The 115,343-nt window shown below is 41.8% G+C and carries 89 protein-coding genes, 1 tRNA gene, 1 pseudogene and 1 riboswitch (1 of these 92 running past the window's edge); of the genes and pseudogenes, 44 read left to right on the top strand and 47 right to left on the bottom strand.

Going from position 1 to position 115,343, the window contains the following annotated elements:
- From putA to H5125_RS03510, 4 genes are all read right to left on the bottom strand, one after another.
- Positions 1-1,707, bottom strand: partial view of a bifunctional proline dehydrogenase/L-glutamate gamma-semialdehyde dehydrogenase PutA gene (gene putA / locus H5125_RS03525; RefSeq protein ID WP_182743550.1) — the 5' portion only. Its footprint begins 1,488 nt before the window's first position; only the first 1,707 of its 3,195 coding nucleotides appear in the window; the start codon lies at positions 1,705-1,707; its stop codon lies off the left edge, out of view.
- Positions 1,708-2,109: 402 nt separating this feature from the next.
- Complete coding sequence (locus tag H5125_RS03520; RefSeq protein ID WP_101086170.1) at positions 2,110-2,691, bottom strand: TIGR04211 family SH3 domain-containing protein; 582 nt, start codon at positions 2,689-2,691, stop codon at positions 2,110-2,112.
- 140 nt (positions 2,692-2,831) lie between these two features.
- Positions 2,832-4,100, bottom strand: coding sequence for an inorganic phosphate transporter (locus H5125_RS03515; RefSeq protein WP_101086171.1), 1,269 nt, complete (start codon positions 4,098-4,100; stop codon positions 2,832-2,834).
- 25 nt (positions 4,101-4,125) lie between these two features.
- On the bottom strand, positions 4,126-4,806 hold the full coding sequence (locus H5125_RS03510) for a TIGR00153 family protein (RefSeq protein ID WP_059747637.1): 681 nt from the start codon (positions 4,804-4,806) through the stop codon (positions 4,126-4,128).
- Positions 4,807-5,042: 236 nt separating this feature from the next.
- Between H5125_RS03510 and H5125_RS03505 the strand changes: the two genes are divergently transcribed.
- Entirely contained in the window at positions 5,043-6,527 is a 1,485-nt protein-coding gene (locus H5125_RS03505) for an inorganic triphosphatase (RefSeq protein WP_182743549.1), read from the top strand.
- A gap of 152 nt (positions 6,528-6,679) precedes the next feature.
- On the opposite strand, the gene katB is transcribed toward H5125_RS03505, so the two are convergent.
- The 5 genes from katB to H5125_RS03480 form a co-directional block, all read right to left on the bottom strand.
- Positions 6,680-8,140, bottom strand: a complete 1,461-nt coding sequence (gene katB, locus H5125_RS03500; protein ID WP_182743548.1) for a catalase KatB — start codon at positions 8,138-8,140, stop codon at positions 6,680-6,682.
- Between the two features lie 263 nt (positions 8,141-8,403).
- Positions 8,404-8,646, bottom strand: a complete 243-nt coding sequence (locus tag H5125_RS03495) for a YgjV family protein (RefSeq protein ID WP_101086174.1) — start codon at positions 8,644-8,646, stop codon at positions 8,404-8,406.
- Positions 8,647-8,865: 219 nt separating this feature from the next.
- Complete coding sequence (locus H5125_RS03490) at positions 8,866-9,303, bottom strand: PaaI family thioesterase (protein ID WP_162022265.1); 438 nt, start codon at positions 9,301-9,303, stop codon at positions 8,866-8,868.
- Positions 9,304-9,448: 145 nt separating this feature from the next.
- Positions 9,449-10,117 carry a response regulator transcription factor gene (locus H5125_RS03485; RefSeq protein WP_101086176.1) on the bottom strand — a complete coding sequence of 223 codons (669 nt, stop codon included), beginning with the start codon at positions 10,115-10,117 and terminating at the stop codon, positions 9,449-9,451.
- 481 nt (positions 10,118-10,598) lie between these two features.
- Positions 10,599-11,222 (bottom strand): DUF2238 domain-containing protein, encoded by a 624-nt coding sequence (locus tag H5125_RS03480; protein ID WP_162022264.1) that lies wholly within the window; start codon positions 11,220-11,222, stop codon positions 10,599-10,601.
- Positions 11,223-11,414: 192 nt separating this feature from the next.
- On the opposite strand from H5125_RS03480, the gene serA reads away from it, so the two are divergent.
- From serA to H5125_RS03445, 7 genes are all read left to right on the top strand, one after another.
- Positions 11,415-12,644 (top strand): phosphoglycerate dehydrogenase, encoded by a 1,230-nt coding sequence (serA, locus tag H5125_RS03475; RefSeq protein ID WP_101086178.1) that lies wholly within the window; start codon positions 11,415-11,417, stop codon positions 12,642-12,644.
- Between the two features lie 166 nt (positions 12,645-12,810).
- Positions 12,811-13,773, top strand: coding sequence for a tRNA-modifying protein YgfZ (gene ygfZ, locus H5125_RS03470; protein ID WP_101086179.1), 963 nt, complete (start codon positions 12,811-12,813; stop codon positions 13,771-13,773).
- 145 nt (positions 13,774-13,918) lie between these two features.
- Complete coding sequence (locus H5125_RS03465) at positions 13,919-14,623, top strand: ABC transporter ATP-binding protein (RefSeq protein ID WP_101086180.1); 705 nt, start codon at positions 13,919-13,921, stop codon at positions 14,621-14,623.
- Between the two features lie 4 nt (positions 14,624-14,627).
- Positions 14,628-17,225, top strand: a complete 2,598-nt coding sequence (locus H5125_RS03460) for an ABC transporter permease (RefSeq protein ID WP_182743547.1) — start codon at positions 14,628-14,630, stop codon at positions 17,223-17,225.
- On the top strand, positions 17,222-18,400 hold the full coding sequence (locus tag H5125_RS03455) for a lipocalin-like domain-containing protein (RefSeq protein WP_182743546.1): 1,179 nt from the start codon (positions 17,222-17,224) through the stop codon (positions 18,398-18,400). Before H5125_RS03460 ends, H5125_RS03455 begins: the two co-directional genes overlap by 4 nt.
- 377 nt (positions 18,401-18,777) lie before the next feature.
- Complete coding sequence (napA, locus tag H5125_RS03450) at positions 18,778-21,261, top strand: nitrate reductase catalytic subunit NapA (protein ID WP_182743545.1); 2,484 nt, start codon at positions 18,778-18,780, stop codon at positions 21,259-21,261.
- A 101-nt stretch (positions 21,262-21,362) separates the two neighbouring features.
- A complete protein-coding gene (locus tag H5125_RS03445; protein ID WP_101086183.1) occupies positions 21,363-21,794 on the top strand; it encodes a nitrate reductase cytochrome c-type subunit in 432 nt (143 codons plus the stop codon).
- A 133-nt stretch (positions 21,795-21,927) separates the two neighbouring features.
- Here H5125_RS03445 and H5125_RS03440 read toward each other — a convergent pair whose 3' ends face one another.
- The gene (locus H5125_RS03440; protein WP_174839623.1) at positions 21,928-22,080 is read right to left on the bottom strand and encodes a hypothetical protein; all 153 of its coding nucleotides are present in this window, start codon (positions 22,078-22,080) and stop codon (positions 21,928-21,930) included.
- 94 nt (positions 22,081-22,174) lie between these two features.
- On the opposite strand from H5125_RS03440, the gene H5125_RS03435 reads away from it, so the two are divergent.
- Positions 22,175-23,059, top strand: a complete 885-nt coding sequence (locus H5125_RS03435) for a LysR family transcriptional regulator (protein WP_101086184.1) — start codon at positions 22,175-22,177, stop codon at positions 23,057-23,059.
- A 106-nt stretch (positions 23,060-23,165) separates the two neighbouring features.
- Here H5125_RS03435 and fusA read toward each other — a convergent pair whose 3' ends face one another.
- From fusA to H5125_RS03420, 3 genes are all read right to left on the bottom strand, one after another.
- Positions 23,166-25,259, bottom strand: coding sequence for an elongation factor G (gene fusA, locus H5125_RS03430; protein ID WP_101086185.1), 2,094 nt, complete (start codon positions 25,257-25,259; stop codon positions 23,166-23,168).
- Between the two features lie 392 nt (positions 25,260-25,651).
- Positions 25,652-27,121: a diguanylate cyclase gene (locus H5125_RS03425; protein WP_182743590.1), complete on the bottom strand. Its 1,470-nt coding sequence runs from the start codon at positions 27,119-27,121 to the stop codon at positions 25,652-25,654.
- Positions 27,122-27,287: 166 nt separating this feature from the next.
- Positions 27,288-31,841, bottom strand: coding sequence for a biotin carboxylase N-terminal domain-containing protein (locus H5125_RS03420; RefSeq protein ID WP_162022261.1), 4,554 nt, complete (start codon positions 31,839-31,841; stop codon positions 27,288-27,290).
- Positions 31,842-31,970: 129 nt separating this feature from the next.
- On the opposite strand from H5125_RS03420, the gene H5125_RS03415 reads away from it, so the two are divergent.
- Positions 31,971-32,882: a LysR family transcriptional regulator gene (locus tag H5125_RS03415; RefSeq protein WP_182743544.1), complete on the top strand. Its 912-nt coding sequence runs from the start codon at positions 31,971-31,973 to the stop codon at positions 32,880-32,882.
- 161 nt (positions 32,883-33,043) lie between these two features.
- Here the strand turns inward: H5125_RS03415 and H5125_RS03410 are convergent, their stop codons facing one another.
- The 6 genes from H5125_RS03410 to H5125_RS03385 form a co-directional block, all read right to left on the bottom strand.
- A complete protein-coding gene (locus H5125_RS03410) occupies positions 33,044-34,378 on the bottom strand; it encodes a DUF3187 family protein (protein WP_220487213.1) in 1,335 nt (444 codons plus the stop codon).
- Between the two features lie 29 nt (positions 34,379-34,407).
- Positions 34,408-35,121, bottom strand: a complete 714-nt coding sequence (locus H5125_RS03405; protein WP_182743543.1) for a hypothetical protein — start codon at positions 35,119-35,121, stop codon at positions 34,408-34,410.
- A gap of 10 nt (positions 35,122-35,131) precedes the next feature.
- A complete protein-coding gene (locus tag H5125_RS03400) occupies positions 35,132-35,836 on the bottom strand; it encodes a C39 family peptidase (RefSeq protein WP_243756246.1) in 705 nt (234 codons plus the stop codon).
- Between the two features lie 55 nt (positions 35,837-35,891).
- Entirely contained in the window at positions 35,892-36,962 is a 1,071-nt protein-coding gene (locus H5125_RS03395) for a hypothetical protein (RefSeq protein ID WP_101086189.1), read from the bottom strand.
- A 25-nt stretch (positions 36,963-36,987) separates the two neighbouring features.
- Complete coding sequence (locus H5125_RS03390) at positions 36,988-37,605, bottom strand: hypothetical protein (protein ID WP_101086190.1); 618 nt, start codon at positions 37,603-37,605, stop codon at positions 36,988-36,990.
- Positions 37,606-37,825: 220 nt separating this feature from the next.
- Positions 37,826-39,151 (bottom strand): sigma-54 dependent transcriptional regulator, encoded by a 1,326-nt coding sequence (locus H5125_RS03385; RefSeq protein ID WP_182743542.1) that lies wholly within the window; start codon positions 39,149-39,151, stop codon positions 37,826-37,828.
- Positions 39,152-39,722: 571 nt separating this feature from the next.
- On the opposite strand from H5125_RS03385, the gene H5125_RS03380 reads away from it, so the two are divergent.
- The 10 genes from H5125_RS03380 to H5125_RS03335 all read left to right on the top strand — a co-directional run bounded on the left by H5125_RS03380 (position 39,723) and on the right by H5125_RS03335 (position 50,378).
- Positions 39,723-40,904, top strand: a complete 1,182-nt coding sequence (locus tag H5125_RS03380; RefSeq protein ID WP_182743541.1) for a hypothetical protein — start codon at positions 39,723-39,725, stop codon at positions 40,902-40,904.
- Positions 40,905-40,986: 82 nt separating this feature from the next.
- The gene (locus H5125_RS03375; protein WP_162022257.1) at positions 40,987-41,598 is read left to right on the top strand and encodes a SprT family zinc-dependent metalloprotease; all 612 of its coding nucleotides are present in this window, start codon (positions 40,987-40,989) and stop codon (positions 41,596-41,598) included.
- Positions 41,599-41,756: 158 nt separating this feature from the next.
- On the top strand, positions 41,757-42,458 hold the full coding sequence (locus H5125_RS03370) for an endonuclease (protein WP_182743587.1): 702 nt from the start codon (positions 41,757-41,759) through the stop codon (positions 42,456-42,458).
- A 49-nt stretch (positions 42,459-42,507) separates the two neighbouring features.
- Entirely contained in the window at positions 42,508-43,248 is a 741-nt protein-coding gene (rsmE, locus tag H5125_RS03365) for a 16S rRNA (uracil(1498)-N(3))-methyltransferase (protein WP_182743540.1), read from the top strand.
- 38 nt (positions 43,249-43,286) lie between these two features.
- Positions 43,287-44,240 carry a glutathione synthase gene (gene gshB, locus H5125_RS03360; protein ID WP_101086196.1) on the top strand — a complete coding sequence of 318 codons (954 nt, stop codon included), beginning with the start codon at positions 43,287-43,289 and terminating at the stop codon, positions 44,238-44,240.
- 101 nt (positions 44,241-44,341) lie between these two features.
- Complete coding sequence (locus tag H5125_RS03355) at positions 44,342-45,616, top strand: alkaline phosphatase (RefSeq protein WP_242445122.1); 1,275 nt, start codon at positions 44,342-44,344, stop codon at positions 45,614-45,616.
- A 107-nt stretch (positions 45,617-45,723) separates the two neighbouring features.
- Positions 45,724-46,770, top strand: coding sequence for a class I SAM-dependent methyltransferase (locus tag H5125_RS03350; RefSeq protein WP_182743539.1), 1,047 nt, complete (start codon positions 45,724-45,726; stop codon positions 46,768-46,770).
- Between the two features lie 177 nt (positions 46,771-46,947).
- Positions 46,948-48,615, top strand: coding sequence for a DUF342 domain-containing protein (locus H5125_RS03345; protein ID WP_182743538.1), 1,668 nt, complete (start codon positions 46,948-46,950; stop codon positions 48,613-48,615).
- A gap of 43 nt (positions 48,616-48,658) precedes the next feature.
- A complete protein-coding gene (locus H5125_RS03340) occupies positions 48,659-49,021 on the top strand; it encodes a DUF4144 domain-containing protein (RefSeq protein WP_162022252.1) in 363 nt (120 codons plus the stop codon).
- A gap of 220 nt (positions 49,022-49,241) precedes the next feature.
- Complete coding sequence (locus tag H5125_RS03335; RefSeq protein ID WP_101086201.1) at positions 49,242-50,378, top strand: site-2 protease family protein; 1,137 nt, start codon at positions 49,242-49,244, stop codon at positions 50,376-50,378.
- Positions 50,379-50,449: 71 nt separating this feature from the next.
- Here the strand turns inward: H5125_RS03335 and H5125_RS03330 are convergent, their stop codons facing one another.
- The 3 genes from H5125_RS03330 to H5125_RS03320 form a co-directional block, all read right to left on the bottom strand.
- On the bottom strand, positions 50,450-51,568 hold the full coding sequence (locus H5125_RS03330) for a succinylglutamate desuccinylase/aspartoacylase family protein (protein ID WP_182743537.1): 1,119 nt from the start codon (positions 51,566-51,568) through the stop codon (positions 50,450-50,452).
- A 4-nt stretch (positions 51,569-51,572) separates the two neighbouring features.
- Positions 51,573-52,952 carry a lysine-sensitive aspartokinase 3 gene (gene lysC / locus H5125_RS03325; RefSeq protein ID WP_182743536.1) on the bottom strand — a complete coding sequence of 460 codons (1,380 nt, stop codon included), beginning with the start codon at positions 52,950-52,952 and terminating at the stop codon, positions 51,573-51,575.
- A 134-nt stretch (positions 52,953-53,086) separates the two neighbouring features.
- Positions 53,087-53,261, bottom strand: a riboswitch (Lysine riboswitch).
- Positions 53,262-53,501: 240 nt separating this feature from the next.
- Positions 53,502-53,981: a DUF3293 domain-containing protein gene (locus tag H5125_RS03320; protein WP_101086204.1), complete on the bottom strand. Its 480-nt coding sequence runs from the start codon at positions 53,979-53,981 to the stop codon at positions 53,502-53,504.
- A 675-nt stretch (positions 53,982-54,656) separates the two neighbouring features.
- Here H5125_RS03320 and arcA point away from each other — a divergent pair.
- Positions 54,657-55,373 (top strand): two-component system response regulator ArcA, encoded by a 717-nt coding sequence (arcA, locus tag H5125_RS03315; protein WP_011636021.1) that lies wholly within the window; start codon positions 54,657-54,659, stop codon positions 55,371-55,373.
- A gap of 89 nt (positions 55,374-55,462) precedes the next feature.
- On the opposite strand, the gene H5125_RS03310 is transcribed toward arcA, so the two are convergent.
- Positions 55,463-57,760, bottom strand: a complete 2,298-nt coding sequence (locus H5125_RS03310; protein WP_182743535.1) for a S9 family peptidase — start codon at positions 57,758-57,760, stop codon at positions 55,463-55,465.
- Between the two features lie 172 nt (positions 57,761-57,932).
- Between H5125_RS03310 and H5125_RS03305 the strand changes: the two genes are divergently transcribed.
- Positions 57,933-58,925, top strand: coding sequence for a class 1 fructose-bisphosphatase (locus tag H5125_RS03305; RefSeq protein ID WP_101086206.1), 993 nt, complete (start codon positions 57,933-57,935; stop codon positions 58,923-58,925).
- A 206-nt stretch (positions 58,926-59,131) separates the two neighbouring features.
- A complete protein-coding gene (locus H5125_RS03300; RefSeq protein ID WP_182743534.1) occupies positions 59,132-60,343 on the top strand; it encodes a hypothetical protein in 1,212 nt (403 codons plus the stop codon).
- 164 nt (positions 60,344-60,507) lie between these two features.
- Here H5125_RS03300 and H5125_RS03295 read toward each other — a convergent pair whose 3' ends face one another.
- The 9 genes from H5125_RS03295 to H5125_RS03255 form a co-directional block, all read right to left on the bottom strand.
- Positions 60,508-61,767: a dicarboxylate/amino acid:cation symporter gene (locus tag H5125_RS03295; protein ID WP_101086208.1), complete on the bottom strand. Its 1,260-nt coding sequence runs from the start codon at positions 61,765-61,767 to the stop codon at positions 60,508-60,510.
- Between the two features lie 426 nt (positions 61,768-62,193).
- The gene (locus H5125_RS03290) at positions 62,194-63,186 is read right to left on the bottom strand and encodes a hypothetical protein (RefSeq protein ID WP_182743533.1); all 993 of its coding nucleotides are present in this window, start codon (positions 63,184-63,186) and stop codon (positions 62,194-62,196) included.
- The gene (locus tag H5125_RS03285; protein ID WP_182743532.1) at positions 63,174-64,394 is read right to left on the bottom strand and encodes a phosphoenolpyruvate carboxylase; all 1,221 of its coding nucleotides are present in this window, start codon (positions 64,392-64,394) and stop codon (positions 63,174-63,176) included. The genes H5125_RS03290 and H5125_RS03285 overlap by 13 nt, the downstream gene beginning before the upstream one ends.
- Positions 64,391-65,044 (bottom strand): condensin complex protein MksE, encoded by a 654-nt coding sequence (locus tag H5125_RS03280; protein WP_162022246.1) that lies wholly within the window; start codon positions 65,042-65,044, stop codon positions 64,391-64,393. The genes H5125_RS03285 and H5125_RS03280 overlap by 4 nt, the downstream gene beginning before the upstream one ends.
- Positions 65,044-68,763, bottom strand: a complete 3,720-nt coding sequence (locus H5125_RS03275) for an ATP-binding protein (protein WP_182743531.1) — start codon at positions 68,761-68,763, stop codon at positions 65,044-65,046. Before H5125_RS03275 ends, H5125_RS03280 begins: the two co-directional genes overlap by 1 nt.
- A gap of 348 nt (positions 68,764-69,111) precedes the next feature.
- A complete protein-coding gene (locus H5125_RS03270; RefSeq protein ID WP_182743530.1) occupies positions 69,112-70,731 on the bottom strand; it encodes a methyl-accepting chemotaxis protein in 1,620 nt (539 codons plus the stop codon).
- 457 nt (positions 70,732-71,188) lie between these two features.
- Positions 71,189-72,754: an alkyl hydroperoxide reductase subunit F gene (gene ahpF / locus H5125_RS03265; RefSeq protein ID WP_182743529.1), complete on the bottom strand. Its 1,566-nt coding sequence runs from the start codon at positions 72,752-72,754 to the stop codon at positions 71,189-71,191.
- 112 nt (positions 72,755-72,866) lie between these two features.
- Positions 72,867-73,436, bottom strand: a complete 570-nt coding sequence (ahpC, locus tag H5125_RS03260) for an alkyl hydroperoxide reductase subunit C (protein WP_101086214.1) — start codon at positions 73,434-73,436, stop codon at positions 72,867-72,869.
- A 242-nt stretch (positions 73,437-73,678) separates the two neighbouring features.
- A complete protein-coding gene (locus H5125_RS03255; protein ID WP_101086215.1) occupies positions 73,679-74,422 on the bottom strand; it encodes a spermidine synthase in 744 nt (247 codons plus the stop codon).
- 150 nt (positions 74,423-74,572) lie between these two features.
- On the opposite strand from H5125_RS03255, the gene H5125_RS03250 reads away from it, so the two are divergent.
- Complete coding sequence (locus H5125_RS03250; protein ID WP_101086216.1) at positions 74,573-75,136, top strand: mechanosensitive ion channel domain-containing protein; 564 nt, start codon at positions 74,573-74,575, stop codon at positions 75,134-75,136.
- Between the two features lie 512 nt (positions 75,137-75,648).
- Here H5125_RS03250 and H5125_RS03245 read toward each other — a convergent pair.
- A complete protein-coding gene (locus tag H5125_RS03245) occupies positions 75,649-76,386 on the bottom strand; it encodes a dienelactone hydrolase family protein (protein ID WP_101086217.1) in 738 nt (245 codons plus the stop codon).
- Positions 76,387-76,486: 100 nt separating this feature from the next.
- Positions 76,487-77,476 carry a 2-hydroxyacid dehydrogenase gene (locus H5125_RS03240; protein ID WP_101086218.1) on the bottom strand — a complete coding sequence of 330 codons (990 nt, stop codon included), beginning with the start codon at positions 77,474-77,476 and terminating at the stop codon, positions 76,487-76,489.
- A gap of 577 nt (positions 77,477-78,053) precedes the next feature.
- Between H5125_RS03240 and H5125_RS03235 the strand changes: the two genes are divergently transcribed.
- The 5 genes from H5125_RS03235 (at position 78,054) to H5125_RS03215 (ending at position 84,291) form a co-directional block, all read left to right on the top strand.
- Positions 78,054-78,473, top strand: a complete 420-nt coding sequence (locus H5125_RS03235) for a hypothetical protein (RefSeq protein WP_101086219.1) — start codon at positions 78,054-78,056, stop codon at positions 78,471-78,473.
- 34 nt (positions 78,474-78,507) lie between these two features.
- The gene (locus H5125_RS03230; RefSeq protein WP_101086220.1) at positions 78,508-78,798 is read left to right on the top strand and encodes a hypothetical protein; all 291 of its coding nucleotides are present in this window, start codon (positions 78,508-78,510) and stop codon (positions 78,796-78,798) included.
- Positions 78,799-78,892: 94 nt separating this feature from the next.
- Positions 78,893-79,570: a bifunctional tRNA pseudouridine(32) synthase/23S rRNA pseudouridine(746) synthase RluA gene (gene rluA, locus H5125_RS03225; protein WP_182743528.1), complete on the top strand. Its 678-nt coding sequence runs from the start codon at positions 78,893-78,895 to the stop codon at positions 79,568-79,570.
- A 100-nt stretch (positions 79,571-79,670) separates the two neighbouring features.
- Positions 79,671-80,132, top strand: coding sequence for a transcriptional regulator AsnC (gene asnC / locus H5125_RS03220; protein ID WP_011636002.1), 462 nt, complete (start codon positions 79,671-79,673; stop codon positions 80,130-80,132).
- Between the two features lie 292 nt (positions 80,133-80,424).
- The gene (locus H5125_RS03215) at positions 80,425-84,291 is read left to right on the top strand and encodes a S8 family serine peptidase (RefSeq protein WP_310734167.1); all 3,867 of its coding nucleotides are present in this window, start codon (positions 80,425-80,427) and stop codon (positions 84,289-84,291) included.
- A 101-nt stretch (positions 84,292-84,392) separates the two neighbouring features.
- Here the strand turns inward: H5125_RS03215 and H5125_RS03210 are convergent, their stop codons facing one another.
- Positions 84,393-85,091, bottom strand: coding sequence for a hypothetical protein (locus tag H5125_RS03210; RefSeq protein WP_101086223.1), 699 nt, complete (start codon positions 85,089-85,091; stop codon positions 84,393-84,395).
- A gap of 487 nt (positions 85,092-85,578) precedes the next feature.
- Between H5125_RS03210 and H5125_RS22440 the strand changes: the two are divergent.
- Positions 85,579-85,632, top strand: a pseudogene (locus H5125_RS22440) (hypothetical protein); the annotation flags it as partial.
- Positions 85,633-85,804: 172 nt separating this feature from the next.
- Here the strand turns inward: H5125_RS22440 and H5125_RS03200 are convergent.
- Positions 85,805-85,889, bottom strand: a tRNA-Leu gene (locus H5125_RS03200).
- Positions 85,890-86,262: 373 nt separating this feature from the next.
- Here H5125_RS03200 and H5125_RS03195 point away from each other — a divergent pair.
- On the top strand, positions 86,263-86,394 hold the full coding sequence (locus H5125_RS03195) for a DUF3149 domain-containing protein (RefSeq protein WP_101086224.1): 132 nt from the start codon (positions 86,263-86,265) through the stop codon (positions 86,392-86,394).
- A 168-nt stretch (positions 86,395-86,562) separates the two neighbouring features.
- On the opposite strand, the gene H5125_RS03190 is transcribed toward H5125_RS03195, so the two are convergent.
- Positions 86,563-87,174: a superinfection exclusion B family protein gene (locus tag H5125_RS03190; RefSeq protein ID WP_101086225.1), complete on the bottom strand. Its 612-nt coding sequence runs from the start codon at positions 87,172-87,174 to the stop codon at positions 86,563-86,565.
- A 228-nt stretch (positions 87,175-87,402) separates the two neighbouring features.
- On the opposite strand from H5125_RS03190, the gene H5125_RS03185 reads away from it, so the two are divergent.
- On the top strand, positions 87,403-88,983 hold the full coding sequence (locus H5125_RS03185; protein WP_182743527.1) for an ATP-binding protein: 1,581 nt from the start codon (positions 87,403-87,405) through the stop codon (positions 88,981-88,983).
- 22 nt (positions 88,984-89,005) lie between these two features.
- Here H5125_RS03185 and tcdA read toward each other — a convergent pair whose 3' ends face one another.
- Complete coding sequence (tcdA, locus tag H5125_RS03180) at positions 89,006-89,809, bottom strand: tRNA cyclic N6-threonylcarbamoyladenosine(37) synthase TcdA (RefSeq protein ID WP_174839622.1); 804 nt, start codon at positions 89,807-89,809, stop codon at positions 89,006-89,008.
- An 801-nt stretch (positions 89,810-90,610) separates the two neighbouring features.
- Between tcdA and H5125_RS03175 the strand changes: the two genes are divergently transcribed.
- Positions 90,611-91,654 (top strand): porin, encoded by a 1,044-nt coding sequence (locus H5125_RS03175; protein ID WP_101086227.1) that lies wholly within the window; start codon positions 90,611-90,613, stop codon positions 91,652-91,654.
- A 193-nt stretch (positions 91,655-91,847) separates the two neighbouring features.
- On the opposite strand, the gene H5125_RS03170 is transcribed toward H5125_RS03175, so the two are convergent.
- The 4 genes from H5125_RS03170 to H5125_RS03155 form a co-directional block, all read right to left on the bottom strand.
- The gene (locus H5125_RS03170; protein ID WP_101086228.1) at positions 91,848-92,165 is read right to left on the bottom strand and encodes a putative quinol monooxygenase; all 318 of its coding nucleotides are present in this window, start codon (positions 92,163-92,165) and stop codon (positions 91,848-91,850) included.
- Positions 92,166-92,261: 96 nt separating this feature from the next.
- Positions 92,262-92,726, bottom strand: coding sequence for a GNAT family N-acetyltransferase (locus H5125_RS03165; protein WP_101086229.1), 465 nt, complete (start codon positions 92,724-92,726; stop codon positions 92,262-92,264).
- Between the two features lie 46 nt (positions 92,727-92,772).
- Positions 92,773-94,359 carry a DHA2 family efflux MFS transporter permease subunit gene (locus tag H5125_RS03160; RefSeq protein WP_182743585.1) on the bottom strand — a complete coding sequence of 529 codons (1,587 nt, stop codon included), beginning with the start codon at positions 94,357-94,359 and terminating at the stop codon, positions 92,773-92,775.
- A 46-nt stretch (positions 94,360-94,405) separates the two neighbouring features.
- Entirely contained in the window at positions 94,406-95,500 is a 1,095-nt protein-coding gene (locus tag H5125_RS03155; protein WP_101086230.1) for an HlyD family secretion protein, read from the bottom strand.
- Between the two features lie 96 nt (positions 95,501-95,596).
- On the opposite strand from H5125_RS03155, the gene H5125_RS03150 reads away from it, so the two are divergent.
- On the top strand, positions 95,597-96,535 hold the full coding sequence (locus tag H5125_RS03150; protein WP_101086231.1) for a LysR family transcriptional regulator: 939 nt from the start codon (positions 95,597-95,599) through the stop codon (positions 96,533-96,535).
- A 270-nt stretch (positions 96,536-96,805) separates the two neighbouring features.
- Positions 96,806-96,928, top strand: a complete 123-nt coding sequence (locus tag H5125_RS22125) for a hypothetical protein (RefSeq protein WP_011635985.1) — start codon at positions 96,806-96,808, stop codon at positions 96,926-96,928.
- Between the two features lie 142 nt (positions 96,929-97,070).
- On the opposite strand, the gene H5125_RS03145 is transcribed toward H5125_RS22125, so the two are convergent.
- The gene (locus tag H5125_RS03145) at positions 97,071-100,244 is read right to left on the bottom strand and encodes a TonB-dependent receptor (RefSeq protein ID WP_182743526.1); all 3,174 of its coding nucleotides are present in this window, start codon (positions 100,242-100,244) and stop codon (positions 97,071-97,073) included.
- Positions 100,245-100,530: 286 nt separating this feature from the next.
- Between H5125_RS03145 and H5125_RS03140 the strand changes: the two genes are divergently transcribed.
- The gene (locus H5125_RS03140; RefSeq protein ID WP_182743525.1) at positions 100,531-101,337 is read left to right on the top strand and encodes a S1/P1 nuclease; all 807 of its coding nucleotides are present in this window, start codon (positions 100,531-100,533) and stop codon (positions 101,335-101,337) included.
- Between the two features lie 197 nt (positions 101,338-101,534).
- On the opposite strand, the gene H5125_RS03135 is transcribed toward H5125_RS03140, so the two are convergent.
- Complete coding sequence (locus H5125_RS03135) at positions 101,535-103,052, bottom strand: permease (protein ID WP_182743524.1); 1,518 nt, start codon at positions 103,050-103,052, stop codon at positions 101,535-101,537.
- A gap of 2 nt (positions 103,053-103,054) precedes the next feature.
- The gene (gene zntR / locus H5125_RS03130; protein ID WP_162022231.1) at positions 103,055-103,516 is read right to left on the bottom strand and encodes a Zn(2+)-responsive transcriptional regulator; all 462 of its coding nucleotides are present in this window, start codon (positions 103,514-103,516) and stop codon (positions 103,055-103,057) included.
- A 307-nt stretch (positions 103,517-103,823) separates the two neighbouring features.
- Between zntR and purH the strand changes: the two genes are divergently transcribed.
- The 4 genes from purH to nhaC all read left to right on the top strand — a co-directional run bounded on the left by purH (position 103,824) and on the right by nhaC (position 109,269).
- Positions 103,824-105,413 (top strand): bifunctional phosphoribosylaminoimidazolecarboxamide formyltransferase/IMP cyclohydrolase, encoded by a 1,590-nt coding sequence (gene purH, locus H5125_RS03125; protein WP_182743523.1) that lies wholly within the window; start codon positions 103,824-103,826, stop codon positions 105,411-105,413.
- A 220-nt stretch (positions 105,414-105,633) separates the two neighbouring features.
- The gene (purD, locus tag H5125_RS03120; RefSeq protein ID WP_182743522.1) at positions 105,634-106,935 is read left to right on the top strand and encodes a phosphoribosylamine--glycine ligase; all 1,302 of its coding nucleotides are present in this window, start codon (positions 105,634-105,636) and stop codon (positions 106,933-106,935) included.
- A gap of 256 nt (positions 106,936-107,191) precedes the next feature.
- Positions 107,192-107,410, top strand: a complete 219-nt coding sequence (locus H5125_RS03115; protein WP_162022228.1) for a hypothetical protein — start codon at positions 107,192-107,194, stop codon at positions 107,408-107,410.
- A gap of 359 nt (positions 107,411-107,769) precedes the next feature.
- The gene (gene nhaC, locus H5125_RS03110; protein WP_101086238.1) at positions 107,770-109,269 is read left to right on the top strand and encodes a Na+/H+ antiporter NhaC; all 1,500 of its coding nucleotides are present in this window, start codon (positions 107,770-107,772) and stop codon (positions 109,267-109,269) included.
- 34 nt (positions 109,270-109,303) lie between these two features.
- Here the strand turns inward: nhaC and H5125_RS03105 are convergent, their stop codons facing one another.
- Positions 109,304-110,644 (bottom strand): FAD-binding oxidoreductase, encoded by a 1,341-nt coding sequence (locus tag H5125_RS03105; protein ID WP_162022227.1) that lies wholly within the window; start codon positions 110,642-110,644, stop codon positions 109,304-109,306.
- 39 nt (positions 110,645-110,683) lie between these two features.
- Positions 110,684-111,235 (bottom strand): GNAT family N-acetyltransferase, encoded by a 552-nt coding sequence (locus tag H5125_RS03100; RefSeq protein WP_162022226.1) that lies wholly within the window; start codon positions 111,233-111,235, stop codon positions 110,684-110,686.
- A gap of 182 nt (positions 111,236-111,417) precedes the next feature.
- Between H5125_RS03100 and H5125_RS03095 the strand changes: the two genes are divergently transcribed.
- The 4 genes from H5125_RS03095 to H5125_RS03080 all read left to right on the top strand — a co-directional run bounded on the left by H5125_RS03095 (position 111,418) and on the right by H5125_RS03080 (position 115,152).
- The gene (locus H5125_RS03095; protein WP_162022225.1) at positions 111,418-112,119 is read left to right on the top strand and encodes a spondin domain-containing protein; all 702 of its coding nucleotides are present in this window, start codon (positions 111,418-111,420) and stop codon (positions 112,117-112,119) included.
- 11 nt (positions 112,120-112,130) lie between these two features.
- Complete coding sequence (locus H5125_RS03090) at positions 112,131-112,850, top strand: spondin domain-containing protein (protein ID WP_162022224.1); 720 nt, start codon at positions 112,131-112,133, stop codon at positions 112,848-112,850.
- A 110-nt stretch (positions 112,851-112,960) separates the two neighbouring features.
- Entirely contained in the window at positions 112,961-113,695 is a 735-nt protein-coding gene (locus H5125_RS03085; RefSeq protein WP_182743521.1) for a response regulator transcription factor, read from the top strand.
- Positions 113,695-115,152, top strand: coding sequence for a HAMP domain-containing sensor histidine kinase (locus tag H5125_RS03080; RefSeq protein ID WP_182743520.1), 1,458 nt, complete (start codon positions 113,695-113,697; stop codon positions 115,150-115,152). Before H5125_RS03085 ends, H5125_RS03080 begins: the two co-directional genes overlap by 1 nt.
- Positions 115,153-115,343 lie beyond the last annotated feature (191 nt).

Below are 115,343 nucleotides of genomic sequence, written 5' to 3'. Positions count from 1 at the left end.
TGTCCATTGAGTATCGCTATATTTGTCCAGTGCAGCAAAAAATGGCTCTGACTCAGAAATAATGTTCATGTTTAATCCTTTAGAGTTCTTACGTTCTGCACCGAAAATATCAGCAGGCTTAACAATTTTTTGATTCGCTAACGACTTGTAACCCAATAGCGTCACCAATGGATGAACCACTAAGCTTTCTATTGGGGTATTAGGGTCAACCAGTTTATGTACAAATGAGGTATTGGCTCCGTTTTCCAGTAAGCGACGAACTAAATACGGCAGTAAGTCTTTATGCGCGCCAATGGGTGCATAGATACGTACCGCTTTAGCACCGCTTTCTGCAAGCATGGTATCGTAAAGCTCTTGGCCCATACCGTGCAAACGTTGGAATTCATATAAACGATCAGCGGCCATCGCATCAATACTGGCAACGGTTTGCGCGTTGTGGGTAGCAAACTGGGGATAAATAGCACCACGGGTGGCATCAGACAATAAATAACGCGCACACGCTAAATAAGACACATCCGTGCCGGCTTTACGGGTATAAAGTGGGTAGCCAGCTTCGCCTGCTTGTTGCGCCCATTTTAGCTCGCTGTCCCAATAAGCACCTTTGACTAAACGCAGCGGAATTTCATCGCCTTGATCTTTAGCAAGACGCGTCAACCAACACAACACCGGTAAACAACGCTTAGAATAAGCTTGCACCACAATGCCTAATAAGCCCCAGCCTTTAGCGGCTTCTGACTGATAAAGCTGCTTAAATAACTTCAATGACAATTCAAGACGGTCAACTTCTTCAGCATCGATAGAAATACCAATATCGAGTTCACGCGCTTGTACAATAAGTTTAATAACCGTGTCGTATAATTCGCTTAATACACGATCTTCGTTAGCGACTTCATAACGAGGGTGTAATGCAGATAATTTGATCGAAATAGTCGGTCTTGGTGAGTCAGACTCTTCATATTGCTGCGCGCCTAAATCGCGAATAGCATTGCTGTAATCGTTAAAATACTTTTGCGCATCATTGGCGGTTAATGCTGCTTCACCTAACATGTCATAGCTATGGGTATAACCTAACTTACGTTTAGCTTCGCTATTTTTAAGCGCTTCTTTAACGTCCTGACCTAACACAAATTGCTTACCCATGATCTTCATCGCCGCTAACATAGCTTGACGGATCATCGGCTCACCGACACGATTAACCAGACGTTTAAGTATATTGCTTGGCGAACCGTCAGTATTACGATCTAACTTAACCAGTTTACCGGTTAACATTAACCCCCACGTTGAGGCATTAACCAGCAATGAACCACTCATATTTAGATGTTCATCCCACTTGGCACCAGACAATTTATCTTTAATTAGCGCATCAGCTGTTTCAGCATCAGGAATACGCAGCAAGGCTTCAGCCAAGCACATTAAAATAATGCCTTCTTTCGTTTCTAAGCTGTATTGTTGCAAAAATGCATCAATACCAACCATCAGACCTTTTTTCTCAAACTGACGAACTTTGCTCACGAGCTCATGGGCACGACGAGTCACTTGCTCAATGTCTTGTTCAGACGAAGGCACAAGCTTAATTAATTCAGACAGGTATTGCTCTTCATCGACAATGTAGTTGTTGGTCACTGCAGTAAACAGTTCCTCAAGAGTGGCATTGTCATAGCGGCCGTCCAGTACTTCACTCGCTTTGAACATAGTATTCGCTTCCATCTAGGTCAGGTTAAGGATGGTTATTATCGTTGTTGAATGGACACTGTATTCACGAATATTTTATTTTGTATACAATGTACGATCTGATTTTCGGCGATTATACATTCAAAATGTGAACTTGGACACTCAAGTTGAAAACTTGCTAATAATTGTTTGATTTTGGTCACTGAAACAGACAGAAACAATGTGCTAGTTAATTAACATCACAACAACAATAAACGTTTAAGTTAATGTTAATTAGTAACTTTTTTAATAATTACACCAACATGGAATATGAATATATTTCATCAAGAAAAAGATTAAAAAAAAGGCCAACGTTTGAATAGTTGGCCTTTATACAATCAAATGAGAGACATTAGTCGTATCACTTTATCCGCGAAAATCTCATCGTTATTGGAGATGTTACATCCAACGGCTTTTCTTACGACGTTGGGGACGAGGTAAATACACCAATACAATACCAATCAACGCACCAATACCTGCAATTAACCCACCTTGCTGCCACATTTCATAACGTTGGTTATCCGCGGCTTGTTGTACTTTTGACTTAGCATCATCTCGTTCTTTAATCGCTTTGGTAAGAGCGGCTTTTAACTCAGACACCTTTTCGTTAGACAGTGTTAAAGATTCTTCAGTATTGTCAGTATTTTGCGTAATGTTATTTAATTGCTCATTAGCCTGTTTTAATTGTGCTTCCATTTCAGGAAAACGCTCACGAAAACTAGGCTGATCTGAAACTAAACTGGTTAATACCCAGCCTTCACGACCTTTATGATCAATGATTTGAGTAAAATCACCTTCGGTATTATCCAATAAAGTGATCGGCTGACCCGCTTCAACACTACCGATAATACGAAACTCTGTACCCGGTCCACCGTGGATATAGGTGAACACATCATCAGAAATAAATCGCGTTGGTGCTTGGGCTGCAAATACGCCACTTGGCGCAAGTAAAAATATAAGGATTGAAAGTACTCTTAACACGGTATTTATCCAAACTCAGAAAACTTATTGTCATGCTATTTATTAAATGCTCTGAATGCAAGAAGGAAGTCATATGACTTCCTTCTTAAATACATTCAGCGTTCACATTTCTGCTAATACTTCATTGCGTCTTAGTCAAATTAACTAAAGATGTTCTTGATAATGAAGAAGAACAAAATAGACAGTGCAGCACCGGCTGGCAGAGTAATAACCCAAGACACAACAATGTTACGTACTACACCAATATTAATTGCTGCAATACCACGCGCCATGCCCACACCCAACACAGCACCGACTAACGTTTGCGTTGTTGAAATAGGTAAACCAGTACCAGAAGCAATAACCACAGTCGATGCGGCAGCTAATTCAGCAGCAAAACCACGACTTGGGGTTAAATGCGTAATGTTTTTACCAATGGTTTGCATCACACGCTGTCCAAAAATGGCCAAACCCATAACAATACCAACAGCACCAAGTGGTAAAATCCACCATGCTAGAACCGCTTTAGCACCAATAATACCGCCGCTTTCTACGACAGAAACCACAGCAGCTAAAGGACCAATCGCATTAGCAACGTCGTTTGAGCCATGGGCAAATGCCATACAACATGCAGTCACAACCATTAATATGGCAAATACTTTTTCAACATTCCCATACTGGGTTTTTAGATCGGCTTTATCGCTCATTTTTAAACGACTAATAGCAATTTTACCTGCAAGACCGACTACGGCTGCAACCACAGCTGCTAATGCATATGCTTCAAGTGTTGAAAAGTTTATGCCTACATGTGATAAGCCTTTAGTAATGGTCACAAGTGACATCACAAAACCGGCCAATGCCATGTAGAAAGGCACATAACGCTTAGCACTTGCTAATGGATCATCGGTATTAAAAATCAGCTTTTGCACACTTTGGAAAATGATATAAGCAATAAAACCCGAAATAGCAGGTGTCACTACCCAAGAGCCTACAATACCGCCAACCTTACCCCATTCAACTGCATCAGCACTGACACCCACTGCGGCAAAACCAACAATAGCACCAATAATTGAATGCGTTGTCGAAACTGGCCAGCCTAACGCTGACGCTACAACTAACCAAATACCCGCAGCAAGTAATGAGGCAATCATGCCGTATACCAACAATTCTGGGACATCAGTAAAGTAACTCGCGTCGATAATGCCTTTACGAATGGTACTCGTGACTTCACCACCAGCTAAAAAAGCACCGGCGAATTCAAAGATCATTGCAATAATAATCGCTTGTTTAATGGTAATGGCATTAGAACCTACAGAGGTTCCCATTGCATTGGCTACGTCGTTTGCACCAATGCCCCATGCCATCAAAAATCCAAATGCAGCCGCTATCATAATGAGCATAGGGCCGTTGGTGACTAATACATCAACCATGTTGTTTCCTTGATAACCTTTGTGATTAGTTACGAGCTAGCATTAGCTCTAGGCGGGAACCGACACGCTCAGCAATATCTGCTAAACCTCCAACCCATTCGATAATTTTGTACGTGAACATCACATCAATCGGATTCAATTCAGATTCTAATGCATACAACTGACGACGCACTTGAATTTGTAAATCATCAGAATCTTCTTCGATAAGATCTAATTCATTAATCATTTTGGCAACTAACTCAACTTCACGACCACGGAAACCGGTTTCGAGTAAATCATCGAGTTCGTTAATAGCCCGTTTCGCAAGTGATACGGCATCTAAACAACGTTTTAGATAAGCACCAAAGGCATCTTGCATAGGCTGAGGAAGGACTAACTGACGGCCAATAATACGGCCAGAGATATCTTTTGCTTTGTTAGCGATTTTGTCCTGTTGAGTTAATAACTCAAGCAAGTCAGTTCGCTCAACAGGCATAAATAATCCACCAGGAAGAGTCAGGCGAATTTCACGTTTGAGTGAGTCCGCTTCTTTTTCAAGCAAACTAATTTGTTTGCGGATCTTTATCGCTTCATCCCAGTCGCCTGAGTTGGTTGCGTCAAAGAAAGGAACAAGAAGTGATGCACACTCATGTACTTTGTCGATATGTAGTTCTAAAGGCTTAAGAGGTGATTTTGCAAACACACCTAAAATAGAGTTTACTGGCATTGCCGTTTACCTATTTAATAAATTCCAGTTTGGAAAAAGCGGGCGCATGTTAACCCAAGCGTCCGCATAATGAAACTGTGTTTTTTAATTTCGTACGACAGTTTCTCTGTTATCGTTGCTCAGTATATATGATGCGAGCAATGCTATCCTAAGAGATTTTTATTACAACAATATGACATTATGAAGATAATGTGACGCATTAGTGAATATTTGATGACAAGGCAAACATAAAGTCAATGGACGCAGAAATAGAGTTAAAACTATTCATTCAATCACAACATCATGATTTGTTAAAAAAAATATTGAATGACTACCCTAATTCAAGCCCACAAGGGCAGAAAAAACTCACCAACGGATATTTCGATACCGACGACTTACAACTGCGTCGTTGGGATATGGGCTTACGCGTAAGAGGTTTTGACAATCAACTCGAACAGACCATAAAAACAGCAGGCAGGGTCGTAGGAGGGATCCATTCCCGTCCTGAATATAATGTCAGCATTGATCAAAAAACACCGATCTTGTCACGTTTCCCAAAAGAAATTTGGCCAGAGGGAAATGATCTCGACAAGGTGTCAACATCGCTAAAATGTATTTTTGAAACCAACTTTGAGCGTCAAACTTGGCATATATACCTCAACGATAGCCTTGTTGAGGTTGCATTAGATGTAGGTGAAATAATTGCTGATGATAAAGTTGACCCTATATGCGAACTCGAATTTGAATTACTCGCAGGAGAGACGTCTGCATTATTAATACTCGCAACAGAAGTCGCTAAGTCAGTACCATTTCGCTTAGGTAAAGCCAGTAAAGCTCAACGCGGTTATCAACTTGCAGGCAAATCAAAACCGTTCACCATTGAGCATATTGATTATGTCTCATTACCAAAAAACAATAATATGCAGCAAGCCTTGAGCACATTATTAGAAACAGGTCTTGAGCGCTGGCAATTGATTGAGAATATATTAACGCTGCCAACTGGTGATGTTCATCAACAATCAGCCTTGTGGGGCGAATTACGCCGCTGTGTGCGCTTACTCAGGCTCACCTTAAATCAATTTGGTTTATTAGATCAGCACACCAGCCCATTATTCGATCATCTTGAGCAGGCTCTGGCATTTGTTAGCCCACTGCAAAGTTGTTGTTTATTATTACAAGACGATGCTAAACCACTTGCCAACATCAACAATAAAACCCTTGTTTGCCTACAACTAGAAAACTATATCGACTCAATGTCGATATCAACTCAATTAGGCTCAATATGGCAACATCCTGAGTATGGTCAATTACAATTGGCATTGGTCGATTTGCTATTAACCGCTGAAAGCGGCAAAAATGAAAGCCGTCATTATCCCGAATTAGGTTTATTTGCCAACCAGCTACAGCAAGCCTCATGGAAACGTATTGGAAAATCAATGCCGATAACCGCTGAAATGAACAGTATTGATTACCAACACGTTGCTGATGCTTTGGATGAAAGTATCTTAGTTGGGTTTGCTTATGGAGAAATGTATCCCGCTAAAAAGCGCGAGGCTTTTCGGGCACCATGGCAAGACTTAGCGTTAGGGATTAGTACGTTATCTGCATATAAAATATTAAGGCATTTGAGTGCACAGCATCAGCTTAATATTGAAGCTTGGTTAGACAATAAAGAAACCAGTTTATTGTTTGCCATGGAGCATTCGCGAAAAAGTGCCTTAAAAGTCCCTATTTACTGGTAAGCGTGCATATTCCCCATAATTGGTTACACGCCCACATATATTAGTGATGAATAGTAAAACAGGAAGATAATGATTATCTTCCTGTTTTACTAAACAACTAATCTGTTAGCGTTAAGGCCTTAATCGTCGCTTATTCTTTGGCAAAATAGAGGTTACTTTGCCAAAGCCTGCTTAACACGTTGACCGTAATCAACATCCGCTTTAGTAAAATGATCGACCATTTTTTGTTGCACATCTAATGTCGTTTGACTGAGTGTGCCCGCAATCGTTTCCACCAACCTATTTTTCTCTGCTTCACTGAAGATACGATATAGATTACCCGCTTGGGTAAAGTCATCTTGGTTATAACGACTAAAACGTGCAACCTCTCCTTCTAAACGTAACGGTGGTTCTTCAAAACTAGCATTCTCAGTGAGTGGTGCAACACTGTTAGGACCATAATTAACACTGGCATCACCACCGGTTTGGCTACCTTGATAAGGACACTGTGTTCCTGCCATAGCACCAGCACGTTGATGATGGTTGGCTTTAGCGGCATGCGGACAGTTAACGGGTAATTGATTATAATTAGTCCCTATACGGTAGCGCTGCGCATCTGCATATGAAAACAAACGGGCTTGCAGCATTTTGTCTGGCGACGCCCCCACTCCAGGCACTAAGTTACTTGGTGCTAATGCCACTTGTTCAACTTCAGCAAAGTAGTTTTGTGGTAAACGGTTTAGCTCAAGTTCACCCACTTCAATCAACGGATAATCACTGTGCGGCCATACTTTAGTCAAATCAAATGGATTAATGGCGTAAGTATTGGCATCAGCTTCTGGCATAATTTGCACATTCACAGTCCAACGCGGGAAGTTAGCATCATTAATTGCTGCCACCATGTCGCGTTGTGATGAATCAGGATCTATCCCTTTTAGTATATCTGCTTGTTCGCCGGTTAAATTTACCACGCCTTGCTGTGATTTAAAGTGGAACTTAACCCAAAAACGTTCACCCTTAGCATTCCAAAACGAGAACGTGTGCGAACCATAACCGTGCATTTGTCTGTAGTTAGCCGGAATACCACGGTCTGACATTAATATGGTCACTTGATGCATCGACTCTGGATTGAGCGCCCAAAAGTCCCACATTGCTTGGGGATCTTTTAAATTAGTTTGTGGGTGACGTTTCTGAGTGTGAATAAAGTCAGGGAATTTAATACCGTCACGAATAAAGAATGTCGGGGTATTATTACCGACAATATCGTGGTTACCACGAGCAGTATAAAAACGTAGTCCAAAACCGCGTGGATCACGCTCTGCATCTGCTGACCCCATTTCTCCGCCTACCGTAGAGAAGCGCATAAATGTTTCAGTCTGCTTGCCGACACCATTAAAATGATCCGCTATGGTAAATTCACTTAAATCTTTAGTTAGTGTAAACGTCCCATATACACCAGTCCCTTTAGCATGTACCACACGCTCAGGAATACGTTCACGGTTAAAATGAGCCAGCTTCTCTATTAAATGCCAATCTTGTAAAAGCAGTGGACCACGTTCACCAGCCGAGATTGAATTTTGATCATCTGCTACCGGGGCGCCATTTTGGCTGGTTAAATAATTACCTTGATTCATTTTTTTGCTCCTATGTGCGGTCTACTAACCACTGCTCAATTAAGTCATAAACTGTTGCCATGATGATTTTCCTCACTCAACTCATCATTCGATGGACACATAATAGAAGCACTTCATAATTACATAAAACGATTAAAATAGATTATTGCAAACTAAAAAAACGATTATGTAATTTATTAAGGATAGGAAAAACAGATTAAAACTAAAATGCAGGCAATAAAAAAGCCAAACTGATTATTTGGCTTTATCGAGACACAATGTGACTATTCAGTGGGTGGAGTAGGCTCACGGTATAACTTCACTAAATAATAGAGATCAATTAATACAATAAAAAAGTTAACCAGCGCCACAGGGATCGCATCAATCGCGAGGCCATAAGCCACAAACAACCCTGCACCAATTAAGTTCCACCAGCGTAGTTTTTTAATGTCTGACATCATCAGCGAAATAGCCACAACGACAGAGGCTAAATATCCTACCCATTCCCAGATGTTAATACTGTCCATGGATTTTCCTTATATTAATATGCCTACACCAATGCAAGCGAGTAACAACATTAAGCTAACGTGAGTCAGTGAAAAAACGTTATTGCTTAACGCACTTATTGGCACACTTGATAGACTAAATAAGCAAAGCACCTTATAAAAAAATACACTATTAACAAGGTTAAAACCTTGACCTATCGATGATTATAAGACCTATCGATTTATAGTATCTATAATAGCTTATCGCTCTACAACCGCTGCCGTCATTCGTGAAATACAACAAAGTTCACCCGCACTGTTACGAATAAGGACTTCCCAAACCGAACTGCGTTTACCTAAATGCACAGGTTTAGCCGTTGCCGTTAATTCACCATTACGTGATGCTTTCAAATGATTTGCGTTGATTTCTTGGCCAACACAATAATAACGGGTAAAGTCGACCACAAAGTTGGCGGCATAGCTGGCAACGGTTTCCGCTAGTGCGACGTTCGCACCACCATGAACAATCCCTAATGGATTATGTACGGCTGGATTAGCTGGCATAGTGGCAACCATATAATCGTCGCCGATTTCAGTAATTTTAATGCCCAATGTTTGCATTAAGGTGCCCTTTCCCTGCATCCCTGCATCTAAGCGAGCACAATCTTCTAAAGTGACAATGTTAAACCAAATACTCATTCTTAATATCCATCATTATTATTATTAGAAAACTCAGTGTACTGATTAGCTTACCTTTTTGAAAGAAAAACGCGATCAATAACATTAACCCATTAAAAAGGAGCCTAAGCTCCTTTTATAGTTATTCACTAAATCTATATGTACGTTAACTCACTAATTCGCAATGGCTTTGGTAGGTCTGTGCCCAACGCAATAACTCAACTCGGTTACGAGACTCCGTTTTACGGAAAATAGATGAAATATGCGCTTTTACAGTATGTTCACTAATACACAAACGCTGGGCAATTTCTTTATTACGTGCACCGCTAGAAACAAGCTGAATAATGGTTCTTTCTCGACTGGTTAATCTTTGGAGGATGGCCACGGTATCGGCAGGGATTTCAACGTTGGTATCGAGTTGCTGGACTAAACGTCTAAAAATCTTACTAATCAGTGGACGGTCGTACCACAATTCATCAGAAACCATTTTACGCAGACCCGTCAGCATTAAGTCCATGCGTTGATCACTGTATAACAAACCCCGTACGCCTAAGAGTAATGCTGACTCTTGATCAAGTGATCCACGTTCAACTTGGTACAATGCTACAGGGACATGCTCCACTAAACGCGATACCAGTAACGGGATGCCCTTACTGTCTAAGGCCGCACCTTTTTGTGAAACAAGATAAAAGTTGTTGGATTTTTTTTCTAACTCAAGCTCAGCCGCATGTTTTACAATTCGAGTTTTCAACCCGATAGATTCTGCCAAAATAGCTAAATGGCAAGGTGCTGCGATTTGGTGCAAAAACACCAACTCATCAATATTTGAACTCATCACTCTTCTCCCTGAAAAGTACATTATTGCTCAACATACCTTGAGCACATCCTGAGGCTATATACTATACGTAAATGAAATACGTTTACTAGCCTTCAAAACTAGGCTGAGCAGATAGTTTACTTTTTGTCGTTATATTAGAGCATGTTCTTTCTTCATTCGTTAATCGCGTTACGAGATAAATCGACTCACCAAAAAAGTGGCTATTAGGTTAAGTCGGTCATTATCAATCACGATTCTTATAATAAAAAACCTTCCTATACAGCAAGCATAGTAAAAATTTGTTAGTTGATATGACTATTATGTAAGTCTAAAGTATGAATAGTAAATTTGACTGACTTTGCGTAGACTTTATCACTAACCCAAGACTGATAAGCTCATACTTTCAATTCGCTCAACATCATCAATCTCTCATCAATGCTAGCAGCCAAATTTACTCATTTTATGACAAAATAAGCTAACTAAATAAGTTAAGTGAGCCTTATGATAAAGACTGCTGGTTAAGCGCCATTTTGGTCGCTATTTGTTTATTATGAAGAGACGATAACAACAGTAAGCCACATACCCCACCAATTAATGCTAGAAACATGTCAGATTGAGTATCCCAAACATATCCTTGAGTGCCTAAAAATGCCTCGGCATTTTCACCGGTAGCAATGGCAACCCACCATTCAACTAATTCGTAAAAAGCTGAAAACGCCAACACAAAACATACTGCTAAAAACTGACACCAAGCACCTATTTGCATGACATGTTTACGAATAAATATTTCGCGAGCTAATATTACCGGAATAAAACCCTGAGCAAAATGGCCGACTTTATCGTAATTATTGCGCTCGCCGCCCATCACTTGCGCTAGCCAGTCAAATAACGGCACTTCAGCATAGGTATAACGTGCACCGACAAATAACACACAGCAATGCACTAAAATAAGTGCATAAGCTAACGTAGTCAGAGGAAAGCTTTTACGACTAAAAAATAAAATAGGTAATGCGATTAACGCAGGTATAGCTTCTAACCACCAAGTGAACATATCTTTAGGTGCGCTAACTGACCACAACAGTACTAATAGATAAATCCCTATCCATATAACCTTACTCTTCATCTTAATTCTCTCCATGAGATATTGTTCTCAAATTAGAATATAAACTTTAGCCATCTAGCCCTCTACAAGCGCTTAAAAAAGTGCTACTTTGATAATGCGCCGGAAGTCCGCATTTATATCATAACTATTAGTATAAGCATTAGTATAACCATTAGCTTAAGCACCATTTAATGATAAGAGGGTACCCATATCATGGCGAAACACTCGCTTGACAAGGATAAGATCAAAATCCTGCTGTTGGAGGGCGTCCACCAAACTGCGGTCGATGTACTAGAACGTGCAGGTTATACCAACATTGAATACCATAAAGCCTCGTTAGGCGAAGAGGCTTTGATTGCATCAATTAAAGATGCTCACTTTGTTGGATTACGCTCCCGCACCCAGCTTACTGCGGAAGTATTGCACCGTGCAGAAAAGTTGGTTGCGATTGGTTGTTTTTGTATTGGCACCAACCAAGTCGATTTAGCCACGGCCGAGAAACTGGGTATTCCTGTTTTCAACGCCCCTTTCTCCAACACCCGCAGTGTTGCTGAATTGGTGATTGGTGAAATCATCATGCTGATGCGTGGCATTCCACAGCGCAATGCCATGTCACATCGTGGCGGTTGGTTGAAGAGTGCTAATGGCAGTGTTGAAGTCCGTGGTAAAACCTTAGGTGTGATTGGTTATGGCCATATTGGTACTCAACTGGGTATTTTGGCTGAAACCTTGGGCATGAGAGTGATTTTCTTTGATATTGAAGATAAGTTACCGTTAGGCAATGCCTCTCAAGTTCACTCTATGGACAAGTTATTGGCCCAAGCAGACGTTGTTAGCCTGCATGTACCAGAAACACCGCAAACTAAAGACATGTTCGCTAAAGCTGAATTTGCTCAAATGCGTCAAGGCAGTTTCTTTATCAATGCCTCTCGCGGAACTGTTGTTGATATCGAAGACTTAGCCGATGCCCTGAAGTCAGAACATCTTGCGGGTGCTGCGATTGACGTATTCCCGGTAGAACCTAAGTCGAATGATGATGAATTCATCTCTCCACTGCGTGGCTTAGACAATGTATTACTCACACCGCATATTGGTGGTAGTACTGCTGAAGCACAGGAAAATATCGGCGTAGAAGTGGCTGGCAAACTGGTGAAATACTCAGATAACGGTTCTACACTGTCTGCGGTCAATTTCCCTGAAGTGTCTTTAGCGCAACATAGCGGTACCTCACGCTTATTGCACATTCATCAAAACCGTCCTGGTGTATTGATTAAAATTAACCAAGCGTTTTCTGAAAAAGGCATTAACATTGCTGCTCAGTACTTACAAACCACTGCTGAAATTGGTTACGTGGTAATGGAAGTCGATTCTGATCAAGCAGAAGAAGCATTGGTTGAATTAAAATCTATTGAAGGCACTATCCGTGCGCGGGTATTGTTTTAAACTGACTTTTATAAGCAATTAACTTGAGTTAATTGTCTTCCTAAAAAAGCTACCTTGTGCACAAGGTAGCTTTTTTATTGGCTTTAAAACCATAGCCCCCTGTTGAGCATTCTATTAATCCGTTACACTCCAACCATACCGTCTTATTCACACGTTAGGGATAGTTATGACCATTTCAGTAAACCAACCAGATTGGGATTTTATCGCCACGTCTCCTGAATTAATGTTATCAAGTTTGACGCATATGGGGTTAATCGAAATCACTGGTGAGCAAGGGCGCAGTTTCATTCATGGCCAAGTCACCACAGATATTACCTCCCTTGGCACAAACGAGTGGAAATGGGGTGCTCATTGCGACCCTAAAGGTAAAATGCTCGCCAGTTTCCGTGGGTTTTCAATCGGCGATAGCTTATTCATGTTACTGCCAAAAAGTACTTTAAGCTTGGATTTACCTCAGTTACAAAAATACGCTGTATTCAGTAAAGCCGAACTCGCCGATGTCAGTAATGATTATCAAATAATGGGTATTGCTGGCCCAAAAGCACAAGCCTTTGCAACTGAACATTTTGGCGATGTATCGCAACCACTTAATCTTGTTGAGCAAGGTGTGATTATTCGTGATGGTGAACGTTTTATTGCCATTATTAACAATGCAGCAGCACAAACCATTATCAGCCAATCGGGACAAACATTGTTTGCTGCAAGTGCATGGCAAGCATTGGAAATTAAAGCCGGTTATCCAAACATAGATGCCGCTCATTCCGGCCAGTACGTTGCGCAAATGTGCAACCTGCAAGCCATTAATGGCATTAGCTTTACCAAAGGCTGTTACATGGGCCAGGAAACCATTGCCAGGATGAAATATCGCGGTGGCAATAAACGTGCATTGTATATTTTGTCTGGTACTACCAAGCAAACCATCAGCACTGACACTCAATTAGAAATTGCCCTTGAAGGCGGCTTCCGTCGTGGTGGCAATATCATTGAATGCGTCCAATATGGTGACAAGGTACTGCTTACCGCGGTGTTGCCAAATGATACCGAAAACAACGCTCAACTTCGTATTACCGGAGATGAAAGCTCACAGCTAACTATTATCGAGTTGCCATATTCTTTAGCAGATGCTTAATTAATTGATGTTGTATCTTCATTAAGCGAGCCATTGGCTCGCTTTTTTATTTTTTGAACATTAATGATCTATATCACGTATATTATTGATAATATTACTCTGTTTATTCAGAACTTCAATTAAGCTAATTCGTTATGGAGCGACTATGACTACTATCGTCACCTTAGAAAATATTAGTAAAGGGTTCCGCGATGGCGAGTCATTTCATTCGGTGCTTAATCACGTCAACCTGACTTTGCAGCAAGGTCAAACTATCGCATTAACCGGGCCTAGCGGCAGCGGTAAAAGTACCTTACTGAATATCATTGGTGGCTTTGAAACCATAGACAACGGTGACATGTTAATCCGTCAGGCTGATAACATGCGATCGGTGACAAAGTGGCAAGATAAGCAATGGAGCCAATATCGACGTCAGTCGCTCGGGGTTATATTCCAACAATTTAACTTACTCACACCATTAAATGTGCGCGACAACATTCAATTTTCACTGGCGCTAAATCAGTTAGCATGGAGCCCTTGGTGTGATGAACTTTGCCACCAGCTAGGATTAACGCCATTGTTAGACCGCAACGTTGAAAACTTATCCGGTGGGCAACAACAGCGAGTGGCTATCGCGCGGGCATTAGCTCACAAACCACAACTCATATTAGCCGACGAACCGACAGGTAATCTTGATCAACACGCCGGATTACAAGTCATGCAACTACTTACCGAACTCGCTCAACAAGCCAACTGTTGTATTTTAATGGTGACTCACAGCGAACAATGTGCCGCATTTATGCAGCATCGCTGGCACGTCGAAAATCAGCAGATTGTGATTAACCCTGCTGACATGACGTTGCAAGGTTAAGCCCATGACAACTAACTCTTCATCATACTTATTCTCAATTAAGCGCTTAAGGTTATGCTTGCACCTGTTTGCCAGCCATTATCGTCATGCCCCCCTGCAAGCCAGTGCTATTTTACTGGGCATCATGCTCGCGGTAACGTTACTGATTGGCGTATACGCCACCAACGAAAACGCCAAACAAAGCTATGGCAATGTATCCGAACTAATGAGCCAACAAGCTCGCTTATCGATTAGCCACCGTACAGAAAGCAGTATTGATGAGTCTGTTTATTTTGCATTAGCCAATGCAGGATTCAATACCATTGCCAGCATTGAAGGCATCGCAACCGATGAACAAGGCCGATTATGGCGGGTTAATAGTAGTGATGTAGTTGCCGCTATGACCAGCAACATGCAACAGCAAAAATCAGGTGCTAGCTCATCGATAACAGCGACGCATATTCCGCTAGCAGAATTACTGGCAGGCAAACCCAAAGTGCTAATGTCGGCAAGCCAGCGCGAACGCATGAATAAAGTGACCAACAACACTGACCGCATAATACTGAACGACACGGCTGTTGAACTCGTTGCCATTGATGATTCGTGGGGACTTGGTTCGGCAATTTTGGCCGATATCTCACTCGCTCAACCCTTGCTGAATATGCAGGGTAAGTTAAGTTACGTTGCCGTATTTGATTCACCCTCTTCAAATGCAAATATCTCAGCCGCAAACGAATCAGAAACAGATGAGCAACTGATAGCTCGATTAACGAACACCCTAACCCAAGCAGGTATTGATACCAGTAAGCTAAATTTCACCACCCAAACGAGTGAAGGCGAATCGCTTACCGCCCTCACTGCCAGCTTTCATCTTAATCTTGATGCCATGAGCATGTTGGCCTTTGTTGTCGGCTTATTTATTGCCTACAACGGGGTTCGTTATAGCTTAATGAAGCGTCAAAAATTGCTGGTGCAAATCATGCAGCAAGGGCTCGATAGGCGCACCATCATGCTTGCCCTAAGCATTGAAATAGTCTGTTTAGTGTTTATTGGCTGTGTATTAGGTTTTATTGTCGGACTGCAATTATCGCAATGGCTACAACCTATGGTCGCCATCACTCTTGAACAGCTTTATGGCGCCAAATTATTACCCGGAAACTGGCAATGGCAATGGTTTGCACAAGCACTCATATTAACCTTGTCAGCGGCATTTGCTGCTTGTATTCCCATGCTGATAAACCTGATTAACACCCCACTTGCGCAAGGGGCTCAAAAACAACCACAAAGCCAACAATTCGGCATTATTCATTGGCGACAATTTATCATCGCAGCATTGCTAATCTTAGTGTGTACTATCGCCTTCGCCTTTACCGAACAGTATCGCCATAGTCTAGTATTACTGGGTATTCTCTCGGTTGCGATTCCGTTATTGTTACCTCAATTTTTACATTGGGGAGTTAACTTACTCAGTCCATTTATGCCTAAAGGACTGTGGCAATACGTGATTGCCGAAACCAAAGAGATTATTGCTCCTCTCGCGCTGGCGATGATGGCAATGCTGCTAGCTTTGTGTGCCAATATTGCCATGAACACCTTAGTGGGCAGTTTTGAAATTACCTTAAAAAAATGGCTCGATGCCCGTTTGCATGCAGATTTATACATTAGACCCAATCCGAACCAAATCGATACATTAACGATATTATTGGAACAAGATCCCAAGGTTGAAGCGATTTATGAGCAATGGACTGTCGACAGCAACCTTAATCGAATTGACACGCCGCAAACACAGGTTGCTATCCACCTTGTCAGTCGTGACCATTTGTCTTTAACCGAAACAACTGTATTTAAAACCACAGCCGATGACTTTTGGACAACATTCACAGCAGGTGAAAGCCTGATGATAAGTGAACCATTATCGATAAAATACCAACTCAATATAGGCGATAAAGTTCAGCTATCGCAACTTGGCCAAGCTAGCTTGAACATTGGCGGAATTTATTACGATTACGGTAATCCCCAAGGCGAAGCGATTATTACTCAGTCCTTATGGCAGCAATCTCAATTACCCGCCAAACCCATTAGCCTAGCCGTGTCTTATCAAGGTGATATTACTCCACTACAAGACAATATTAGCCAGCAAATCAATCTGTCTTCTGCTTACATGTACAGCCAGCAGCGAATTAAAACTGAAGCGATTAACATATTTAATAAAACATTCTCAATCACTGTAGTGCTTAATAGCTTAACCTTACTGGTAGCTGCCATTGGCTTATTCAGTGCCTGTATGATGCTAACGCAAGCGAGGCAAGCACCATTAGCCCGCTTGTATGCTCTAGGTGTTAGTCGTAATCAATTACGGATGATGGTGTTAGTGCAAATGCTATTTATCGTGTTATTAACCTGCTTGGTCGCGTTACCGACAGGCGCGTTACTGGGTTATTTATTAATTCATAAAGTCACGTTACAAGCATTTGGCTGGAGCATCGCCATGGTGTGGGATTGGGCGGCATATGCTCAAGTGGTGATCATTGCTGTAGTCAGTTGTTTACTTGCAGTGTGTTTACCTTTGTATTGGCAAACCAGAAAACCCTTGATATCCAGCTTGCAACAGGAAGCACTATGACCTCTTTCACTTTCAAGAGCGTGCTCAACGTCGCGTTCAAAACTGTTAGCGACAGAGTGCAGAAGCAATGGTTGATGGTCATTGTCTTTCCTCTTAGCGCATTGCTAGTGGCTTGCTCTCCTCAGCAAAATGTTGCAGTAAAGCAGTCTACCATTAGCAGTATGTCGTCAGCTTCTTCTGAAGGTTATAGCGAAGTAATTCAAGGTAAAACCTTACTCTTTCCGCAAGACCACTTAGCTCACGATGACTTTAAAATTGAGTGGTGGTATTTAACCGCAAACTTGACCACCGCTGCAGGTGAAGATGTAGGCGTGCAATGGACTCAATTTCGTATCGGAATGACACCACCAGTAAGCCTTCAAGCGACAACAACGAATAATTGGGAAACAAATCAGCTTTACATGGCACATGCCGCGGTAACCACAAATACTGAACATTTAATGGCCGAAAAATGGTCACGAGGCCACCCACAACTTGCAAGCGTTAAACCACAACCATTTGAAGTACATTTACAAAACTGGCAATGGTTAAGTCAGTCTGACAGTCTGTTTCCGGCCACATTAAATGTCGCTAGTGATAAGTTTAGTTATCAATTACAGCTAAACAGTCAGCAACCTCTGCAATTACAAGGCGATAAAGGTTATAGCAGCAAAAGTGCAGACCAAAGCGTGGCATCTTATTATTACAGCCAACCCTTTATTGATGTAACGGGTCTAGTTACCCGTCATGGTGTTACTGAAAAAGTCAGCGGTAAAGCTTGGCTTGACCGCGAATGGAGTTCACAATTTTTAACCAAGGCCCAGCAAGGTTGGGATTGGTTTTCACTGCGTTTAGACGACAACTCAACGTTAATGGCATTTAGACTGCGCGGCGAAAATGACCAAGCACATTTTTACAGTGCTAGAAGGATGTTCGCTGATGGTAGTGGTCACAATATTAATAGCCGAGACAACCCTAATGATATCGATATGCAACCCACTCAGTGGCAACAAACGGCATTAGGCAATCATCCTATTGCATGGCGAATTAACATTAACAGTGAAGCCATCGACGTCACAACTCAAGCCGTTAACCCCAACAGCGACATGCCAGTATCAACCTCATATTGGGAAGGCCCCATTACGATTAAAGGCAGCCACCAAGGTCAAGGTTATATGGAGCTTACGGGTTACTAGGCTTGTTTACCATTCGAGTGGAATGCGCTCTCGAAGATAAGCAAGCCTTGGCCTACCTACAAAGATCATACCTCTCAAAATCTCAATTTCCCATTCCTTGGTACCATGTTAGCAACAGAGCACCAATGGGCTTTTAATCCGCAAATGATCTGCATCTCAAGCACAATACGCTTTACAAGCAATCTCTAAAACAGCATTTACCTAATTGTTAAAATGAGATTTACATCACGCTGAAAAATGTGACCTTGCACAACTATTAACCACTATACCCATTCTGAGGTATACCCATGTTATTAGTAAGGTCTAGACTCACTCTATCACGTCACCTCCAATGACTATCACGTACCAAGTACAACATTCTAAGAGTGAGGAACACCATGAGCATCAGTCGTCGCGAGTTTTTAAAAGCCAACGCCGCTGCCGCAGCAGCGTCGGCCGTGGGTATCGCTATTCCAATTAATATCGTTCAAGCTGCAGAAGGTAAAAGTGAAATAAAATGGGATAAAGCCCCATGTCGCTTTTGCGGTGTAGGCTGTAGTGTTTTAGTGGGTACTCGAAATGGTAAAATTGTTGCCACTCAAGGCGACCCTGAAAGCCCTGTTAACAAAGGCTTAAATTGTATTAAAGGTTATTTCTTATCTAAAATCATGTATGGCAAGGACCGATTAACCTCGCCATTACTCAGAATGAAAGATGGAAAATATGATAAAGAAGGTGATTTTACGCCAGTAAGTTGGGACGTTGCCTTTGATACCATGGCCGAAAAATGGAAAGCCAGCATAGCCAAAAAAGGCCCAACTTCTGTAGGGATGTTTGGTTCTGGTCAATGGACCATTTGGGAAGGCTACGCCGCATCTAAGCTTCATAAAGCTGGTTTTCTGACCAACAATATCGATCCTAATGCACGCCATTGTATGGCATCAGCTGTGGGTGGCTTTATGCGTACCTTTGGTATTGATGAACCCATGGGTTGTTATGATGACTTAGAAGCCGCTGACCACTTTGTATTGTGGGGCGCCAACATGGCAGAAATGCATCCCATCTTATGGGCGCGTTTAACAGACCGTCGCTTAAGCCATAAAGATGCCCGCGTACACGTACTCTCTACTTACGAGAACCGTAGCTTTGACTTAGCAGATAATGCCATGGTGTTTAAGCCTCAAACAGACTTAGTCATCTTAAATTATATTGCCAATTACATTATTCAAAACAAAGCAGTAAACAAAGACTTTGTTAGCAAGCACACTAAATTTGCCCTAGGTACCACTGACATTGGTTATGGCTTGCGCCCTGAACATCCATTGGAAAAGAAAGCTAAAAACCCAGGTAGCGGTGATGCCAAACCGATTAGCTTTGACGAGTATGCAAAATTTGTTAGCACTTACACTGTAGAATACGCAGCTAAAATGAGCGGCGTACCGGCTGAAAAACTTGAAATTATGGCAAAAGCTTACGCCGACCCTAACATCAAAGTGATGAGCTTATGGACCATGGGTATAAACCAGCATACTCGTGGTGTGTGGGCAAATAACATGCTCTACAACATCCACTTACTCACCGGTAAAATAGCCACTCCAGGCAACAGCCCATTCTCGTTGACGGGCCAACCTTCAGCTTGTGGTACTGCTCGTGAAGTAGGCACATTCTCACATCGTTTACCTGCTGACATGGTGGTGAACAATGATAAACATCGTGAAATTACTGAAAAACTTTGGCAAGTCCCTGCCGGCACTATTCCAGCCAAACCTGGATACCATGCCGTACTGCAAAGCCGTATGCTTAAAGATGGTAAATTAAACTGTTATTGGACTATGTGTACTAACAATATGCAGGCTGGTCCTAATATCAATGATGAAGTTTATCCAGGTTTCCGTAATCCAGAAAACTTTATTGTGGTCTCGGATCCTTACCCAACTATTACGGCAATGGCCGCAGACTTAATTCTTCCAACCGCAATGTGGGTTGAAAAAGAAGGCTCTTATGGTAACGCGGAACGCCGTACCCATTTCTGGCATCAGCTTGTTCCAACACCTGAAGGGTCTAAGTCTGATTTATGGCAGTTAGTTGAATTTTCTAAACGTTTTAAAGTGAGTGAAGTCTGGCCTGCTGAATTAATCGCTAAACAACCTGAGCTAGCCGATAAAACGTTATATGAAGTGTTATTTGCTAACGGCGTAATCAATAAGTTCCCTACCAGCGATTGTAAAGGTGCTTATAACGATGAAAACGAACACTTTGGTTTTTACCTGCAGAAAGGTATTTTCGAAGAATATGCTCAATTTGGTCGCGGCCATGCACACGATTTAGCAGACTTTGACACTTACCATCAAACGCGAGGATTACGCTGGCCTGTCGTTAATGGTAAAGAAACTACCCGCCGCTTCGTTGAAGGCAGTGACCCTTATGTCAAAGCAGGTGAAGGCTTCAATTTTTACGGTAAACCAGATGGTAAAGCCGTCATATTTGCACTGCCTTATGAACCCGCTGCAGAAGAGCCTAATGAAGAATTTGATCTGTGGATGTCAACAGGACGAGTACTGGAACATTGGCACACAGGGTCAATGACCGCTCGCGTACCTGAATTGCATAAAGCAATGCCAAGTGCTCAAGTCTTTATGCATCCTGCTGACGCTAAAGCACGTGGGTTAGCCCAAGGGGACGAGGTTACCGTGGCATCACCACGTGGAGAAATCAACACCCGAGTGGAAACCAAAGGTCGCAACAAGCCACCTAGAGGGGTGGTCTTTATGCCATTCTTCGACGCTAAACAATTAGTCAACAAGCTGCTTTTGGATGCAACTGACCCATTATCAAAAGAAACTGATTTCAAAAAGTGTCCCGTAAAAATATTTAAAGCCTAATACTGCTTTTATATTAATTGCTGCAGCTGTCACTGGATTATTACACCATGACAGCTGCGACACTCGATTTCTACATTCATTAGGATGTAACGGAGATGAAAATGAAAAAATTACTTAGCGTCGTGGCCATACTATTAAGCCTTAGCGCATATTCTGGACAACAAGCCGTAGCAGACAATACTCCTGTAAAAGTAGAGTCTCGTGTAGGTAACGTCGCCATAACCGACAACTCACCTGCTGATGCTATCGCCACCTACCCTACAAGAGGAAAAGCTATCGCGCGCAGCTTTGCAGAACAACCGCCGTTAATCCCTCACAAAGATAGCTATAGCATCACTACAGACAAAAATGGCTGTCTAACATGCCATAGCTGGGATAAAGCAAAAAGAATGAAAGCAACGCCAGTGGCGAAGTCACACGTTATAGATGACAAAGGCACATTAAATGGCATGAACTACTTCTGCGTACAGTGCCATGTTGCACAAGCAGATAATAAACAGGAGTTAGTGGAAAACACATTTACGACAAAGTAATTGGTGAAGATATAAATTCCCCCCATTCCTCAATTTGAGCAATGCCACTTCAATCGAAGTGGCATTTTTTATCAGTGTCAGTGTTAAAACGGTACAAGTCCGAACAACAAAAGGGCTAAAAACAAAACCCAGCCTAGGCTGGGTTTGTTGGTTTAGATGTCTGCTGTGTAACTGGCGAACTCGGTTCTGCTGATGTTTGTGACGTATTAGGTGATTGTATCTCATGCTTCACAGGCATCGCCGCTTGCCATAATGCACCGACCCATAAACTTGATGTTGACTTCATAACCATTGCTCCGTTTTTGTTAACGAGTTCAAAGTAATCGTTTAGGGTTCATAGGTAAAATGAATAATTACCATAGAGAGGATTCCATTTAAGCATGAACATCCCAATCAAGACCTTACAGACCTTTCTCACCATAGTTGAAACCAAAAACTTTACCCGGGCGGCACAAAAATGTTTTATGACCCAACCGACACTGACAAAAACCATTCAACGTTTAGAAGACAACATTGGTGAGCAATTGCTTATCAGGAATAATCAAACAGTAGAATTAACCCAAGCAGGACAATTGTTTGAGCAAAGTGCACGGGAAATTTTAGGCCATTGGCATCGACTACAAGAAGGTATTAACAACCTCAGTGGCTTGAAGTCAGGACGATTACGACTTGGTGTCTGCCCTATGATGAGTAGTTTAATCACTCCTTTGCTGACCGATTATCGACGAAAATATCCCGGAATCGAATTACAGATGTACGAGTATGGCGGATTTGGTTGCGAGCAAGCACTATTGAGCAACAGTCTAGATATAGCCTTTACTGCACTTCCGACAACGCATAAAACAGAGTTAGCAAGTCAACTTCTGACTAAATATCCCTTACTGGCTTGCTTACCAGAAGGCCACCCACTTGCTAACAATGCAGACATACGCTGGCAAGACTTTGAATCTTATCCCTTCATTCTTTACAACGAAGACTTTTCATTAGCAAAGTTAATTAATTATTTAAGCCGTAAAGTTGGTGTACACCTCAATATCGCCTTTCGAACAGGTCAGTGGGACTTTTTAGCCGCAATGGTTGAAGCTAACTTAGGCGTCGCGATTTTACCCGAACCCATTTGCCAACGGTTAACCAATAGCAAACTGGTATTTAAACCTATGCAACCGGCAATGACCTGGGATCTGGCATTAATATGGCGAGAGAACCTACCGTTAACCCCACCAGCCCAAGCGCTATTAACGCTCAGCAGAAACAGTCATGAATAATATCAATACTGTGTCATAACCATTTAATATCGTAGAAATCACATAAAAAAGACATAAAAAAACCGCTGCCTAGGCAACGGTTTTTATGGGCAAGTCGAAACTAGAATTACTTCTTAGCTTCAGCAGCCTTACGTTCTTTAACTTGAGCAACAACTTTCTCAGAAACGCTGTTTGGACAAGGGCTGTAATGAGCAAATTCCATAGAGAATTGACCACGGCCTGAAGTCATTGTACGTAGTGAACCGATATAACCGAACATTTCTGATAACGGTACGTCAGCTTTAATACGAACACCTGTAACACCAGCGTTTTGATCTTTGATCATACCGCGACGACGGTTAAGGTCACCAATTACGTCACCAACGTTGTCATCTGGGCTGAATACGTCAACGTTCATGATAGGCTCAAGAAGTTGTGCACCGGCTTTAGGCATAGATTGACGGAAAGCACCTTTAGCAGCGATTTCGAACGCGATAGCTGACGAGTCAACTGCGTGGAAAGCACCGTCTTGAAGCACAAGTTCAACGTCTAACACAGGGAAACCTGCGATAGTACCTGTGTTCATCATGCTCTTGAAACCTTTCTCAACAGCAGGCCAGAATTCTTTAGGTACGTTACCACCAACCACTTTAGAAGTGAAAGTGAAACCAGTGTTTTGCTCGCCAGGGCGAATAGTGTAGTCAATTTTACCAAACTGACCAGAACCACCAGACTGTTTCTTGTGCGTGTAGCTATCTTCAATTTCTTTAGTGATAGTTTCACGGTAAGCAACTTGAGGCTCGCCTACAATTAGGTCAACGCCGTAAGTACGCTTAAGAATATCAACCTTAATGTCTAAGTGAAGTTCACCCATACCTTTAAGGATGGTTTCACCAGAATCAATGTCAGTCTCTACACGGAAAGATGGATCTTCTGCAATCATTTTACCGATAGCGATACCCATTTTCTCAGAACCGCCTTTATCTTTTGGCGTTACAGAGATAGAGATAACTGGCTCAGGGAATACCATGGCTTCTAGTGTACAAGGGTGCTTAGGATCACATAAAGTGTGACCAGTTTGCACGTTCTTCATACCAACGATAGCGATAATGTCACCAGCTTGTGCTGATTCAAGTTCGTTACGTTCGTTAGCTTGCATCTCAACCATACGGCCAATACGTTCTGTTTTGCCAGTGAATGAGTTAAGGATGGTGTCACCCTTCTTCAAACGGCCAGAGTAGATACGTACGAAAGTTAACGCACCAAAACGGTCATCCATAATCTTGAACGCTAATGCTTTAAAAGGTGCATCAACATCAACGATTGCGAATTCGCCATTTTCGTTACCTTCTTCGTCAGTTAGAGGTTGTGGATCAACTTCAACTGGATCAGGTAAATAATCAACAACGGCATCTAGCAATAACTGCATACCTTTGTTTTTGAATGCTGAACCACAGTATGTTGGGAACACAGCCATTGTACGAGTACCCGCACGGATACAACGCTTAACGTCTTCAATAGATGGCTGAACACCTTCCATGTAAGCTTCTAATAAAGCATCGTCTTGCTCAAGAGCAGTTTCGATCAGCAATTCACGGTATTCTTCAACGATGTCAACCATGTCAGCTGGTACAGGCTTAATTTCGAAGTTTTCTGGTAAACCAGTATCATCCCAAATGTGAGCTTCACGAGTTAGTAGGTCAACAACACCACAGAATTCGTCTTCGATACCGATTGGTAAAACCATAACCAATGGGTTAGCCGCTAATACGTCTTTAGTTTGCTTAACAACACGTAAGAAGTCAGCACCCATACGGTCTAACTTGTTTACGAAGATGATACGCGCAACTTCAGAATCGTTAGCATAACGCCAGTTTGTTTCTGACTGAGGCTCAACGCCGCCTGAACCACAGAATACACCGATACCGCCGTCAAGCACTTTTAGCGAACGATAAACTTCAACTGTAAAGTCAACGTGGCCAGGAGTGTCAATAACGTTAAAACGGTGATCTTTCCAGAAACAGCTTACCGCTGCAGACTGAATGGTAATACCGCGCTCAGCTTCCTGTTCCATGAAGTCTGTGGTTGATTCACCATCATGTACTTCACCGATCTTATGGATCTTACCGGTTAGCTTAAGGATACGCTCGGTGGTCGTGGTTTTACCCGCGTCAACGTGAGCGAAGATACCAATGTTTCTGTATTTGGATAATTCGGTCATGATTCAACTTTAATGATTAGTTTAAGAAGTAGACGGAGCATGCGAAAAAGAACCGACACACCGCACATCAGGTTATTAAGGCGCATATTGTAAATTGGAACCTTGCTGGGCGCAAATAGCTGTTGCAATATTTATTTGTTTTTAGCATAAAAAAGCTCAATTAATGCTATAAATTGCATATAAAACAATTGACTAAAATATAGTAGATTATTTTTTAGTCTTAGGGGTAATTTGACCGAAAAATGTTAAATTTTAGATGAAAGACCTAAATCGGCATTTTTAGAACCACATAATGTCGCGAAACAACATCACACCACAACAAATATGCATTTATTCACATAAAGATCGATTTTTGCTAATGGCACAAACATCCAGCAAAATGTGGTTTTTATCTACGCACTACAATATTGATTACGCCCAGACTGCTTAGCTTTGTATAACGCGGCATCGGCTCGTTCAAAGCAAGCTTGTATAGGTTCATTCTCGCCCAATAAGGCAATCCCGAAACTACAAGTCACGTTAATATTGTGATAAAAATGAAAATAACTAAGTTCATCAGTAATTCGTTGGCAAAGCTCAGTGGCATCGTGTAACTGTACATGCTGACAAACCACCACAAACTCTTCACCGCCCCACCGGGCTACAACGTCAAGCTCCCTTACTGATGCTTGTAATACTTGTGCGACTTGAACTAATATTTTGTCTCCAATTGCATGTCCATGCAGGTCATTTATTGCTTTAAATAAATCAATATCCATGATGATCAAACTCATCTTGTTGTTCTGACCCATTTTTTTCAGAGGCTGCCTTGCATCATCTAAAAAGGTTTGATTAAAATATTGGCGGTTATACAATTTTGTCAGCGGATCATGTTGAGCCAAAAAATCGAGGTCGCAATTTTTCTTCTCCAGCTCTAACTGTAATTTTTGCAACTGCTTGTTGCTGGTTTCTAAATGAAGGTTGTACTTGCTCACACACATTGTTCGGTAAAGCAGAAATAAGATAAACATTCCTAGAGCAGTCACCACTTGGATCACTAGGCTGTAATCAATGTCTTCAATAACAGTAATATTATGCCATTTTTTATAAATTGAAATATGGTCTGCCTTAGTGATTTTTGCCAATCCAGCATTAATCTGTGGCAGCAAACCTTGCTTAGCATGAGTAACGCCAATACGTAACTCATCTTCAGGACCACCCCAACCCGCTATTTTTAGCGAGGTTAATCCGTGTTGTTGAATATACGCGTTAACAGAAAACATCGACCCTACGAAGACATCCGCGTCACCGTTAGCCACCTTTTCCAATCCTTGTCGCTCATTATCAGTCAACACGGTATTGATAGTCGGGTAAAATTGTTGGATATATTCCACTAGACGATAATCTTTGGGTATAGCCAATAAGCGATCACCGATGTTTTCAAAGCCTTGTAAAAAAGGTTGGGATTTTAATGACACCAAGACGTTTGGAGATTTAAAAAAAATATCGCTAAAAGAGAGATAGGCGTCGCGTTTGGGGGTTTGATTTAAAATGGGGGTTAACTCGCATGTACCTTGTTTGAGTAATTCTAAACTCTGTCGCCAAGACGAGGTGGGCACTAACACAAAAGTCAAATCGGTATAGTCGGTTAATAATGCTAAATAATCAGATGAAATACCAGTATGACGGCCATCGACAATGGCTTCATAAGGTAACCAATCTGGATCAACACAATAACGGATGATATTACGGTTTTTTGAATTGATGGCAGACTGACTCTCAACCACCGAAGCACTGGCATGCTTAGCGTTAATCAAATTAATGAATATCAACAGCGTAATCAATAATACGCTAGTGAACTCAAGTCGACTCAATGTTCGCATCATTTTTCAAAATAGTATGCTCCAACAATATGCTCCAACAATATGGTCCAACAAATTAGTTGAACCAAAAGTGTATATACTCTTAAGTGTATTACAACATACGAAAGTATGACAAAAAAATACCCGCTAAATAGCGGGTATTTTATTCAACAATCAATCGTAGGTATTACGCTTCGATTGGCAAAATCACAAACAGTAAGTCGCCTTGTGAAACTTGCTGTCCATTGCTATTAAGAATACGTTCAATACGATACTTTTGGTCTTCTGGATATAACACACCTGTTTGACGATTAAAGCCCGCTAACGTTAGTTGAGAGAACATCTTCATTGCTTCCATCAATGCCAATGTTTGTTCAACCGTGACAATGTCACCTTCTTTAACAAAGTCTGCTTCACCTGGTGCTGGAGAGGTATAGAAAATACCTGCGCCTTGAGCCAATACTTTCAACTCGTTGCTTTCGCCAACACGTAATGATTCAGTATCAACCTCAATCGCTTCTGCTGCCGCTTCCATTTCAGCAATCAGTGCTGGAATGTCTAGCTCAGCCATTAAGCGAGGCAAGTAGTTTGTGTCATACACCCCTTCGTTGAAGGTTGGATCTTTAAGGATAAGCTTCAACAATGGAATGTTAGTCGCAATACCTTTAATCACTACGCTATCTAAGTAGGCATACATTTTAGACACAACGTCGGCACGGTCAGTACCTCGTATAATGATCTGTGCGATCAAGCTGTCATAGTATGGCGATACTTCCTTACCCGCTGCTGCAATCGAAATAATTTCTACATCGTCACGCTGAGGCAATACACATTCAGTGATTTTACCAGGATTAGGAATAAGCTGAAGAATACCGTGGCTATCAAGCGCCGCTTTTTCCGCCGTCACACGCACTTCCATGGCGTAACCTTGGTCTACTGGCTGTAGATTTTCAATTGAACGACCCGCAGCAATATCAAACTGCGCGCTAACAATATCAATACCCGATGTCGCTTCAGTCACCGGATGCTCTACTTGAAGACGTGTGTTCATCTCCATGAAGTACACTTCGTTAGCATCTAAGTTATAAATAAACTCAACGGTACCTGCACCCATGTAATCGGTCGCTTCACCTAACGCACGAGTGTATTCCATCACGCGCTGCTTGAGCTCTTCAGGCAACATAGTCGAACCAGACTCTTCAATCACTTTCTGGTTATTACGTTGCACTGAACAGTCGCGAATACCCAATACTTTGGTATTACCAAATTTATCACGCAGTAACTGCACTTCAATATGACGCAATGATGTAACGTATTTTTCTAAATACAAATCGCCATTACCAAACGCAGCGGCGGCTTCTGTCGCAGTTTTCTGGAAGAAACCAATCATGTCCTCAGGGCGTTTAACAACCTGAATACCTTTACCACCACCACCTTGCACCGCTTTTAACAGCACAGGGTAACCAATTTCAGACGCTACGTTCACGGCTTGTTCTGCGTTTGTCAAAATACCATGACTACCAGGCACAACTGGCACATTTTGCTTTTGAGAAGTATGGATAGCATTAGATTTGTTACCCATAGTGGTCATTGAATGCACACTCGGACCAACAAAGTTGACCCCATTGTTAACACATAATGCCGCAAACTGTGGGCTTTCTGACAAGAAACCAATACCTGGGTGCAACGCATCGACGTTTTCATACTCAGCGACTTTCAATACTGAGTAAGCATTGAGATAACTTTCATCTGAAGTATTACCACCAATACACACAAGCTTATCAGTATCTTTCAGCATATCTGCAGGAACAGATGTCATGTCTGGGTCTGAGGCCACCAACACCACATTAATGTTGTTGTCGTGTGCTTTACGAATCAGTTTAACTGCCGTACAACCACGAGCATGCACTAGTACTTTATGGATAGGCTTCATTAATGCACGAGGATCGTCCTGTACAATAACGTCTTCTAGCTCAATAACTTCAGGCACTAAAGTCGACAACGCTTTGCTAATCACTTCTTCAATCTTAATTGTCGGTAATGGCATCAGTGGATCAATACCCGACAACTGGGTGTCTAAGGTGTCACTAAATGGATTATGAACTAACCCCGTCATTGCCCCTGGCACTTTAGATAAGTAGTTAGACAATGTGGCTGTAGATGGTAAGTACGCAGGTACCACCATTTGACCAGCAAACGGCATATTGGTGCCAGAAAGATAGTAAGTCTGCACTAAAGGATGGGTTACAAAACTGGCTTGAGCACCACCAGTACAATCACCAAAACCAAACATCAATACCGGTAATTCGTTATCACGAATAAAGCGCGTAATACGGTCGTTCACGACCGCCATTGAAAACAATGCCGCTGCACCTTCTTTAGTTTGCATACCACCAGAGCTGATAAAACAAATAACCGGTAATTTACGCTTAGCACATTCAATTAATAGCGAACTGAATTTTTCAGCACTGGCCATATCAAATGCACCCGCTTGGAATGCCGTATTTGAAATGGCAACACCAACACGTAACTTACTGCCATTATTATTAAAGTCAGCCAGACCGGTAATTAAACCACAAGGGCGGATCTTTTTATCAATAGCATCTTCAATCGATAAACGGAAACCAGGGAAGTTAAGCATGTTAGCTGACATTTTGTCGGCATCAATTTCATCAAACTTAGTAAAGAACTGTTTGATAATATTTTCCCAGCCCATCTTGCCTTGTTTTTTCTCTTCGCGAAGAATTTTTTGGATCAGTAAGTCTTGGTAACCCATGGTTAAACGGTTCCAAAAATCCTTACGACGACCAATACGTACAGGGTTAATTGTCCCAGTGTATTTATCGTGTTCATCTTCACTATCAAAGTACTCTGGTAATAGACGCTCGAAGAAATAAGTTAAGATTACAAACAGCGAATCGTTTAACTGCGGGAAACCCACACTCTTCCATTGCTCTACACGAGTAAGCAATTCAGCGCGATTCGATTGATCCATAAAGTATTTAAGCCACTTATAGAACTTGCTCTTGTCGTTAGCTTTGTCGCTTGTCGATAATGCGTTATCAATCGATTTGTGGAGTAATTTATCCACTGATTCACGAGATAAACTTTTTGACATCATGGCTTCTTTCGAAATTGACGCCAAGCTGCCTACGACATTGTCATATAGCGCATTGAAGATAAGCACGTTATGACACTGCCAAATAAAGTCTGCGCGTAATTCGTCGTTAACCACAATATCCAACACAGTAAGCTGACTCAGTTCAGGCCATGGAGCTTGCGTTGTAGATTTAGGCAGTGACTCTAAATGCTTAATTAAGCCATTGAAATTGTTAGCGGCGTTACTTTTCCAGCGATGATATAACGACCAACCAATGTTAAATAACAATGCTTTACGTGCTTTTTTATAGTTCTCTTTTGGTTCACCCAAAATAAAACGTGTAATCACGTTACGTTCGGCAGAAATGTCTTTACGTTTAGCGCTGAATGTACCCCAAAGTTTATTCAGTTCTTCATCGTAAACAAGCTTATCTGGGTTGGTTAACCACGCCTGGAACACGCGTTCCTGTTCTTGCTTAATGCGCGCTAACAAATCACCTTCTGGCACGCTCACTTTTGATAAGCGACCATACTGTTCTTGTGAGATTGAATGAATACGGCTACGCAAGGTCAAATAACGCAAATAACGATATGCACTACCAAAAATATTGTGGTACATCGTTGGGTTATTGGCGACCGATAAGCGGGTATTATTTTCAAGTGTGAGCAGATTAGCCGACGGCGCTAAATAACGCTGTAAACTGCGATCATAATGCTCTTTTAAATCGGTAGATTCGCGCACAAAGTTCATTGCTGCACGTTCAACGGCTTCAATAGAACTGATAATCGCACGACGGAAATTATGCTGACGCTCATCTTTATCTGATGGAGTAAAATCGATAATGCCGTCAATACACCCAGCGGTATATAACTCTTCTGGTGACACGCCTACCGATTTAGCACATTCCTGCCATGACAAGTTGTACTTACGCGCAATGCTCTGCAAACCTTGTGGTTGAATGGTGTTAAAAATACCATCTCGTACAGATAGTAAAATGTTCGCTGCAGCTAATGGAATTGCACCACCTGAATAGCCTGCACCAATCACAATACCGACAGTCGGTACATCAACATTTGCACTTTCAGCAATCGCTTTAGAAATGGTATGCGCTTGATTTTGGCTATTGGCAATTTCGCCAGCATCTGCACCAGGAGTATCGATTAAATATACAATCGGCATAGACAATTCAGCAAAATGACGAATCGCCTTACACGCTGCAAGATGGTGTTCTGGCATCCATGCACCGTTTGCGGTCGTGCGCTCTTGCGCAATAAAACCGATACGGCGAGTACGAGTACCAAAGTTAAGTTCCACTTCAGCACGGTAAAACGGTCCGATATGACTTTCGGCAATAATCTTGCCTTTTAAGTCAGCGATCATACGCTTCGCGCCTGGGCGGTTTTTATCCAAAGTCGGTTGAATAACTTTATTGACATAACCGTCAACGTCTAAAGATGCCAAACTTTTCAAGTTTGATTGAATGGAATCTTCTGTTAATAATCCTTTCACTTCTTCAGATAAACTCTGCTTGTTATGAGCAGGAAATAATGAAAAGTCTTTAGCCAAGTGTTCAGCTTGTAAGAAAAGTGGGTCAGCCGATAGTGCTTGAGTCTTGTTAGCGGGCTGCTTTTTGCTGGTCATCCTTAGATCCTCTGCTTATATAGCCTCTGAAAAATTTTTTTAGCCCGTAAATATAACTTTGTTAATGGGTAAATTACCATATAAACTAGCTTGGACGCTTTGTTCCATAATTGAGACAGTGAGGTTTGAATGCCCGATTTGAACGGTATGATGCTGTTTGCAGCCGTTGTTAGAGCAAAAGGATTCTCTCAAGCAGCACGAGAGATCGGACAACCTAAATCAACAATTAGTCGTAAAGTTGCTCAATTAGAAGAACAACTCGGGGTACGATTACTGCAACGAGACACCCGAAATTTAAGTCTGACTCAAGTAGGCGCATTATTTTTTCAACATTGTGATTCTATTAGTCATGAAATTGAAGCGGCCAAAGCCACCATAGAAAACACCCATAATGATATTTCTGGTGCGTTACGTATCGCCATTCCGGTATCATTTTCACAAGATGTTATCGGCCATTTATGTTCTAGTTTTATGCGCCTTTATCCCAATATAGAACTCGATATTCAATTTACCGATAACGATGTCGGGCTTGTGGGTGAAGGTTACGATATCGCGATTAAGTATGGTCCACTACAGTCATCAGATCTTGTCGCCAGGTTATTATTTGAACGCCAGCCTATTTTGGTTGCAAGCCCTGGTTACATTAAAAAATTCAGCAGCCCTGCAACACCACAAGAATTAACTCAACATAGCGGTATTTTACTCGGCACTACACTGTCGGCACCCATTTGGGCGTTAGGCAAAGGTAACCGTAAAATAATGGCAACCTTTAAACGTAAAGTGCGAGTTAATAGCGCCAGTATGGTGAAACGTTTAGCGTTGGATGATTATGGTATTGCCATGCTTTCTAATACTAGTTGCAAGCAAGAACTTGCAACCGGAAGCTTGGTGCCCATTTTACAAGAATGGCCAATGGAACCGTTTAAAGTGTATGGGGTGTATTCAAGTCGCCGTCAATTAGCCAGTAATATAAGTGCTTTTTTAGACTTTTTCACCAAACGATATACCAGCCAAGAATCACTGAATTCGATGATGAGTTAAACTATACACTGGCAAACGAGTCACCATCGGGTCTTTGTTATGCATATGGTCTCGCATCAATACCAGAATCATTAGCTCAAATAACAACCTCAAATGGCCAAATAAGCCATTTAAGGTTATCTCGATTGAGAAACTTATAACGCGAAGCTTTCTGAACAGCACTAAAATCGATAAGGAAATCGCAGACTGATTTGGTAGTCTGGTGAATCTTCTGTTAGTCCAGCACCCATTGATGTCACCATAGACAGATTGGGCGATAAGGCTAACGTAGCACCAATACCTAAACTCGCAGTATTGGTGTCAGTACGAGGGATTTTCTCCCACTCTCCACCTTCTGGTCTTTGTTTGGTCTTACTGTAAAATCGCTGATTAAAGCTCATACTCAAACTCATTCGTTCGGAAACCGCAAAGGCCAATCCCACGCTGTAATCCAGATAATTGCCTAAATCAATTTCACCGGGGCTTAACCCTGGTGCGCCAGATAAGTCATCAAAGCTTTCTTTAAAACTAGCACCGTAATTTAAATTAAAAAACACAATCGCAGGATCAAACGTTTTTGCTAAGCTAAACCCTGTCGATACCCCCCAAACACCTGAACCCGTTGCCATTTCTGTAGGATAGGTTAAATTGCCGGTATCAGATGTTTCAAGCGAGATCCCAAAAGGATCTTTTCCCGTTGGCGCGCGAACTCTGAAGTTCCATACCCAATCGGGCCAATCTACAGATTCAGTATTAATGCGGTAATAAACTGCACCACTGACATCACCCATTTGACCACCACTAATTTTAGCCGTTTCATATCGTTGACTAGAGTTGCCTTCCCCCACAGAGTCATACTGAGTCCAACGATATAGATACGGCAAACCGAGCTCAAACTGCCAGTTTTCATTTAATGTATAGCGGGTAGTGAGATCCAATCGTGTTGTATTAGTGCGAATACGATCTAGGTTTAAGTTACCCAAAAAAATAGCATCAAGTGCTAAAAAGCCTCTAAGAATGAGATCTTTACGGCTGTAGTAACTATAGGTAAATGAGGGTTCTACGGTAAATTTCCGAGAGAAGACATTATGTGCTTCTTGTAATACATCATCAGTACTTCTTGCTCTGTCTGGCGCTTTTTTTCGTTCTGTTGTGTTGCTGGCGATTGCGCCTTGCTGGCTTGATTGAACATCTTGTCGCTCGGCTGACGATGTTGCAGATGATGTTGCAGATGATGGAGTTGATGGTTGCTTAGTCGTTGAGGCGAGATCTTTCGTGCTGGCTTGTCTGTTTAATGCCTCTTGCTTGAGCACCTGTTGAGCCATCTGATTAATGGTCTGTTGCTGTAATTTAATTTGTTGATTCAACTGAATCAGTTTCTGTTTAAGTACTGCGATATCTTGTTCAGATAAGGTTGTTTCTAAGGCTGGTTGAGGATCAGTATCTGCAGCATACGCAGGTACTGCCAATATTCCAGGCAGGATCACTGCGACAGCTGAGGTCCATTTCTTATTCATAAATACATCCTTGGCTTGTACAAAATGAATTAAAATCCTAGTGCGGTTAAATCGCTGATTTGCCTACCAAGTATATTTGACTCAATTGGTCCAACAGGCATACCGTCATACCTTAGTGTAGACTGGTTTATCACTCCATGACTGAGTCCATCAATAAAAATGCTTTGAACTAACTGACCATTGCCATTTTGATAACTAATACCTTGACTGGCTCTGCCTGAAGCCAGTTCGACCTGATAGCCAACTGTATTATCGTTAGCCGAAAACGTGGTGTTGCCATTATTACTCACAAGCGTTGTGCCGACGGCAACATTAATCCCTTGCAGTAGCGGGGTTAATCGCCCTTGAGCCATATCTAATTCATTGACGGCTAAGTTTTTACTCCCAGCGATTTGAATTCGTTGTTGTAATCCTGCTGTTTGACCCAAAGCATCTAACTGAAACCCATTGTTACTACTAATGGCATTGGGATCGCTGATAGTAATATTCACTGAGGGCTGATTGTCGACTTGAGAAAACTCAATTTGCATTCCAACTTGTTGCTGGACACCATTATCTTGAATAAACTGCGTTTGCATCTGCAAGCCAAAGTAATAATCTTGGCCATTATTAGTGTATTTACCTTTCATTGATTCCAATTCAAAGTCTGTCAGCACTTGGCTATGTTGGAATACCGTCAATGAAGGCGAACTGGCCATCACAGGTGCTGCAATCGTCAGTAATAGCATCATGCTTAGTTTCATAACTTCCTCCTTAAAGCATATCTGAATAAGAAAAACCAAACTCAAGTAACTCAGCATCCGTCATAGGTGAGAGCGGATCGAGTGCCTTAAACGTTAGTTTTGCTCTTGGATGTAGTAATGGATTATCACGTCGATACTCTTGCCCAATAACCACAAATACAACCCCATTCCACTTTTGAGTAAACTCATCCATTGTCATGATCCTATTACCTAATGCGGGATCGCCTAAATAGACTTCTCCGCGATCATGACGACGAAAAACCACAAAGTGGCTATAGCCACCATCATTAAGTAATACAATGGCAGGTATCTTGAGCAACAACATTTCAGCTTCACCGACTTTATATCCCCGCCCCCTTAATCCTTGAGATTGCAGATACCGTTTCATATTAAGCAGTGAAAATCCTTGCTCTTGTACCAATGTCAGATCGGCATGTTCTAACATGCCAATTAACACTTCCTGCTCATTTATATCTTGACGGTCATAGGCATATTTCAACAGGCTAGCTAGACTAGCGGCACCACATGAAAAGTCGGTTTTTTGCTCTATAACATGCTCAAATTTTCGCTCACGTATACTCTGAATAGATTTAGAATAGGTTCCCATACCCGGCACGACACCCGTTAATGGGATATCTGCTGCGTAACTGTAATAAGTGAGACTAAAGCTGGACATGATCAACAGTGCAATCATTAAATTAGTTATGTCGCGCATAAGATGAATCAGGGGGTTACCCCCCCTGCCTTATTCATAACGTATCATGAGGTCTTTACTCGCCAGAAATGATCTCTGCAGGACCCGTAATGCTTGTTAAAGCAAGGTTATTTGACTGAAGGTTACCCGTACCACTGGCCAAGTTAACCCCAATGTTACCCGATGCATTCTGGAAGGCTGTTCCAGCTAATAATGAAGAATTATTAGACTTCTGAAGCACAGTTTGAACAAAGAAAGGTAATTGACCACTCACGGTACCATTAAGCGCTAAATCACCTTCTTCATCAAAGGTCATCACTTCAGCACCAGATGGGTTTTCTGTATCAAAATCAACATGACCCACTACAGTTCCTGTTCCTGAATTATGTTCTCCGTCACCTTCTAAAATAATTTCTGGATAATAGGCATCATTTAAAGCGGACGTACCTTCATAGGTTCCTCCGGCATCAAGAACAAGATCCACATCGACATATTCCACGCTATCCTGAACAACCCCTATATTCATCGTGCCGTTATGCCCAGTACTTTGCACATTAGACACACTGGCTTCACCTAAACGACCATTGTATGAAGACGCGGCCATATTGTTAGCCTGAATATTGTTGTTACCTGCAGCAACATTGACACCAATATTACCTGAGGCATTCATGAACGACGCACCATTGATGGTTGATGTATTAGTTGAGGCTTCGTTCCACACACCATTAAAACCACCCATTTGAGTACTGAAGATTTCAGCATCACCAGAGCCAAAAGCAAAACCGGCATCAATAGAAGCTAATGCAGCTGAGTTACTTTGCGCATTAAAATCACCTGCCGCTTGGTTAACACCAATATTACCGCTTGAGTTTTCAAACGCATTACCAGATATTTTAGCGTCATTATCGTGATAATAATTTTCAACTAAATTTGCGCTAGTTTCCTGTACATTTTCAACTACAGCCATGCCTAAACCATTAGCAGTGATAGTGCCTTCAATGGTCACTTTACCTTTATATTTAAGCTCTTTAGATACATCTATTTTTTTATCTAATTCAACACTACTGTCTGAATCTGTCATTCCATTTGCATATGCAGAACTACTCATTATTGCTGCAATACTTAGCACTAGAGTGAGTTTTTTCATCTTCCATTCCTCCGATCGATGATTATTAATTCCCGCTTGGTAACTGCAACGAGAACTGGTTAATGGCAACATTATTGTCACCAGAAATTTGATTAATCTGCATCACGCCCTGCGCATCCAAAAAACTGTCTGGAGCGATGTCGGCCTGATAGTGTGATAATTGATAAGATGACGGTGCCAATTGGCTCGACACTTGAGTTAAGGCTTCATCATTCAACCCTTGCCCTATGATGGTTTCTAGGGTCGAGTCCATGGCAATGCTGCCTATGTTAGCTTGTATGTTTTGCTCACCGCTGACTTGATTAATACTGGCTAAGCCTTGAAATTGAGCAAAGGCTTGGCTGTCTATTACTGCAGTAAGTTGCTTATTAAATTCTGATAATGATGTTGGTTGCGGTAATTGGTTGTAATTAATCGTTTGGATAGACGTGCGTTGGCCTAATGCATGGCTGTTAGACTGAATATTAAAATCGCCAGCAGCTTGGTTGATACTTGCCCGACCTGCGCCTTGCATCACATGTGAACCAATCACCGTTGAATCATCAGCGTATGAATGAGCAACCAGCAATAGCGCACTGAGCTGTATTGCTCGCTTCAATGATAATTGCAACAATTTGCAATGTACCTGGCTAATGATTTCCATAAGATGTTCCTTCCATATTTGATAAAAGGATATAGCAACCCTTATGCCAAATATGAAAGTTATTAAATTTCATATAGATAGCGTTTTTTAGATCAAGAGGAATTCTTAAAGTTAAGAATAAAAATAGCTAGGTTATTGATATAAAGCTTAATTCTATTTTTAGGTACAATCTTAATATTAAGACTGAATAAGCAACTAAATAGTGTCTCAATTAAACCAATTACATCAGCGGTAAACGATGTTTGTCCATGAGTCGATAAAAGGTTGCCCTTGAAATATCTAAATAACTTGCTGCAAGCTCAACTTGACCGTCTGCAATCAGAATAGCCTGTTGTAAGGCTTGTTTTTCAGCATTGTCTTTTAAGGTTTTAAGCGATAGCGCAATGTGGCGTTTTTTATCGATATTAGCTAACTCTAGGTTCTGTGAACTTATCTGCGGCGTGTCGCACAATACCACCGCTCGGCGAACACGATTAATTAACTCGCGGACATTTCCTGGCCATGGGTAGTTTAATAGTGCATGGCAAGCTGATTGCGATAATGGCTTTGTCACAAGTCCATATTCATTCGAATACACCCGAATAAATCGATTGGCTAAACCGATAATATCATCACGCCTTTCTTTTAATCTTGGAGTTTCAATGGTAATGCCATTTAAACGATAGTAAAGATCTAAGCGAAACTTACCTTGATCAATAGCATTTTCTAAATTGACATGAGTAGCGGCTAAAATACGCACGTCAGCCGATTGCGGCATACTACCGCCAACTGAGTCATACAAGCCTTCTTGTAAAAAACGCAGTAAATTGACTTGTAGTTCAGCGGGTAAATCGCCAATTTCATCTAAAAATAATGTACCACCGTCAGCCAATGCAATTTTGCCTTTCCTGTTACTTGTTGCTCCCGTAAAGGCACCTTTTTCATGACCAAATAAGTCCGATTGAATTAAGCCAGCAGCCATAGCACCACAGTTAACCGTAATAAAAGGTCCATCTTTCCTAGAAGATAATTGATGTAGTTTGGTCGCCACTAATTCTTTACCAGTGCCAGATTCACCTCGAATGAGCACAGGAATATCTGTCGGTGCAACTCGCTCAACTTGACGAAATAACTGTTGCATGACGTCCGATGGATACACCGATGGATCGGTTTCTTTGCCAGCTAATTCAGGCTGTGGAACATGATGCTGTTGCTTTAATTTAGATAAACCAATGCCATGACCCAAGCATTTCGCTAATCTTTCAGGATCAATAGGGCTAGTACAAAAATCCCAAGCATATTGCGCAATAAAAGTTGTGATCGCTGCAATGTCGAGTTGTGATTTATTGATGAGTACAATGATATGGACCCTAGGGTCTAACTCTCTGACCAGATAATTGATTTCATTTATGATATTTTCTTTTCGAAGATCGATTAAACACAGGGCACAATTGATGGGAATTTTATTTTGATCATACTTATCAATGTAGTGAAGCTGAAAGTCTAATCGAGAAAGTACTTCATTTAGCTCATTACACTGAAAACCTGCCATTAGTAATGGTTCCATGTTGATATCCTTTCGATACAGTGAGCACCAAAGTGCTAACACAAGGTTAGCCTGTGCATCTTATCTATAGATATAACCGGATAATATTACTGAAATATAAACCCTGATCATTGGCTAATCGTTTATATCTTCGGTAATTTAATACATCAATAATGTAGTCACTCATAGCTAGTATCATTATTTGATTCAATATTAATACATAGTCAGAACCACACTTGGTACATTTTTAATCATCTTTTTATCGACTTATCACCCCAGATTAACCGTAACGATGACTAACTTTAGTGTATCTGTTATCTCAGCTACATCTTTCTTATGATCTTAGTATGGTATAGAAGCGCTAATAGTATATAAAAAGCAGCAATTAAATCGCCATATCTGCAACATTTAACGACCTCCAAAGAGGTTAACTTCAATCCATAATTTAAAAACGATTTACTGACACGAGTCTTAAAGTCCTATTAAACCCTCTAAACAACTGTGTTATAACTATAACGTAGACCGCCTCACGGGCAGTAAAGTCGTTAAATGCAACCCAAAGATAGACATCTAGGGTCCTAAAGGAACCATCATGATTAAACACAGTGCTTTTATAATGTTAAGTACATTGGCATTAACCTTATCTACTGCAGTTAATGCTGGGCCGCTCTCAAAAGATGTTGAAGAGATGCGTGTATCAAAAGCGGGGCAAACTATGCCTAACGTGGTTAATCGTTATCAAGCGATCAGTGATACTTTAGAGGTCAAGTTAGCCCAATCTACTGATGAGTTAGCCGTTACCGAAATGGCAGCGCATCAAGGGCATAGGTTATGGCAGCAAGCTGTACGAGATGTACAATCGGGACACAGTGATGATCGCTCCTTGTACTGGAGTCGTTTAAGCATGCGTAACGTCCTAAAGCAAGAAAAAGCCGGATTCAATATGGCCGATTGGCAACGTGATATTTTAGTCAAAGCAGTTGAGAAGTCCTCTCGCGGCTTTAGCGATATTACGTTTTCTCCCGATACACAAATTAATATTTTAGTGACCGGTTTTGACCCCTTTTTCCTTGATAGAAATATTGGCCAAAGCAATCCATCAGGTTTAGCTGCATTAGCACTCGATGGTTATCGTTTTGAGGTTAATGGTAAAAAAGCCCAGATCGAAACCGTAATGATTCCAGTAAGGTTTAGCGATTTCGACAATGGTATTATCGAATCGTTACTCACGCCGTTTTATCGTGAAGACAGTGTCGACATGGTGTTTACCATTAGTATGGGTCGTGAAAATTTCGACATTGAACGCTTTCCTGGACGTAATCGCAGCGCAGAAGCTCCAGACAATTTAAATGTATTAACGGGTGCCAGTCAGCGCAATCCTAAAGCGCCATTATTTAACGGTGGTACTTCTTCCGATGGCAAATTAAATGGCCCTGAGTTTGTGCAATTCTCTTTGCCCGTTGAAGCAATGGCGGCAGTGAAAGGGCATTGGAGTGTTAATGACAATAATCAAATTAGCACCTTATCTCGGGGACAATTTAAGGCATCATCACTGGCTGAACTACAAAAAGAAATTTCTGTAGAAGGCTCTGGTGGCGGCTATTTATCCAATGAAATTTCCTATCGCAGTATTTTACTTCGAGATCAATTTAACTTGAATTTACCGGTAGGACACATTCATACTCCACGTATTAAAGGTTACGACTCACAAGTAGAGTCAGACATTGTCGAGCAAATACGCGCCATGATAACTGCAGCGGCGAACACACTGTAATGTCTACCAACTAACTTAACAGGCCGATACTTTACTTGCCTGAACCTTTCATTAATCATTCAGGCAAGTGAAGCAATTCAACATGTTTAAAAGTATTTTTAATCTCACTCAGCGCGCACATCAAGTATTAACGCAAGATATCCACGAAAAGGAGTCTTCGTTATCAGTGGGCTCTCGAACCCACCCATCGCTGAACACTTCCGTTAGTGATCCTTTACAACAGCAGATCTTGGCCAAAGTCGAAACGGACTACCTATTAGCCGAACAACATTTTAAACGTCAATTCCCACGCCCTAGTGTGCATTTTAGCTTACGTGGAAAAAGCGCCGGCACAGCACATTTACAAACCAATAAATTACGCTTTAACCCGGTGTTACTGGCTGAAAATCCGGATATTTTTATTAACGAAGTGGTACCACATGAAATTAGCCATTTAGTCTGTTTCCATCTCTTTGGTAAAGTAAGACCTCATGGTAAAGAATGGCAGAGCGTAATGCTGACGACATTTAATATTACTCCCAAGACCACTCACCAACTCAATACTCAGTCGGTCAGCGGCCAACAATTCGAATATTTTTGCGGTTGTGGCAGCATCAACTTAACCATAAGACGTCACAACAGAATTGTCCGTGGCCAAACTCAATATCGCTGTCGCCGATGCCAACAAACATTAACCCCTTTTAACCCTAAATAACCTTTGCTCGGAATAATAAACGGTATCAATTGCGTCATCGCATCTGATGGCTTAACATCAGCCAAAATGACAGGCTAAGCCTGCACTGTAATGATGTTTTTGTTAATTTTTAGGGTTTAATTTTGCGCTTATCATCCACACACTCTTGGTTATTTTGGGTGTCGCTTCTGTGCGGCATTTTTTCATCCACACTTATCGCTGCAGAACATCCAAGTAGTTTTGGTAAAGCGAAAAAAGTGGCTAAAAAGATTTACCAACAACACCTCCCCCTCAGTACTTTTTATTGCGGCTGCGACATCGCCATAACAGGCAAATTATGGCAAGCAGATCATGCTAGCTGTGGCTATCAGGTTAGAAAACAAATTATTAGAGCCAACCGTATCGAATGGGAGCACGTGGTTCCCGCTTGGGAATTTGGTCATCAACTGCAATGTTGGCAAGACGGCGGCCGTAAGAATTGTGGTAAAAACAACAAGCAATTCAAAAAAATGGAAGCAGATTTACATAATCTCGTTCCTGCTGTTGGTGAGGTCAATGGCGATCGCAGCAACTTTAGGTTTAGTGATTGGGGTGGAAAAGCGAATCAATACGGACAATGTGAAATGATTGTCGACTTTAAAGGCCGCAAAGCACAACCGCCTAAACGAGCAAGAGGTCCTATCGCTCGCACTTACCTCTATATGCAACAAACCTATGGTCTACAAATTAGCAGTAGCCAACAAAAACTGTTTAATGCATGGGACAAAATGCAGCCAGTGACGGCAACTGAGTGCAAGCGTGATACCTTAATCGCTGCTAACCAAGGTAATCATAATGATTTTGTATTCAAACAATGCCAAAATAACGGCTTAGTTCGTTAATTGACGATTAAGCTTCCCTTGAACAATTGGTTAAATAAGGTCAACACTGATGAGAGTCCCACGCATTTTTCAGCCCCTAGACAATTTACAACAAGGGCAAACTCTTCAATTAGATGAGGATGGTGTCGCCCACATTGGCCGAGTGTTGCGCATGGGAATGGGTGATCGCATCAGCTTGTTTAACGGTGACGGCAATGATTACTTAACTGAAATTATTGAAACCAGTAAGAAATCGATTGCTGTCACGGTCTTAAGTTGTGAGGTTAACAACAGTGAATCGCCGTTAGACTTGCATTTAGGCCAGGTGATTTCACGCGGAGACCGGATGGAGTTTACGGTTCAGAAGTCAGTAGAGTTGGGTGTAACAACCATTACTCCGTTATTTTCTGATCGTTGTGGTGTCAAACTGAGTGGTGAGCGCTTAGACAAAAAACTGCAACAATGGCAAAAAATTGTTATCAGTGCCTGTGAACAATCTGGCCGCAGTATTGTTCCGGTTGTTCGTCCTGCAATGACATTGGCACAATGGTGTGAAGAATCCACCGAAGCCTTAAAACTGAATTTGCACCCGAGAGCCTCACACGGTATTAATGGTTTGCAGTTATCCGGTCAACACCACAAAGTAAGATTATTAATTGGCCCAGAAGGCGGTTTATCTGACGAAGAAATTGCCATGACCGAAACCCAACATTTTACCGACATTTTATTGGGGCCAAGGGTACTTAGAACTGAAACAGCGTCATTAACTGCCATTACCGCATTACAAGTTAAATTTGGCGATATTGGGTAAACCGATATCTTCCCTGCACATTATTAAAGGATACACACATGATTAAGCTCGGTATTGTTATGGACCCGATTAGCGACATAAACATCAAAAAAGATTCGAGCTTTGCGATGTTATTGGACGCACAAGCACGCGGCTACCAATTGTTTTATATGGAAATGCATGACCTTGCAATGGTCAACGGTAAAGCCATGGCCACGATGCGTGAATTGTCGGTTAAGCAAGATGCTGATCAATGGTTTACCTTAGGCGAGTCAGTTGATACGCCCTTAGCCGAACTTGATGTGATCTTAATGCGTAAAGATCCACCATTTGATACCGAATTCATCTACGCGACTTATATGCTCGAACGTGCGGAAGAAGAAGGCGTATTGATTGTTAACAAACCGCAAAGCTTACGTGATGCCAATGAAAAACTGTTTACAGCATGGTTTTCTGAATTTACCCCAGACACTATTGTCACCCGCGATGCTAAACGCATCAGAGCATTCCACCAGCTAAAACAAGACATCATTTTAAAACCGCTAGATGGTATGGGCGGTACGTCTATTTTTAGAGTGAAAAAAGATGACCCTAACGTTGGCGTGATTATCGAAACATTAACCAGTTATGGTCAACAATACGCGATGGCGCAAGCCTTTATTCCAGAAATCACTCAAGGTGATAAGCGTATTTTAGTGGTGGACGGTGAACCGGTACCTTATGCATTAGCCCGTATCCCGATGAAAGGTGAAACCCGTGGCAACTTAGCTGCTGGCGGTAGTGGTGTAGCCCAACCATTATCGGAAAGTGATTGGAAAATTGCTCGTGCTATTGGTCCAGAATTGAAAAAGCGTGGCCTTATTTTTGTCGGCTTAGACGTTATTGGCGATAAGTTAACTGAAATCAATGTGACTAGTCCAACCTGCATTAAAGAAATTGAAGCAGCGTTCGATGTTAATATTACCGGCATGCTTATGGATGCCATCGAAGCCCGTATTAGTCAGCAAAAATAGGATTAATCATGCATTTTTTATCTACCTACCAACGGATAATCGGTAGATTATTATTGGTATCTAGCTTGATCGTAACGGGTGCAATGGCTGATGAAGTCGTTATGTCACCTGTAGTCGCTAATACAGCAAGCAATAATGTGCCAACCGTCGGTCCATCAAGACCCAAAAATATTATCATTATGATTGGTGATGGTATGGGACCGGCTTACACCACAGCTTATCGTTACTATAAAGATAATCCTGAAACGGAAGAGATTGAACAAACGGTTTTTGATCGCTTACTCGTTGGTATGGCAAGCACTTACCCAGCTTCTATCAGTGGTTATGTCACCGACTCTGCCGCATCTGCCACTGCATTATCAACTGGAGTTAAAAGTTATAATGGTGCCATTGCCGTTGATACCGAAAAACGCCCACTCACAACCTTAATGGAAAAAGCCAAAGCATTAGGCTTATCTACTGGCGTAGCGGTTACCTCCCAAGTAAACCATGCTACACCGGCAGCATTTTTGGCTCATAACGAAAGCCGTAGTAATTACATAGACATTGCAGAAGCTTATTTAGCATCTGATGCTGATGTGATTCTTGGTGGTGGCCAGCAATATTTCACCCCAACATTACTTGAGCAGTTTAGCGCGAAAGGCTACCAACACATCACTGAATTCTCTGAGCTAGAATCAGTGACTACGCCAAAAGTATTGGGGCTGTTTGCTGATGTACAATTGCCTTGGGTGATTAATGATAAACAAGCGCATAAACTCAGCCATATGACCCAAAAGGCATTAGATTTACTATCACAAAATGAACAAGGTTTTGTGTTATTGGTAGAAGGCAGCTTAATTGACTGGGCAGGTCACAGTAACGATATTGCTACCGCGATGGGTGAAATGGATGAATTTGCATCCGCTATCGAAGTGGTTGAACAATTTGTTCGCCAAAGTAAAGACACCCTTATGGTTGTGACAGCAGATCATAATACCGGTGGATTATCAGTTGGTGCACATGACAAATACGAATGGCACCCTGAAGTACTGCATAAGGTTCAAGCCAGCCCTGATGTTATTGCTACCCGTGCCATTGCCGAAGATAACTGGCAACCTTTAACGGCGACGCTACTTGGTTTTACACCAAATGAAGCGCAATACAGTCAATTACAAAGCGCACGCATGCAAGGTAATGAGCCATTATCAATCGCACTACGTAAACTCATTGATATTGAATCGAATACCGGTTGGACAAGTGGCGGTCATACCGCGATGGATGTTCAAGTCTTTGCAGAAGGCCCAGGTGCGAGATTATTTAGCGGTCATCAAGACAATATTGATATTGCGATTAAGATGTTTAGCTTACTACCGCAATCGGTGCAAACACCTTAATCACTGACTGACTGACGACTATGTCTAACACAATCCCCGTTATCGAAGTGGGGGGTTGTGTTAATATCAGCGTGTTTATCTTATCACTAGCATTATGAGCAACCGACGTGTTAACAAATCCTTCTCAAGCGTTAATTAGAAACAGCAAATACTTTCAGCAACACAATGTGTTAGTGCTCAATTATGAAGCTGATACCTTTGCATATCAATGTCTTGAGTTTGCCGATAATGTCACCGCCCTAGCGCTAGACTTTAATCATCACCTCACATTGTCCTCTTGCGCTAATGAAAAATTACAATGCTATTTTGGCCATCAACTGCCTGAGTCATTAGCTGATGCAAAATTTGATAGCGTCATTATTTACTTTCCAAAAGCTAAACCCTTAATGGGCTATTTACTGCAACTGGCTGCACAACATTTAAATATCGATGGCCAATTGATGATTGTGGGTGAAAATAAAGGTGGAGTTAAATCAATTGATAAACTCACACCTGATTATTACTCAACCCCGATCAAGCAAGATAATGCCCGCCATTGTCTAGTGTATGTCAGTTATTTAACCCAAGCAGCACCAACGCTATCCATAAGCGATTGGGTAAGCCAATATTCACTAGAAACCCCACAGGGAACACTGCAAATTTGTAATACTGTCGGTGTTTTCAGCGAGAAACGTCTCGATCAGGGTACCGAATTACTGCTGTCACATTTACCGGATAACTTACGCGGCAGAGTACTCGATTTTGGTTGTGGTGCAGGGGTCATTACAGCTGCATTGCTAAAAGCCAATCCAGAGTTAACCATTGAGTGCATTGATATCAATGCAATGGCGTTACTCTCATGTGAATTAACCCTAGCAGCCAATAGTATGCAGGCAAAGGTCTATCCTTCAGATGGGTTTAATCAAATCTCAGGCAAGTTCGATGGTATTATCTCCAACCCGCCATTTCATGATGGGTTAACCAGCACGACTGATATTGCCACGCAATTTGTCCAACAAAGTGCTATTAGGCTGACATCACAAGGTGTATGGCAGATTGTCGCTAATCGCCATTTGCCTTATTCAGAGACGATAGCGACGCATTTTGGCAAAGTGAATGTGGTAGCGGAAAACAATAAGTATAAATTGTATTTCCATCAACACTCATACCAATAATACTCCGCACCTCAAACCGCTTCACTTATAAGCGACAAAGCAAGCTTACTGCTGGAAATGCAGATTAATATCAGCTAAATTGGCTTAAAGGCAAAATAACGCACATTTTGTAATTCATTTCGTTGGTATTCTATTTGCCTGTTATGACCTGATATAAAAATAAAAACAAAGGATGTTATGTTAGAGCCCTCAATCGTCGCACTAAGTGCTGATAAAAATAAAGTGGAATTACGTATAATTCCCAATACTCACGGCCCAGTTTCAGCAGAGGATATTAACGCCTTACTCACACAGGCGGCTTTTGCTATGCTGTTTCCTATTGCCCCTGCAATTGCTAAAGCGGTAGCGGAAGTTAATGCTCTATGCGGTCAAAACTCCGGAACTCACGAACTCTTTTTTGCCATTGCCGAACGTAAAGACGGTATCGTTAATATCAGTGTCAGTGACGATAAAATGCAAGCCAGTATGAAAATCACTTCAGCTTGGGGCGGCAAAGATATTACCCTGCCAGATGTACTTAATACCCTTAAAACTCAAAAAATTAAAATGGGATTGAGTAAACCTAAAATCATGGCATTAATGCAGCGTTTGTCGATATTGCCACCAGGAGAAACCTGTGAAGGCGTCATAGCTTGCGGTAAAGCAGCCGTTAACGGCGACAATGCGATATTAACCCGAAAAGTCGCCTTAGCTCGTGAGCGCTTATTACAACCACAAGAACGCGAAGACGGCTCGGTCGACATGCGTAATTTAGGCGCACTAATTACCGTTAAGCCCAATGATTTACTGATGGTTAAAAACCCTTCAACCATCGGCACCCCTGGTTTTAATGTTCACGGCGATGTACTGCAACAAATTCCTGGTAAAGATAAACCAATGGAACCAGGCACAGGCACCAGCTTACACCCTAAAGATCAACATAAACTCATCGCCACAGTGTCTGGTCAGCCAGTTGAAAATCGCAGCGGTATGCAAGTTGACGATATGCTGCAAATTAAAGATGTAGACGTTCGCTATGGCCACGTTAATTTTAAAGGCAGTGTTTTAATCACTGGCGATGTGCACGAAGGTATGGAAGTAAAAGCTAGCGGTGACGTAACGGTAATGGGCTTTGTTGAGTCCGCGTCTATTGAAGCTCAAGGTGATGTCATTGTCAGTAAAGGTGTTATTGGCCGTTTAATTAAAGAGCACGATCTCAGCACTAAAATAAAAGCTACCGGACAAATTTGTGCCCAGTTTGTGCAGTATTCCCATTTAGAGGCCCTAGGCAATATTCTAGTCACCAAGCAGTTACTTCACAGTCACTCAACCTCAGGTGACACTATTACCGTCAGTGATGCCCAAGCAAGACGAGGTGACTTAATCGGCGGCATTGCTACTGCAGCAAAAGGCATTAGAGCCATTGCATTTGGTGCTACCGCCGGCACTAAAACGGAATTGTTTTGTGCCATGCATCATGGTGAATTAAAGCAAGAACTTAAAGAGTTAGATGACAGTATTAAAGGCATGGTTGTTGCGGGCTTAGAAATAGAAGCAAGATTACGTAAATTACCGCCCAAAACGGAATGGCAAAGCGATGCCGGCATGATTGAGCAAGTCAAAATGATGCTCGAGCAAAAAAATCAAATGGCAGAAGAACGTATGAAAGAAGAACTAGAATACACTCAACATCTTAACGAAGTTGAAGGCTACTATAATAATTACGTCATCAAAGCTGAAAAACACATTTTCACCAACGTCGAAATTCATATAGGTGCGGCATTCAATCGCAGCCAACGTGAACATGGGCCGTGTATTGTAAAAAACGTCAATCAAGAAGTATCATTCGATTACAGTAATCGATAACAATCAGTTGGTAAGACAATAAAAAGTGGACAAACAGATAACTATGCAACAGATACATTGGCCGGCCATACTGCAGTTTGATCAAGATGATGAGCTAATGTATCTGGTTAACTATCAAGATTGGTTGGGCTTTATTTGCGCCAACCAATTTACCGTCCACGCTGAAGATAAACTCATCGACAATGCCGGCCATGTGTATAGCATCCAGAAACATCCGCCACAGGATCCCAGCGTGGCTGAACTGCCTGTACTGGTTAAGCTAAGTCAAGATATGAGCGTGTTACAGTTACTGCCACTGGTACGCCAGTATGGTCAGTTTCAAGGACATTGCTGCAGTGCAAAAATTGTCTTTACCACCATAGAGCAAGGTATTGCGACCGTGGCTGAATTAGAACATCTGTATTAACAACGTATTCAGACTGAAGATTAACAGCACATAACACCTCCATTTTTAGCATTACTAACCTTCAATTTACCAACAACAGACTCATGTTACTTACCTTAATCACTCAATCATAAATCTAAGCTAATGATTAACAAATATAATGGTAAAACCCATTGAGCAACACACACAGCTCTGGCAAAATGCCTCTATGCTCACTGTCCATAAACCCTGAGAATCCTTAATGGAATTACTAAATATTGAATGTCTAGGTAAACGTCTGCGACTAGAAGGCTCGATTGCGGGCTGGCAGCAACTTTATTGGGACAATCAACTGGTATCACAAAAGTCTGCAAGCGCTAGTGACCAAGCCTTTCATATTCATTCATTTGAACTGACCACTCAAACGTCAGTACCGACTGAAACAAATATCAACCACGACGAACCCGTTAAACCCAATATTGGTTCACTACCGGTACGATTAGAAATCGATGTTAACTGGCAACCGTTTCAACTGGATTATTGTTTATTAATAGATGATGAATCCATAACCCAAGGTCAACGAACCGTTGAAGATATTGAGCGTCAAACACCTGAAATTGCAGCAGTAAAAAACCAAAAGCTCAGTGTTGTTGGACTGGCATCATTAGGTTTTAAGCTACTAAAAAGTGCCAAGGTGGTTAAAGTCCTTTTTGCGGGAGCCAGTGTTGCGGCCTATTCATGGTTATTTTCATTTGAATTTGCCTTAGCCCTCATCGGCTGCTTAGTGTTTCATGAATATGGCCATATTAGAGCGATGAAACATTTCGGCATGAAAACCAAAGGGATCTATTTAATCCCTTTTGTGGGCGGCTTAGCGCTAAGTGATGAACGTATCAACACCCGCTGGCAAGATGTGTATATTTCGATTATGGGCCCGACTTTTGGACTCATTTTATCGATTATCTCACTTGGACTTTATTGGCTAACAGGCAACATATTCTTTGCCGGATTAGCAACATTCAATGCGCTGCTAAATCTGTTTAATTTACTGCCCATTTTACCTCTCGATGGCGGTCATATTTTAAAAAGCATCAGCTTTTCAATGAATAGTGTTGTCGGTCTAGTTGCTTGTATTGCTGGTGCCGCTATCGGTGTGTTCATTAGCTATAGCTTAGGGCTCGCCTTGCTGGGCTTTTTGTTACTGATCGGCAGTGTAGAAATTGTATTTGAATGGCGCGGTCGCCATCAAAGTCATTTATTGCCGTTAGATCGTTACGGGCAAATTTTCTCTACCGTATGGTATTTACTCACGGTAGCAAGTTTAGTGGGCATTATTTGGTATTTTGCTGCTTCTGGTAACGAAATGTTAGCGATTCCGCTACAGATTTTAGGCAGTTAATTGCAATTTACGCATCGACAAAAACGCCTGCAATTGCAGGCGTTTTTGTTTTACTTAGCCAAAGCAGTTAATCAACTAGGCTGTAATGGAAACACATTAGTCATCACCTTATACAACTCTGTGCCTTGGAGTACCGACGCAGAAGCAAAATGCAAAATAGGCACACAATCCATGGGTAAACTAATGGCTTGGTAAGCCTGTTCAGTACCATACAAATCTATGCGTAAAATGTTCGCTAAAGGTTTGCCTGCGGTTAATGGTTCACCGACACTGGCACAATATTCAATTAAGCCAGCTTTAGGTGCATGAAACTTCTTATAATCCTTCAAGTAACACCCAAACCTTTCCATACTGGCTGGATAAACTTTTTCAGCAATCACGCCACGGTGACTTAAATAAGCCAGTATGCCTTTGGCATCCTCTAACGCGTCAGCTAAATCAATCCGTTCTTGGCTTGCAAGCTCTAAGGTAAATGCTGACACAGGTACCGAAAATTCACGGCCTTGACTGGCTGCATACTCGGTTAACTGCCACCAAGGACAAAAGGTAGCTTCATCCATCGCGCCACCAAAACTATTGGGGATAACCAAGGTATACGGGATCGAGAAAAATCTCGCCGCATCAATATCATACTCAGGGCAGTACAAGTGTTTGCACGACTTAGGGCCGGTATGCAAATCAAGCACTATATCTGCTTGATGTGCCATAGCCTGTAAATTTACTGCTAACCGATGACCTGTTGAAATCCCAAAAGAATGAGTTAGGCGCGCCAGGCAAGTTTCTACCAACATTGAACGATAGGCGCAAAACAGCTCACTATTGGTTAAACGTTGGTGCTCGGCATACCAAGTTTGAATATCGACTTGATGATCAAAGTACTCGCGGTTCCAATTAACCCCTGTAATGGGATCAAAACGCCCTAAAGTAAACTCACCACTCTTTTGATTAATCCCTAAAGGATTGGCTAAGGGTGCAAGCGTAATATCACCTAAAACCTGGTAACCTTCCAATAAGGTCATCAGTTGATAAATCACCGCATTACCTTGCACTTCAGCACCATGAACATTGGCCTGAATATACACGCTAGGCGCAACACTCTCGCGACCAATGAATGAGTATACTGGAACGGTCAATGCGTGTCCTGTCGCCAGTTCTCCAACTTGAACTGACGATTGTATTGCTTTAGTCATATGATTACTCAAACAAGTTTTGGTGCAAGGCATTAACCACTTGCGCCGCTTCCGACTCTGCAACCAACACACATAAATTATGTGGGCTTGCGCCTTGGCAAATCATCCGAACATTATGGTTTTCAAGCACTTTAAACACCCTACTACAAATGCCAGCCGTTGATGCTATGCGATTACCGATGATGGCGATTAACGCTAAATCTTCCTCGACTCTTACACGACAATGTTGCGATAACTCTTGTAATAACGACTCACTGAGTAAGCCCTGGCCACTTGAATCTGAACCGGTTTTATCTAGGGTTAACGATACGTTAACCTCTGAGGTAGTGATTAAATCGACTGATATTTTGTGTCGCGCTAAGGTCGCGAACGTTTCAGCCAAAAAGCCCTGAGCATGTAACATTTGCAAGCTATGCAAGTTAAGTAAAGTTTGATCACGGCGTAACGCCACCGCTCTAAACACTGGGGTATCTTCAACTTGATGACGGATCCAAGTTCCGCCCATTTCAGGCGCTTTACTTGAACCTACAAACACCTGAATTTTTTGTCTTACTGCCGGTAAGATGGTGGCGGGATGCAATACTTTAGCGCCAAAGGTCGCCATCTCAGCCGCTTCATTAAAGCTAATTTCAGCAATCGGGCGGGCATTGGGGGCAAGGCGTGGGTCAGTGGTATAAATACCGGCCACATCGGTCCAAATCTCAACCGCTGTAGCACGAAGCGCTTCGGCAAGTAATGCCGCCGAATAGTCACTACCACCACGGCCTAATGTTGTTGTTCGTCCCTCTTCATCAGCACCAATAAAGCCTTGGGTAACGATAACGTAACGCGCAAGTAATGGCTGTAAAAAGTCACCTGCTAACATTGAAATAGCTTCAATTTGTGGCTCTGCGCGACCAAAGTGACTGTCGGTACGTAATACTTGGCGCACATCAAAATGATTTGAAGCAGTGCCCTTTTCCCGAATAACCGCAGAAAATAAAATCGATGAACATTGCTCTCCCGTCGACAGTAACTCGTCCATAACCGCTTTGCTGCGATTCAGCTCTAACGATTCACTGAGTACTGACATCCGGCTGAGTATTTTATCAATACTGGCTGCCACGTCTTGCGGACGACCGAGTTCATCTAATATCGCATATTGAATTTGAGCAATTTGCTTAAGTAATACCAAGCGACGCTCGTCATTAACATTAGCTTGAGTTAACTCAACTAATAAATTGGTCACTCCGCTGGAGGCGCTTACTACCACAAGGCGAGTAGCTTGATTAGCCAACACAATATCTGCACAACGGCTCATAGAGGCGTAATCAGCAACTGACGTGCCGCCAAATTTGGCAACGACTAATTCTGGGGTATCTATTTCAGACTGAACAAAGCTCATACTGATGCCTCCGCTGTTTGCGAAAGACTCAAAAATAAGATGTGATTTACTAACATGATATACGCTCCGAACACACTACGTTCGAAGAGCCTGGTGCTAAGATAACGCACCCTTATAGAAGGGAAACAGCAATCATCACCAGAAGCTCTCCACCAAAAAAATAGGTGACAATCGTTAGGATTCAGCCTAATCGACCGATATCAATGTTTGCCAAACAAACTGATACCTCGGCGCTAATCTCCATCATAAGTGGTCATCGGATTGGCATCCTCTCACTTACTACCTAGTTAACGCTCCTCTTCTGTTCCTCCCGAAGGAGGGAGTTGAAAATAGCAAAAAACACCCTATCAAGTCAATCAGCAAACACAGTAAAAATACACTGTTTTGATAAAAAATATCGCTGCAGTGAAATATTATGCAGCTGCGACTTCAGAGCAATGATTGTTCTCTATTACGAAAAAATGCCCATAAATATCCAAAAAACATAATTAACCGCAAATTACCGAGACAATCTAGTAAGTATTGTCTCAAAATAATGTGTTAATTATTTTATCGCAGCTGTGCAGTTTTAATTACGTCATTATTTACCCAGTTATACGAACCTATCTCTGGCAACTCGCTCACCATCCTTAATCGGTGATTAAAAATTCCCATATCAACTTCAGGTTTGATGCTATCAAGGCATGCAATCAAAGATAGCAAACCTTGATTAACGTAGTAAATTGCATGTTGATTAAATTCTCGACCAAGCTCAACAGCTTGTTCTTTATCAATAAAAATAGCCCAGCTCTTTTCCATATGCGACAAATCAGGTGCTGCACCGATTAACGCACGATAGGGACGATTATATTGTTGAATTTTAAATTGAAGCTGACGATCGAGTAAGCGATTTTGACTAGGAGAGAGTCTTGAACCACGGGGGTTATGGGCAGTAACAATAGCAAATGGGAAATCATGAGAAAGGCGTTGAGTAAACAAAAAATGAGTACTTTGATACTCATTCCACAATGTATCTATAACATTTTCCATAATAAATTTTCGTCAATTAAGCCAAAATTAGTCTAGCAGATAGGTTTGATTTCTAAAAGGTTTACGATCTAAATCAGCAGTACTATATTAGAAAACTATTAATTATTATTATCTTAGCAAGGTTAATCTTTCATATACTCGAGTGTTATATTAATTTTTTAACATTTAATTTGTTAACAAATGCCTAAAACGAGTACAATAACCATTACGCACTATTAAATCACTGTAGCAAAGTTAGCTACATACACCTCAAAAACTCAGCAAATGTTGTTGTGAGTGTGATGATTTTTTGATGTAAAGTTTACAGTCGTACTAAATTTGTTCTACATTTGATAAAACATTAATACGATTAAATAAGTTTGCAATAGAAGGAACTATCTTTCTAAATGGCATTCATAGTAAGTAAGCTTAAGTGCAACAAATTTTACACCATCATGAATAAGTGCAAACGCGTGCCTTGACGTAGTGGTAATTAATCGACGTAAGCAGACTCAGTAACCAGTATTAAGTGTTACATAATAGAGTTTATAGAGAGTGTTTAATTCAGGGTAGACATAGATAAACACCAAAAAATATCGGAATCTTAGCGCATTAGCTAAAGCGCTATTGCAATCTATTAGCACACAGTTCGCAAACAGTGGCTAGAATCGAATTTTATAAAATCAGGTAAATATCATGCAAAATCCGCACATTTTAATTGTTGAAGATGAAGCTGTAACTCGTAATACATTACGCAGTATTTTTGAAGCTGAAGGTTATGTTGTCACTGAAGCTAACGACGGCGCAGAAATGCATAAAGCCATGCAAGACAATAAGATTAATCTTGTTGTTATGGATATTAATTTACCAGGCAAAAACGGCTTATTATTAGCTCGTGAGCTACGTGAAATTAATAACATCGGTCTTATTTTCTTGACTGGCCGTGATAACGAAGTTGATAAGATTCTAGGTCTTGAAATTGGTGCAGATGATTACATCACTAAACCATTCAACCCTCGCGAATTAACGATCCGTGCTCGTAACCTATTAACTCGCGTTAATAATGCTGCCGCAGAAACTGAAGAAAAAGGTTCTGTTGAGTATTACCGTTTTAACGGTTGGAGCTTAGAAATCAATAGCCGTTCTTTGGTTAACCCACAAGGTGAAGCTTATAAGCTACCACGCAGCGAGTTCCGTGCGATGCTTCACTTTGTTGAAAACCCAGGTAAGATTTTAACTCGTGCTGACTTGTTGTTAAAAATGACTGGCCGTGAATTAAAGCCTCATGACCGCACCGTTGATGTGACAATACGTCGCATCCGTAAGCACTTTGAAAGCTTGCCTGATACGCCAGAAATCATCGCGACAATTCACGGTGAAGGCTATCGTTTTTGTGGTGACCTAGAAGCGTAATCTTTTAAGGTTAACCGCAATAAAAAACCAGGTGAATCACCTGGTTTTTTTATATCTGCTTTTTCGTTAATCCTTTAACACAATAGTGATTACTTCAGCTGTTGATCTAAGAATGCCGCTAATGATTTATATAAATGATTACGCACTTTCTCGCCACGCATTGAATGCTTAGACCCTGGGTAATCCATCATTTGGAATAACTTACCCTCATCTTGCAACGCTTTATATACTCTAGTGCTGTTTTCAAACAGAACGTTATCATCAGCCATACCGTGATACATCAATAAGCCCGATTGATAATTTTTGACATAAGGTAAAATGCTGCTGGCGTCGTAACCTTTTTTATTGGTTTGCGGGTTCCCCATATAACGCTCAGTATAATGAGTGTCGTACAAACGCCAATCCGTTACTGGCGCACCCGATATTGCCGCTTTAAAATAACCCGGCGCCTTAAACTGACTCATCAACGCCATATAACCACCATAACTGTGACCATAAATAGCAACATTGTCACCATCAATAAACGGCAAGCTACGTAAGTAATCAACGCCAACTTTTTGATCGTTTACTTCAGCATCACCCATGTTTTGATAAATGACATGTTCAAATTGCGTGCCTCGGTGCGCTGAGCCACGATTATCTAATTGAAATACCGCATAGCCTTGCTGCAGTAAATATTGAGTAAAATAATCTGCCTCGCTCCAGCTATTGACCACTAACTGAGCATGCGGTCCACCATATACGCGCACCACAACCGGATACTGTTTAGCGGCATCAAAAGGCACCGGTTTAAACAGTCTGTATTGTAATGCTTGACCATCTTCCGCTGTTAATTGACCAAAATCAGGCATTTGCCATAAACCAGCATAATCATAAAGCGGATGATTTTTATCAATGTTATTTTGCTCAACCCAAGCTAACTGCTTGCCAGAATCATTGTGTAAACTTATCTGCGGCGGCTGCTGTAAACTACTAAAGTAATCTAAATAAACGGGCTTTTTATCCGCAAATACAGCCTCATGCATACCCGATGCTTGGCTAATTCGCTCAATAGAGTCCATGCCTTTATTAAGATTAACGCGGTACAAATGACGTTCAACAACACTGTCTTTACGACCGCTAAAATATACCCAACCCGTTGCTTCATCGACATACTCAAGCGCATCAACAGCCCAATCACCTTGGGTTAATTGCTTAAGTTGTTTGCCTTGTAAGTCAAATAAATACAGATGATTAAATCCATCACGCTCAGAACCCCAAATAAAGGCCGCTTGTTGCTTTAGGAAGTGTAAATCATTGTTTAAATTTACCCATGCTTTGCTGCGCTCTTCAATCGCCGTTTTAACTTGTGTCGGCTGAGAGATTGCAGCAATGCGTAAATCCAACGTTTGTTGATCGCGGCTTTGCCATTGGAACGACACATGCTGGCTGTCGGGTAGCCAATCTACGCGAGGTAAATACATGTCTTTTTGTTTGCCCAAATCAATCCAGCTAATAGTGCGATCTTTTAAGGTCACGACACCCAGTGCGATCTCTACATTGGCTTTGCCTGCATAAGGGTAACGCTGCTCGGTTAATTTAATGCCCTCGGCGTAAATTTCATTACGAGTCACTAACTCCACACCCGTTTCATCAATACGAGTAAAGGCGATAGCAGACTCATCGGGCGCCCACCAATAACCTGTCATACGGTCCATTTCTTCTTGGGCGACAAACTCTGCCATAGCATTTTTAATCGGCCCTTTACCGTCTGTGGTGAGTGCTGTTACTTTTTGGTTATCCAATGACAATACAAATAAGTTTTGATCGCGTACAAACGATACAAAGTGACCTTTCGGAGACAAACGCGCATCGGTTGCAAAACCGTCACCGGTTGCAAGCTCAGCCACTTTATTACTGGCAACGTCATATAAATACAACTTACCCGCTGCAGGGATTAAAATATGTTGGCTGTCTTCAGACCAGAAATACTCCATGATCCCTTGGCCGTAAATACGTTGACGCTCTCGTCGAGCTTTTTCTTCATCAGACAGCTCTCCTGCCTCTAATTGATCAGCATTAATCAGTACACTGCGCTTACCAGTCGCGATATCCATTTGCCATAAATCATACAAATGTTGATTATCAGCACGGCTTGATAAATAAGTTACACGTTTTCCGTTAGGCGATAAGGCCAACCCGCGTGGGCTAGAACCCGCTAAGGCTGGTGACGCATGAACACGTTCGATGGTCAGTGGTGTAGTGCTACCGTTGATTGCAGTCAGTGTTGCGGTGGTTGATGAGTTCATGATGCTGCCTTTAGCGGTTGCTGAAAAAACCGGGCTAGTAAAAAGGAGTGGCACGGCAGACACTGCCGCTAAAGCATGATGCTTCCATGTTATTGTCATTATTAATCCTTGGGGCAATTCAATCCGCCCACATTTTGCCTCAATTTACAGTAAAACCAAAACCCCAGATAACAATCGCTGAAATTAGCGCCATTGTGGGGTATGATTTGCACATAACTGATAAGAATTAACAACATCGACCTTAACCTCGCAAAATCTCATAGGAAAAATCATGCAGACTTTGGCACAAACCCTTAGCGCACAAGCCGTAAACGCGTCTTTAACACAACTACTATTAACCTTAGCTGACACCTCAAAAGCCATTAGTGGTGCGGTTCGTCACGGTGCATTAGCGGGTGTTTTGGGTGCAACAGAGCAAGAAAACATTCAAGGCGAAACCCAGAAAAAACTGGATGTGATCACCAATGACATGCTTAAAGATGCCCTTAAAACCGATGGCAATGTACGTGGTTTAGCGTCTGAAGAAGAAGATTATGTGGTTGAGGTGAACGCTAAAGGTGAATACTTAGTGTGTTTTGATCCACTCGATGGCTCATCAAATATCGATATCAACTCATTAGTGGGCACTATTTTTTCGGTATTACCAGCACCTACCGGAGAGTTAAACGAACAAAGCTTTTTACAAGCTGGCCGCAAACAAGTTGCTGCGGGTTATGTGTTGTATGGCCCATCAACCATGATGGCGCTAACCACTGGTCAAGGCACTCAGTTTTATACTCTTGCTCCAGACAGCCAAGAGTTTCTTCTGACCGACAATAACGTGCAAATAACCCCGGACACCGCCGAGTTTGCCATTAATATGTCAAACCAGCGTTTTTGGGAAGCACCAATGCAAACCTATATTGCCGATTTATTACTCGGAGAAATAGGACCTCGAGAGCAATCATTTAATATGCGTTGGATTGCTGCAATGGTAGGTGATGTGCATCGGGTATTGTGTCGTGGTGGGATTTTCTCTTACCCGACAGACAATAAAAACCCAGCCAAACCGTTTAAGTTACGCTTAATGTATGAAGCCAACCCAATGGCATTACTAGTTGAGCAAGCTGGCGGTAAAGCATCAACAGGTTATGAAACTATTTTGGACATTCAGCCAACCGAAATCCATCAGCGCGTTGCGGTAATTTTAGGTAGCGCAAACGAAGTTGATACTTGCTTGAGCTATCACGGTATTGATTACAGCGAAGAGCCATCAATTGATTAATTGATTATGCTGTAAAAAAACCGCCTTTTGGCGGTTTTTTCATTTATGCGCTGCAGTTGAGCTCATTGATGATCTAACTGACGCGAATAAACACAGTTAACCAAAATACAAATTTGAATCATTAGGCACCAGTAAAGAATCATTTCTTTACAATAACTTAAATACCCACTAAGTTATTTTCAGGATATTAATTAAGGACTATAACGATGCCGCCCGCCAAACCATCGAATAAAAAAATATATATTGCGGCTATTTTACTCTTACTGCTTATTAGCATGAGTACTTATGCTTATCTGATGTCCACTAAAGCCCCTGCAATAGAAATTGGCACTATTTTAGTGCTTCCGGTGCAACTCGCGACAGACAACACAGACTCGCAATGGAATCGCTATGCCGCAATGGATGTGCTTATCCATCAGCTAAATGTCGGTGTTAGTTACCCATTACTGCAAACCGAAGATATTATAAATATCATCTCGCTTATCTCTAATGACCACTTGAGCCAAGCTGCCGATATTAAGCAATTAATGGCCATCTCCGGTGCGGGACTGGTGATTGAATCCAACATTACCGGCGCCAATAATCAATATCAATTAGCGTTTACATTACATCAGCAGCATCATACAGAAGCAGGAGTCGTTAACGCTTCAAGCATCGAGCAAGTATTATCAGCTGCAGCAAAGATGATTACTCAGCGGCTCAATCCACAACACAGTTTACAAAATAATTTACAACAGAATCAAAAAGATAACAAGACAGAAACTCAATACCATTCACGTCTTAGTTCCCCCCTGTTGTTCAATGCAATGACACAACTACAACTTGGCGACATTAAAGCTGCTGAGCAGCACTTATCCAAGCTCATAAAATCCACACCCGATAACTTAGTTGCCATGCGTCTGCTAGCTAACATCCAATTGCAGCAACATCAATATCAACAGCTTAATACCACATTGATAGCAGCAATCGATCTAGCTACACATCAGCAAGATGAGCGAGAGCTAGCCAGATTAAGATTGTTATTAGCGCAAAGCTATACCGAAACCGACAGGATAGAACAAGCATTAGGTGTACTTACTATTGCCAAAACCAATGCTGCTAAAGTGAAAGACTGGCTAACATTAGGTTATATTTCACAGCTTGCTGGCATGATAAACCAGCGCATAAGTCGCAATGATGAAGCCAGAGAGCAGTTTAAAAAAGCCATTGAATATCATCAAATGATGAACTATCCCATCGGGCAAACACAGGCGTTGAATGAATTGGCTGAACTTGAGGTGATTGAGTTTAACTACCCACAAGCTTATCGCTATATTAATCGCTCTTATGAACAGGTCGCTCATCGCGGTTTAGATGATTTAGAAAAAACGACATTCAAGCTGATGACTAAGATAGAAAATAAAATGCAGCATAGATAGCATCTACTATATTCGCATCAATTTAAAGCCTTAAGCATATGACCTTAAACATAAGGCCTTAGATCTTAGACATAAGATCTTAGACATGAGGCCTTAAAAAAAACACCTTAGACATAAAAATGGCCTGCTATGCAGGCCATTTTATTCATACTGCTAAACGGATCTTACACTTCCTCAGCGGTAGTTTTTGCAGCCTCAAGCTGATGCGCTTGTTCAGTTTGATCAACAATGGTTAATACCGCAGTATCACCGACCACATTACATGAGGTTAACACCATATCAATAATACGGTCTAATGCAGCAACAATCACAAATGCTTCTGCTGGTAAGCCTAATTGGTAAATCAATACCCCAATCATCACCATTCCACCACCAGGAACACCACCAGCACCCACCGACAGTAAAAATACGCTAAACAATAACGATGGAATTTGATCATTACTGATTGGCATACCAAAGGCGTTCGCAACGAAGAAAATCGCAATAGTAATATAAATCGACACCCCGCCCATGTTCATGGTTGCACCCAGTGGCACACCAAAACCAGCCACCGCTTTGCTCACACCTAGCTTGTCAGTAAGGGTACGCATGGTTACCGGAATAGTGGCGTTTGAGCTAGCGGTAGACAATGAAAAGAGAATTTGTTCTTGAGTTTTTTCTCTGAAAGTCTTCGCTGAAATAGGAGTGAACAGGCTGACCGAATATGGATATACGATAAAAATCCAAATCAATAGCAGAGCCAAAATAAGCACTAAATATTCAACAACACTGACAAAAATTTCAGGTTCTAAGGTTGCGCCTAATTTAAACATTAAGGCGAATACACCGTATGGCGCTAAACTCATTACCACTGAAATTAAGCGCATCATGATTTTATTGGCGGTTTGAAATCCTTTAACTGCTCCCTCAACCGATTGCCCCATTGATTTAATGACACCGCCCATTAATAGCGCCATAAAAATCACTTGCAACATATTGCCAGAGGTAAAAGCTGAAAACGGATTGTTTGGTACTATACTCACAATTAACGACATTAAATCAGGCAGTTCTGTCGCGGTAATATCCAGTGAACCGTTGCTCGACATATCCACGCCTTTACCGGGCTCAAATATCATTGCGACGGTAAAAGCAGCTAAAATCGCGACCATGGTATTAATGATATAAAACCCAAAGGTTTTACCCCCTAAACGACCAAAGCTTTTTAAATCTTGTAACTCACACACACCACACACAATACTCACAAACACCAGTGGAACTACTAGCATCATAATCATATTGACGAACATGGTGCCAATACCACTTGCTAGGCTAACTAACGTGCCACCAAAAAAAGCATTATCGGCCAGTAAAAACTGTACCATGCTACCAAGCAGAACCCCAAAAAATAGACCGATAAAGATCCGTGCTGAAAGTGATTTTGTCATCTATAAATTTCCCTTCGAAATGGCAACTTCTGTTGCTAATTATTGTTATACCAATCCTGGTGCTTATTCTTTTCGAGCGCTGAAATACTGAGACATAGCGCAATATATTTCAATCACCTTATGAACAAAAGTGATGACTTAATCGTCGCTTAACAAGCATGCAATATAAAAGCTAAAAATAACAATAGATTATAGACTTAGTTAATCACTAACGATGGTATAACCAGTAATAGATTTAGGACGGAAACGGCTAAAATCTGTGCGTATAGCCATAAAAATCAAGCAGACAGCGAGAGTAACAATCAATTTGAAGGTTTTACTTGGCGGTTGAGTGAGCTCAACTCTGTTTAATAAATGGGGTTAGCTGGCTCAATCAGTGTAGTGTTTTTTTTATTCTGCACAGTGGTTTTATTATGAAGAGTGGTTTTATTCTGAACAGTGGATATTAAGCAACGTCAGTGACATCGATTTAGCTAACATGTGCTGCTGTTTAATACTCACGCAATGTTGTCCGAGCCATTGCACTAACGCTAACCATTGCGGATTATATATTACTGATGAAGCGGAAAATGGAGAATCTGATTTATCGCCAGAATGTGCATCTCGATACAAATTATTAAGATAAGCCCATTGCTTGTGTTGTTTATGAAAATCATCCGTGGAATTTATCTGGGCTAACGCTAATAACTTATCTGGCGACGCTAGTGCAAGTTGCGGCACTATTATGCTGCAGCAAGACTCAAGGGTATTGGCAATCATTAACCCTGCTGGATCAAGGTCAGTAAAGCCAATGACATTGATATTGAGTGATTCAAGTAAGTGTAAAAAACGCTTTCGGCCTGCTGGCGAATAGTCATGGCTACCTCGATACAACACCATGCAGTTATTGATGAAGGCCTGTAACTCTGAGGTAAATAAGTTGGCAAAAAAGTGATCAAAACTGTCGAGATTTTCGACCACGATGAGGTTCGTTAGATTGAGTCGCTGACAAAGCGCGATTGCACTGTCGACCTTTAACCGCAGTGAACAATTATGTACAGATAATAAATCGGCAACTGAACCTGACGCTAAATCAGTCTCTAGGCTTTGAGATAAACTAGGTGCCAGCTTAATTAATACATAGTCAGCTTCAGGGCTGATATTAGCGTATTTCTCATTAGCACTGAGTTGTGACATCTGCTGGCGGGGCACATCAAAATCAAGGGCCAGAATATCTAAACCCGAATCAATTTGGGCCATGTTACGCAGTAAAACATAATCGTTGGCGGTCAAATACAGGTATTTGTCAGTACCATCGGTCTCACCTATTTGCCACAATTGATACAATTTTTTCCAATCGGCAGTGAACTTCACCCGCGGCAAGCGCTGCTTTGCCGCGTGTTCCATTAGCTGTAACTGTCTTTTGCTTAGGCTAGCCATAACTCAACATCGTTAATGATAAAGTTACCGCTATAAACCGGATCGGGTTTTCCTATGGGTTCAAGCTCAAAATAATTTTTATGTTCATCGGCTAGGCCTTCATAACCGCCAATGACTTGATAAAGCCAACTTTCAGCATCCCATGTTAATTGCTTCTCTTGCAAATAGCTTAATGCCGATTGACGTAAACCGGAATCAATCACTTCACAAAAATATTCATCCACGGCTATTTTAAGGGGGTTTTCAGGGATATCAAAATCCTCACTGTCACCCATTTCAAAGGTCACATTATGCTCACGCAATGCCGCTGGTAATGAGTCGCGACTAATGGCTTTAACTTGTGCCACTAACCCCATCAGTTCTAGTTCGTGATGAGGGTTAGACACATCAACACTTGCAGGGGCTATCAGCGCCTCAGCACAATTAAATAATACCGGTACTGCTTTATGCACTACATGGTTTTCAGGTTGATAATCAGGATGCATGCTGGTGTGCAGTAACCAACCTTTTAGTAATCGGGTGCGCCCTTGTATTTGCCTAAATCGCCCAAGTAACTCATACAATCTCGCTTGGACAATACTCAACTCTTGGGTACATTGACTTAAGGTTTCTTGCAAACTGGTCATCAACAAACGGCGCAGTTCACGAATATCGCCAGCAATTTCACCTAACTCGCTAAATTGAAACATTTCTAAGCCGTTTAGTAGCTCTGACACCTGGCTTTGGGCTAACTCGTTTTCGCGAATTTTGGCACTTATAGTCCCAACATAACCAAATTCGTTGTTAATTCGGCTCCATAACACCCGAATTGAATAACGTAAACTGTCGGTAAAGCTATACACATGTTCATTTAAATCGGCTAAATAGGCTTCTGCAGCACTAAAATCCACATCACGGCGCGCCTCTTTATAATGATCGGCTAAGGTTTTTATTGTCGCTAGCGCGGAGCCGACGTTGGCATCAATCTGTCGATTACGTTCGTCGCTTAATGCTTCTTCCAATAATGCCCGCACCGAACGCTTTAAGCGCAGTTCTTGATCCGGTTCTGGTCGCCATAAAATGCCACTTTTTTTCAGCTTTTCGATAACGCCAGCATCATGAGCAGTGTCGTTAACCGATCCTGCCAAATATGCATCCATGACAACATCGGCATGACGCCCAAGTTGTTTGAGCAGCTTTACCCCGGCTTGGTGTAAGTTACTGCTCATATCAAGTCCCTTTGGGTCGCGGTTTCTGCCTGAGCCTCAAGACTTAAGCCTTCGGTCTCATCAATAAAGCGGATCACTTCGTATAGATAATCTAACTTACCCGTGGCGATATAAATCTGTTTCTCACTATTGGGTTTGGTTAAATAACCCAGTTCCACTAAGCGCTTAAACACCAACTTAATTTGGCCGTCAACATTAGTACTGCTTGAGCCGAATAATCGGTAATGGCTCAACTTGGTGAGTTGCTCTCTAAAGGCTGGCGTATCTTCAATACGCGCTTGTAAATCGGTTAAGCGGATCGGCGCGCCTTCGCTCAGCGGTGCATCTTGGCCACTGGCTTCTTGCACTAATACCAGCCATTCCACTAATGGAATAAGGCCTGAGCAAATATCTTTAAATTGCGATGAAATAACTTTGCGCTCAACTTCGCCGAGCTGCAAATAACCACAAAAAAAGACTTCACCCTCACCTGCACTGGCAATGGTGCGATTAATTTGGTTAAGGTAGGTTTCAACTCTGTCGCGAGTGCTATTATTTTTTAATGCCCGCCAACCGTCTTCATTGGTCACTCGGCAAATAAACTCACCACGCAACAATTGCTCTATTAATGCGCCAGTACCTACTAAGATAGTTTCAGTCGATTCAGACATTAGATGTGCTCCTTAGCAGTTTCAGCGCGAGTCATTTCCGCCGTAGGCATTTCGGTTTTAGTGTTACGTTGCGATAAACGGGCCGCTAACGGGTTGGCTTTAGGTTTAACGACCTGCAGCTTTTTAGTTTGCTTATTAATGATGTAACGGTTAGCAAATAGACTTAGCACTTCAGATTCAGGATTTGGGAAAGCCCCTAATACACTGATATTGTTGTTCTCACAGGCATCGAAGATTTTCTTCACGTTAGTGTGATGTAGCGTACCTAACTCATCAATTGGCCAATGGATAGTGACATTGGCTTTGCCGCGCAATAAACGGGTGAAGGCCAATAAGAACTTACATAAAATAAGGTACGCCATACCATGACTTGAAGACTCGTTTAACTGACGGTCGGTACGAATAATTAAGTCGCTGTTACCTTCTTTTAAACGCAGTTCTATTTCTAACAGTTTCGCAATACCGCCGGTTAATGCTGCGCGGCCAATAATGTCTAATGCTCGGCGCATTGAGTTAGTGTAATGCTCGTCCGGTAGTTGGCTGAAACCATCTGCTTTCCACGCTTTAAAGGCTTTAACAAACACTTCAAGTTCAGGCCAAAACTCAAGTTCGCTAATACGTGAACGAATTCGCACTGCCGACTCTGATACTCCTTCGAGGAATAGCTCTTCACCCACTTCACGGGTAATACGCGCACTTTGACTGGCAATACGGCGGTCAATATCGGTTAATACATCATAGAATGCGGTTAAGTCGATACCAAAAATACGCCCTTGTTCGCGAATCGCCATTAACGATTGCGGCACCATCACATTGAGTAACTGCTCAAGCTGTGGGACTAACTTGCGATAGTCGAGAAGGCGAATACCTTTGTCGTTCACAAAGCTCGACTCATCACGGGCCCGCTCCCAAAATTCGGCCAAACTTGAACCAGATTTACTGGCAATGACCGAGTCAAAGTGTTCAACATATTGTTTAACAGAACCCATTAAGTAGTCACGCTTTAGCAATAAATCTTCGCCTTGGCGCAAACGCTCGCCAATGCTGCCCATCGCCTCATCGTTATTAGCTGGCAATTTGAGTTCAGCTAACTTGCGCATCACTGCACGCAGCTTAGTGAGGTTTTCAGACGCCTCTACTTGGGCGGCATCACAGGCTTTACGTTCGGTTTCTAAACTGTCTCTTCGGTGTTTTATTTCTGCCGTTTTCGCTTTTAGCAGTTGCTCCAACTCCAGCGTAGCGCGCTTAACATCAGTTAATTGCGTTTGCACTTTAGGCTTTCGAACAAGCCAGGTATGTTGATACCAATCATCAAAACGCAGCACTTCACTGCGGCGTTGTTCTGCATTACTGATGCAGGCTTCAAGATCGCGGATCTGTTTTTTAAGCGCCAAAATGGTGCCTTCATCAACACCACGTGATTTAAGCTCATTTTTGTACCAGGTTTCACCTGCTTTTTGCTCGGTTTTAGCATTTGCACGGCGTTGTTCGATATTGGCTTTAATCTGACCTAATTGATTATCAATGGCGCCAACCACTTCTTGCCAATAGGCATTTTTTTCCATGCGTGCTTCAAGCGCCTGCTCTTTTTGCTCGCTTAACCAACCAAGGTGCTGATTGCTAAGCAGCTTAAGTTCATTATCAAGTTGTACTAATCGCTTGCTCGAATCGGCTTTACGATCTGCCACAGCTTGATTGATTTTTTGTTGTTCGTTACGCTTCTCGTCAAACAGACGGCGTAAATCTTCACGGCTATTTTTGTACGCTGTACGGGCAAATGTCAGTTCGCGGGTGATGCTATCGAGCGCCGTATTCATAGCAACCAGTTGATCTTCCGCTTCGGCATGCATTTCTTGCGCACTTTTTAGTGCTTCTTCTGCTTTGGCTAAACGAATACGTAAATCTTGCTCTGTAGCGGCATACTCCGGTACATCAATGGCTTTAAGATCGAGGTTAACCCCAAATAATGCTTCACTGCTGTCTTTGGTTAGGCTTGGGTGTAGATCGCTGCGATGCAACAACTCTGGCGCGATAACTTTACCAAAGGTGTGCTCCCAACCGTGGGCTTCTTTTCGCAAAAACTCCAACAAGGTATGCGACTGTGGGAACAACATATGGTGCAGTTCTTCTTTGGCATTTTCTCTATCACTAACGCGAATACTGGATATACGCAGCGCTTCGTTAGCTTGGTCGCGCTTGGCCCGTTGTTTACGCTCTTCTGTGGTTAAACGATCGACCTTTTGATTACAGGTTTCTTGCTCTTCATCAGCTAGGCTTATGCGTTCATCGAAAATCGCTAAACGCATTTTTTCATCTTCGGTGTAAGTCACACCATCAACTTGATGCTTAAGCTCGGCAGCGGTTAATTTAAGTTGGTATTCTTGCTCGCTAAATTTGGCTTTACCTGTATCCGTTTGTTCACGCCATTGCTGTTCTAACTTTGCAAGGTCGTCATTGGCAAGCTCACGTTGCTTATCACGCGCTTCACGTTGGGTGTCTTGCTCAAGATGTAGCGTTTCAAGTTCGCGATGTAATTGCTCAGCAATTTTACTACGGCGGGCATTAAAGGCGGCTTCAATATCTTGGTGTTTTTCGGTTTGTAATTTATGACGCTCGTTAAGGTTCTCAACATCACTGCGCCAATTAGGCAAATTATCTAAATCAGCTTTGGCTTGTTCAATGTCGGCATCTAAAAAGGCAGCATGCTGGTCTTCAATGGCATTGAGTTCATCTTCAAACTTGCCAGCGTCACCTTTAGCGGCAGATAATTCCTGGTTTAACTCATCACGAACATCTTTCCACTCATCATCTAATAAGCGCAACTTGAGGTTTAGTTCTTTACCATGAGTTTGGTTACGATCTTGGCGCTCAGCTTCTAAGGTTTCGTCAGCGCGATAACCGCGCGATAAACTGGCTAAGCGTAACTCGGCGCTTAATAGCTGATTAAATTCTTGTTCGAGCTTTTCGTATTCGGGGCGGATTTGTTCAAAACCTTGCACCAGCTGGCTTTCACGGATCCACGTTTCTACTCGTTGTGGATTCAGTCTAGACGTCGGTGGGTTTACCCCATCTTCTTCTAAAATGGCTGCGATCATTGATTTAACCGTTTCCATTTTGCCCTCTTTCGAGTGCACGGCTTTAGCGAGTTTTTCGATATGACGCAAGCTATGTTCGCCGTCACACAACGAGAACTGACGCGCGTAAGTCCGCAGCTCATTGCGGTTACTGCCGGTATTTAATAAGCTACGATCATTCTGGATTATCGCTCGAAACTCGCGAGTGTTTAACAAGTTTGTATGGGCTACGCCATCACGTTTTACTTCACGGCCCAACTCTGCCATTGAATGACAAATGATGGTGTCGCCATTACGCGACTTAATATAATGCTCTAACTCAAAAGCACGGCCAATAAAGCGGTAATTTACCCCTTTACCGTCACCCGCTGATGCTAAAACCGCTTGATAAAGTAAACCATCATCTTTTTGATATTCATAGATAATGTAGCTTGAGTCATGGGGTAAATACCAACGTTCGAAACTGTCACGCGTTGACGGCACCACACGGCTAGGGTACTCGCCATAAAATACCGGCACTAACCGTTGTAAGGTTGTTTTACCAGAGGCATTGGTACCACAAATATTAGTGTGACCATTTAATAACAGTTCGACCACACCGGGTAGGTGGGTATTAATTAACACGATTCTAATCAAGCTTGGCATGATAATCCTTTTCCAAACAGCTCACATTGCAGTGACAAAGAAGCAAAATACGGATGAAAAAATAACGTCTATTTATTCAATTTAAATAAAGTAAAACAAACGCAGGCTGGAGGCAATTTTCCCCCACAAAAATTGGCTTTATAATACGCTAAATAATTCAAAAATGGCGGCTAACAATGCAGCAAACAGCCAGAAACTGTTTATGTGCAACATATGTCGTCAGGCAGAGAGGATAAACACTGCGGAGCAGAAGGCTTTTTGGTGCTGGATAAAATAAAAACGCACAGATTTCTCTGTGCGTTTTTTTATCGTGTACCACTCACATTTGGATCTGAATTGTCAGCAATATTACAATTTAAACTGTGAGGTCGCGTGGTTAAGCTCATTAGCAAAACCGTCTAACCCTTCTGAAATGCCCTGCACTTCGGCAAGAATCCCCAGTGTTTGTTCAAATGATGCATTCATTTCAATCACATTATTCGCCACATGTGCAGCTACCAAAGATTGTTGTTCAGTCGCTGAAGCAATATGAGTATTCATACTATTAATACTGACAATTTTAGATTGAATTGAGCTTAATACTTCACCGGTGTCTTTAGCATAACGCTCGTTTTCTGATGACTTAGTAATCGCCACATCCATGGTGCTCACCGATAATTCAGCTGCGATTTTAAGCTTTTCTAATACGCCACGGATTTCTTTAGTCGCGTCTGCCGTTTTAGACGCCAGTGCGCGAACTTCATCAGCAACAACAGCAAAACCACGTCCATGCTCACCCGCTCTAGCGGCTTCAATGGCCGCATTTAACGCCAATAAGTTTGTTTGATCTGCAATAGAGGTAATCACGTTCAAAATTGAGCCGACACTTTCGGTGTCTTTAGCTAACTCATGAATTGAGTTCGATGCCAACTCAATACCTGAGTTGAGTTCTTGAGAAATTCTCACTGTACGTTGTACTACAGCTAAGCCCTCTGTCGCTTCTCGCTCAGCAACTTGTGCCGCTTCTGCCGCTTGCTGGGCACTGTGTGAAATGTCATTCACCGAGTGGCGCATTTCTTCCATCGACATATGCACGGCTTTAGCATCGTGGCTTTGTTGCTTGGTTGCCTTAGTCGCAACAGCCATACGTTCTTTTAACGATGACGCACTGTCTAATAATGGACTGGTAACACTGACGACTTGTTGTATAGAGTCCGCCAATAAACGTAAAAAACGGTTAAAATTGCTTGATACTTGTCCTAGTTCATCAGTACCTGCAACCGTCAATTGATGACGCAAGTTACCTTTACCATCTGCTAACTCACCCAATGAACTTGCCACATCACCAGCAGAACCACTGATGGAACGAGCAATCGAAATAGTAGCAAGCGCCATAAACACCAATAATGCGATACCGATGCTAAATGAAAGATATAAACTTTGTTCTGAACGGTCGCCAGCCTCTTTAATGGTAGAGCTAAACTCATCCACTTTGTCGGCTTTATAAACAGTAATTCCGTTGGTCAGTTTATCGAAAATTTTAGCTTTTTTCTGACTGATTTGTCCCACATCTGCCATATCGATCGTGCCATCAAGCATGCCTCTTGCCAATGACAGTGTCATGGTATTGTATTCATTGAGGCTGTTAGATAATTGCGATAAAGCGGCAGTCTCTTGCTTATCGGTAGTTGATAAGTCGGTTAAATTCTCGTTAAGTGAAACAAACGTTTTATTGGCGTTTTCGAGCAAATCTTCATCTGCAAACGATACCGCTTGGGTATATAACTCATCTAAGCGTTGTACATAAATGACGTTTTGGTTTGCAAGTTCAACCCGGTTTGCCACCTTGGTTTCCATGAAAGACAAGGTGTCGCGATTTTTATTAATCGCAACGGTGCTAATACCAAGGTTAACGGCAAAAATAATAACCGATAAAACAAAAATCAATCCAACCTTTTTGAAGATTGACATGTTACTAAACCAATTCATATTCCGCCCCCAAGCGATAATCAAATGAAGATAAAACAAATGTAGAGCTTATCAATACAACTACAGAGATATTGCTATTGAGAACCGTGATACCGAGTCTCAATCCTTGAGGCTATTATTGTGTTGCGACGGATACCGTTTAACATCAACCCTTAGTCAATTCACTACAGCTGATAGTATTTTATTGTTATAAAAATACTATCTAACGAGATAAAGCTCATGTGTAAATGACTATCTATTTTTATATTTACGTAAAGGTGTACGTAAAGGCTATCGACCTAAGTTCAATATACTTGAAAATTTTCTAATATATCAATTTCTTTATCAGTTATTGATAAACAACCAATCCATACGATGAAAAATTGTAAATGAAAATACAAAAAAATAGCCTGCAAAATGCAGGCTATTTTTATTCGGTGGTTGATATAAAACCACATATAACAAATCTTACAATCTGCTATGCAGCTTTTACACCCTCTTCTTCTGAATGTCTGATGAGATAATCAAATGCACCCAGTGATGCTGTTGCGCCGCTGCCCATAGCAATAATGATTTGCTTAAACGGGGTATTGGTTACATCACCTGCGGCGAATACACCAGGGATAGATGTTTGGCCACGCTCATCGACTATAATTTCGCCGCGAGGGGTCATCTCAACCACACCTTTTAGCCATTCAGTATTAGGAACTAAACCAATTTGGACAAAGATACCGGCTAAGACAACGGTATTGCTTTCACCTGTTGCACGATCGGTGTAGATCAAACTGGTTACACGGGTACCATCACCTTTTACTTCTGTGGTCATCGCTTGGGTAATAATGCTGATGTTACCCATTGATTTAGCTTTGCGCTGTAGCACTTCATCGGCACGTAACTTACTGTCAAACTCAAGTACGGTGACGTGTTCAACGATATTGGCTAAATCGATAGCCGCTTCAATACCAGAGTTACCGCCACCAATAACCGCAACACGCTTACCTTTAAATAATGGGCCGTCACAGTGTGGGCAATACGCTACGCCTTTATTACGGTACTCTTGTTCACCAGGAACGTTCATTTCTCTCCAACGTGCACCCGTTGCCAAAATTATCGTTTTACTGCGCAGCGTTGCACCACTTTCTAAGGTCACATCAAGCAGGCCATTTTTAGCTAAACTCAACGCTCGTTGGTTTTGCATAATGTCGACTTCATAATCCTTAACGTGGGCTTCAAGGTTAGCAACTAGTTTAGGGCCTTCGGTTTTAGACACTGAAATAAAGTTCTCAATACCTACGGTTTCGGCAACTTGGCCGCCAAATTTCTCCGCTACGATACCGGTGTTTAAGCCTTTACGAGCAGAATAAATTGCCGCTGCAGCACCTGCTGGGCCGCCACCAATCACTAACATATCAAAAACTGATTTTTGGTTTAACTGCTCAGCTTGTCTGCCTGCAGCATTTTTATCTAACTTATTCAGTACTTCAACAACGCTAATAGCACCTACAGAGAAGGCTTCGCCGTTTAAAAATACTGATGGCACTGACATGATATTGCGATCGCTCACTTCCTGTTGGAAAAGCGCACCGTCAATCATCACGTTAGTAATATTTGGGTTAATTGCCGCCATCATATTCAGTGCTTGGATCACTTCAGGACAGGTCTGGCAACTTAACGAAATATAGGTTTCAAAATGGAATTCACCAGGCAATTGGCGGATTTGTTCAATGATATCCGCATCCAACTTAATCGGATGTCCGCCGCTGTGTAATAGCGCTAACACCAGTGAGGTAAATTCATGACCCATTGGCAATCCAGCAAAGGTAATGTTGGTTGCAGCTTGTGGGTTAATCACACTCATGCTTGGTGTACGCTGACCTTGCTGATACGTGACTGAAACTAAGTCTGATGAGTCAATAATGTCTTGGGCTAGGCTGGTTAATTCTTTGCCTTTGTTTGAGTCATCTGCAGATACGACAAGTTCAACTGGGCGCTTGAGGTTTTGCAGATAGGTTTTCAGTTGATTTTTTACATTCGCATCTAACATAACAACTCCTAAAAAATGGGTAATAATCGATAATTTTAAAAGTGCTAGTCAGTGCCGGGGGAACACCGACTAGCTGGAGATGATATTACTAACCTAAGGGTAAACTTAGTGGTTAGATTTTGCCCACTAGGTCAATTGAAGGAGCCAATGTTTCTTCACCTGGCTGCCATTTAGCTGGACATACTTCGCCATCGTGAGTTGCAACATATTGTGCAGCTTGAATTTTACGAACTAGTTCAGAAGCGCTACGGCCAATACCTAGGTCATGAATTTCAGCGACTTTAACTTGGCCTTCAGGGTTGATAACGAAACTACCACGAAGTGCTAAACCATCTTCTTCAATCATTACACCAAAGTTGCGAGTGATAACACCAGTTGGGTCACCAATCATTGGGTAAGTAATTTTGCCGATTGTGTCTGAACTTGAATGCCAAGCTTTGTGGGTAAAGTGAGTGTCAGTTGATACTGAGTAAACTTCAACGCCCATTGCTTGTAACTTTTCATAATGGTCAGCCATGTCGCCCAATTCAGTTGGACATACAAAAGTAAAGTCAGCTGGGTAGAAAAATACTACTGCCCACTTGCCTAATAAATCTTGCTCGGTAACTTCAACGAAAGCACCATTGTGGAATGCTGTTGCTTTGAAAGGTTTGATAGTGCTATTGATGATAGATTGTGTCATGTCATGCTCCATTTAGATTAACATTAAACCCGATACCAATATGGTTTCGGTGATGGCAAACAAACTGTGCTCGTCATCTGATGTAGTCATAATAGCGATCGACATCAATTAAGTATAACGGATAAAAACTATCACCTTAATCGGTTTTTCATATTGAACTATCTGGTTAGATAAATCCTAGAGCGTAAAAAAAAAATACCGACATAGGTCGGTATTTGCTTAATGATACTTACAGGCGGGAATTATTCCCAAGGACCAAATCTTGTCAGTACGCGACTGACATTAATTTCAAGTTTTTGTGAAAGCGTTTGGAGCTCCTGCTTATTATTAGCGGCAGAAAAACAATTCGCTTTATTAGTGGCAAACACCACCCAATTTCCGCCGCCAGTTAAACATGCAAAGACTTGGTTAAAATGTGCATGAAGTGTGTCACGTAACTGTAAATCACGGCTGTGTTCTTTCCAGCAATTTAACACTAAAAAACCATCGGTTTTGAGCAGCTGTTTTGTTTGTTCAATAAATTGAGTAGACAGTTGTTGTTTATCTACGCCTTTGTCACTGTAGATATCGGCAAAAATGACATCCACTTTTTTGTGCTCTGCTTGGGCTAAAAACTCATACGCATCTTGATGTAATACAGTGAGCTTTTTACTCAAGGGTAATTGAAAAAAGCGCTTAGCGACTTCAATAACTTGTTGGCGCAATTCAACGGCGGTAATCTTAATTGCCGCATCAAAATGCCTCAGAGAATGCACTAATGCCCCGCCTCCTAAGCCTAAAATAATGACACTTTTCGGTTGCGAAAATAACAACACAGCCAACATGGCTTGAACATAGGTATGTTGCGGTACATGTGGTTGGCTCTTATCCATTTTACTTTGTTCATCATTATCACCAAATGATAAAACCCGATAATCGCCATCGTCGAGTACACAAAAATCACCAAATCTATCACCGTCGACGTGCAATACTTTATAATCGGACATACTTCACTCAGTGAGGAGTCTTGCTTAATATATGACAGCAAGATTTTTCTACTTTAAAACTCTATTATACCCCAGAATGCTGGCCGAAGTTCGCGTCAAATAGCGTATGTAACACAATGTTTTATTATCATTACGAGATAGGGAATTGACATGTTTAACCATTTATTGATGATCTTTATTTATTTGGCGGTGTTCTTTTTTGCCCAACGTCAGGTTAATAAATGGATCCATTTGCAAGCTGAAAAGAAACAAGTCAGTGAGGTTCGTAGCCGTTTAATTACCCGTTTGATTTCTTATTTGTTGTTTTTTGTGACGATATCCGTCATGGCGGTGTCATTAGGGTTAGGCTATCAAGAGGTGTCGCTATTTGTGTCTTCAGCCTTTGCGGTATTAGGCGTGGCGCTATTTGCTCAATGGTCGATATTGAGCAACATCACTGCTGGTGTATTAATCTTTTTTGCATTTCCGTATCGTATTGGCGATCGAATAAAAATTGTTGATAAAGAAGAAGATATGAGTGGCATTATTGTTGAAATCAGTTTGTTTCACGTATTGATCAAACGAGATATCGGCGATGTAATGACTTACCCTAATAGCTTAATGCTACAAAAAGCCGTGATTAAATTACCCGAACCACGAACATCAAGCGCGCTTTCAACAAGCAACAAAACTAAAGCGAAGATTAATGCAAACCGAGCGCGGTGGTTAAAGTAATCCCCAGGCAGCCACTTGATGGTTTATACCCAAACGACCTCGAAATACAAGATTGTGCATGCCCAGAAGTGACAGAGTTCAAGGGTCTAGGAATAGCGCGCCTACGGGCTGTTTCAGACACGATAGCAAGAGATAACAAGAGATAACAAGCGATAACAAGAGATAACAAGCGAACGCTGCGCTCAGGGATGGGACCGCTTCGCTGCTAAGATTTTATAGGATCTAGCCGCGAAGCGTCCTAGCAGCGCAGCGATCTAGGCTCTTGCTATAAGATTTTATAGGATCTAGCCGCGAAGCGACCTAGCAGCGCAGCGATCTAGGCTCTTGCTATAAGATTTTATCGCATCTAGCCGCGAAGCGACCTAGAACCTAGAAATAGTGATCTTAAACAGAGCGTCACCATTCTGTTCAATCACTGCCTTGTTCCGTTATCCTATGGGAGCTCTGAAGCGAGCATGTTGAAGTGGCTTGGGTATATGCGTACTTAAGCTCAACGCAGACATGCTATAAAACTAGTTTAATACTCGATGAAAAAATGCCACCGCTTGTAAATACATTTGCAATGCTAAAGCGGCATCGTAACGCTCGCCTTCATCACGCATAAAGGCATGCTGTGCATTGACTTCAAGCCAAGTAAAGTTTGCATTTACCTGTTCAAGCTTTTGATAAATAAGCTTACGACCTTCTTTAGTGACATGCGGATCTTGCTTACCAAACACCATCACTAACTCGCCTTTTATATCACCAGTACGGGTTAATGAATCATTGCCTTCTTGGCAAGGTAATGTGTTTGAATGAATGTCGGTTGGATATAAACAAAAAGCACCGCTGATGTCTGGATTAAGTGCGGTGCGGTAAGCTAAGTGACCACCGATACAAACACCCATAGCGCCGACTTTATCACTGCAAAATGACTGTGCCCGTGCAAAGTCAACTAACGCACAAGTGTCACTGTCATGATGTTCCAAAGGCTTGGCCCACTTGTCTGCATTACCTTTATCTTTACCGGCTTCATCATAAGCCAACACGGTTCCGATAGGATTTAGCTCATGAAACACTTCTGGTACTAATACAACAAAACCATGACCGGCTAAGATTGCCGCTGAGCGAGCAATAGGCGCGGTTTGCTGAAATATTTCTGAGTAGAAAATAATGGTCGCAAATTGGCCTTTAGTGTCTGGACGATAAAGCGTGGTACGCATTAAGCCCGTAGCCGTTTTAATGTCGTGAATTTCAGTTGTTGTAATCATAATGTTCCATTTATTTTGCACTACGCCTAAGATTTATCAAGCTGGGCAGAGTGTGATTATAGTCTATGTACTCGTAAATATTCCGGTTAACCCGTACGAATTAAAATAGCTCATTATTACAGGTTTGCCCTGTGGTCAACTGAGTCACATTCGTTAATGTTGTTGAGGCTATCGCATTTAATGCCTCTTCAGTTAAAAAGGCTTGGTGACCGGTAAAAATCACATTATGACAAGCAGACAAACGACGGAAGATATCATCTTGAATAATCTCATTTGATTTATCTTCGAAAAATAATCCTTTTTCATTTTCATATACATCAAGCCCTAACGAGCCAATTTGGCCATCTTTTAACGCTTCCATCGCATCAAAAGCGTCTAATAGTCCGCCGCGGCTGGTGTTAATCACCATCACACCTTGCTTCATTTGGCTAAAACTGACCTTGTTGAGTAAATGATGGTTATCTTTGGTCAACGGACAATGCAAACTAATGATATCGCATTGAGGATACAGGCTTTCTAATGAGACATATTCGACGCCAAGATCAATTACCGCTTGGTTTGGATAAGGATCGTGGGCGATCACTTTACAGCCAAAACCTAATAAAATTTTAATGGTGGCCAAACCAATTTTACCTGTACCAATCACCCCAACGGTTTTGCCAAACATGTTAAATCCGACTAAACCCGACAACGCAAAATTGGCATCACGAGTGCGTTGATAAGCTTTATGAATTTTACGATTTAAGGTCAACATTAAGGCCACTGAATGCTCGGCGACTGACTCAGGTGAATATGCTGGTACGTTAACGACTCTCATCCCTAATCGCTCGGCAGCAATCAGATCGACATTATTAAAGCCAGCACAACGCATGGCGATTATTTTTGTACCGCCTTTTTCCAACTCAACTAACACTTCTTCACATAAAGAGTCGTTGACGAACGCGCACACGACTTCATAGCCTTCTGCTAATTTTACGTTTTGCATGCAAAGTCGGTAATCAAAGAATTCAATATCAACCTTAAAGGTTTCGTTAATACTATTGAAATGGCGAATGTCGTAAGGCTTTGCGCTAAAAAATCCAATTCTCATAAGGCTCCAAATGCGTTAATGGCGCTATCGCGATCGTTTACTACTATTGAATGCAATAGTCACGCTCAAAACAGAGGCTAATTGTATGTGAATTAACAGTTATTGTCGTCAATATCACACGGGATAAAGATGAAATTGTGATCCAGACTCTCCCTTGTTAATAGCAACGACAACAATAATCACTCTGCAGTATAGTTTGCTTGTAACGCCCACAAAAAACATCCTTTTAGCGTTATAAACCTCATCCATTTCTTGCCCATATCAACACGGATTTAGCCAAGTTCTCTGGAGCCACATTCGTGACGCCTTGATACAGCCGAAAACTAAACATAGCGAATGTCGATTTCATTTGTTCATCAACATATTCTCATTTCACTCTACTTCAAATAATCTAGAGTAGAGACGCTCTTAAGGGATACCTAGTAAGCTAGAACACATGATAAAAAACATCTACTTAAGGCATTCATTAATTAAATTGAATAATCATATTGAAAATAAAAAAAACTGCTGTACCCATCACTGTTTTAACGGGGTAAAATTGCTAATGTTACCGCAATGTTAACCTAGCAACGACACTATGAATCAGAAAAAGAATTTGCCAGTATCAAACCGCCGATTTTGGATTGAACGGATAAGCAAAACTGCACTCAGAGCACTGCACATTATTGGTGTAGTGGGCAGTGGTGGTGGCATTATCTTTAATCTTGAGTTATCTCTGTGGTTTAACTATTGGCTTATTGCAATCGTATCCGGTGTATTACTAATGAGTTGGGAGATCATTAGAGATTGGCGCTGGCTAATACAACTCAAAGGAGTGTTAACCTTACTAAAAGTCATCCTACTAGGATTTTTTATTCAAATAAGTCAGTGTCATTCTGAATTAGTCATCTTTATTATTTTATTATCTGTTATTGTATCTCATGGACCCGCTGGATTACGCCATTACTCGATAGTTCATCGAAAAGTGATCCAGAGCAAAAAAGAAATAAAAGGTTAATACACCACAACAGAGATGACTCTAAGGACACGGGATGTTCCCTTACCCAGACCAATATCGCATTGCTATGCCGCCATTGACTACCGCTTTTATGGTGGCTTGGGCGTTGATGAGTCACGCCATTTTCACCGATGCTAGCCCATTTTCACTTTATCCATTATTAGTACTCTTTCCAACTGTCATTGGTGCGCACCTTTTTTTAATTTGGCAAGCAAAAGGTATGAGTCGTCTTGATCAATGCTTTTATGCATTGGTACATATCCCACTTGCGTTTGTAGTGTGGACATTCACCATCATGCACGTCAACGGCAATGCATTCTCTTAAATCGTCGTTTTAGTCTTTCAGCAATACCATTCTATACTTGCACATCATAAGCCCTAGCGGTATCTTTGCCGCGAATTGACTCACGAGAGCAACTATGGCTGATTTCATTTACAACCCACCCACCACTCCTTGGCTAGATATTGTGTATCAAGACAAGGATATTCTGGTCGCAAACAAGCCCTCTGGACTACTATCGGTTCCAGGAAGAGAGGCTATTTATCATGACAGTATTTATTCTCGGGTTTTAGCTAAACATCCAAATGCGCAAATTGTACACCGATTAGACATGGCTACCTCAGGGGTTATTGTCGTCGCACTACGACGCAGTGCTGAACGAGAATTAAAACGTCAATTTCGTGATAGAGAAACAGCCAAAACCTATTTTGCTCGAGTGGCTGGTCATATGAAAACCAGTATCACTAAAGTCGATTTACCGCTAATTTGTGATTGGCCTAATAGACCCAAACAAAAAGTAGACCACACTGTTGGAAAACCTTCGGTGACGTTAGTTGAAGTCGTGAGCTATGGTGCTAAGTCAACATTAGTCAAACTCACTCCTATTACTGGACGCTCGCATCAGCTTCGAGTCCATATGATGGCATTAGGCCACCCTATCCTTGGTGATGGATTTTATGCCGATGCTTTAGCAAAAAGCTTATCACCTAGGTTACTCCTTCATGCCGCGGCATTATCGATAACTCACCCCTACTCTCAACAAGTAATGCATTTTGAGTCTCCCGTCACGTTCATGGCCCCAACGGCGGATCAATAACAAAATTAAACATTGTTAATAACCATGCTAATTTTAGTAGCTATTATGCAATGAAAGTCGTAAATTTATGACCAATTAATGGTTTATTAGGCTTTATACCGTGGATAGCTCATTTCAACGTGATGAATTAGACAATCATATACTTACCGCACTTATGCAAGACGCCAGAACACCTTTTGCGGAACTGGCGAAACGTTTTAATGTCAGTGCTGGGACGATCCATGTTCGCGTTGAAAAAATGAAACAAGCTGGCATTATTACTGGTGCGCAAATTACTGTAAATCCCAAAGCGCTCGGTTATGATGTTTGCTGCTTTATCGGCATCAATTTAAAAAGTGCAGGCGATTATCCGGCTGCTATTGCCAAGCTAAATGAATTAGAAGAAGTAGTAGAAGCGTATTACACCACCGGCAATTACTCGGTATTTGTAAAGGTAATGTGCCAATCTATCGATGGATTGCAGCATGTGCTAATTAACCGTATTCAATCTATTGATGAAATCCAGTCTACTGAAACACTTATCAGCCTACAAAATCCCATCGTAAGATCGGTAAAGCCCTAGGCCATGGAGGGCTAAGTAGCCCTCAAGCCCTGCATCAACTCCAAAATTGTCAACTCCCACTCGTGAATAACACAACTTCAATCACAAACCTGCACATACTTATTAACAATTGATTGCCGTTTTTTTAAGTTACAGTGTTACTTTTGTTAAACCTTTGTGCTACAAATGCTACTGATGTGCCATAGAGTGCAGCAAAAAACTGAAAATATTATAAACACCATCACTTAATATTCATCGTGTTACAGCGATATCCCCCTCAAATTGAGTGGTGTCTAAAAACAAGGAAGAAGTTGTGAAGACAAAATTAGCCCTAGCCATTTCGGCAGCACTAATATCAAGTGCTACTTATGCAAATACTCAATATAGCTCTAACCATGCAGGCATTGAACTGCTTTCTACTGACCATAACAAAAAACCTGCGGTTAAAATTAACGATGTCAAAGCTCCTCAGCGTTATATTATTGAACTAGAATCACCTGCTATTGCAAAATATCAAGGTGGTATTTCAACTTATGCTTCTACCGCGATTAAAGATAAAAATAGCAAATTAGACATTCAATCAGCTCCAGTTAAAAGCTATGTGTCTCATCTGCAGGCCGAGCAAGCTGCATTTACAAAGGCCCTTTCAAAGGTTGCTTCAAATGCTAAAGTTGAACGTCAATTTACAACATTATTTAACGGTGTCACTATTGTTGGCCAAGGGTTAACTGTTGAACAAATAATGGCTATTCCAGGAGTTATCTCTGTATATCCTGAAGCTATGTACGAAACAAACATGGATGCTTCACATGAAATAATCAACAGTGAAGCTATGTGGAATGCAGTAGATGGCATGGAAAACGCTGGTAAAGGTATCCGTGTTGCCATTATTGATGGTGGTATTCGTCCTGAAAACCCAATGTTCTCAGGCGAAGGTTTTGAAGCGCCAACAGGGATGATGCCAACAGATGACTACTGTTCAACGGTGGATAGCTCATTCTGTAACGATAAACTGATTGTTGCACGTTGGTCACAACCTACATTCCAAGTCTGTCCAGATGAATACATGAGCCCATTAGGATTTGGTGGTCATGGTACTCACGTTGCCGGTACTGCTGTTGGCAACAAGGTAGAAACAACATTCCAAGGTGTTGACGTTACATTATCAGGTGTTGCTCCAGCAGCATATTTAATGGCTTATAAAGCACTTTATTCTAAAGCTGACTGTACTGGTGGCAGTGGTTCGAACATCATGTTAATGGAAGCATTAGAACATGCCGTTAATGATGGCGCCGATGTCATTAACAATTCTTGGGGTGGTGGCGCTGGCTCTGATCCTTCAAGTAGCCCTTACAAAACGATGTTTGAAGCTGCCGAAGCTGCAGGTATTGTTGTGGTAAGTGCTGCGGGTAATGATGGTAATGCAGCAAAAACAGTTGGCTGTCCTGGTTGTATCGAGTCTGGTATCACTGTGGCTAACAGCACGACTGGTCGTTACTTCGCTAACAGCTTCAATACTGGTGGTGATGATTTGTTAGCAATTCCAGGTTCAGATACTGAAATTGATATGGACATCACAGGAACTGTTATTTCAGCACTCAATATTGATGCCGAAAACTTTGAAGGTTGTGATGCATTTGCTGCTGATTCATTTAAAGATGGGATCGCATTAATTTCACGTGGTTCTTGTAACTTTAGCGACAAAGTGACCAACGCTGAAGCTGCCGGCGCAACTGCCGTTGTTGTTTATAACAACCGTGTTGGTGCACCAATCACTATGTCAGTGCCGGGTATTACCTTCCCTTCAGTTATGATTGCCCAAGATGACGGCATGGCAATTTTAGATTCAATGGGTGATACAGCGACTCAAGGTACTATTGGCGCTGACATTAAACGTATCATGGCCAGTGGTCTTGCAGATTCTATCAATGAATCTAGCTCTCGTGGTCCAAATGGTAATGAGAACATCCTTAAGCCTGATCTCGCAGCCCCAGGAACAAACATCTTATCGGCTTTCTCACCAGATGACGGTGGAGAAGACTTTAGTATGATTTCTGGTACTAGTATGGCTAGTCCACATGTTGCAGGTGCTGCAGCGCTTTTAAGTCAGCTACATCCTACATGGTCAGCAACTGATATTAAAACTGCACTAACATCTACATCTAAAATAGATGGCATTCTAGATGACGACTCATCGACACCAGCAACGCCTTTTGCTATGGGTGCGGGTCGTATGGATTTAGATGCTGCAGCAAAAGCAGTGTTAACATTTGATAAGCCTTCTATAGCTGCAGACTCATGTGTTGGTATCTGTACCTTTACTCGTACGGTTTACAACAAGAGTGATGAAAAATCATCTTGGACGCTTTCTGCAAGTTCTGGTACTGCTGGTCTAATGATTTCACCATCAACACTTGAACTTGAAGCGGGTGCATCAGCAACCTTCACTGTCACTGTTGATTCAACATTTAGTGAATATGGTGATTGGATATTCGGTAATGTGATGATTAGCAGCACTGAAGGAAAGCAAAATGCTCACCTTCCACTGGCTGTACTCGCTAAAGAGTCAAGTGATTCATCATTAATATCAGCTTTTACAACTGACACTGATATTTCTGTTGCTGATCCTTTCACAATAAAATCTGTTGTGAATAACACTATGTTTGAAAACACGGTAACTCTGACGGCTACGGCTCCTAAAGGCACTAAGCTTACATCAAAAGATGATGTATCTGTGGTCCTGAACGGCGCCTCGCAAAATGGTCTATCAGTTGATGAAAACACTGGCGTAGTCACTTGGGTTGGTTCAATGGATTTACCTGAAATGGTCACGACTAGTGGCACAGGTACATATCCTAATATTACCGCTCTTGGCTTAAGTCAAACACCTGCTTGTTTAGACGGTTGTGATGAAACTACATTTGTATTTACAGTTCCAGCTTATAAGTACAATGGACAAACTTATACAGAAATCACTATTTCGGATAACGGCATAGTCATTCCTGGTAATAGTTCAACTGCAGGCACTTATGCTAATAAAGAACTACCTGATAGCTCAAATCCAAATAATATCCTTGCACCATTCTGGTCAGATTTTGATTTAAGTGATGGTACAGTTGGCGATACTGGTGGTGGAGCAATCTCTCTTGGTGTAGTGAGCACTGGAACAGCTTCATTCTTAGTTGTTGAATGGAATGATGCGCAACTTTGGGGCGATCCTTCAGGTGATCAGTATAGCTTTAGCGTGTGGTTAAAAACTGGCGATACTGAAGAAGTCACATTCAATTATTACGATATTCCTGGTATGCCAGCTAACGTAACGATTGGCGCTGAAAACATCAGTGGTAGTATAGGTACAACTCATTACTTTAACGGTGCAGGCACATCTGTTACTAATGATGACTGGGTTGAAGTAAGATCAACAACTGCAGGTAGTGTTGAACTTGCTTATAAAGCAATGGTTACTGAGTTTAGCTTCGGCCAAACTGACACCCCTTCACTTGATGAAGATACTTCTATGGAAGGTAATGTATTAGATAATGATACTAAGCCAGACCAAAAAGTAGCTCGTACTCAAGTAACGGGTGATGGCATGACGGCTAAGGCTCAACGCTTAATCGATGTGTCTCCTGCTGGAAAATTAGACACTGTTGTTCTTGTTGATAAAGTGACTAATGGCGAACTGACGTTAGCAGCAGATGGTGCATTTACTTATACACCAACAGCTGACTTCACTGGCACGGATACATTCTCTTATACATCAACTGATGAAGAAGGGAATTTGAGCACGCCTACACAAGTCGTTATTACTGTTAATAACGTTAATGATGCTCCAACGGTTGCGCCTTCAGGAATGAATAGCGCTGGTGGATTTGTAGTAACAGCAAAAGCAAACGGTAAAGACATCGATGGTGATGCTTTAACTTATAATTGGGTTCAAACTGGTGGTAAGAGTGTTAGCTTTACTAACGGTGGTCCATCAATTCTGTTTACTGCTCCAGTAGGTGATGACACCTTCACTTTCACAGTAACTGCATCTGACGGTGAGCTGACAAGTGCACCAGGTACAGCAACCATTAATGTTACCGAGGAAGTAGAGCAATCTTCTGGTGGTTCTATGGGTTGGTTAACTGCACTATTACTACCATTAGCTGCATTACGTCGTCGTAAGCACTCATAATAGTAATCATTAATTTGGCATAGCCTAAATGATGTAAAAAAAACCAGCTGTTATCAGCTGGTTTTTTTATTGGGTAAAAATATCAAACTAAATAACCTTAGTTATTCATCTTCATCCGATTCATCAGCATGAGCAGAAGCTTCAAACTGCTCTACATTCGCCAATTGTCCAAACCAGAAGTCTGAACTCACCATCTTAAACTGACGAGATAAACCTTCATTTGATACTAATTCTAGCTTCCACAATATCCCTAAGGCTTCTGGAAATTGTGTCCCGGTAATTTGGTCTTCATATAATCGATGCAATAGTGCATCAGGAGATAACCCAGATGCTAGAAGACGTACCATCGAGGCATGTAATGACGCATCAAAAATAGTTAACTCTGCAGCGTCAGTTGCTGTGACATTAACCATAAACTCAACACCGGTAGGCTCGGCAAAGACACCATTAAATGCTTCTCTCAATAAAGCATAAGCGCTAAAAAAACCTTCATGGAGCAAGCAATCAGAATATTCTTCCCACATTCTGTCACCGATCATGTCATTACTTAACTGATCAATTTTACCTTCAGTTAATTCACTGAATAAATGCGTCAAGATGATTTTAGCTGCTTCATTGGCCTCTAAATCATTTAGAGACATCATGCACATTTCTCTAAGTTCAGTAGCCTCCATTCCTTCTAGGCCATCATCTAAGCCCATAATAGCCATCAACTGAAGGTAGTCTTCATTTGACCAAGCATTCGGGATCTTATTGATTTTACGAAAAGAACCAATTTGAACATTAAATTGTGCTTGCATGGAAACTCCTTCTTATAAGCGTCAAAAAGTGACGAAGATAGGTCAAACTAATACCCAACATGTGCAATCGCAATACTGTATAAGAGCAAAAACAAAAAATGTCATACCGATAGACCACCGAATAAACATAACAATTTGATTTATAATGCTTTATTAAAAATTAAATATATTAACAATTATATTAAACTTTGTTTATATGATATTAATTTAGCTTATAAATGAATCAACTCACATTTTTAAGCCATTTTATCTTAAACAGAAATGGAATGAGATAATGCGAAGAAACCCTATAATGATTCATCATTATAGTTCAAATTGAGTTAAAGACAGAAAAGGAGAAGTCACCCTGACAAGTGAACTTTAAACAGTTAAAAGTGGCGTAAAGAATAGTATTGAGTCAGCATAAAAACTCTCACAGCCAAAATATCCTTGCTAAAGAAACAGTAAAGAACGATAAGCCTATTTCAACCTCAAAGCCGCTAATCATCAAGTCATTTGTACTAATCAAATGTATTCGAGAATGTCTATCAAAGATACTTGAATACGTTCTGTTGGGGGAATGGCAATACAGATACAAACAAAAATCTAACGGCTTGCCGATTCACAGATGAGACTTAGTGCTGTTGATCCAAAGCAGGTTAATTTGTATCTGTTATCATTGAATTTAAAGCATTAAAAAGCCCTGTTCAATTAAGAACAGGGCTTTCAAATGATGGTACCTGAGGTCGGACTCGAACCGACACGCCGCGAAGCAGGGGATTTTGAATCCCCCATGTATACCAATTTCATCACTCAGGCAAAGACTTAGTAGCTATGTTAGCTTTGCAAAGTAATCTGAGAAATCCAAATATCTTTGCAAAACAACACTCGTAATTTAATCCTAACCAAACAATACTTTTCGTAACAGTCATTGTCACGATTAAGTGCTGGCGATTATACCGTTGCATTTAATAATGGCAAGCCCTTTACCTATTATTTTCTATAAAAAACACTCAATTGGTCAAAAGTCATTCATCACCCTCTATTGAGATGGATTGTGTTTTTTTGTGAGCTAATTGGCAATTTTACACTAAGTTAACATCATGACGGCTGAAGATTGATCAAGATCAGTATAACGACGTTATTTTGACTTTATGATGATCACGTCTTCACAACCTAAAGGATAAATATCATGGCATTTTGGTTAGATTTAATGTTTGGTAACGCAATAGGATTACTTTCTATGATGGTAATTTTTTGTACCTTTGGAATAATGTCTTATCTAATGTGGATGTTTATTGTGAAGTCTGCACCTACTAAGTGAGTCTCTTAATAGGTTAAGTTTTTTACTGCTTATTATTCATATCCAATATGGATACTTCCTTGTGAATGATACATTGGCGACAAAACACATGATGTGTTTTTATGCCAGAATGGGGGCTTTATACGCCCCCATCTTTTTTATTCATCTACAGCACTATTTTCCGCGCTATTACACTGCATGCTTACGTGACTGAATCAATCCATTAATAAAATGTGGTCGCGTTTTAATCAGGTAACTCATTTCTTCTGCACTGGGTTCACCCGCTGGTAAACGGAGTACATCACGATTTAAATAATTACGTGCTTGCATCGAAATTTTGTATTCAGCCGTTGGCCCTTGAATCGCATAGTGACGCTCGTTTCCAAGCATTTCAAGTATGCTGGTATTAACTAAATTTTTAACCGCTAATTCATTTTGTGGCAAGGTTAAAATAGTTTGTCCTTGTAAAAAGAACTCCCGTAGCAAGGCTCTTTCAGCAGGGTCCAGTAGTTTCACTTTTGCGTCAATAGTTTCTACGGTACGTTTTTGACGTAAATATACGATGGCCTCATCGACGACAAAGGCAAAAATCTGGCTTAAAAAATATGCCACTCCCATAATCAACCCTAAGCCAATAAACTGACCATATTGATTAACGAGTTGGTCTAACGATAAAAACGCCAATAAATCTTTAGGCGCAAACAATAAACTAGCACATGTTACAATAAGCCATGACATAGAACTTACGAACAAACGCTTACTATTCAATAACTTTATTGAACCTACTTTCATTTTCATCATAGCTTACCCGCAGTGTCAGATTTTTGAGCTTACTAAGGCAAAGCAAAATATATGCCAGAAAAAATAATTGATTAGCTGATATTTATTTATTTTTTCATACTATATATGGCCTATCAGGCTATGCTTGAACCAAGGTATGAAACCCGAACTAACACTGGCGAAATGCATTGTAGAATAAATACTTTCATCGGTAGATCCTCCCTATTTATAAATCACAATGAAGAAACTATGCTGATATCCATAAAACAGTTACTGCGAAGTCCAATAGCTCGAAAACTGACGCTTTCTATCGTGATCTTTAGTTCTTTAATTACCCTCGTGACGACGGCTTATCAGCTCGTAAGTGATTATCAAAGTGATGTAAGTAGAATTGATCGCGTTTTTTCGAATATAGAAGCGGTAAATTTAGAAGTGCTGGCAGCCAGTATATGGGTAATAGATGAACATTTAATCGACACGCAGCTCCGTGGTTTAAGTCAATTACCTGACATAAACTATATTTCTATCCGTGATGACACGAATCAAGAATGGCACTTTGGTGTATATAAGAAAACGGCTGTTATTGAGAAACAATACCCATTAATTTATACCAATAATGAACATATTCCTGTTGGGACACTCATCGTACAAGCTGATCTAAATGTCATATATGATCGTTTGTATGATAAAGCAATACTGATTTTATTATCCAACGCGATCAAAACCTTCTTAGTGGCTGGCTTTATCTTGCTTCTGGTGTGGTTCAATGTGACCAAACATCTTCGTCAATTAAGCCAATATTGCGATGATATTAGCTTAGACCACGACTTTACTCCTTTGGAATTTAATCGTAAGCCGCAACATGATGAATTCAGTTTGGTAGCCGATGCGGTTAATACCATGCAACGGCAAATAAGAGGCTCTTATCAAGCATTGCACCAATCAAAAATCGATCTTCAGCACGCACTTGAAGATCGCGATCGCTTACTGCTATTAGAACGCAGCTATAAAGATGAGCTCGCGCGCCAGGTAAAAGAACAAACCAGAGAACTTGAACAATCATTGCAAATGTTAAAACGAACACAACAAGTTCTGGTTGAAAAAGAAAAAATGGCGGCACTAGGTGGGTTAGTTTCCGGCGTAGCTCATGAAATTAATACCCCTATCGGTATTTGCTTAACGGCTGCCAGCTCGCAATTGTCTCACATAGAAGAGTTGATCAAATTAATCCATAGCGATGATGCCACTTTAGAACAAATTAATGGAATTTTAGAGCAATACCAACAAAGCAGTCAGTTAATCGTCAGTAATATCACTCGTGCCAGTTATTTGATCCAACAATTTAGATCTATTGCCGCAGAACAAAGCCACGAGAAAAACACCGTCTTTAATTTGAGCAATCTATTACGCGATATTACTGATTCAACATTAATGATATTTTCACCGCAAGACGTCGAAATAACCACCAGTTTGGATAAGCAGTTGCAACTTAATAATAATGCCAGTTTATTAAGCCAAGCTATCACTAATGTGGTATCAAATGCCTTTTTGCATGCGTTTAAGGATGTTTCGCAAGCGAAAATCCACATCAATGTCGTTGCTGAGCCAGACAGTATTCAAATCGAAATTCAAAATAATGGCGCGGTTATTCCTAATGACATCGTCGAACATATTTTCGAACCCTTCTTCACCACAGCTCGTCACAAAGGAGGAGTAGGTTTAGGGCTAGCGGCAGCGTTTAACGCGGTGACTCAGCTCAAGGGTAATATCTGTTATGTTGCTACGTCACCACTAGGTGGGCCAATGTTCGTGATTAGTGTGCCGAGATAACCGACAAATTTACACAACAATGTTAAGCGGGTTTAGCGGCTAATTTAGTCAGCACACGACTAACCGCAACAAACGCAAACGTTCCCGTTACCATAGTAATGGCGCCAAAACCGGAGGCGCAATCCATTCGCATACTGCCTTCTGCATTTTCTTTAGTGTTGCATACACTGCCATCAGCTTGAGGATAGACGAGATGTTGGGTCGAAAACACCGCATCTACAGCAAAACGGCGCTGAATATTTTTAGTGAAATTGTAATCTTTGCGTAATATGTTGCGCACTTTTGCCAATAATGGATCTTGTACTGTTTTAGCCAAATCAGTCACTTGAATTAAAGTCGGATCGGTTTGTCCGCCAGCACCGCCTATGGTCACTAGTGGAATTTTATTACGCTTGCACCAAGCGATTAAACCTGCTTTAGGCTTTACAGCATCAATACAGTCAACCACATAATCAATATTGCCACCTTGTGAGGCCGGCTTAAAATACTCAGCAAGATTATCTAAGGTAATAAAATCTTCTACTTCATTAACCACACACTCTGGGTTAATTTCGCCAATGCGTTTTGCCATAACCTCAACTTTTGATTGGCCAATAGTCGAAATTAATGCATGTATTTGGCGATTGGTGTTGGTAACACAAATATCATCTAAATCAATTAGCGTAATCTGCCCTATCCCACTTCTTGCTAATGCTTCGGCAACCCATGTGCCTACACCGCCAATACCAACAACCACAACATGGGCTTGAGAAAAAGTCGTTAGTGCGGCTTGACCATACAAACGGCCAACACCAGCAAAACGATGAGTATAAGATTCTGACAACATGGGTTACGTCCTAATTAACGACTATTTTCGCGACCAATTTTATATGATTTATCCTCAAAGCTAAACGTTTGTCACAATTCACTCTAGATGAATTTAGTTAAGGGTGCATTTTGGTTTAATAACAAGCACCACATGCTCGTATTTATAGCGAGTAATTCTGCTCACTCATTTTGGTATATGAGATATGAAACATGGGATGTGGGATAAAGTAATAATATCGGTTTATTGCAGCTTAACAGATCAAGCTGGCCGGAGGATTAACACGTCAATAGTGTACCTATATCTATGGTAAACCATACCATCTAGATAGCAGGATAAAGAGCCGTTTGATAGCAATCTATTACTCAGCAGAGGCAGATTGAGCTAAATGTCTTTATGTCCTAGCGTCAATGTGTCCTATCACAACAAACATTAAAATATGCTTAATTTATAACCTTATTAGACTAAAGATATAAAAATTAACATCGAATATTCACAATGATTAAATTAACATGGGCTAACATACATTTCTGCAACTTTTTATGGTTGTGCGCTAGCCTATTTTTAATCGAATAGGAATATCCCTAAAGAGGTAGATCCACGCCATATGGTGATTTTTTTATACAAATGGTCGCAGTTATCACAGATTTATACACAAAATTTCAAGTAGGCCTTGTTTATTTGATCTAGGCCACACTCTGAAGGTATCAAATCTGTAAAAATCTGCACCAGATTGTTACAGAATTGAATCTGCGACAAACTTCACTAACTAAAACCATGAAAAATGGAATATAGAACATAACGTTCTAGGGAGCATGAAAGATGAAAAAAACCTTAATCTCTGCATCGGTAGCATCTGTACTTACATTAGTTTCTTTCGCTACACTTGCTGAAGGCCCAAGTTTCTATGGTCGTTTAGATTTAGCCGTGACTAATTCTGATAAAGGCGCAACAACTCAAAATGGTAAAGAAGGCACAGTATTAGAAAACAACTTTTCTAACTTAGGCGTAAAAGGTAGCGAAAAATTTGGTAACGGTATTGAACTGTTATACCAAATGGAATTCCAAGTTGAAAATACCACTCAAACTGAAGGCAAAAATGGCAGTGACGAAGTTGTATTTAAAGCGCGTAACACATTCTTAGGTTTAAAAAGTGACGCAGGTACAGTGTTAATCGGCCGTAACGATACTGTATTTAAACAGTCTGAAGGTGGCATTGATTTATTTGGTAACTTCAACGCAGATATCGATCGTATGATTGGTGGCCAGTTACGTAAAGCTGACGGTATTTGGTACTATTCACCAGTGATTGGTGGCTTAGTTACATTAAACGCAACTTATTTAATGGAAGACAACTACACAGATGATGCTGGTAAAGAATCATATGATGATCAATATGCATTAAGTGCAACTATTGGTGATAAAGGCCTTAAAGCACAACCTTACTATGTCGCTGCAGCTTATAATACTATTGGTGGTATTGATGCTTATCGTGGTGTGGCACAAGTTAAGCTAGGTGAGTTCAAGCTTGGTGGTTTATACCAAAACACTGAAAGCCAAACATCTGATCAAGAAGGTGATTCTTTCTTCCTTAACGTATCTTACAACCTAAACGGCGTAAACTTAAAAGCTGAATACGGTCAAGATGAAGCTGGTTTTGGTAGCTACTACAAAAATATTAAAGAAGCGACTGGTACTGACGTAAACATCACTCAAATTACTGTGGGTGCTGATTACCGTATCTCTAAGTCAACCTTAGTTTATGGTCACTATGCTATGTATGAAGGCGACCATAAAGTGGGTACAGCTACTGTTGATTTAGAAGATGACAACATCTTCACTGTCGGTGCTCGTTACGACTTCTAATCATTCTGATATAAAAGCTTCGGCTTAACAGTATAAATGATTAAAAATGCCAATCTGTTTAGATTGGCATTTTTGTATCTGTAATCTAATGTTGAGCTCTAACGCTTCAAATCTAATCGTGACATCCAGAACTTGAAATCCAGCACTTGAAATGACAGCTATCGAAATTGCCGCACTTAACAACAACCGCCAATTAAGCAATCACTTGATTAAACACTTCAACATGATGTGACTCAACCAACTCAGGCATTACATTGTGGAAATAATGCTCAATAGCATCTTTAGCGCAATGCTGATCAAACGCAGCACGATCGACAAACTTTTCCACAAAGGCAACTTTGTTGTCGTCATCAATACTGACATTCAATTCATAACGAATACAGCCAGATTCACGACGAGTATCAGGGATCAAGCTTGCCAATACCGCCACTAACTCATCACGCTTTCCTGCTTTCGCCACAAATTGAGCGACACACACAATTTGCTGGGTATTAATTACATAATCTGACATCGTTTTTCCTTAATAAAATCTACCCAAATCCAAAGAAATAGCGGCTTAACGCAGAGTTGATTATATTATCTCTGAATCCAACGCTGCTCATACCAATTAGCTATTATAGATTAACAACATATCAAGATGCTCAATGCCGTCTTCAAGGTACACATCTGAATTGACAATAAAGCCAAGTTGTTGATAAAAATGACGTAAATAATCTTGTGCCCCAATCTGAATATTATCTGTTGGCCAATGCCGTTTTGCAATGGCTATGGCACTTTGCATTAATTGATTGGCCACGCCCTGACCACGGGCAGATTTTGCAACAGCAACACGGCCAATACTCGCTTGAGGGTAACTAATATCGGGCGCTAACACGCGGCTATAAGCCTCTATATCACCCTGTTCATTCACTCCCAATAAGTGCCTGGTTTGCGGATGTTTATCTTTTCCATCTAATTCAGGATAAGGACAATTTTGTTCAACCACAAAGACATCTACACGCAATTGCAATAAGCCATAAAGCTGCTCTAAAGACAGCTCAGTAAAACCAACATCTAGCCACGTTAATGTCATCTCTCACCTTAATTTATTGCTCTCAATTAAGATAATACTAACATGATTAATGCATTTCATTAGGCTGCTCTGAATCACTTTCCGCCACGGGTTTACGGATCAATAAAACCGCAACAACTGCAATCAATAGAAAACATGCCATTATAAGAAACACATCATTATAGGCTTGAATATATGCCTGCTGTGACATGTTTTTAGTAAGTAAAGCATAGGCTTGTGAGTTAGCACTCACCGCATCAGAACCCGCAATTTGCAGTATCGAACTGGTATGCTGAATATAGTTATAAGCTTGGGCACTGACTGCTGGCAACGTCTCTTTAATATGGGCCAAATGAACTCGAGCTAAATTATCGGTTAACGTTGCCACCAGCGCGATACCAAAAGCCCCACCTAAATTACGCATCACATTGAGCACTGTCGATGCAGAGGCATTTTCATGTGCTTGAAGATGCATTGTCGCCAAAATACCAATAGGCACTAAAATAAACGGCTGTCCTAACGCTCGTACTATTTGCGAAGCAATCATTTGATCGCCAGCGTAATCCATGGTCATATGGCTATTCATATAATAACTGGTCGCAAATAAAGCAAACCCAAGTGCAGCCAAATATCGCGGATCAAACTTCTGCATTAATTTAGGCACTAATGGCAGTACCAGCAACTGCGGAAAGCCCATCCACATAATCACTTCACCAATTTCTAACGGGGTATAATCATGAATTTGTGATAAATACAGCGGGATCATATAAATCGCCCCAAACAACGCCATTCCCAGTAAAAAATACGCCACAGTGGATAAAGCAAAATCTCGCTGCGCAAGCAGACGAATATTCACTAATGGCTGAGCTTTACGTAACTGGATCCAAATAAACAAGCTGATATTGATCGCGGCAACAATGGCGAGGTTACGAATAAGATCAGAGCCAAACCAGTCTTTACGGTTGCCCTCTTCTAGCACAACTTCTAAACAGCCCATACCCAACGCCATGGTGACAATGCCTGAATAATCAGCGTCTTTTAACTTATCCCAAATGATTGGTTTGCGCTCTAAACCATAAGCCAACATCGCCATCACTAATAAGCCTGGTGGAACATTGATATAAAATAAATAATGCCAGCTAAATTGTTCGGTTAGCCAACCACCTAGCGTCGGTCCAATGGAAGGTGCAAATGTTGCGGTTACCCCAAACAGAGCCATACCCATGGCGCGTTTATTGTCGGGTAAAAACTCAAGAATTAATCGAAATGCTAACGGAATTAATGCCCCGCCAAAAAATCCCTGCAAGGCACGAAAAGCGATCATTGACTCAAGGTTCCAAGACATTGAGCACAATATAGAGGCCACAATAAAGGCAGCGGTAGTCCACAGTAAATAACGGCGAGTCGATAAACCAGTACTTAACCAACCAGATAAAGGAATGGCAATCATTTCAGCGACTAAATAAGCGGTAGCAATCCAACTGCCTTCTTCTAAAGTGGCGCCTAAACTACCTTGAATTTCTTTCATCGACGCATTAGTGATTTGAATATCCAGAATAGCCATAAAGGCACCGATTAAGCCGCCCGCAACTGCTATCCAAGAACGTTTGCTACCGCGCTGATACCCCGTCGGTTTATCACTCACAGTACTCATAGGGCCGACTGGTGATACATCTGCCTCAGTGGCTGACTGGCTCATATTAATGCCCTGCAGTCACAGACATTGCTTGACCAGCTGTTGCCTTAGCGAGTTCGTGAGATTGGGTTGCAGACTCAGTATCGACTTCAACCACAGCGCTTAATCCTGGTAAAATACGCCCAATAGCTGATGAGGGTTGATCACGTTCAAGACGAATACGCACCGGAATACGTTGAACAATTTTGGTAAAGTTACCGGTCGCATTCTCTGCGGGTAACAAACTAAATTTAGAACCCGATGCAGGTGCTAAACTGTCGATAAATCCGCTAAACACATCATCAGGATAAGCATCTAAACTCACCTTAACGGCTTGTCCGGCTTGCATGTGCTCAATTTGAGTTTCTTTAAAGTTAGCCGTAATCCACACTTGTGCATCTGGCACTAAGCTAAACAATGCTTGCCCTGGTTGAACATACTGGCCCACCATTGCACCACGCTTACCTATAATCCCTGCAAAAGGTGCAGTAACACGTGTATCCACCAATTGAATATTAGCCAACTCGACACTGGCCATTGCCTGATCGACATCCGCTTGTACTTGTAATAATTGCGCATTAAATACCGACAATTCACGCTGTTTAGCCACTAATGCAGCTTGCGCCTCATCGACATGAGCCGATGCTGAATCGAAACCTGCCTGAAGTTGGTCAACATCATTTTGTGAACTGTAATTACTGATTTTTAATTTCTGTGAACGCTTCAATTGTTGTTGCGCAATTAACTGCTCTGACTGTGAAGCCACAACGGTAGCCTTCGCTTGATTAATTAATGCCTGTTGTAAATCAACCTTTGCCGCTAGAGTTTGCAAGTTTGCTTGGGTACTCGCTAACACAGCTTTGCTTTGAGCTAGCTTGGCAACAAATTGGCTGTCTTCCAATTGAGCCAGCAGTTCACCTTTGTTGACGTGTTGATTATCAACCACAGCAGATTGCACAATATAGCCGGGAACTTTTACACTGATATTGGAAATATCAGCCTCAACATAAGCATTGTCCGTTGACTCGATATATCGAACTTGTGACCACCAATAAACGCCTGCAACAACTAACACAACGATAATACCTGGCACTAACACTAACCGCTTATTGATAGACATATTTGACTCCTAATTTATTCTGCTCTAGTTTACTACTGTTTCCTTAAGTTTATTAGATAGTAAAAATTCAACCCACTGTTTCACAGGTGTAACAATATGGATCTCAATCGCGTTCAAATATTCTCGCAAGTCGTAGAACAAGGTAGTTTTACCGGTGCAGCCAGAGCACTGGGAATAACCAAAGCCACTGTGAGTCGTAAAATCGCAGATCTAGAAGCCGATGCCGGTGTGCAATTACTGTTTCGCACCACAAGGTCATTGAAACTGACTGAAGCGGGTTCAAGTTATTACCATCGCATTAGTAAAATTCTACAAGATTTACAAAATGCCGAAGATCTTCTCAGTGCGAGCCAGCAAGACATCAAAGGCAATTTAAAAGTGATTTGCCCTATCGAGCTAGGACAATTATTTTTAGGTCGTATTCTTGCGCGGTTTCTGGCGGCTTACCCTAATATCACCATCGATGCAGAACTGACTAACCGTAAAATTGATGTGATTGAAGAAGGGGTCGATTTTCTATTTCAAATTACCGAACAACGTGATCCTAAGCTGCAAAGCTACTCGTTAGTCACCGCTAGCCGGTTGTTAATGGCAAGTCCAAATTACCTTAAGCGTCATGGCACACCACAAATACCGCAAGATTTAATGTTCCACACCGCAATTAAGTTACAGTCGGCCCACATTGATGGTGGCTGGCGTATTTTTGATGGCAGCCAATGGCTTGATCTCGATCCCCCTGCACAGCTAAAAGTCAATAATGTCACCTTTGCCCGAGAGGCTGCTATTGAAGGTTTAGGCATTACTGCGGTACCGGTTTTTATTGCACAAGAAGCCATCGACAGTAAGCAACTGATACCGATATTAGAAGACTTTCCAATGATGCAAACCAAGGTCACCCTGAGTTTTCCACAGCGCGTATATTTACCCCGTAAATACCGAGTGTTTGTAGAGTTTTTATACGCCGCCTTGTTTGAGCATTGGGGCGAAGGTGTACTTGAGATCCCCGATTTTGTCCAACAAAGCAATCATAATTAAAGATGAGTTTTTAAGCACAAAATAATCTATAGAATAAATAGATATTTTTAACTGACTAGGTGCTAGTATCAACTTAATAAGGTGATTAATTTAGATCATAGAGGTAAGTTCTCGCACATCATTAATTCGCAATATCAATGATAAGTTTGGTTCAGTAAATTGTTCAAAGGCTAAGTAAGTACTAAGTGGCTGATTCATTGGCACCTTCGATACTAACAACAAAAATTACCATTTATTAGTTACGCATTATGCGTGCTAGGAGTCATACAAATGAGCAAAGAACGTAATAATTCAAAAGAAGCGAAGAAAAAGCCGGCATTATCTTTAAAAGAGAAACGTGCGGTTAAGCAGTCGAAAAATTCACCTGAAAATTTTGCCAGTAAAATCAAATAATTTATACGTCGTTTAGCGGATAAATAGCTTGATGTAACCATATTGAGCACATAAAAATACCGAGCTAATTGCTCGGTATTTTTGTTTGGAACCTATTGATTAGCACTCTAGATACAGCACCAGCACTCTACTTAACAAAGTATTAGAACTTGTACTTCACGCCCACTTTAAGCTGCCAAGCTGATTTGTTGATGTCATAAGTATCGTAATTGTTAGTCTCAATACCATCTTGGCCAAATGGAACAGAATAAGTATAAACTCCCGTCGCCGCATTGTAGTCATGATCAACCAACTTAGCGCTGTTAAAGCTTTGGTATTCAACCACGCCCCAATCTTCATTAACTAGGTTAAGTACGTTTTTGATATCGAAGTATAAAATACCTTTATGCTCGTCAGTAAACCCTGGTAATTCTTGCGTAAAGCGGAAGTCTAGCTGATGTATCCATGGTTGGTTGTCGGTGCCTTTTGGTGCTATACCACCGGCATATTGGCCTAAACCTATTTCATCAATTGCCGCTTTAAACTCCTCATAAGTTAATCCACCAGCATACTCAACATTAGCATCATCAGCACCTGTTGGAATGTAAGGTAGATAATATGATGCGCCAGCAAACTTGCTTTGGTCACCTAAATTGCCATCACGATATGAACCTAGTGTCCACGTTAATGGGTTACCTTCACGCGCTTCGTAGAATAAGTTAAAGCTAGAGTTGTAGCCTGCAACAAACTCTACGTCATAACCCAAGCTAAAGGTGAAGCGATGCGGTGTTTCATAATAGCCAGTGCCCATAGTGGTGCCATTACGATCATATTGTACTGGGGTATATTGATAGTTAGACGTTGCAGTAGACGACGAGCCTTGGTTGCCTTCTTCAACTGAGTTATAAGCATAACCTGCACGCATGCTAAGGCCCATATCCCACTCTTTGGCAATCGACAAACTTAACGTCTTACTGGAGCCATCATCTTCAGCATTGGTTAACATGAGGTCATAACGCTCGGTATTACCACCAGCACCATTATTTGCTAATGGGTCCCAGGTTTCATAAACCACACGGCCAGTGGCATCGGTTTTCACTTGGCGACGGGCTAAATCAACCCATGCTAAGTCGTTTTCTTTTTGAATGTATAAAAATTCACCACCCACAAACCAATTATCACCTAAGGCACCTAAATCCCACGTACTGTCAAAACCAATACTTGCACGCCAGTCTGAAGGTAACTCAAAGTTAGGGTCGATGGCATTAACATTACCGTCGCCACCCACTAAACCCGCTTGAGCATCTGCTGGAACATTGCCAAAATCTGGAGTGCCCCATACTGGGTTCCAACCTTCGTTATAGCTTAATAAGCTGTTGCCATCATTTGAAAAGCTATTTGAAATCCAAACAGATGGTGAGCCACCACTGTAACGGCCTACACCACCGTATAAGGTCACATCATCACTTAATAGGTATTTAAGCCCTACACGAGGTAACCAAATATCTTGGCCATCTAAGGTTTCGTTGTTAGCAAACCCATATCGATTAACAAAGTTTTCATTAATGGCTGGAGTATCTGACATGCTATTGGTTTCATAACGCATACCGAACGTGAGCTCTAAATCGGCCGTAATATCCCATGAGTCTTCAACAAATAATGCCAAGGTGTCCATGTTAAAACTGGCACTCACATCATTTGGATTACCCGAAGCCGCATTTTGATAACGGAAACTATCGACGGCGCCTGCCGCTAAGTTATCAATAGAATCAAACTCCCAATTGCCCAACACATCTTGAGCAAATAAGTTGAATATTTCAACGCTATTGTACTGAGCACCAAAGCCAATATCGTGGTCGCCTAGGTAATAATCACCCACAAAACGTAGCTCAAGATTTTGGTTATTTAATTCATTTGCTTGGCGAGAACTGTCAGTGCCAAAAATGACTTTGTCACCTGACTTTTCGAAGGTTTGTACCGACACCATACCTATGCCTAAATCATCAATGGTTTTCGATTTAGTGGTGGTATCTTTGTAAGCGATTTTGATTTCAGTACTAAAATCGTCAGTCCAATCGCTGTATAAGTTGGCCGCGTAGGTTTCTAAAGTTTCTTCTTTGTCATACCAAGTGCTTGATAATTTTAATAACGAATCACCTGATGACATGTTGTTGGTTACATTACCTATGGTCGATTGATAAGTAAAACTGGCACGGTGTTGGTCGTTAATATTCCAATCCACTTTAGCTAAGATTTTTTCATCTTTTTCTTGTGGTGAGGTGGTGTAACCGCCAATGCTATCAAGACCATATATAGACTGAGCAATTTGTTCTATTCGAATTAGATCTTCTGAGGTCACATCTGACTCATTGGCAAAACCAGCGCCCTTTGGCCCCCACTCTGCCGACGTTGGTGCATCAAAGTTTTCATATGAGCCAAAGAAAAACAAAGTGTCTTTAATCAGAGGAAAACCAACCGTGCCGCCGAATGTGGTCTCTTCAAAATCTTGGGTTAAGGTGTCACCAGAGTCCTGGTCTTTACCATCACCCGCCATGCTGTCGTTGGTGGTTTCCCAAAAAACAGTCCCGGATAAATCATTGGTGCCCGACTTAGTTACTGCATTAATTTGTGCGCCGGTAAAACCACCACTACGAGCAGAGTAAGGCGATACGTTAAGCGCTACACTCTCCACTGCATCGATAGAAATAGGTGAACGCTGAGTTGGGTAGCCATTTGAATTAAGTCCAAAATCATCGTTTTGAGAAATACCGTCTACCACAAAAGTGTTAAAACGTGGGTTCATGCCCGCCACGCTCATTGAAATACCGTCGGTACCCACAACAGCCATTGGGTTTTGGCGCAACACATCTTTTAAATCACGGCTAATACCGGGTGCGTTAGCGATATCTTGCTCACCAAAGTCACTGTTACCGCCGGCGCTGCGATGAAAGCTTGTACTGCCAACGACACCAACACGCTCCATCGTAGAAGTGGCTTCTAGTGTGCGGTTAAAACGGAATGTTTCGCCTAATCCTAAGTAGACATTGTCTTCAACTGTGTCAGCAAACACATCAGAATCGACTTTAATAATGTAAGGACCACCGACACGTAAACCGCGGGCAGTAAATTGCCCATTAGCAGAAACAGGAACTTCGGTAACGGTACCGGTAGGCTGATGGATAATAGTAATTTTTGCATCAGTAACAGCATTACCAGCAGGACCTATAATCTGACCACGAATATCAGATGCGGTATCTGCCGCCATTGCAGGTAAAGCAATTCCCATAGCAAAACATGTCGCGAGCGCGAGACGACTGATTTTATGATTAAGCAACATTTCAAACCCCTGAATATTTTTATATTTTAATGTTTAGTTACCCGTTTATCGGGCTTAGTAAATCAATAGAGCAAAAACTTCAGGGCGAAGTCTAAGGACGATATGTTGCATTTTAATGTCATTTTTAAACGAAAAAATTAACCGCAAAACAACTTTGGAGTAACACATAAATGTCATATTGTTGCTATATAGTCGCGACTCAAGTCTGTGTCACGTAACAATAATTTCATACGCTGGCACATTAAAGACGCTGTTATTGCCTTAACAACAATGAATTGGAAGTTTTATGAAATCGTCTGTTTTACTGAATAACATGTTATTGCTAGTGGGCAGTGTATTGTTCACCTTAACGTTCAGCTTACCTGCCAAAGCATTTGGTCAATTAGGCCACAGAATTGTAGGCCAAATCGCGCAAGCCAATTTATCCCCGACAGCTCAACAGAAAATAAACCAACTGACAGGTGGCGAAAGCCTAGCGCAAATGTCAACTTGGGCAGATGAAATCCGCTCAGACAACGCTTGGGATCGCGCTGCACCATGGCATTACATTTCAATTGAAGACGATGAGTCGTGGAAAACGGTTAAGCGCAATGCTGATGGCGATATCATCGAAAGTTTGCAACGATTTGAAAAAATATTAGTAAACCCTAAAGTCAGCCAACAAGAGAAATGGCAAGCATTGGCATTTTACGTACATTTTGTCGGCGACATTCATCAACCACTACATGTGGGTCACAGCCATGATAAAGGTGGGAATACAATTAAACTCAAGTGGTTTGGTGAGCACACAAATTTGCATACTGTGTGGGACAGCAAACTAATTGAACAGCAGCAGTTAAGCTTTACAGAGTACAGTGATTTTTTAATGCGTATTAGCGAACAACAACGCAAAATGTGGAGTGGTCAAAGCTATTACCAATGGGCTGATGAGTCGAAAGTATTAAGGCAAAGGGCTTACCAGCTCGAACAGAATTATCAAGGTGAAGACGATTTACGTTTTAACTATGTATTTACCCATAAACCCATTATCGAGCAGCGATTGCAGCAAGCTGGCATTAGATTGGCTGAAAAACTCAACGCTATTTTTAACTAGCACTTTTCTGACTAGCGCTATTGCTTACCTGTACTCGTTTCGACTGACACTATATTGTGAATTAATAATGTTTTAGCCTAATAAAAAGCCAGTGATATTTATCACTGGCTTTTTTATGTGCTTAATTCGCGATGGTTAACACGCTTTAGTTAACACGCTTTAGTTAACTCGTTATGGTTAACATTTGGTTTAACTTATTACGAGCAACAACCTTTCTCTTTATTGCCTTTTGGGATCATGTCCCACAATACTTTGGCCATTAACACCGCTAGCACGATACCAGAAACCGCCACTACACCTTGAGGTAATAAGGCATGCTCTTCACCAATCTGCGGCATCACTTCAAAACCAAAGGTATCAACTAGATAATTGACCAATACACCAAATACTAACGCCACACCGATAACACCACCTAGATAGCCATATAATGCACGCTTACCTAGCTCTTTAGTTACCACACCTAAAGTTGCAATGTTGGTCGCAGGGCCTGCCATCATAAAGACTAGTACAGCACCTGGTGATACTCCAGCTAATAGCAATCCTGCAGCAATGGGGGTTGAAGCGGTGGCACAGATATACATTGGGATCGACACGAGGACCATCACTAACATCGCCAGAATGCCATCACCCCACTTAACCAAAAAGTCAGCCGGCACATAAGTCTGCACGATGGCGGCAAAAAATAACCCGACTAATAACCACAAGGTGGTGTCTTTGACTAAATCTGTGGCGGCGTAATGCAAACCCGATAACACACGGCTAAATACACTGTTGTGTTTCAACTCTGTTGCCATATCTTGAGTCGATGCGCAGCAACTGGCTTCATCACTACTTTCACTTGCTGCGTGGTTTACTGTCGTTGCTGTGCTGCAACAACTTGTCGATACCGCTTCGACCTTTGGCTCAGCTTTGCTACTGCAGCAACTTGATGTAACCGTTTTAGCTTTTGTCTCATCTTTTACATCGTCTTTTAATGTAGTACTGCAACACGCTGAGGATGTAGATTCAATTGGTTTATCTGCAGTTTTACTGCCACAACAACTCTGCTTTGCTTCTGTAGTATTAGTTGAAAATGTACGCGCTGGCGCCATCGGGCTTAATACAGACTCATGCTTAACGGGTTCCGATTTAATCGCAGTCATTTTTACGCTAGCATTTTGCATTGTACCAGCGGTTGTTTTACACGTTGGTCTCGCTTCAGAGCTGGCGTCTGAGCTAGCAGTTGATTTAGCTGCGCAGCATGATGATACCGGCTTGGCACTCGCTGATGAATCAGTGGCTGTTTTTACTTTAGTAGATGTTGAAGCAGGAATACCATCATCGTCATCACGGCCCACTAATAAACCCGCCACTATCGCACTGGTAATCGCCGCAATCGGGCGCACAATCGCCATAAAAGGCCCGAGTAAAACATAGGATACGGTAATTGAGTCAACGCCAGTTTCTGGGGTAGACACTAAAAAAGAGGTTGTCGCGGCTTTTGAGGCGCCAGCTCGACGCAAACCTACTGCTGCGGGGATAACGCCACACGAACACAAAGGTAAAGGCGCACCTAATAATGCCGCCTTCACCACCGTTTTCATTCCATGACCGCCGAGTTGCTTTTGCATCCATGCCATCGGCACAAATACTTTTAACAAACCGGCCAGCACTAAGCCCAGTAACAACCAAGGGGCAGACTCTAAAAATAAATGAAGGAAATTGGTCAATAACATACTTAATCCTTATGACCCAAATTAGCAAAATGATGATGTTCTTTTTTAGCAATAATATGCTTGTCTGACGACTCTAACGCTTCGAGTATCGAGCAATGCTCGGCGCTATCTGGGCCACCACAACAGGTATTTGATAAACTTTTTAGCGATGTCGCAAAATGTTGTAGCTCAGCTAATTTCGTTTCTACTTGCTCAAGCTTAGTATCGACTAAACCTTTAACATCGGCACAGGCTCGATTAGACTTATCAACCTCAATAGATAGCAAATCGGCGATATCCTTAAGTGAGAAACCCACCGCTTTGGCACGTAAAATAAATTTAAGTCGTTCGGAGTCGCTGTGGTTATACAACCGATATCCGGCATCAGATCGGCTTGATGGCGACAGCAAACCATGTTTTTCGTAAAATCGTAATGTGTCAGCTTTGATGTCATACAAGGCTGAAAGTTCGCCTATTCGATACATATGTTAATTCACCATCGTCATCTGAATTTTACCTGAGTATAAACCTTGGAGTTTAATCCAAGGTCAAGGGTTATTGGGTGATTATTTTTGCGTACCTTTGTTCTTATTTCAATATTGTGAAATCACACAGAAAAAACACCCAATAGAAGCGGTTTACGATAAAATACGCCCGCCTGATCACAACACAGTAAGCCTCGACGGTGTTAAGCAATCTAAAAAACACTATGAGGGACTTTGGTAAAGCAGACTTCAATTGACTCTGTTTTACTAAAGCTCCTTAAAATCAAACTAGCGGACCTGTACCTACATGAATAATGTCAGACCAATTCGTCGCGCGCTATTAAGCGTATCAGATAAAACTGGAATCCTTGAGTTTGCACAAGCGCTGCATGCACAAGGTGTTGAACTCTTGTCTACGGGCGGTACTGCAAAGTTACTTGCAGACAATAATATCCCGGTAATGGAAGTGTCTGACTACACGGGTCACCCAGAAATTATGGATGGTCGTGTTAAAACCCTGCACCCAAAAATTCACGGTGGCATTCTTGCTCGCCGCGGCATTGACGAAATCGTAATGGAACAAAACGCCATTAAGCCAATCGATTTGGTTGCGGTTAACTTGTATCCATTCGCTGAAACCGTTGCCAAACCAGGCTGCACCTTAGCGGATGCTGTTGAGAACATCGACATTGGCGGCCCAACAATGGTGCGTTCAACCGCTAAAAACCACAAAGACACTACGATTGTGGTTAATGCAAAAGATTACAGCCGCGTGATTGCAGAAATGCAAGCCAACAACGGCAGCACCACCTTAGAAACGCGTTTTGACTTAGCCATTGCAGCCTTTGAACATACCGCTGCTTATGACGGCATGATCGCCAACTACTTCGGTACTATGGTGCCTGCGCACAGTAACGACGAATGTCATGACGATTCAACGTTCCCACGTACTTTCAACAGTCAGTTTGTCAAAAAACAAGACTTACGTTACGGTGAAAACAGCCATCAAAAAGCGGCGTTTTATGTCGACACGCAAATTGATGAAGCGTCTGTTGCCAGCGCGATTCAACTACAAGGTAAGGCGTTGTCTTACAACAATATAGCCGACACAGATTCAGCACTTGAATGCGTTAAAGAATTTGAAGGCCCTGCCTGCGTTATCGTTAAGCACGCCAACCCTTGCGGTGTGGCATTAGGCGCTAACTTATTAGAAGCTTACGACCGCGCATTTAAAACCGACCCAACATCAGCGTTTGGGGGCATCATTGCCTTTAACCAAGAGTTAGATGCACAAACGGCGCAAGCCATTGTTGACCGCCAGTTTGTTGAAGTCATCATTGCCCCTAAAGTGAGCCAAGCCGCACGCGACATCATTGCCGCGAAAGCAAACGTGCGTTTACTAGAATGTGGTGAGTGGAATACAAAAACAACTTCACTTGATTACAAACGCGTTAATGGTGGCTTGTTAATACAAGATCGCGATCAAGGCATGGTGAACCTAGAAGACGTTAAAGTCGTGTCTAAGCGTCAACCAACGGCTGAACAGTTAAAAGACTTAATGTTCTGCTGGAAAGTGGCTAAGTTTGTTAAATCTAACGCCATTGTTTACGCCAAAGACGGCATGACTATCGGTGTCGGTGCAGGCCAAATGAGCCGCGTATATTCAGCTAAAATAGCGGGAATAAAAGCTGCCGATGAAGGCCTAGTGGTTGAAAATTCAGTCATGGCATCTGACGCTTTCTTCCCATTCCGTGATGGTATCGACGCCGCTGCAGCTGCAGGTATTAGCTGCATCATTCAACCGGGCGGTTCAATTCGCGATGAAGAAATCATCGCCGCAGCAGACGAGCACGGTATGGCAATGGTGTTTACTGGCATGCGTCACTTCCGCCACTAATAAACCCTAATATCAAATATGGGTATCGCTTATCAATCATGTTTTTTGCTAAATGCTTTTGCAAAAATAGATAACAAGCGATACTTTTTAAATTTTGTTTAAACGAATTAGAGCATAGCTATTTTTTCTAGTTCAATGAAAGCACGCGCAGCTTATAAGTATAAGTGAGCATGCTTGAAGCAGAAATAGAGAACATAGCGCAGCTATAAAAGGATTAAAGATGCAGGTACTTATAATTGGTGGTGGCGGTCGTGAACATGCTCTAGCTTGGAAAGCGGCTCAGTCTGCTCAAGTAACAAAAGTGTTTGTTGCACCCGGTAACGCTGGTACGTCTTTAGAACCTAAGTTAGAAAACGTTGCTATTGATGTCGAACAAATTGACGCACTTGTGGCCTTTGCCAAAGATAACGCCATAGCGATAACCATCGTCGGCCCAGAAGTGCCATTATCGTTAGGCGTAGTTGATGCCTTTAATGCAGCTGGTTTAGCCATTTTTGGCCCAACCAAAGGCGCGGCACAGCTTGAATCTTCAAAAGCTTTTACTAAAGACTTTTTAGCGCGCCACAACATTCCTACTGCTGACTACTCAAACTTCACTGAGATTGCACCGGCTAAAGCTTATGCGGCAATATTAACCGCTAAAACGGGTTTCCCTGTCGTGATTAAAGCCGACGGCTTAGCAGCGGGTAAAGGTGTCATCATCGCAGCGGATCAAGTAGAAGCGGATGCCACGATTGATGACATGCTAGCGGGCAATAAGTTTGGTGATGCTGGTTCTCGCGTGGTGATTGAAGAGTTTTTAAAAGGCGAAGAAGCCAGCTTTATCGTGATGGTAGACGGCAAAAATATTCTTGCTATGGCCACCAGCCAAGACCATAAAGCTCGTGACAATGCTGACCAAGGTCCTAACACCGGCGGAATGGGTGCATACTCACCAGCTCCTGTGGTAACACAAGCAGTACACGATTGGACTATCGCCAATGTTATTCGCCCAACGGTTGATGGTATGGCAGCTGAAGGTAATGTTTATACTGGATTTTTATACGCAGGCCTGATGATTTCACCAGACGGTAGCGCCAAAGTGCTTGAATACAACTGCCGTTTTGGTGATCCTGAAACCCAACCGATTATGATGCGCTTGCAGTCAGATATTGTTGAGCTTTGCTTAGCTGCGACTCGTGGTGAGTTAGATAAAGTCACTGCAGAATTTGATCCTCGTGCAGCTGTCGGAGTCGTCATGGCAGCTGGCGGTTATCCTGACGCGTACAACAAAGGCGACGTTATTGACGGCTTAACCCTTGGCGACACTAACGGTAAAGTGTTCCATGCGGGTACTAGCATGAAAGACGGCCATGTTGTCACTAACGGCGGCCGCGTATTGTGCGCCACCGCATTAGGCAACACAGTGACTGAAGCACAACAATCAGCTTATGCATTAGTAGATGCCATTCATTGGGATGACGTTTATTTCCGTACTGATATTGCTTATCGCGCTATTGCTCGTGAACAAGCTAAAAGCTAATAGTACATTGGGTTTAGTTCGTTGAAAAATCCCTGTGATGGCAACAACATCACAGGGGTTTTTTATATCCGCTTGTAATGCTGAAGATTAATTACTGTTTACATTATCCATAACCCGCAATTTTTATGATTTAGATCACAAAAACGACTCTGTTCAAGGCGCAAGCTAGTAACTGAAAGGGAGTGTGATTACCTTTGCTGTTATTCAAACTCCTGCACTTTAGCTAACGTACTCGTAATGATTATTGGAGGATTAAATGAGAGTTAATACCAGCGACCTAATTTATCAAGGTGAAAAATCAGGCGTGCATAATTGGAATACCTTCTCGGGCAACTCTTTCTATTGGCATCCAGATTGGTTACATATTGCAGAAGATATGACAGGCCATAAAGCCCTAGAAAAAATTGATATTGCTGAAGGTGAAGCCACTAAAACTGATGCCGAAAATGCCATCTTAAAACATTTAAATAAATAACTTGCTTAATATTGCCATTAATAGCCATAAACTGCGTATCTAAATCTATCAAATCTGCACGTTTTCATGAGGATACTTCTGGTCCCACCAGATATCCTCAGCGGCTATTTATTCACATTAACCGACCTATTTGACATATATAACCACGCAAAGTAATTAACCAAGCATACTACTCAAAAGCTGCAGCAATCTGCCCATCTATAAATTATTACTCAAGCCTAACAATGTTCGACTTAACAGGCATTTTTATGTCAGGATGTGCTTCTGTTACAAATAAGTTACTAACTTATTATAATAACACTTAGCCAACTCACACGAATGAGATATTGGTCAAAAATAATAACAACAAAGGAAGTAGTATGTCTCAATCGGCGTCGTTCAAACCGTCTTCATCGGAGCACAAGCAACCCAGCTTACTTGATGCACTAATCCCCGTTTTTGCCCTTATTCTTATGCTCGCGGCAGCGGTTTATCTGTTTTCATCGGATAGCTCATCAGGCGCCAATCAAATCGCATTAGTGTTAGCGGCATGTATTGCAATGATTATCGGTTATAAAAATGGCTATAGCTGGAATCAAATGGAACGCGGTATCGTCAAAAGTATTGGGGTTGCGACGGGCGCATTATTAATTTTATTTAGTGTGGGTTCACTGATTGGTACGTGGATTTTAGCCGGTACAGTGCCGACGATGATTTATTATGGTATGCAAATCCTTAACCCAGACTACTTTTATACTGCCTGCTGTTTGTTGTGTGCGGTGGTTGCACTGAGTATTGGTAGCTCGTGGACCGTTGCAGGCACCTTAGGTATTGCCTTAGTGGGTATTTCGTCAGCAATGGGGCTAGACGTTAACATTACTGCCGGCGCTATTATTAGTGGCGCGTATTTTGGCGACAAAATGTCACCAATGTCTGATACAACAAACCTTGCCCCTGCGGTTGCGGGTACTGATATTTTCAGCCATATCCGCCACATGACATGGACCACTGTACCCAGCATTATCATCGCCCTGATTGGTTTTACTTTTTTAGGCCTTACAGCAGATGCGGTGCCGATTGAAAATCAACTCGTAGATACTTTGGCTTTATTGGATAAGACCTACAGCCCAGGAATACATTTATTAATCCCGTTATTAGTGGTGTTGTATTTAGCTAACCGCAAAATGCCAGCGTTTCCAACGGTCATATTAGGTACGTTAGCTGGCGCGGTGTGCGCAGCATTATTTCAGTTTGATAACGTGATTGCCTTTGTACACGACGACACATTATTGCCAATGGTCGCGCTAGTGAAAGGTTTATGGATAGCCATGTTTGACGGCTATGTCGCCAACACAGGCGATGAAGTATTAGATAATTTATTAAGCCGTGGTGGCATGAGCAGCATGGTAACAACCGTTTGGCTTATTCTTTGTGCGATGGCATTTGGCGGCGTGATGGAAGTCACCGGATTATTAAACCGTATTTTAGAAAGTATTCTTACCGTCGTCACCGGCACGGCCAGCTTGATTATTACCACCCTGGGCGTGTGTATTGGCGCGAACATTATTACTGCCGATCAATACATTGCCATAGTACTGCCAGGCAGAATGTTAAAGGTGGAATACACCCGCCGTAAATTAGCAGCTGTTAATTTAAGCCGCGCGCTAGAAGACTCAGCAACCGTAACCAGTCCGTTAGTACCCTGGAATACCTGTGGTGCCTTTATGGCAAGTACACTTGGCGTAGCCACTATCGCTTACTTGCCCTACGCCTTCTTTAACTTAGTCTGTCCGTTTATTAGTGCATCTTATGCTTATTTCAATTTCAAAATTGAGCCATTAGACGAAACTAGGATCAGCACTGGCGAAGTCGTTGGTTAACTAAAAAGTCGTCTATTAACCTAGAAATGGGCGATTAACCAAAACGGTCTTTTAACCAACCATAATGATAATAACCCCATTGCCCAAGCCGTCTTGCTTGGGTGAAGGGGAATTTAGGCAAGGGTTGCTGATACAAAGGCAAATTGGGTAAGGTTTCACCGGCAATACTTTGTGCTAAGCGATACGCAGCTTGGCTACTAAAAGACACTCCAGCACCGCAATATCCTAAGCTGTAACCCACGCCACCTTTACTGTACACATGGGGCATGTCATCCATGGCAGCAGCAATCCACCCGGTCCAATTATAGGCCACGGCTTTATTGGTTAAGCTTGGAAAGCACTTATTGAGCGCCATTTTTAAACGCTCACCGTAAACAGGGTTTGCAGCATCTTTGCCCCACACCGCGCCGCGGCCACCAAACAATAAACGGTTGTCGGGTAATAAACGGTAATAGTATTTTAAAATACGGGTGTCCATGGTCACTTGATGAGTATGCAAACCTGCCTGTGCAAGCTCTTGAGCGGTAAGCGGCTCGGTGACAATCACATTGCTTAATATCGGCAAAAACTTATCGTCTATGCGCGGGTTAAACCGTTTAGGCGTATAAGCATTGCCCGCCATAATGACTTTATTGGCAATCAGCTCACCTTTATCGGTAATTAAACGATGTTTACCGCCCTCTTCAATCCACTCTAATACGCAAGATTGCTCAGAAATAGTCACGCCTTGGTTTTGTACCATCGACTTATAACCTAATAACAATTTAAGCGGATTAAGACCAAAACCGTCTTTTAAACGCAGCGCGCCAAAAGCTTGATGATGATCTAAATACTGGGATCTAAAATCTTGGCTTGAAATAAACTCGGCACCTGAGTCTTGGCTGTCGGCTAAATGTTGTTGAATATAATTAGCGGCATTTTGCAGCGAGACCAATGCTTTGGGATTATGGGCCACCTTTAAGTAGCCCGCTTCTTGCGGTTCACAGGCGATATTATGTTGTTTGATTAACCCATCGACTCTAGCCACCGCTTGGGTGAATTCATCGTATATGCCCTTGGTCGTTGCTAAGTCCCAACGCTTGGTCATGGCGGCATAACCTAATCGACCCGAGCCTTTTAATACAAAACCGGCATTACGGGCACTGGCACCAAAACCGACTTGGTTGGCCTCAAGCACATGGCACTCAATATTGAATTCGGTTGCCAAATAATACGCTGTTAATAAGCCTGTGTAGCCCCCCCCCACAATAGCCACATCGGTTTGTTGGCAGCCAGACAATGCTGCGGTTGGTGCGGGTAAGACTTGAGTGCTTGCCCAATAGCTAGGAGCAAACGTTTGATTATTAGGGTGCGAGTTAATCAGCGGATCGTACATATTAGTCTTCTTTTTTATTATTGATTTAGACAGTAGACATTAAAATAGCAGTAGCATTTCACAGGCTACGCAATGACAATCTTCACCGCATAATACACAGATATAATCATCACCCATATAACGTTGATGCCAGCGCTGCGGATGCTGTTTAATTAACTTACCACCTGCCTTAGTAAAATAACGCACTGCAGCATTATTAGGGCTTTGCTGCCATAAATGACTTACCCCCGCCTTAGCCCCTTGTGCCATTACTGCAGCCTTGGAGGCCGCTAATAGCTTGCCACCAAGCCCTTGTCCTCGGCCAGATTCAGCAATAGTGTTTGATTTGAAATAACACACATCGTTAAAATCAACGCCCCACTGATTAACCGTGCACCATTGATCTTGCGGCCATTGCCCCGCGGCATACGTTAACCGAAAGCCAATAAGTTGTTCATTTTCAAGCGCGACAAAATTGGCATTAATGCCATTTTTAATCCCTTTGTGATAAATCGCTGTGAGTTCTTCAATGTCCATATAACCACTGCCGTGGACTATTTCACCTAGGGTTATCACTGCATCAAAGTCAGCGGGAGTCAGTTGTCTAATCATTATTAACCTATTTTCTTCACACCTTAATTCAACTTGAGGTGAGCTCTTATTGTTGGTTTTAGCACACCATATCACACGTCATTATCGGTAAGTTAACGATGTTAATCTTTTGTGATAATTTGGCGATAAGTAGGTGAGATCCATTGTTCATACTGGTTGCAATTAAACAAAGGAGCTCGGTTATGAAACGTACACTAGTGACTGCAAGTCTTATGGCTGCTGGATTATTCAGCCTTCCAACTTTCGCTGCTGATATTGAAGTTAGCGTGACAAACTTAACTCACGGAAATCACTTCACCCCTATTTTGATCGCAGCCCACGACGCTGACAGCCACCTGTTTCAAGTCGGTACCGAAGCTTCTGCAGCGTTACAAAAAATGGCTGAAGGCGGTGACATTGCCGACTTAGATACAGCTGTAACCGGTAATGCAGGCGTAACATCAGCAAATCCGGCAATGGGTTTGCTTGCTGCGGGTGCCAATGTAAGTGGAGTAATGCTTGATACTGGCGACAACACCCATTTATCTATCGTAGCGATGGTGTTACCCACTAATGATGCCTTTATGGGCTTAGACGCTTGGGAAATCCCTACCGAAGCAGGCACGTATACTATGTACGTCAATGCATATGATGCAGGCACAGAAGCCAATGATGAAATCATTAATGGCGGCGGCATGTCTGGCGTACCGGGTATTCCGGCAGCACCTGGTGGTGACGGTGGAGCCAATGGCACAGGCGTGATGGACAATTCTGACAACAGCAATGTACATACTCACCCTGGTGTTTTAGGTGACATGGACCCTGCTGGTGGTATGAGTGACTTAGACAGTCGCGTACATCGCTGGTTGAACCCTGTAGCCAAAGTTGTGGTGACAGTAAAATAAGGAGGTAGCCCATGAAACGCACTGACTTTACACTTAAGCCCAGCTTAATCGCCATGCTGGCTGCTGCAACACTGCTTACTGCCTGTGGTGATGACGATGACGATACCGTTGTTGTTACCCCACCAGCTCCAGTGATGCAAACCTTCACGGTAACCGTGACTAACTTGACGGCTAACCAACCAATGTCGCCCGTTATCTTAGCCTCTCATGCTAGTGATGCCATGTTATGGAACGCCGGTGAAATGGCAAGCGAAGCACTCGAGAAAATGGCTGAAGGTGGTGATACTGCCGACATAGCAGCACTCAGCGTGATCAATAGCAGCGTTAACGGCACAGGCTTATTAATGCCTGGTATGTCAGAAACATTGACCTTGACCTTAGATGAAGCCGACGTAGCTAGCATTAGTTTGGCCACCATGTTGGTTAACACTAACGATGCCTTTACCGGTATTAACAGTTACACCATTGCCGGCATGGAAGTAGATGCAACAACCGCGATGAAGTTTATGGCTTATGATGCTGGCACTGAAGCCAACAGCGAAGCCAAAGGTACTATGCCAGGACCTGCTGATGGCGGCGAAGGTTTTAACGCTAGCCGTGATGATGTCGACTTTGTGCATATTCATCCTGGTGTTATTTCAATGTACGACGGCTTAGCCGATTCAGTATTGGGTGCGTCGCACCGTTTTGATAACCCGGTGTTAGCTGTCACTATTATGCGTACTGAATAATCTTAATCGGTCGTGTCGACTGAATGAATTTCAACCCGATTGAAATTTATTCTCCTCAAAGCGGGTCTAAGTATTAATGCAATTACTGGATTTGCTTTGAGGAAGTCACCATGAATGGAAACGCGAAACATAATGGCCATGTTTGTCCGCAACATATTTTGTTAGTAGAAGACGAACAAGACTTGGCTAAGTTAATCATACTTAACCTCAAAGCACTCAACTACAGCGTCGACCACGCCACCACCTTGAAGCAAGCCATGCACATAATCGAGCATAAAAAGCTCGACCTCATATTAATGGACCGCATGCTCCCCGATGGTGATGGCATTATATTGTGTGAGCAACTACGCCAAGACGGTAAGGAAGTCCCGTTGATGCTATTAACCGCCAAAGATTCAGAAGCAGATGTGGTACTAGGCCTTGAAGCTGGGGCAGATGATTACCTGGTCAAACCCTTTAGCGTATTAGAACTGCGCGCACGAGTAAAAGCACTATTAAGACGCGGCAAAGCCCAACATGAACAAACCCAACAAATTGAATTTAACAGCGTAACCATTAACTCCAGTACGCGTGAAGTTACCGCGTTTAATAAAGCGTTAACCCTCACCGCCCGCGAATTTGATTTACTGCTATTTTTAGCCAAACACCCGCAACAAGTCTTTAGCCGCATGCAACTGTTAGAAGCAGTATGGGGCTATAACTACGACGGCTATGAGCACACAGTAAACAGTCACATCAACCGTTTACGTAACAAGCTTTCTTTGTGCTCACCTGAACATGATCTTGTCAAAACAGTGTGGGGCGTAGGCTACAAATTTTCACCACCAGAGGTGCAAACCAACTAATGAATCGCTTATTTAATCGGTTGTTTTTAGCATCCACAATCATCGTGTTATTACTGTTTGTGGCGTTATGGCAATGGTTGCAACTTAACCATGAATTCAGCCGTAATCAAATTCAGCAATCACTGCACCTACAACTTGCTGAACACATGGCACATATCAACCCTTTGTTATCGCAAGGGATCACGTCAGACGCCGCGCTTAAAGAAGCCTTTCACGACTTTATGCTGTTAGGGCCAAGCTTTGAAATTTACACCTTAGATCCAGATGGCAAAGTGATTGCTTATGACGCCAAAGAAGAAAAAATTAAAACTCATCGAGTCGATACCACAATCATTCAGCAGTTTTTAAATGGCGACAACCTCCCAGTGCTTGGCACAGATCCGCGCAGCGAAGATACCCACAAGATTTTTTCCGCTAGTAAACTCATCACCGAAGATGGACTGCACAGTGGTTATTTGTATGTGATCATTGGCGGTGAAGATTACGACAGCTGGCAAGCACTGATTAACGCCGAAAACCAACCTAAAATCTGGGGCGCTACAATCGGTTTTTGGATTATTTTTGCTTTAGTGCTATTCGTGATTTTATTGCGCTATTTTACCCGCCCAATCCAAAAACTCGCGCAAGACTTAACCGAGCTTAAAAACACGCCGATGTCTGACGAACTGATGCTCCCCCAGCGCTATCGTGGCAGCTTAGAAATAAGCCAGCTCAGCCATCATATCAATCATTTATTGCAAGAAATCCAATTGCAACAACAGCAAGTTAAACGCCAACAACAGGCCAAACACGACTTTTTACTGCATTTGTCTCATGACTTAAAAACCCCGCTTACCGCATTGTTAGGTTACATCGATACTTGGTTAATATTACCCGAGCACGAACGGGACGAAGCGTTGATCCAATATGCTGCAAACTCAGGCCAAACCTTACAGCAGTTACTAGCACAGTTATTAGAATTGGCCGCCCTCGAAAATGGCCAAATCGATGCGCAACTGCAACAAGTCAACCTAAGCGAACTGCTTAGTGATATTGAACAAACCTTTACTCCTCGAGCAAAAAAGCTCGGGGTTCAATTAGATTTTGACATCAACCATGCCAGCCAAATCTATACCGACCCTGCACTAATGCGCCGCATACTCAACAACTTGGTCGATAACGCCCTGCGCTACACTCCCGCAGGTGGCAAGATACAAATCATCAATGCACAACACAATGGCCAACAATGGTTAACCGTGCGTGACACAGGTGCAGGCATGCACAAGCATGAAGTTGATGCCCTTAAACAATTGTCGATGACGACATTGTCGTTTGAAGCGAATCAAAGTCTGCCACAACTCGGCGTCGGACTCGCCATCGTCAGGCAGTTATTGGGCTTATTGAAATGCAGAATTGAAATAGACAGCCAACCAGGCGTAGGCAGCGAATTTAAGATAGAGCTTGTAACAAAAAGTTAGAGCTGAGAGTGCTGTGATTTAACAATTAGCCGCTTAATTTTGCGAGTGTCGCGCTTCGGAGTTGAATCAGGGCCACCGCATGAGTGCTTAACTTTTAACCTAAGCACCAAAACCAGCCTTTAATACCGCCTCAAGCATCGATGTATTCATCATGCATCGCTTTTGTTTTCCAACGATGCTTATCTTCGTCG

Origin of the sequence: Shewanella sp. SR44-4 (assembly GCF_014163715.1) — a bacterium.
In the GTDB taxonomy this organism is placed as follows: domain Bacteria; phylum Pseudomonadota; class Gammaproteobacteria; order Enterobacterales; family Shewanellaceae; genus Shewanella.
Note: the sequence above shows the minus strand (reverse complement) of the source record. Positions and strands in the feature narration are given on the sequence as shown.

Coding starts and splice junctions, on each gene's coding strand:
- H5125_RS03135 (WP_182743524.1), bottom strand. CDS start 103,052: ATGTTATTGACCAATTTCCTTCATTTATTTTTAGAGTCTGCCCCTTGG.
- H5125_RS03415 (WP_182743544.1), top strand. CDS start 31,971: ATGCCCGATTTGAACGGTATGATGCTGTTTGCAGCCGTTGTTAGAGCA.
- H5125_RS03285 (WP_182743532.1), bottom strand. CDS start 64,394: ATGAGCAGTAACTTACACCAAGCCGGGGTAAAGCTGCTCAAACAACTT.
- H5125_RS03335 (WP_101086201.1), top strand. CDS start 49,242: ATGGAATTACTAAATATTGAATGTCTAGGTAAACGTCTGCGACTAGAA.
- H5125_RS03300 (WP_182743534.1), top strand. CDS start 59,132: ATGCCGCCCGCCAAACCATCGAATAAAAAAATATATATTGCGGCTATT.
- H5125_RS03245 (WP_101086217.1), bottom strand. CDS start 76,386: ATGATTACAACAACTGAAATTCACGACATTAAAACGGCTACGGGCTTA.
- H5125_RS03390 (WP_101086190.1), bottom strand. CDS start 37,605: ATGGAAATCATTAGCCAGGTACATTGCAAATTGTTGCAATTATCATTG.
- H5125_RS03080 (WP_182743520.1), top strand. CDS start 113,695: ATGAATCGCTTATTTAATCGGTTGTTTTTAGCATCCACAATCATCGTG.
- H5125_RS03375 (WP_162022257.1), top strand. CDS start 40,987: ATGTTTAAAAGTATTTTTAATCTCACTCAGCGCGCACATCAAGTATTA.
- ahpC (WP_101086214.1), bottom strand. CDS start 73,436: ATGACACAATCTATCATCAATAGCACTATCAAACCTTTCAAAGCAACA.
- ahpF (WP_182743529.1), bottom strand. CDS start 72,754: ATGTTAGATGCGAATGTAAAAAATCAACTGAAAACCTATCTGCAAAAC.
- H5125_RS03445 (WP_101086183.1), top strand. CDS start 21,363: ATGAAAAAATTACTTAGCGTCGTGGCCATACTATTAAGCCTTAGCGCA.
- H5125_RS03145 (WP_182743526.1), bottom strand. CDS start 100,244: ATGTTGCTTAATCATAAAATCAGTCGTCTCGCGCTCGCGACATGTTTT.
- H5125_RS03085 (WP_182743521.1), top strand. CDS start 112,961: ATGAATGGAAACGCGAAACATAATGGCCATGTTTGTCCGCAACATATT.
- purD (WP_182743522.1), top strand. CDS start 105,634: ATGCAGGTACTTATAATTGGTGGTGGCGGTCGTGAACATGCTCTAGCT.
- H5125_RS03340 (WP_162022252.1), top strand. CDS start 48,659: ATGCAACAGATACATTGGCCGGCCATACTGCAGTTTGATCAAGATGAT.
- H5125_RS03150 (WP_101086231.1), top strand. CDS start 95,597: ATGGATCTCAATCGCGTTCAAATATTCTCGCAAGTCGTAGAACAAGGT.
- H5125_RS03230 (WP_101086220.1), top strand. CDS start 78,508: ATGTTCCCTTACCCAGACCAATATCGCATTGCTATGCCGCCATTGACT.
- H5125_RS03420 (WP_162022261.1), bottom strand. CDS start 31,841: ATGACCAGCAAAAAGCAGCCCGCTAACAAGACTCAAGCACTATCGGCT.
- H5125_RS03290 (WP_182743533.1), bottom strand. CDS start 63,186: ATGGCTAGCCTAAGCAAAAGACAGTTACAGCTAATGGAACACGCGGCA.
- H5125_RS03235 (WP_101086219.1), top strand. CDS start 78,054: ATGAATCAGAAAAAGAATTTGCCAGTATCAAACCGCCGATTTTGGATT.
- H5125_RS03170 (WP_101086228.1), bottom strand. CDS start 92,165: ATGTCAGATTATGTAATTAATACCCAGCAAATTGTGTGTGTCGCTCAA.
- H5125_RS03255 (WP_101086215.1), bottom strand. CDS start 74,422: ATGTCCGATTATAAAGTATTGCACGTCGACGGTGATAGATTTGGTGAT.
- H5125_RS22125 (WP_011635985.1), top strand. CDS start 96,806: ATGAGCAAAGAACGTAATAATTCAAAAGAAGCGAAGAAAAAGCCGGCA.
- H5125_RS03295 (WP_101086208.1), bottom strand. CDS start 61,767: ATGACAAAATCACTTTCAGCACGGATCTTTATCGGTCTATTTTTTGGG.
- H5125_RS03490 (WP_162022265.1), bottom strand. CDS start 9,303: ATGAGTATTTGGTTTAACATTGTCACTTTAGAAGATTGTGCTCGCTTA.
- H5125_RS03455 (WP_182743546.1), top strand. CDS start 17,222: ATGACCTCTTTCACTTTCAAGAGCGTGCTCAACGTCGCGTTCAAAACT.
- ygfZ (WP_101086179.1), top strand. CDS start 12,811: ATGACCATTTCAGTAAACCAACCAGATTGGGATTTTATCGCCACGTCT.
- H5125_RS03495 (WP_101086174.1), bottom strand. CDS start 8,646: ATGGACAGTATTAACATCTGGGAATGGGTAGGATATTTAGCCTCTGTC.
- H5125_RS03425 (WP_182743590.1), bottom strand. CDS start 27,121: ATGCGAACATTGAGTCGACTTGAGTTCACTAGCGTATTATTGATTACG.
- H5125_RS03320 (WP_101086204.1), bottom strand. CDS start 53,981: ATGGAAAATGTTATAGATACATTGTGGAATGAGTATCAAAGTACTCAT.
- H5125_RS03330 (WP_182743537.1), bottom strand. CDS start 51,568: ATGACTAAAGCAATACAATCGTCAGTTCAAGTTGGAGAACTGGCGACA.
- H5125_RS03195 (WP_101086224.1), top strand. CDS start 86,263: ATGGCATTTTGGTTAGATTTAATGTTTGGTAACGCAATAGGATTACTT.
- tcdA (WP_174839622.1), bottom strand. CDS start 89,809: ATGTTGTCAGAATCTTATACTCATCGTTTTGCTGGTGTTGGCCGTTTG.
- H5125_RS03515 (WP_101086171.1), bottom strand. CDS start 4,100: ATGGTTGATGTATTAGTCACCAACGGCCCTATGCTCATTATGATAGCG.
- H5125_RS03385 (WP_182743542.1), bottom strand. CDS start 39,151: ATGGAACCATTACTAATGGCAGGTTTTCAGTGTAATGAGCTAAATGAA.
- H5125_RS03160 (WP_182743585.1), bottom strand. CDS start 94,359: ATGAGTACTGTGAGTGATAAACCGACGGGGTATCAGCGCGGTAGCAAA.
- H5125_RS03460 (WP_182743547.1), top strand. CDS start 14,628: ATGACAACTAACTCTTCATCATACTTATTCTCAATTAAGCGCTTAAGG.
- H5125_RS03355 (WP_242445122.1), top strand. CDS start 44,342: ATGTCACCTGTAGTCGCTAATACAGCAAGCAATAATGTGCCAACCGTC.
- H5125_RS03405 (WP_182743543.1), bottom strand. CDS start 35,121: ATGAAACTAAGCATGATGCTATTACTGACGATTGCAGCACCTGTGATG.
- H5125_RS03185 (WP_182743527.1), top strand. CDS start 87,403: ATGCTGATATCCATAAAACAGTTACTGCGAAGTCCAATAGCTCGAAAA.
- katB (WP_182743548.1), bottom strand. CDS start 8,140: ATGAATCAAGGTAATTATTTAACCAGCCAAAATGGCGCCCCGGTAGCA.
- H5125_RS03100 (WP_162022226.1), bottom strand. CDS start 111,235: ATGATTAGACAACTGACTCCCGCTGACTTTGATGCAGTGATAACCCTA.
- serA (WP_101086178.1), top strand. CDS start 11,415: ATGGCGAAACACTCGCTTGACAAGGATAAGATCAAAATCCTGCTGTTG.
- H5125_RS03115 (WP_162022228.1), top strand. CDS start 107,192: ATGAGAGTTAATACCAGCGACCTAATTTATCAAGGTGAAAAATCAGGC.
- H5125_RS03105 (WP_162022227.1), bottom strand. CDS start 110,644: ATGTACGATCCGCTGATTAACTCGCACCCTAATAATCAAACGTTTGCT.
- napA (WP_182743545.1), top strand. CDS start 18,778: ATGAGCATCAGTCGTCGCGAGTTTTTAAAAGCCAACGCCGCTGCCGCA.
- rsmE (WP_182743540.1), top strand. CDS start 42,508: ATGAGAGTCCCACGCATTTTTCAGCCCCTAGACAATTTACAACAAGGG.
- H5125_RS03435 (WP_101086184.1), top strand. CDS start 22,175: ATGAACATCCCAATCAAGACCTTACAGACCTTTCTCACCATAGTTGAA.
- purH (WP_182743523.1), top strand. CDS start 103,824: ATGAATAATGTCAGACCAATTCGTCGCGCGCTATTAAGCGTATCAGAT.
- H5125_RS03465 (WP_101086180.1), top strand. CDS start 13,919: ATGACTACTATCGTCACCTTAGAAAATATTAGTAAAGGGTTCCGCGAT.
- H5125_RS03210 (WP_101086223.1), bottom strand. CDS start 85,091: ATGCAAGCACAATTTAATGTTCAAATTGGTTCTTTTCGTAAAATCAAT.
- H5125_RS03485 (WP_101086176.1), bottom strand. CDS start 10,117: ATGAGTTCAAATATTGATGAGTTGGTGTTTTTGCACCAAATCGCAGCA.
- H5125_RS03310 (WP_182743535.1), bottom strand. CDS start 57,760: ATGACAATAACATGGAAGCATCATGCTTTAGCGGCAGTGTCTGCCGTG.
- fusA (WP_101086185.1), bottom strand. CDS start 25,259: ATGACCGAATTATCCAAATACAGAAACATTGGTATCTTCGCTCACGTT.
- gshB (WP_101086196.1), top strand. CDS start 43,287: ATGATTAAGCTCGGTATTGTTATGGACCCGATTAGCGACATAAACATC.
- nhaC (WP_101086238.1), top strand. CDS start 107,770: ATGTCTCAATCGGCGTCGTTCAAACCGTCTTCATCGGAGCACAAGCAA.
- H5125_RS03270 (WP_182743530.1), bottom strand. CDS start 70,731: ATGAATTGGTTTAGTAACATGTCAATCTTCAAAAAGGTTGGATTGATT.
- arcA (WP_011636021.1), top strand. CDS start 54,657: ATGCAAAATCCGCACATTTTAATTGTTGAAGATGAAGCTGTAACTCGT.
- H5125_RS03510 (WP_059747637.1), bottom strand. CDS start 4,806: ATGCCAGTAAACTCTATTTTAGGTGTGTTTGCAAAATCACCTCTTAAG.
- H5125_RS03345 (WP_182743538.1), top strand. CDS start 46,948: ATGTTAGAGCCCTCAATCGTCGCACTAAGTGCTGATAAAAATAAAGTG.
- H5125_RS03240 (WP_101086218.1), bottom strand. CDS start 77,476: ATGAGAATTGGATTTTTTAGCGCAAAGCCTTACGACATTCGCCATTTC.
- H5125_RS03175 (WP_101086227.1), top strand. CDS start 90,611: ATGAAAAAAACCTTAATCTCTGCATCGGTAGCATCTGTACTTACATTA.
- H5125_RS03410 (WP_220487213.1), bottom strand. CDS start 34,378: ATGAATAAGAAATGGACCTCAGCTGTCGCAGTGATCCTGCCTGGAATA.
- rluA (WP_182743528.1), top strand. CDS start 78,893: ATGGCTGATTTCATTTACAACCCACCCACCACTCCTTGGCTAGATATT.
- zntR (WP_162022231.1), bottom strand. CDS start 103,516: ATGTATCGAATAGGCGAACTTTCAGCCTTGTATGACATCAAAGCTGAC.
- H5125_RS03440 (WP_174839623.1), bottom strand. CDS start 22,080: ATGAAGTCAACATCAAGTTTATGGGTCGGTGCATTATGGCAAGCGGCG.
- H5125_RS03095 (WP_162022225.1), top strand. CDS start 111,418: ATGAAACGTACACTAGTGACTGCAAGTCTTATGGCTGCTGGATTATTC.
- H5125_RS03380 (WP_182743541.1), top strand. CDS start 39,723: ATGATTAAACACAGTGCTTTTATAATGTTAAGTACATTGGCATTAACC.
- H5125_RS03190 (WP_101086225.1), bottom strand. CDS start 87,174: ATGATGAAAATGAAAGTAGGTTCAATAAAGTTATTGAATAGTAAGCGT.
- H5125_RS03250 (WP_101086216.1), top strand. CDS start 74,573: ATGTTTAACCATTTATTGATGATCTTTATTTATTTGGCGGTGTTCTTT.
- H5125_RS03400 (WP_243756246.1), bottom strand. CDS start 35,836: ATGCGCGACATAACTAATTTAATGATTGCACTGTTGATCATGTCCAGC.
- H5125_RS03155 (WP_101086230.1), bottom strand. CDS start 95,500: ATGTCTATCAATAAGCGGTTAGTGTTAGTGCCAGGTATTATCGTTGTG.
- H5125_RS03140 (WP_182743525.1), top strand. CDS start 100,531: ATGAAATCGTCTGTTTTACTGAATAACATGTTATTGCTAGTGGGCAGT.
- H5125_RS03305 (WP_101086206.1), top strand. CDS start 57,933: ATGCAGACTTTGGCACAAACCCTTAGCGCACAAGCCGTAAACGCGTCT.
- H5125_RS03480 (WP_162022264.1), bottom strand. CDS start 11,222: ATGAAGAGTAAGGTTATATGGATAGGGATTTATCTATTAGTACTGTTG.
- H5125_RS03165 (WP_101086229.1), bottom strand. CDS start 92,726: ATGACATTAACGTGGCTAGATGTTGGTTTTACTGAGCTGTCTTTAGAG.
- H5125_RS03505 (WP_182743549.1), top strand. CDS start 5,043: ATGGACGCAGAAATAGAGTTAAAACTATTCATTCAATCACAACATCAT.
- H5125_RS03275 (WP_182743531.1), bottom strand. CDS start 68,763: ATGCCAAGCTTGATTAGAATCGTGTTAATTAATACCCACCTACCCGGT.
- H5125_RS03090 (WP_162022224.1), top strand. CDS start 112,131: ATGAAACGCACTGACTTTACACTTAAGCCCAGCTTAATCGCCATGCTG.
- H5125_RS03395 (WP_101086189.1), bottom strand. CDS start 36,962: ATGAAAAAACTCACTCTAGTGCTAAGTATTGCAGCAATAATGAGTAGT.
- lysC (WP_182743536.1), bottom strand. CDS start 52,952: ATGAGCTTTGTTCAGTCTGAAATAGATACCCCAGAATTAGTCGTTGCC.
- H5125_RS03280 (WP_162022246.1), bottom strand. CDS start 65,044: ATGTCTGAATCGACTGAAACTATCTTAGTAGGTACTGGCGCATTAATA.